Below are 108,727 nucleotides of genomic sequence, written 5' to 3' on the forward strand. Positions count from 1 at the left end.
CGTCGATGTCGAGAAATCCTATGACGGCCGCGCCTTCGCGGTGACGCGGTTGAACCTTGGCGTGGCGCGCGGCGAATTCCTGACCCTGCTTGGCCCTTCCGGTTCGGGCAAGACGACGACGCTCAACATGCTCGCCGGCTTCGAACGGCCGACCAGCGGCACCATCACGCTGGAAGGCAGGCCGGTCGACCGCCTGCCGCCATACCAGCGCAACATCGGCATGGTATTCCAGAACTACGCGCTGTTCCCGCATATGAGCGTGGCGGAGAACGTCGCCTTCCCGCTCTCCGTGCGCCAGGTCAGCAAGGCCGATATCGCCGGCCGTGTCGGCCGCGCGCTGGACATGGTGCGGCTGAAGCAGTTCGGCGACCGCAAGCCGGCGCAGCTTTCCGGCGGCCAGCAGCAGCGCGTCGCGCTGGCCCGCGCGCTGGTGTTTGAGCCAAACCTGGTGCTGATGGACGAGCCGCTCGGCGCGCTCGACAAGAAATTGCGCGAGCACATGCAGCTCGAGATCAAGCAGATCCACACCATGCTCGGCGTCACCATCGTCTATGTCACCCACGACCAGAGCGAGGCGCTGACCATGTCGGACCGCGTCGCCGTCTTCAACAATGGCGCCATCGCCCAGCTCGGCTCACCCGACGATCTCTACAACGCCCCGCAAAGTTCCTTCGTGGCGAGCTTCATCGGCGAGAACAACACGCTGGACGGCGTCGTCGACCGCATCTCCGGCAAGGAATGCCGCGTACGTCTGACCGGCGGCGGCGAACTCACCGCGCTTGCCATCGGCGTGGCGCAGGGCGCCGCCTGTCACGTCGCCATCCGCCCCGAGCGGTTGAGCCTTATGCCGGCCGGCGGCAACGCACTGCCGGCCACAGTCGACGGCCGCATCTACCTCGGCGACCATCTGCGGCTTCTGGCCAGGCTCGGCAACGACCAGGTGCTGACCGTCAAGGTCGGCCCCGAGGCGACCATGGCCAATGGCGAGGCCGTGACAGTCTCCTGCGCACCGCAGGACTGCCGCGCCTTTCCCGCTGATGCCTCGACCGCGAAGGCGACCTGAACCAGCAATCTCAAGAACCGATCCATCTCAAAAACAGGGGAAGAAAAATGAGAATCGCGAAGACCCGGATGCTGGCTTTGGCCGCCGCCACTGCACTCTTCAGCATCGGCCATGCTTTCGCCGACGAATTGTCGATCATGGCCAGCGGCGGCGCCTGGCAGGACGCCCAGCGCAAGGCCTGGTTCGAGCCGTTCAGCAAGGAAACCGGCGCAAAAATCCTCGAGCAGGAATATCTCGGCGATCTCGGCAAGGTCAAAGCCATGGTCGACACCGGCAACGTGCCGATCGACCTGGTGACGGTCGAAACCGCGACCGTGCTGCAGGGCTGCGACGCCGGCATTCTGGAACGCCTTGACTATTCCAAGATCGGGCCGCGCGACAAATTCATCGAGGGCTCGGCGCTGGATTGCGGTGTCGGTCTCGATGCTTACGGCGACATCCTCGCCTATGACCCGACCGTGCTGAAGGAAGCCCCGACCTCGGTGCTCGACCTCTTCGATACCAAGAAATTCCCGGGCAAGCGCGCCATGCGCAAATTCCCGGCGCAGAACCTCGAATGGGCGCTGATGGCCGACGGTGTCGCGCCCGCCGACGTCTACAAGGTGCTGGCGACGCCGGAAGGTGTCGACCGTGCCTTCAAGAAGCTCGACACCATCAAGAAGGACATCGTCTGGTGGGATGCCGGCGCGCAGCCGGCGCAGTTGCTGGCCTCGCAGGAAGTGGTGATGACCACGGCCTGGAACGGCCGCATCCAGAATGCCATCGACACCGACAAGAAGCCCTTCAAGATCGTCTGGAACAACCAGATCCTCGAATATGACATGATCGCCATCCCGAAGGGCGCCAAGAACCCTGAACTCGCCTACAAATACCTCGCCTATATCTCCAAGCCGGAAAACAACGCCAGGCTCGCCAGCTACATCACCTACGGGCCGGTGCGCACCGATGCGGCGTCCTTCGTCGCGGCCGATGCCTTGCCCAAACTGCCCAACGCGCCGGACCATCTGGCCGGCGCCTACCTCGTCGCCGACACCGAGTTTTGGGGCGACTATGGCGAGGACCTGGTCAAGCGCTTCAACGCCTGGCTGGCGCAGTAAGCATGTCGGCCTTGCTGCCCAGCGAACTCGACCGGCCCGCGCTGGCCCGCGGCCGGCCGGCCGCCGGCGCGGATCCCGGAACCGCGTCGGCGGCGCTGCGGCGCGCCGAATTCGGCGACCGGCTGCGTTCGCTGGCGCTGGCCGCACCCCTGCTCCTGCTTCTGGCGCTCAGTTTCGGCATCCCGATCGTGCTGTTGCTGTCGCGCGCCGTCTACGACCCGACCATCGCCGACGCCCTGCCGCGCACCAGCGCCGCCCTTGCCGACTGGAACGGCCAGGGCTTGCCCGGTGACGCCGCCTTCATCGCGCTCGCCGCCGACCTCAGCGAGAACCAGGCCAAGGGCACCGCCTATGAACTGGCCAAGGCGCTCAACGCTCGCCTGCCCGGCGCCCGCAGCCAGGTGCTGAAAACCGTGCGCCAGCTCGAAGGCGCCGGCGGCAAGCCGCCACTCGAGATCATGAAAGCCGTGCCCTTCTGGTCGGCGCCCGGCACCTGGCCGGTGATCGCCAACGGCACCCACGCCATCACCTCGTTCTATCTCTTGAGCGCCCTCGACCTCCGCTGGAACGCCGATGGCGGCATCGAGCGGGTGCCGCCGCAACAGGCGATCTTCCTGCAAGTGTTCCTGCGCACCTTCTTCGTTGCCGCTTCCGTCACACTCGCCACGCTGCTACTCGGCTTCCCCCTCGCCTATCTCATCTCCAGCGTGCCGAAAGGGCTGGCGGCGATCCTGATCGTGGCGGTGCTGTTGCCCTTCTGGACCTCGATCCTGGTGCGCACGGCCGCCTGGACGGTGCTCTTGCAGAAATTCGGCCTGGTCAACGACATGCTTCTGTGGCTCGGCTTCGCTTCCGAGCGGCTCGACTTGATGTACAGCCGCATCGGCCTGATCATCGCCATGACGCATATCCAGCTGCCGTTCACGCTGCTGCCGATCTATTCCGTCATGCGCACCATCGCGCCCTCGCAGATGAAGGCGGCCTATTCGCTCGGCGCAAAGCCCTTCACCGCCTTCCGGCGCGTCTATCTTCCGCAGGTTTTCCCCGGAATCATGGCCGGCTGCCTGCTCACCTTCATCCTGTGCCTGGGCTACTACATTACGCCCGCCCTGATCGGCGGCGCCAGCGACCAGCTGATCAGCAATTTCATCGCCAATTACGTCAATGTCGAACTGAACTGGGAGATGGCGGCGGCGCTGAGCTTCATCCTGCTTGTCTTCACGCTGGCCCTGTTCGGCATCTTCGCCCGGATCCTCGGCCTCGACCGCCTGAAGATGGTGTAGCCATGCTGCTGTCGCCTTACCCCACCCCTGGTGAACGCATCCGCGTCGCGCTGCTCTGGCTGTGGTGCGGGCTGGTCATTCTGTTCCTGCTGGTGCCGATCCTCATCCCGGTGCCGCTCTCCTTCAACAGCGGCGCCTTCTTCATCTTTCCGCTCGAAGGCCTGTCTACGCGCTGGTACGAGGTGGTGCTGGGCACGCAGCGCTGGCAGTCGGCGATCGGCAACAGCCTGATCGTCGCCTTCGGCACGACGCTGATCGCCACCACGCTCGGCACGCTGACGGCCATCGCGCTGTCGAACGAGAAATTCCCCGGCCGCCGCATCGTCATGCCGCTGCTGCTCTCGCCGCTGATCGTGCCGGTGGTGATCACTGCCGTCGGCTCCTACCTGTTCTATGCCCGCGTGGGGCTGGCCAGCACCTATGCCGGCATCATCCTGGCGCATACGGCACTTGCCAGCCCGTTCGTTGTCGTCACCGTCGGCGCCAGCCTCACCGGCTTCGACCGCAATCTGATGCGCGCCGCCGCCATTTCGGGCGCCAGGCCGCTGACTTCGTTCTTCCGCGTGATGTTGCCGCTGATCCTGCCCGGCGTGCTGTCGGGCGCCGCCTTCGCCTTCGTCACCTCCTTCGACGAGGTGGTTGTGGTGCAGTTCCTGGCCAGTGCCGGCCAGCGCACCATGCCGCTCGAAATGTTCATCGGCCTGCGCGAAAAACTCTCGCCCGCCATCACAGCCGCCGCGACGCTGATGATGGCGCTGTCGATCGTGCTGCTGGTTGTGGCGAACCTTCTCGCCCGGCGCGGCCAGGGCCGGCGGATAGCAAGCGGTTAGAGCAAGGTTTCGACAGGCTCAGTGATCCGGTGCGCAAAACAGTGAAACTTGTCGCGCACCATTCCCGTTGCTTTTGGGATCGCCTCGCGGGCGATCGCAGACCTCCGATCAATGCCCCGCCGGCTCGCCGGTGGGGCCTTTTTCGAGGCGGCCGGCGTGGAACAATCAGGGAGCCGGGAAGTTTTCAGACCGCCGGACGCGCGACGTCCGAACGACCCAGCGCCAGCCAAGGCTGAGATGTGTGGGCAGTATCCTGTGCGGTGATGTGGAAACAAAAGAGCTTTCTCCCGCGCACACGGACGACCCCCGGGAAAATTCTAAGCTTCCGAATGATATATTTTTAGAAAATTGGGTTCACGTCGCCCGAAAAACTGGAACTTTGCCCAAATCCTCCCGTTACGCTCTTGATCGTTGCTTCGACGGTCACAAAGCAACAGGGAAGGAACCTATCATGAATATCAAAATGATCTGCCTTGGCGCAATGGCGCTTTCAATGGTCGCCGGTTCGGCTCTCGCCGCGGGAAGCACCGGCACATCCGCTCTCGACGATCCGGCCAAGATGCAGCCCTTCTACACCGATTCCAGCATGAAGACGCTGCGCGGCAATGACGATTTCGTCAAAGCCTGGAAGGCGCTGACGCCGGACGACCAGAAGATGGTGATGGCGGCCTGCGAGGATGAAGCCAAGAACGCCAACCCCACCAACGCCCATCCGGAATTCTGCAGCAGCGTCAAGGCCAACGGCGGCAGCAAGTAACGCACCCGCCACGACCCATGCAAAACAGCCCCGCATGCGGGGCTGTTTTGTCGATAGCGGCATCGTCGGTCGTCACCCATACACCCTTGCCGCCCCAGCGCGCCCTCGGCCATAATCCGCCATCTCGCGGAGAACACCGATGTCGCTCGACCCTTTGCTCCATGCCTCGCCCGTCATCCAGCTCCATGCGCTGATCGCCATCGCGGCGCTGCTGCTCGGAGCCTTGCAACTGTGGCGCACCAAGGGCGACCCACTGCACCGCGCGCTCGGCCGCGTCTGGGTGGCGCTGATGGCGACGGTCGCCGGCTCCGGCCTGTTCATCTGGACGATCCGGCTGTGGGGACCCTTCAGCCCGATCCACCTTCTGTCGCTGCTGGTGCTGGTGATGTTGTGGCGCGGCGTGCGCGCCGCGCGCGGCGGCAACATCGCCGCCCACCGCCGCATCATGCAGGGCACCTACATTTTCGGCCTTGTTATCACCGGGCTTTTGACCTTCATTCCCGGCCGCACCATGTATGCCGTCGCCTTCGGCCCGCAAGGCGCGACGCCACAGAAGCTGGCGATCTTCGCCGCCTTGGTCGTCGCGGCGGCAGCGGCCGGCCTCTATGCCGCGCGTGGTGCAAGAGCCGCGGCCCCGCGCCCGAAAACATCTCCCAGCGCCTGATCCAATTGCCCGTGGAATTTGGCCGCGCCGCACTGCCTCCCGCGGCCTTGATCGATCCCTGACTCAGATTGGATCCGGCGAAAATTGCAGCAGATCAACACTGTTCAATTCACGCTTTGCTTTCAGCATCGGGCCTGACCGACCGGGACCAAAGCAAGCGGCCGCAATCATATCTGCCGGCATGCTGCAATTTCCTGCCGGCTGCTGTTCAGACATCTGGAAAGTAGGAAATGAATGGATACGCTCTCTATGTTTTCACGCCAAGGCCAAGTTGAGCCCAGAAACGACTTGACGACGAGACCAATGTGGCGCCCTAATAAAGCATAGCCTAAACAAAGGTGCCGAATGGCTCGAAAGAAAGGCTGAACCAACAGGGGATGACGGCACCATGAGGGTGCACCCCGGCGCAAGATCCGAAGATTGGGGTCTTCGGCAACGCAGCGCGACAGTCGGGGTTCGCGGGGGCGAAGCCAATGACCTTGGATGTCTGGAACGATCCGGGCGTCATCAGCCTGCTTAGCGAGATCGTAGATCTCGGCGAGCGGCCGGAGGTTGACGAGTTTTTCTGGTTAAAGGCCGTCGCGAGCAAGACCGCGGATTCCACCTCCCATGATCTGAAATTCTTCAATGCCGCTGCGCCACCAGAAACGCCTCCGCCCCGCGAAAACACGTACAGGATAGCCAACATCATCCTTCAGGGCGGCGGCGTGCTGGGAATCGCGCATGCCGGCTTCGTCACCGGCCTGGAAACGATCGGGGTTCGTTTCGCTGGCGTCGCCGGCGCCTCGGCCGGCGCCATCATGGCCATGGGCATGGCCGCCGTGCGCGGCGACGATCTGCTCAACCCGACGCATAAGAAGGTGGTGGACATCGTCAGCGCCATGCCTATGAGCGCCTTCATCGATGGGCCGTACCGGACACGCAGGCTCATCAAGCAGTTCCTGCTCAACCGGCCGTCCTTCTCGCCTTCGTCATGGCCGGCCTGGCTCGGTGCCCTTCGCCAGATCCAGCACACACGCGGGCTCAACCCGGGCAACGCCTTCGAAGACTGGGTTCGCGGCGTGCTGGCCGAGCACGGCCTGCGAACCGTCGACGACCTGTTCGCCCGTTTGACCTCCATCTCGAAGCAGCTCAACGCGGCGATAGGCGCCGTCAGGCTGCAGGGGGTAAAGCCTCTGTCGGCCCTGGAACTCGTGGAAGAGGACGGCAGACACCTGCTTCAGGTGATGGCGGCCTGCACGCCGATCGGGGTGAAATTCCAGTTTCCCGATGACATCCAGTATCTCTCAGCCGAGACCGGCACGAATTCACCGGCAGCTTTGGTGCGGGCGTCGATGTCGATCCCGTTCTTCTTCGAGCCTGCCGTCTTCGACGTCAACAAAGACACATGGTCGGCCTTCGTCAAAGACAGGTTCAAGCATCTGGCAAACGAGGACAAGCTCCACGAACTGTCTACCATCGGCGAGGTGGCATTTCTCGACGGCGGCATCTTCTCCAATCTCCCTGTCGATGCGTTCAGCACGATCCTTCCGGATGTGCCGACCATCGCCATTCCGTTGATGAGCGCCGGCCCGACCAAGCCCTACCGTCGTCGCGCCCGTCTCAGCAGCCTCGCCGAGGATATTGGAACTGTCGGCTTCATGGTCCGCGACCAGCGCGACCGCGACGCCATCGCCGCGCTTGAACGCAGGGAGAAGGTATTCAAAAGGCGACAGATCGGCGCCGGCTCGACAATGCCCGCGCGGTTTCCATTCCACCTGGCCGCCATCGACGTCAAGGACGCCAACTGGCTCAACTTCTCCATGGACGAGAAGGAGATCATGGATCTGTTCATGGCAGGCCTGATGCGCGCCCACAAATTTCTGAAAGACCTCCAAGGGGGACCGAATCATGGATGAGAGCACGATTGAGCCGGCCATCGTGAAAAAGGATGAAGATGCGGAAGTTGTTTTCGTCAAGGCGCTGAATGGTCTCGATCCGAAAGTGAAGGGCCTGATCGGCAGCTATGATGCGGGCCTGAGCGCGCTCGAACAGCTGCAGAACTCCGCCAACAAACGGCCGCATGCCAAGGGTCTCGAAGCGCAGCTGAACGAAGCAGATGAAGCTGTAAAGACTGCTAAAACCGCACTCGTATCATCCATGCGGGACCTCAACAAAGCTGCCGAAACCTTCCTTCATGGTGTCTATATCCTGGCCAGCCGGCGCCAGAACCCAGCCATTTTCTACGGCAAAAGCTCCAATTCGTTGGCGTCCCCAAGGGATCTGGGTAACAGCTATACTCCGGAAGAAGGCAAGGCCCGACGCGATGAGGAGCAGCAGGCGCTCGACGGCATAGACGGAGTTGCCATCTCCAGTGGCGACACCGTCAAGGAGATAAACCGCCTGCTCGACCTCACCAGCACCAAGCGCATGGCCGAGGAGATGGACATCGTCACCTATCAGTCGAACGCCAAGCGGTTGTTCGACCGGGTCCAGGATGAATTCAACCAGGCCTTAGCCTTGTTCACGGCGGACCAGGTGAGGGTCCGCAAGATGCTCGCGGCGATCGACGACTTCACGTCGAAGAGCAACAACTGGATCACCGATCCGCAGCTCGCGGCCGACGCTCCCTTGCCGCTCGAGACTGGTGCACCGGTGTCGGCCAACCCAATCCCGACAGCAGGTGCCCGATCCATTCTGGCGGCAGATCCCGAGTTCATCGCGGCAGCGACTGCTATGGTCACGGCCCATCGCTTCCTCGTCCGCTACAACAATTTTCTCGACTACGCCAAGGGCTATGCGGGCAACATCGGCCGTGAGTTCTATACCGAGGCTTCTGTGGACGCTTTCAAGGATGCGACCCGGGAACACGCCCAAAGGATCGAGAAAAGGGGCCTTTTCTCAAGTTATCTGACGCTGAGCATGGGGGCACTTTCCGCACTGATCGTCGCCATCATACTGGTCTTCCTCGACAACAATCTGGCCTTCAAGAATTGGATCATTCCACTGACGGGAGCCGCTGCGGCCATTGGCTATTTCGTGTCGGTGGTGTTTGGACGCGTTGCGCGCGATGGCATCATGGGCGATCTGCGAGGAGCGCTTTTTGAAAGTGTTTCCCGGACGTCGTACGGCCCGCAAGCTGGAACGACGACCCAGGACGCTGGCCGCGAAGCGTACAATTATTTCAAGTTTCCGACGCTGGGGTGGGCAAGCTTCGATTCGGCGGACACCTCGAAAACGAGCGCGGCTGCTGCGAAGGATTCGCCGGTCTCGCTCGCCAAGACTCTGACCGATATCGGCAAGACCAAATGGCCCGTTCGTGTTTCTGCAATGAGATGGGGAAACGGGGCACTTCTGGCCGCCGTGGTTTTCGTTACCGCCTCCATCTCCTGCTTGTCGGGAAACCCGGGCTGGAGGAGGTCATTCGCCTTCATCTCGCGCACGAACGAACTGGGCTCATGCGTGCTTGAGCGCGGCCGCGTCCTGCTGGCCAGCGGCGATAGCTATTTTGTTGAAACCCGTGACGGCAAACCGGTTACCGAGGTCGCCAAGTCATTGGTCCTGCGCATCGCGCCGATCCCGATGCCGGAGGAAACCACGAGAACCAAAGAAGGTTATGTCAGAATTGGCGGAGACGATCCGCAGGCCAAGCCGGCCGCCGCCGATACAACGCCGACGACATCGGAGCTTCCCGACTGCGACGATCCACGCCCAGAACCGAAGGCACCCGACCTGCTGGCCGCCGGCGCTGACATCAAGCAAGGGTTGGAGACCGTCGCAGGAAAGATCGGAACCAGCACGACGCAATTCGATCCTAAATCCCTGGCCAACCTTATGGAAGCCGCCAGGCTCCTGGCCAACAGCCTCAAGGAGTGGCTGGACGCCGTAACCAAGCACATTCCGGAATCATCTGGCTGTCCCTGCACCACCAGCGCCTCCGCGGCGCCGATCATGCCCGTCATTATCAGCATGCCGCCTGCCGCCACGCCGGACCTGCAATCCGGCCCAACCGTCCTCACGATGATCTATACCAGCGACGGCAAGGGGCACGAGATTGGCGATGGCGGCATGCTGCTGCCGGTCTTCCTCGACCCCGTTACCGGCACCTATGACCCCGCGTTTTGGGGCAAGAAAGGCATCGACACGCAAGAGAAGGCTTTCTACTTCGGCGCCCACAGCCTGACCGATCTCAAGCTGCCCGGCGCCGAGATCAGGCGCAAGATCCTGAAAGAATACGCCGCCAGCTACACCAGTTGCATGAAGCGCGCCATGGCCGCCGGCGCGGGCAAATTGAAGCTGATCGTCGAAGGCTATGCGAGCGAAGACTGGCAGGCGGAAAAGACGGGCGAGGAAAGACAGAATTTGAATCTGTTCCTGGCCGAAGGCCGACGCATCGCCGTCATCAATGCGCTCGAAGCCGACCCCTCCCTGATCGAAATCGAGAACTGGCAGCAGTCACCGGCGTTCAGCCATTGGTCGCAGGTGAAGGCCGACGAGGTCCATGGCAATTTCCTGTTCAAAACCTATGGCGCAATGTCGGACAGCGTGATGAAGACGTTGCCGCAGCTGCGGATGCCCGCCGGATTCCTGGCACATACTGCCCTTGTCAGAATCGACGGCGAACCGCCGGAGCAATGCCGTCACCCAGGCTAGCGCCAACGCGACAAGGATGAATCCGCCAGGCCGGCCCCGCCGCCCGCCTGGCACAGGGTCGTTGGGGAAAGCTCTCCCTCGTCAGGCAATGGCCAAACGTGGTTCCGCGATCGTCGAACGGCGTTCGCGGCCGCGCCACTGCGTGCCAAGCCATCCCACCCTTTCCAACCGCTTCCATGTTCTGGCCATGTTGCACTGCGAAAAGTCTGCCGCATTGCGATATCGGCCGGCCGGGCCGAGACGCGGGGCGGGCTGGGCGGTAACGAAGGAGGCCTCGTGGCGGCATCGTTTCGGCCTGATATACAGGGATTGCGCGCGCTGGCGGTCGGCGGCGTCGTGGCTTATCATTTCGGCCTCACGGCCCTGCCGGGCGGCTTTGCCGGCGTCGACATCTTCTTCGTCATTTCCGGCTGGCTGATCACTACGCACCTCATGGGCGAGATCACCGAGACGGGCCGGCTCGACCTCTGGCGCTTCTATGCCCGCCGTGCCCGACGCCTTTTGCCGGCGGCGCTGTTCGTCATCCTGGCGACGCTTGGCGCCGGCTATTTCATCCTGGCGCCGCAGGAGCAGGCGCTCTATTCGCGCGGCGCCATGTTCGCCTCGGCCTATGCCATTAATCTTTGGCTTCTGCGCTGGTCCTTCGATTATTTCGCGGCCGACGCCTTGAGCAATCCCTTCATCCATTTCTGGTCGCTGTCGGTGGAAGAGCAGTTCTATCTCGTCTGGCCCGCACTGCTCGTGTTCGCCGCCTGGCTGCATCCGGGCAAGCGCATGGCGGTGGCGGTGATCGGCGTCGCCGGCCTCGCTTCGTTCGCCGCCTGCCTGTGGCTGACCAGCCTCTCGCCGGCCTGGGCCTTCTACTTCTCGCCGCTGCGCGCCTGGGAGTTCGCCGCCGGCGGCCTGGCGACGCTGGCGCCGGCGGCCTTGCGGCAACAGCGGCCATGGCTGCGCTCAGCACAGGGCTGGCTCGGCCTGGCGCTGATCGCGACGGCCTATCTCAGCCTGAGCGAAGACCTGCCCTTCCCCGGCTGGTACGCGGTTCTCCCCGTGGCCGGCACGGTGCTGGTGCTGCTGGGCGGAGTGGGCAAAGAGCCGGAGCCAGCCAGCCCGACCGGCTGGCAGGCCCTGATGCCCGCTTCCCTGCTCTCGCTGCCGCCTCTGCAATGGGTCGGCGCGCTCTCCTACTCGCTCTATCTCTGGCACTGGCCTGTCATCGTCTATGCGCAAATGCTGGTGCCGGATCTCGGCGTGGCGCAACGCCTGGGCTGCGGCGCACTGGCGCTGGCATTGTCATTTCTCACTTATCACCTGATCGAGAATCCCGGACGGCGCTTCGGCTGGCTGACCGTTGGCGCGCGAGCGCTGGTCCCCGCTCTGGCGCTGACCGGCGTCGGCGTGGCGGCGGCCTATACCAATGCGCATCTGGCGACACGCAATATCGACCCCGCCCAGCGCGGCATCGAACAGGCGGCCGAACAGCCCTCCATCGCGCGCGCCGTGGACAAAAACTGCCTGCTCGACTTCCACACGGTGAAGCCCAAACCCTGCACCTTCGGCGCGGCGGACGCCGCCCACACCATCGTGCTGTTCGGCGATTCGCACGCCGACCACTGGTCGACGCCTCTGGTCGAGGCGGCCCGGCGCAACGACACCAAGGTGGTCACCTATCTCAAATCCTCATGCCGCGCCTCGCGGCTGCCGACCTTCAACACGGTGCTGAAGCGCGACTACACCGAATGCGACGCCTGGCGCGAACAGGCGATCGCCGACATCATCCGCCGCAAGCCGCGCCTGGTGGTGATCTCGGAATTCTCGATCGGCAATCTGACGCGCGACATGCCCGCCGCTGGCCGCAAGGCCGAGACCGCGCGCTGGCAGGCCGGCCTGCGCTCCACCTTGCAGGCTTTCAGCCAGGCCGGCGTCGAGACCGCCGTCATCCGCGACACGCCGATCGGCGACAGCTTTGCCGATTCCTGCGTGGCGCGAGCGCTCTGGTGGCGCGAAGCCCCCGCGCGCTGCGACACGCCGAGGGCGCAGGCTGCCAACGACACCACCGCGGCACAAGAGCGCGCCGTGGTCGAAAGCGTGCCCGACACGCTCTATGTCGACCTCACCGACCGCTTCTGCGGCCCGACGGAGTGCCATGTCTTCATCGGCGGCAAGCTGGCGTTTCGTGACAGGCACCACCTGGCGACGGCGTTTGCCGAGACGCTGGAGGGGCCGCTGGAGAAGGCGTTGTTTTAGGGGTTAGCTGCCTTCCCCCCGTCCACGGGGGTGAGGCGCGGTCCGCGTAGCGGACGGAAAGCCAATTGCTTGGCTTTCCGAGCAGTGAACGCCCGGAGCGACAGCGAAGGGCAGGTGCCGGCAGGCGGATGAGGGGCAGCGCCGGAGTCAGCCCTTTTGCAGAAACACCCATCCCAAGCCGATTCACCCCCACGCGACAGCCAACCCTGGGTTCACCCAGGGGTCCTGATCCACATCATAACCTTCACGGCGGGCCTCGTAACGTTGCGCCGGTTTCAGTTGCCAAAGCCAACCGAGATCGACGTGGATTGGGCTCGGTAGGCAATACACATTTCCGGGCCGTCGAAGGCATTTCGCACCAAGGTCCGGCCCATATCGCACAAATCCATGGAACGCGCCCGCCTCCCGCGAGTTATATTAGACCAACCTTGAAGAGGAGGTAGCCATGAAGAAGCTCCTGCTTGCCTCGGTTATCGCCATTGCTTCGGCGGCGGCGATGATCGCGCCGGCCGACGCCCGCAGTCATGTCTTTATCGGTATCGGTGGGGGCTACAACGACTATTACGGCGGCAATGACTATTACGATGGGAACTATGGCAGCCGTTACGTCTACAGCCCCTACGACCCCTACGATGACGGCTACAGGCCGCGTTATTTCCACCGACACCATCACCGTTGCCACATCGAAGTGATCAACCACAGGCGTCATCATCACAGGATCGTCGAGGAAATCCGCGTCTGCCGATAGGCTGATCTTGTGAACTGATCCGGCCGGCAATGCCGGCAGGATCAGTTTCGCCGGCACGTCACCGCCCCATCATCATCCCGTAGTGCACCGCCAGCAGGTCCAGCCCGACCTTCAGCAGTTTCGTCACCACGTCTCGCCCCTCGCCCGTCTGCTCCGCCACACCTTTGACCGACCCCCCCGCGCAGCAGACTTGCCGCACCACCGCCGCGACCTCCCAGTGGCCCAGCGCCCTGGTTGCGGCGGCGTGCGCGCGGCCGGCGTCGAGCACGCTGTCAGCGATGCCGCCGCCCTGGCGGCCGCCGTCGACGCGCTCGCTCCAGCGCATCGGCTTCACGCCGGCCTGCTGGCTGCACTGGAAATCCTCGCGGTAGCGCTGGCCGGCCTCGCGCTGCTGGCGCGACAGCGAGGTGATGCCGATGAGCGGATCGACATTGCGCACCCGCACGATGCCGCCTGTCGAGCTGTAGCCGTCATTCGACACTTCGTAGACGCGCCGCGCTTCAGCCGTGCCGGCAGCCAGCCGCTTGCGGCCAAAGGCGTCGTCGCTGAGCGCGAAATCATGGCCGATCTCGCGGCGGATACGCACCTGCTCGGCCTCGCCCTTCGGCAGTTTGGGCGCCTGCGGTTTGGCGGCTTTGGCTTTCTTGGGCATGGGTGGCTCCTTGTTTTTGGGTGTGGTGTTTTTGGTGGAGAGGTCGCTGTCCCGCCGACCTCATCCAGTCATCTGCTTCACGGGCGCTTGCACCGCCCGTCTCGCCATCAGCTCGCGCATCGTCCGCCGCTCCCGCACCTCAATGCAGAGCTGCGCGCTAGACGGGCAGAACTGGGCGTTGCCGCTTTTCACCTCGCCGCGCACGAAGCGCTGGATGGCGGCCTGCAGATCGGCAAGCTCGGCGTCGCGCACCGCGCCGAGATAGCCGCGCATCTGCATCTCGACATCAGTCAGGGCCGATTGCGGGAAGCATGAGAACATCGCGGCCAGCGCCTTCGTCGCCTGCTGCAATTCGGCTGCGGTCATGGCTGCGGATCTCCTCGATGATGGCGTTGGCGGCGTCGGTATGGGTTTTAGGCCGGTGCCAGCCGGGTTTTTTCCCGGAAAAGACGGGAGCCGTTTCGTTCTCACCCGCAGAAGAAAAAGCTTTTTCACTCTGGTTTCTGGAGTCTGGAGAATGCCGCGGCAAAGCGCCGGCATTTGCCGCCCCATGTGCCTTTGTTTTCAAGGCGGTAGCGGCTCCACCGCGTGCCCCGGCGGCGGCCCTCGCCTCGCTTTTGACCTGCGCCTTGTGCAATTCCCTGGTCAGCCTCTTGTGGCCGATCTCGCCTGCCTCGCGCTCGAAGAAGCGCAAGAGATCGGCGCTGATGGCATGCCATCTCCTGGGCGAGAGGCGCGCCACCCGCGCGAGCTTGGCGTCATCGTCGGGCAGCCGTCCGCCGGCATTCCACATCGCCATCAGGATGAGCATGTAGGCGCCGATCTGCTCGGTGGAGAGTTGCAAGGTGTCGCCGACGAAATCGGAGACGTAGAGCTGCATGAAGGGCCGCTCGCTCATGCCGGCCCCTCACCTGTACGCAAGCTAATGGAACCAGTCGCCGGGCCGCACGTTATGACGCGTCGATTCCAAGGGGAGGTTTGCCGATGACGGCGTTCATGCCGATTACGCTGCGCTTTTGCGACAACAAGACCATGCTGGTCGGCTCGGTGGCCGACGCCGAGACGGCCTTGCGACACCAGTGGCCCGACAAGACGGCAACCGCCTATGTCGAAGCCGCGAGGCTGGTCAGGCTGGCTGTCGAGGGCAGTTGCTGCCCGCGCACCGCCTTCGAGGCCTTCAGCAAGACCGCCCGGCAACAGGGCATATTGGTGGAGAAGCCCAGAAGCCGCGCGCACGACTGGCTCGACGCCGCCGCCGGGCCGTGACGCCAGGGCGATGCAACCGCGTGGCGGCCTTGCGCGTTTATAAGCATAGGCTTTAAAACTACGCCGAGATCGAAGGTGAACGCCGTGGGTACGCTGAAAACCGGAGTGCCGCTCAAAGTGTCCCTGGAAGGCCATGTCGAGGAGATTGACAGCGTCAGCGACGCAGCCGATTTCCTGCAGCGCTGGCCGATCGAGCGGCGTGGCCATGTCTACCGCAGCGCGCTCAACGCTTGCAGTGCCGCGATCGCGGCACAGATTTCCGAATCCGACGCCATGAAAGTGTTCACCGGCTTTGCCCGCGTCGCCGGCATCCTGGCTGCCGAAGCCGGCCCGGCCATGAGGCTGGAGCCGCGCACCGTGCAGAGCCGCATGCCCAAGCAGGGCCGGCAGATACCCAAATAGGCTCACGCGCAAACCCGCCTCTGAAAGCGCCGCTGGTGGTAGCCGCAGTAACTTTTCAGCCCTTTGGTCCGCATGCCGCAGCACAGCATGTCGGCGCCGGGCTGGCCGCCCGGCGCGTCGTTCTGAGGATCCTCGTCCAGCGTCAGATCGAGCGGCGCGCGGCAGTGGGAAAACAGGCAGTCGATGAAGCGCATCGCCACGCCACGTGGCTGGCGGCCGATGGGTCCGCGTGGCTGTGCCGGCACCTTGAGACGATAGGCTTCGCCATCGGCGATCAGCACGCCCACTTCGCGCACGAACAGGCGCGGCGGCAGCCAGGCCGGCGAGGAATCGCGCCTGGTCCGCGCCTTGTTCTTGCGCGCGCTCTTGGCGGCATCGACACCGGCGGGCTTTTCCGCGACTGCCTTGCCATTGCTCTTGCCCTTTGCCCGCTTTGCGGGCACGGGCTTGCGTATTGCCTGTTCGCCGGCGACGTACCCCGCGACCGGCGGCATCCCCCGGCCATTGGCAAAGCCGATCGCGCCCAGCATGGCGTTGCGGTGCACGATGCCGATGATGGCGTTGCGTGAGACCGGGCTGCCGCGCAGCACGCTGAACGCCGCCGCGATCCGCGAGGCCGAAAGCCCCTCCTTCAACCAGCGGGCGATCTCTTGCAGTTCGGCGTCGCTGTAGCTTGCCATGTCCAGGGCTCCATCCAGGGGTCAGTCCTCGGCCGCGCTCGAAAGCGCGCCGTCGGCCAGGCGTCAGGGTTCGGGCCCGGTCCGGGCCACGGTCAGAGGTTCGGTGCGAAAGCCGGCGCGCGGCCGGATCAGCCGGAGCGGATCGAATGCCCGGCGGCCAGGCGCGCCAACCGCGCCTCGGCCGTCTTTCTGTCAGGGGCGGAAACCGCCCTGCCCGTCATCGGCTCGAACAGGATGACGGTGCCGTCCTGCGTGCGGATGCAGGAGCGCGCGTATGGACCGGCAGCAGGCCGGTCGAATGGGGGGCCGGAGCCGAGGGGAGCGGCGGCTCCGGCCGTTCCGGCCGCCGGGGACGGGCGGACCGGACCCGAGGCATCGAGGCGCTCGGGCTTCGCCCCGGCCGGGGAGGACGGCCGGGACGGAAGGGAATGGGCGGCGACTTCGATCGCCGGGCTTGCCTCGCGCGAGGCTGGCGCGACCGCGCCATGAAGACTGGACAAGTTCTGCATGGCTGGATATAAGCATAACTCAAAAAATGATGCAAGCCATTCTTTCATAGACGAGGGCCGCTTTCATCACTCACATGGGCGCCATGGCCAAAACGGAACTGTCGATCAAGGTCGGGGCGGCGATACGCCAGGCGCGCAAGCAGCGCGGCTTGGTCATGCGCCACATTGCCGAGCACAACGACACCGATGTCGCCGCCGTCGGCAATTGGGAAACCGGCCGCAACCTGCCCAAGACCGAGAACCTGCTGAAGACCGCGGCCTTCCTGCGCGTCGACCCGGTGGCGCTCGGCCAAGGGCATGTCGTCTTCCTCGACGATGCCGGGCCGGTGGCGGATGCCGAGGTCGTCACCGATGCCGGCCCGATGCCGGCCGGCTCAATGGATATCGAGGTGCTGGGGGCCGCGGTCGGCGGCGACGACGGCGACTTCACCTTCAACGGCGAGCCCGCCGGCTACGTCCAGCGCCCGCCGGGCGTGCGCAACCTGCCGAAAGTCTTCGCGCTGCATGTGCTCTCCGACTCCATGGTGCCGCGCTACGAACCCGGCGACCTCATCTATTGCGGCGGCCGCGACGCCGTGCCCGGCGACCATGTGGTGATCGAGACGTTTCCGGAAGAAAACGAGCGCAACGGCAAGGCCTTCATCAAGAAGCTGGTCAAGCGCACGGCGGGCGAGCTGGTGGTCGAGCAATACAATCCGCCGAAGACAATCACCTTCAACCGCTATGCGATCAGGCATGTCTGGCGGGTGATCCCGCTGAAGGAATTGCTGGGGTATTGAGGATTCACCCTCAGGGCCATCCTTCGGCTAGCGGGAGTTTGCGCAAAAGTGTATGATTAAGTCATACCCCCACATTTGGGTAAGGAATGACAATGCGCAGCACCCAGCCACTAACCATTACCCTGCCGCTTGAAATGGCCCAGATGGTGAAGGACAAGGTTTCATCTGGCCAGTACGCCACCGAGAGCGAAGTCATCCGCGATGGCTTGAGAACTCTTGCCGCACGCGACGCAGCGGTCGATCGCTGGCTGCGGGAAGAGGTGGCGCCAACGATGGATGCGCTGCAGAAGGATCCTTCGCTCGTCTCGCCGCTTGAGGACGTACGCAAGCGACTTCATAGCCGCATTGACGCACTGGCGGGCGAGCGTTCACGCCAAGCATAACACACAGGGTCGTCTTCAGCAGGGCCGCAGAGCAAGACTTGCTGGATTTGCTGACCTACCTGGTTCCACAGGCCGGCGAACGGATTGCGTGAGCCTATGTCGATCGCGTCATCAATTACTGTTCCGACTTTGGCACGTTTCCCGAGCGCGGGACGCGTCATGATGATGTAAGGCTAGGCCTCCGCACGGAGGGCTATCGCAGGCGGCAACGATCGCATTCACCATCAAGGACAAGACCGTAACGATCATCCGAATCTTTCACGGCGGGCGAGACGTGATCCTCTCCGATGAAGACGACGCCTTCTGGCGCCACCCCCCTCAAGCCCTTCTCGCCCCCTCCACCAGCACCTCGCGCTCGCTCAGCATCTGCGCTTCGCTGCGCACGCGCTGGCGCTCGTCGATGAAGGCGGCCTGGATTGAAATCGCCGTGCCCGGCAGCCCGTCGGCGCGGCAGGCCGAGCAGACGATGCGGCCCGAAAGCTCCGCCAGCGGCGTGTTGCCCGTCACGCCGAAGCGCCGGAGTTCATCCGGCTTCCRCCACCTGTTGCGGCCGCAATCGGCGCACTCGACCGACAGCGAGGCGACATGCGCGATAACTGGTTTCCTGCCCGGCAATGCCATTGCCTCTCCACCCCGTTTGTTCCTGATTTGTTCGCATATTCCTGCGTTTTGAGCCGCGAGTCGAGTCGCAGTTTTAACACTTTCCCAAAAGTTTCTCTTTATCAATTTTTGAGTTATGCTTTTATAAACTCACAGATGTGAGTCGCCTGCCGAACGGGAGCAATGATGGATGCCGCCGATTTCGCCCGCGCCTGCGGTTACACCGGCGACAGTCCAGCTCTGCTCGAAGCCTTCGAGGCGATCCGCCGCAACGGCATCGCGCAGGCCCGCCAGGATCATTTCCGGCGCAAGGCCGTCATCGACGAATTGAAACAATCCGAACCGCTGTTCCTGGCGGCGATCGGCCCGGCGCTGTCGGCTGAGGAAGCCATCGAGGATACCGCCCGCTTCATCGCCTGCTGGCGCAACATGCCGCGCTGGCGCCAGGAGCGGCGCCTGCCAGACCTCGTCAGGGCCAGGCAGCAGCGTCTCGTGGCGCGCTTCTTCCGCCGCTACGGCCATCGCCTGTGGGCGCTCGAAGCGGCCTGAGGCAGGCTGGACCAGCCATTTGCGGGTTCCAATGTCCGTTTTTTCTTTCTAGATTGCGTCGGGGTGGCTGTTCGTTCGACGTGCATGATTTGGAATGTTCAGGACTGCCCGCTCAAAAGTTCAAACCTGGATCACGGCCGGCGCAGGCACCATCGCGGCGCTGTTCGTCGCCGGCCTGATGGGCGCCTTCGGCGCCCTCCCCGCCCACGCCCCACCGCAGCTGCCGCTTGATACCGCCATCGATGCCGGGCGCTGGCGCGTGCAGCCCGTGCGCGCCTACATCAGCCACGCCAGGACCTATGGCGTGCTGATGAAGCCCGGCCAGAAGGCGCTGGTGCTGGAGGCCGACCTCACCAACCGCACCGCGCAATCCGACAAGGCCTATTTCAATGTCTTCAAGCCGGACGGCATCGCCTTGCCTGATCCCATGCCGATGATCGCGCTGACGCGCGACGAGACGCTGACGCCGGAACTCCATCCCGGCATGACCGAGCGCATGGCCTATGTCTGGCCGCTGGCCGGCGACGCCGCCGTCCCGGCCACATTGAGCTTCGGCGTCACCGCCGAGATCTTCAAGCCGCGCGACAACCTCTACGGCATGCCCGGCTGGTTCAATCCCTACCGGCTCGGCAGCGTCACCTTGCCGGTCGCCGACGTGCCGGCGCCGGACGCACAGGGAAACGGCTCATGAGAATCCGCGTCCTCGGCAATCTCGTCGTCCTCTGCACGACCGTGGCGGTTAGCTACGGCATGCAGGTTTCGAAGCCGCATTATGCCGATCTCACCGGGCCGATCCCGGTCGACGGCGCCATGCATGACACGGTGCATGCACGCAGCTTCGATGTCCGGCTCGACAAGGTCGTCTTTGCCCGAGCGCTGAAGACCAACCAGTTCGGCCAGGAGAAGCTGTTGACCACCAGCGGCCTGTGGGCGGTGGTGTCGACCAACCTCATCGCCAACACTGCCTCCACGACGGTTGCCGACGGCACCTGGCAAGGCCCGACCGGGCTGCGCTATCACCAGACGGAGCGGCTGGGCTACCGCCAGGACATGCCGCCGCATGGCGTCGATCCGGGCCTTGAGAAGCGCGGCCTGTTCGTGTTCGAAGTGCCGCCCGACCAGATCCGCGGCGCCAGGCTGCTGATAGCAGCGCGCCAGTTCGGCCCGCTCGATGCGCAAGCTCGCATCAGGCTGGACGGGGTGCCGACAGGCGCCGATGGCCAGCCGACGGATGTGCTGCCCGAGTTTGATCTGGACGCGCAGCTGTAGGAGGACGTCTATCTGCCCATGGCCTCTCGCAGCAACACAATCACGTCGGCAACAGAAGGGTCCACGATAGGTGGCGGATCGACTCGCTCACAAAACTCCCTCCAGATGAACAGCGTGAGTTCCGCACCATCGGTACCCGGTTCGCTCGATGCTTCAGTGAACTGTTCAAGGGCTCGATATCGACGATCAGACCAGAAGAGCTGTTCGACCCAGTCATAAACGGGGATCAGATGGAAATGGATCGGATGACCGGGAGAGTGGCCGTAGCGGCTGATGTAGAGCCGGTTGGGCCGCAGCTGCGACATCACCGCCTTCTGAGCTTGCGCAAGCAATGGGCCCAATTCGACCAGAGCATCCTGCGGCAGTTCCGAGAGATCATTGGTCGGCAGCTTGGAACCGAGCATCAGATAACCGGGCAAAGCCGAGTCAATCCGGTGGTTGAGGAGCCAGAAATCCGTCGCGAAAATTTGGAGCGTCTCGGGTATCTGCAAATTCTCTTCTCCGATCCAGGGAACGCGATGATTTGAAAGTGACCTGATTTGAACCCAAGGCAATTCCGGAGCGCGCGGGTAACAGTCTGCTTCCGGGACGACCAATACTGAGCAAGACCATGGGAAGCGCATGACCGCCGTTTCGACCGACATTAAACCAGCCGCCAAAGACGAGCCCGAGAAAAAATGGCGGCGGCGCAGCCTTGTCGCGCTCGCCATCCTGCTGCCGCTGACGCTGGCCGAAACCAGCTACGACAGCGCGCGCGAATGGCTGCATGGCGAGGACCTCATCGCCCGTGATGTCGACTTCGGCCAGTCCGTGGCGTTCGGCGGCAGCGACTGGAAACTGGCCGATCTGCGCGGCGGCAAGGCCGGCCGCCTGCCCGACCACGCCTTCGCTGTCATCGCCACCTTCACCGTCACCATCGGCGACCCCGACCTGCAAAAGCAGTGGCTGGGCTGCAAGCTCATGCTGACCGACGCTGCCGGCCGCCGCTGGCTGCCGGATGTCGTCGCCGGCCTCGGCCTGCCGCAGGGCGTGATGAACTGCACCTCGGCGATCTTTTCCGGCGCCAAAAAGGGCGACGTCCTCACCATCGGCGACACTTTCATCGTGCCTGAGGACGCGGTGAAAACCATCCGTCCGACGGTTGGGGTGGGCAGCGAGCGGCCTTGGTATCTGCGTTTTCAAAGGCCGCCGAAGTAGCTTCTTTCTCCCCGTCACTATACGGGGAGAAATGCCCGGCAGGGCAATGAGGGGCAGCACCAGCGCTCCGGAAAGTGGGTGATTTGCCAAACGTCGCGTCAGCGCGGCTTTGCGTATCCAAGCTCAATTCTTTCGCGTCGGCGCCGCCCCTCATCCGCCTGCCGGCACCTTCTCCCCGTATAGTGACGGGGAGAAGAACGCTTCTACGCCGCGCCAGCCTTCGCCACCCCCTTCGACAGCGAAAACGCTGTCTCCAGCACCGCGGCGAGAAAACAGATCCTGATCGGCTCGATCAAAACGCCGGTGGAGGAATCCTGGAATGGGCTGCCGAACAGCAGCGTCACGCCATGCGAGAAAATCTGCCAGACATCGAGGTCGTGCGGGCCGATCAGTCGCGTCGCGCCGAGCCACAGCCAAGCGGCGCCCCAGTCGATGAGGCGGTAGCCGATGATCAGCGTGCACAGGAGCAGCAGGCTGGAACTCACCGTCAGCCGCACGCCATTGGCGATCGGCAGATAGCGCGAGCGGTAGCCGGCGATGAAATGCTCGACGAAATCGCGCAGGAATTTCGGCAGGCCGGCATAGCGCTTGCCGAACCGCTCCACCCGGTTGTGCACCCGCATCAACGCGGCGTCGTCGCGCACGTCATAGCCATAGATCAGCGCCGCCATGACCAGCCAGATCAGCGGCAGCAGCATGTAGAAGAACAGGTTGATGGCGACAGTCGAGGGCGCGATCGAGGTGAGCTCGACCGGCACCATCGGAGCCGCCGTCGCCACCGGCACCGGGCTCGCCAGTCCGTCGGCGGTGGCCTGCAGCACCGACCAGAAGGACCGGCTCATCAGCCATTGCAGCGCCGTATCCTTCCAGCGGCTGATCACATAGAGACCGACGAAGATCCAGTTGGTTTCGCAGATCACCACGACGATCTGCCAGAACGAGGCGGTTTTAGTCCTGGTCTGCATGAACTTGGCCAGCCGGCGGATCAGCCAGGACACCGCCACCGAGATCAAGAGCCAGCGCGAATCCAGCACGTCGAGCACATTGGCGCTCTGGCCGAAATCGGCCTGGTCGAGCGTTTCGCGCGAATATTGCCGCACGATATCGCCGAGAAAGCCCCAGGCGGCGTAGTAGGCGAAGAACGGCAGCAGCGCGATGGTGATCATGCGCACCAGCCGCGAGCCGCGCCGGTCGGCCGCCGGCGGCTCCTCGGCCTTGCCAGCGCCACGCGAGGCAGCGAGCAGATGCGGCAGGCCGGGGCGCAGCACATGGAACATCGCCACCGTCACCACCAGTTGCGCCAGCGCCACCAGCGTCAGCATGGCGAGCCCCGCGAAATGATTGGCCAGCGCCACCTTGGCCGCCAGCTGCAGCAGGAGGTCGCCGGCCAGCACTCCGGCCAGCACCAGTGCGACAAGCTGCGGCCAGAAGCGCCGCAGCAGCGAAAAACTCAAGCTGATCGGCCTGATGATATCGGCAAACATGAGGTCTCTCACGATGCCACCCGCCCCGCGTCTTTCTAGCAAGACCCGATCGTTTTGCAACCGGGCCGGGAAATTGGGGGGCGGCGTTTTGCCGGGTTCAGCGCGGGTGATTGAGGAGAAGGTGCAGGGGTGATGCGCGGTCTTCCCTTCTCCCCCTGTGGGAGAAGGAAGAAGCGCTCACCGCCTCACCCGCGACTTCAGCCACCGGTCGAACGCCACCGCCAGGATCAGGATCAGCCCGATGACGATGCTCTGCGTGTAGGACGAGACATTGTTGAACTGCAGCCCGTTCTGCAGCACGCCGATCAGCGCAGCACCGACCACCGTGCCGCCGACCGAACCGATGCCGCCGAACAGCGAGGTGCCGCCGATGACGACGGCGGAGATGACCGTCAGCTCGTAGCCGATGCCGGCGACCGCTTCGGAGGAATTCAGCCGCGCCGACAGCACGAAGGCGGCCAGCCCGGCGAAGAAGCCGACAATGACATAGACCGAGACGAGGATGCGGTCGACGCGCAGGCCCGACAGCCGCGCGGCCTCCGCATTGCCGCCGACGGCGTAGACGGCGCGGCCATAGCGCGTGTAGCGCAGCACGATGTGGCACAGGATCGCGGCGATGGCGAAGATGATCGCCGGCACCGGCACCGGGCCGATCAGCCCCGTGCCGAACCAGCGCATCGAGGCGTCGAAGCCGGAGATCGGGCCGCCATTGGAAATGGTCAGCGTGAGCCCGCGAAACACCGTCAGCCCGCCCAGCGTGACGACGAAGGGCGGCACTTTCAGTCGGGTGATGGCGAGCCCCTGCACGCCGCCGGCGGCAGCACCGACGATGACGGCGGCAAGCAGCGCGGCAAACCAGCCATAGCCCTGCGTTCCTGATGTCGACAGCGACAGCGTGTTGGCCGCACCGCCCTTGGCGACGACGGCCGCCACCATGCCGCAGAAGGCCAGCAGCGAGCCGACCGAAAGATCGATGCCGGCCGTGAGAATGACGAAGGTCATGCCGAGCGCGATCAGCCCGGTGATCGAGATTTGGCGGGTGATGTTGAACAGATTGATCGGGTCGATGAAGCTCGGTTTCAGCACGGTGAAGACGACGACCAGGGCGGCCAGGAACAGCAGCGGCCCGAAGCTCATCAACAGCCGCGCGACCGTCGCGCCGCCGCGCTGGTTCTGCTCTTCGGCGATGCTCATCGTGCCTGTCCCTCCGCATCCTGCCCAAGCGCGTCTTGCCCAAGGCCATCTTGGCTGTCGAGCGCCATCAGTTCCATCAATTTTTCCTCGTTTGCCTCGACGCCCGGCATTTGCCCGGTGATGCGCCCCCGCCGCATGGTGACGATGCGGTCCGACACCGCCAGCACCTCGGGCAGCTCGGACGAAATCATCATCACCGCGATGCCGCGCGCCGCGAGTTGCACCAGGATCTGATGCACCTCCGCCTTGGCGCCGACATCGACGCCGCGTGTCGGCTCGTCGACGATCAGCACCTTTGGATCACGCGCCAGCCAGCGCGCCAGGATCACCTTCTGCTGGTTGCCGCCCGACAGGCCCTCGATCGCCTGCTCGGCCGAGGCCATGCGGATCGACAGCATCTTGCGGAAGCCCGACAGGGCGTCGCGCTCGCGCCGCTCCGCCATGAAGCCGAAGCCGTTGCTGAAATGCCCAAGCGAAGCGACGGAGAAATTCGGCAGGATGCCGAGTGCTGCAAAGATCGCCTGGTGCTTGCGGTCCTCCGGCACAAGGCCGATGCCCAGCGCAATGGCGTCGGCCGGTGAGGCCGGCGCGATCTGTTTGCCATCGAGCGTGATGGTTCCGGCCGCGATGCGGTCAGCGCCGAAAATGGCGCGCGCCAGCTCCGTGCGGCCGGAGCCGACGAGCCCGGCGACGCCGAGGATTTCGCCCGCCTTGAGATCAATGTCTACGCCGTCGAGCACGATGGCATGCGGCGCTTCGGGATCGCGCACGGTGCGCAAGCCGCGCACCGACAAGACGACATCGCCGGCCACCGCGCGCTGCGCCGGCCGCGCGTAGAGTTCGGAGGCCGCGCGGCCGACCATCTTCTCGATGATGCGCGGCAGCTGGATGGGTCGTCCCTTCTCGCGGTCGAGATGTCCGGCCAGCCGGCCGTCGCGCAGCACCGTCATGCGGTCGCAGATGGCGGATGCCTCCTCCAGCCTATGGGTGACGAACATGATGGCGACCTTGTCCTGGCGCAGCCGGTCCATGATCGACAACAGCCGCTGCACCTCGGTCTCGGTCAGCGCCGAGGTCGGCTCGTCCATGATGATCAGCCGGCTCTTCAGCGACAGCGCACGCGCAATCTCGACCAGCTGCTGCTCGGCCACCGACAGCGCCGAAACCGGCGTCATCGGATCGATGGAAAGGCCGACACGGGCGATGATTTCTCGCGAATTCCCCTCCATGCGTTTCCAGCTCACCAGCCCGAGCGGCCCGACCGGCGCGCGGCCGATGAAGATGTTCTCGGCCACGGTCAGCGTCGGGATCAGGCTGAGCTCCTGGTAGATGGTGACGATGCCGAGCCGCTTGGCATCCTGCGGGCTGGACGGCGCGTAATCGGCGCCGTCGAAAGTGATGCGTCCGCTGGACGGCGGCATGACGCCCGACAGGATTTTCAAGAGCGTCGATTTGCCGGCGCCGTTTTCGCCGAGCAGTCCGAGGATTTCGCCGGGGTGGATGTCGAGCGAGACATCGCTCAAAGCGGTGACGCCGGAGAAGTGCTTGGTGACACCTTCGACGGCTAGCAGGACAGGTGCGGCTTCAGCTGGCAAGGGTTGCTCCCTGGGTGAAGTTCATCCGGGTTCCGTCAGCGCTTGAACGCCCCCTCTGTCTTGCCGGACATCTCCCCCACGAGGGGGGAGATTGGCTGTTTTGCCGGCAGCGCCTTTTCTGCAGGGCCGGTAATTGGCGAAAGCGGAGACAACGACCGATCTCCTCCCTTGAGGGGGAGATGTCCGGCAGGGCAGAGGGGGGCGATGCCCCGCCTGCCTTGCCATTTGGCCGATCCCCACCGGCCTCCTACTTCGTCTCGCTCAACCTCTCGGCCTTATCGAGATTGTCCTTGCCGATGACGATCGGCGTCAGCAGCACCAGCTTCTCCTTCGGCTCGGTCTTGTTCTTGGCGTAGGCGACCGCGATCTGCACGGCGGTGCGCGATTGCTGGCCGGGGAACTGTTCGACCGTGCCGGCGAGTTTGCCGTCACGCACCGCGACCAGCGCTTCCGGCAGCGCGTCGAAGCCGTAGATCTTGACGTCGGTGAAGTTGCGGGCGGCACACGCCTCGAGCGCGCCGAGCGCCATGTCGTCATTGGCGCAGATGATGGCGTCCGGCTTGCCGTTGGCGGCAAGGCCGGCTTCCGTCACCGACAGCGCCTCGGCGCGGGCGAAGTTGGCGGTCTGCTCGAAGATGATCTGGTACTTGTCCTTCAGGGGATCGAGCACATTGTGCACGCCCTTGTTGCGGTCGATCGCCGGTCCCGCGCCGGGCTGGCCCTGCAGGTGGAACAGCTTGGCGCCATTGGGGAACGCCGCCACCATGGCGCTGGCCTCCGCCTCGCCGCCCTTGACATTGTCGGCGCCGACATGGGCGAGGATACCCTGGACACCGTCGACGCGACGGTCGATCGTCACCACGGGAACGCCGGCCTTGACCGCTTCCTCGATGGCTGGCGCCAGCGCGTTGACGTCGAGCGGCGAAATCACGATGGCGTTGACCTTCTGCACCAGCGCCGCCTCGATGTCGGCGGTCTGCTTGGTGGCCGAATTCTGGCCGTCGCTTTCGGTCAGGTTGACGCCTTGCGCCTGCGCCTCGGCCTTGATCTCGTTCAGCATGTGCACGAAGAACGGAAAGCCGAGATTGGGCACCGAGCCCAGTATGGTCAGCTTGTCCTCGGCGAACGCCGAACGCGCGGCCAGCATCATCGCGCCCGCGGCCACGGACGTCATCAGGAATTCACGTCTGTTCATGGTTGATCTCCTCCACAAGAACGCACAATCCCCAGGACCGGGATCGGTCTTGAGAAGGGATCATGCGTCGGTTCAAAGTGTTGGAGCATCCTCCTTGCGCAAGACAGCGCATGCCGCTCCAGCTGATATCAGTTGCAAAAACTGCCTCCCATCGGCATCAGCAAATGGATGCTAACCCAGGGTCAACCATTTGTGCAACATCGATATAACAGTGCCGGGTTGCGAATTATCGGAATTGTCGGAATTTTGATGCCGAGGGCGTCCTGCCCGGCATGACAGACGCGATCTGGCCGGTCTATCGGCTTCAGCCGACTTTCGTATTTTTGATTGAAAGCCCGTTTATCAGTGTGTATAAATACACATGAATAGCGCAGAGATTATCCGCTTGTTGCAAGCTGATGATTGGTTCGAGGTTGCCCGAAAGGGCGGCCATGCGCAATTCAAACACCGTGACAAGCAAGGGCGGGTCACCGTTGCCCATCCCAAGCGCGACATCCCGATAGGCATCCTTCGCAGCATCGAAAAGCAATCCGGACTGAAACTGAGGTGACGGACATGAAGCAGTATATCGGACTTATCCATAAGGATGCCGACAGCGACTTCGGTGTGTCTTTCCCTGATTTCCCTGGCGTGATCACCGCCGGAAAAGATCTGGATGACGCCCGGTCCATGGCTGAAGAAGCGCTCGCCCTCCACATCGAAGGGCTGGCCGAGGATGGCGACGCCATTCCAGAGCCTTCCAGTCTGGAGGCCGTGATGGCGAATGCCGATAATCGTGACGGTGTTGCGATCCTGGTCGCGGCCAGGACCGAGGCCAGGAAGGCGGTGCGCATCAACGTGACGCTGCCGGACGACGTTCTGCGACGGATTGATGCCTTTGCCGAAGCCCATGGCTATACTCGATCCGGGTTTCTCGCGAAGGCGGCCGAGAAAGCGATGGAGCTTGAAACGGCCTGATGCGTATCGCCCAAAAATGATCCCCGGAGAAACCATGAAGCCGCACATCATCTGCCATATGCTCGCCTCGCTCGATGGCAGCCTTCATCCGAGCCGCTACACGGCGAGCCCCGATGGCGGCGTGCCGGCATGGTCGGGCCTTTATGAAAAGATCCACGGCGACCTCGACGGCGACGCCTGGATCGTCGGCCGTGTCACCATGGCCGAGATGAGCAAGGCCGGCGCGCACCCGCCGGCCAATGCTGGCAAGGTCGAGCGGCCGCACCATTTCGCCCAACGCGATGCCGGCACCTATGCCGTGGCGCTCGATGCCTCGGGCAAGCTCCACTTCGCCAAGCCTGATGTCGGCGGCGACCATGTCGTGGTGCTGCTTGGGCGGGACGTTGCCGACAGCCATCTGGCCGAACTCGCCGCCGACGGCGTGTCCTACATCGTGTCTGAGACGGCCGAGATCGATCTCGCCGCCATGCTCGACGTGCTCGGCCGCGAACTCGGTATCCGTCGGCTGCTGCTCGAAGGCGGCGCCGGCATCAACGGCTCCTTCTTCGCGGCAGGGCTTGTCGACGAGCTCAGCCTGCTCGTCGCGCCCGCGCTCGATGCGCGGGCGGCAAACCAGGGCTTTGTCGAGTTCGGCGAAAGCGGCCTCGCCGGCAAGATGCAACTGTCGCTGACAAGCTGCGAAACGCTGGCGCATGGCCTCATCCACTTGCGCTACGCCGTCAGCCCTGGCTGAGGGCGCGGCGCCTCAATACCGCATCGCATCCAGATCGGCGATCAGCGTCGGGCCGGTCGGGTGCCAGCCGAGCCGTGCCTGGGTCAGTGCGCTGGAGGCCGGCAGGTCCATGGGGGCGAACATTCCCATCCAGCCGAAATGCTCCGCCGCCTTTTCCAGCGCAATCGAGACGACGGGCAAGTTCAGGCCCCGGCCAAGCGCTTCCGCGATTTCGCGCACCTCGACGCCTTCCTCGCCGACCGCGTGATAGCGCGCGCCCGGCTGGCGCTTTTCCACGGCGAGCCGGTAGAGCCGCGCGGCGTCGAGAAGATGCCCCGCCGAATAGCGATTGCTGCCTTCGCCGACATAGGCCGAGACACCTTTTTCACGCGCGATCTCGATGAGCGGCGTGATGAGCCCCTGCTTGACCGGATTGTGGACCTGCGGCAGGCGCACGACAGACACGTTGATGCCGGCCGCCAGCAAGGCGTTGCCGGCGAGTTCCGAGGCGATGCGTGGATTTGGATGGCTGGCGTTGAAGACATCCTCGACCGCCAGCTCGCCGTGTCCGGGGCTGCCCATGCCGACGCCCGACGTGATGACCAGCGGTCGGTCGGATCCCGCGAGCGCCTCACCGAGCGCCGCGATGACACGCTTGTCCTTTTCGCAGTTCTCGGCGAAGCGCGAAAAATCATGATCGAACGCGGTGTGGATCACGGCGTCCGCCTTCGCCGCGCCGTCGCGCAGGCTTGTCGGATCCTCGAGGGTTCCGCGATGCACCTCGGCGCCCGCGGCGGCGAGTGCGGCGGCGCCGGCGTCGGAGCGAGTGACGCCGATCACCTGATGGCCGGCCTGGATGAGTTCGGGAACGATGGCCGAGCCGATGAAGCCGGTGGCTCCGGTGAGAAAGATACGCATGCAAATCTCCTGCGGTTGCCTGCGTAATATCGACGGTCTATTATTCCATTAAAGTAGTGATCTTATCATGGTATAATGGCTAACAGGATGCCCACCCCCGGTTCGCTCGCAGCCTTCCTGAAAGACCGGCGTACCCGGCTCGATCCCGCCTCGTTCGGCTTTTCCGGGCGCCGACGGACGCCGGGGCTGCGCCGCGAAGAGGTCGCCCAGCGCGCCAACATCAGCCCGACCTGGTACACATGGCTGGAGCAAGGCCGTGGCGGCGCGCCCTCGGCCGATGTGCTGAACCGCATCGCCAAGGGGCTGCTTTTGACCGAGGCGGAGCGCGAACATCTCTTCATGCTGGGGCTCGGCCGCCCGCCCGAGGTGCGCTACCGGGGCGACGAGGGCGTCAGCCCCCGGCTGCAGCGCCTCATCGACACGCTCGAGGCCAGCCCAGCCCTGGTCAAGACCGCCACCTGGGACGTCGTCGCCTGGAACCGCGCCGCCGAGATCGTGTTGACCGACTACGGCACCATCCCCGCCGGCCGGCGCAACATCCTGCGCTTCATGTTCCTCACGCCCCACATCCGCGCCAAGCAGCATGATTGGGAAAACCTTGCCCGTTTCGTGGTCGGCGCTTTTCGGGCCGATGCGGCGCGTGCCGGCGCGGTCTCCGAGGTCACCCAGTTGGTCGACGAACTGTGCAGCGGCAGCGCCGAGTTCGCCACGCTGTGGCAGGAGAACGACGTGCTCGCCCATGGCGACGGCACAAAGCGCCTGAAGCACCCGGAACTGGGTGACATCGAGCTGGAATATTCGTCCTTCGCGGTCGACGGCCGGCCGGATCTGAACCTGACCGTCTACAACCCTGTCGGCAGCGAGGTCGCCGACCGCATCCGCGCCCTGGCCCGCCGTCCAAAGGGGTAAAGGCTGGGCTCGCTGCGCAGCGCCTTCGTCAAGTTCGCTCGCACACCGCCTTCAGGATCTGCAGGGTCGGCCCCCAGTAGAGATTGGCATGTGGGCGGATCGCCGGTTCGGCGAAGTCGCTCAGCGTAAGCGTCAGCAGCGTTCCTCCATCCGCCGGCGCGAGAGCAAAGCTGACCAGCGTGTGGTTCTCCGGCGCATCCGCAAGGCGCGAGGCCGACAGCGTGCTCCAGTAACTGTAGGCGAAGCTCTTCTCCGGCTCGAAGGCCCTGATAGTACCATGGTTCTCGAATGCCATGCCGTGCAGCATCCCGCGTATCACGATCGCGCCGCCGGCATGCCCTTCCAGGCTGACGGTCAGCTCTTCGTCGGACATCCATTGCGGGATCATCGCGGGCGTCGTCAGCACGCGCCAGACTTTGGCCGGCGCGGTTGCGATGGCGATGGTCTTGACGATCGGCGCGGCGGGATCGGTCATCCCTGCATTTTCCGCGAATGCCGGGGAAAAGTGTAGCGCAATGTCGGTTGGCACTTCCGCGCAATCTCAGCTGGCAGAAATTTGTGCCTTGGCGGGAACAGCGCCTGCCAGATCAATCCTTGCCGGTCAGAATAATCGTGCTTCCACAAATTGATCACGGCCGGCCACGGCGACTGATATGCTGAAGGATGTCATCAAAAGTGAGGCCGGGTCCGATGGAGAAAGAGGCATCGCGGTTGCACTGGAACGCGACATACGAAGCGAAACGGGAGGACGGCGTCAGTTGGTTCCAAGATAGTCCCGAACCCTCTCTTTCGTTGATCAAGGAAATTGCCCATCCCAGTTCGGCCGTCGTTGACGTAGGAGGCGGCGCCTCTCGACTGGTGGATAATCTTGGGGAACAACACTTCGAGGACGTCACTGTCCTGGACCTCTCCGCGGCGGCGATCGCGGCGGCTCGTGGTCGACGGGCTGGGGCAGGCCGCCAAATAGAGTGGATCGTGGCTGACATTCGTGCTTGGTCGCCGAGGCGACTTTACGATGTCTGGCATGACAGGGCTGCCTTTCATTTCATGGTCGAAAAAGCGGACCGTGACGCTTACCTCTTCACACTCAGGCGGGCACTCGCACCGAATGGCTACGCGATTATCGCGACTTTCGCGCTCGACGGACCGGAGAAATGCAGCGGTTTGCCGGTTCAACGATACGATGCAAGCACCCTCGCCCAAGTCCTTGGATCCGGCTTTGCCCTCGTTCGCACACTCGACCATCTGCATCTGACACCATGGGGCTCCCCGCAGTCCTTTCAGTTCAGCGTTTTCAGGCGAGCACCTGAAATGTAATCTGGCGATGCAGTAAATCCAGCCGCGTCCGGCGCGACCGCGACCGTGCCGCTCTCCTCACCCCTATGCGATTTCCGGCTGATCAGCGCGACGGCGGCGAAGGCCGCGATGCCGAACAGGCCGACCACGACGTTGAGCCACAGGGCCGGGAAGACGCCGAGGCCTGCGATCGTCAAAGTCAGGCCGAACGGGGCGAAGGCGGAACTGAACTGGCGCGCCGCCGTGATCCAGCCGACATAGGAGCCGTAGCGTTCCCGGCCGAACAATTCGAGCGGCAGCGTGCCGCCGACAATGCTCATCAGGCCCGAGCCGAAGCCGAAAAGCACGGCGAACAGCATGGCGCCGGGGACGGAGGGCGCCACCACGAGCAGCACCGCAAGGCCGCCGGCGAGGGCCGCGGTCGCGCCGAGCGCCAGCGCTGTCTGCGACAGGCCCCGGCCGAACAGCATGTTGACCAGCCGGCTCGCCACTTGCGAAGGGCCAAACAGGCTGGCGACCAGCACCGAGGCGCCGCCGAGACCGACCAGGGTGAGCAGCGGCACCATCTGCACGAGAACAGCCGAAAGCATGAAGCCCTCAATGGCAAAGCCGGCCAGCACCAGGACGAACAGGAGCGACCCTCGCCCGCCGGGCGCCGGCCCCGACAGGCCTGGTGTCACCGGGACAATCCTCTCCCGTGCCTTGCCGGCATGGCTGGAAAGCCGGGCCAGCCACCAATGGATCGGCAGGCAGACAAAAGCATTGAGCGCGGCAAAGAGAATGAGCACCTCGCGCCAGCCGAGGTGATGATGCAGCAGCGTCGTCAAGGGCCAGAACAGCGTCGAGGCGAAGCCGGCGATCAAGGTGAGATGGGTGATGCCGCGGCGCGCGCCGCCGAGCTGCACGATGGCGACGAAGGCCGTGCTGTAGAGCACGAAGCAGGAGGCGAGCTCCATGGCCAGCACGCCGAGCGCAAAGCCGGCGCGTCCAGGCGCCAGCGCGCACAACAGCAGCGCGCCCGCCGCCGCCAGCGAACCCGGCACCATCAGGCGCCCTGCCCCGACCCGGTCCGCCAGGCTGCCCGCGAACGGCGCCAGGACAGCGCTTGCCAGCAGCGACACCGACAGCACCGCGAACACCCATTGCTGCGACCAGGCGAGTTCCGCCGCCACCGCCGGCGCCAGGATGCTGTAGCTGTAATACAGCGTGCCGTAGCCGATGATCTGCGTGGCGCCCAGCGCCCAGATGGCGGAAGCGGGGATCTTGCCCTCGGTCACTCGGCGGCTTCCATCTTGCCCGCGCAACCGCAGCCGCCTTTGCCGGCGGCCTTGGCATCGACATCCGCCACGCAGCAGGCATCGACCTCGGCCGGCGCCGGCCCGCCGCAACAGCCCTGCGAAGCGCGGCCCGCCGGCACCGTGCAGACGCCGGTTTCGGGTAGCACCAATTGCACCGCGTCGGCCGCCGCCATGTCGCCGGCGATCGCCGCCGCGACTGAGCGGACCTGCTCGTAGCCGGTCAACAGCAGGAAGGTCGGCGCACGGCCATAGCTCTTGATGCCGACCGTGTAGAAACCGGGCTCGGGATGGCTGAGCTCGCGGTGGCCGTGCGGCGGCACGTCGCCACAGGAATGTTCGTTGGGATCGATGAGCGGCCCCAGCGCCTTGACGCCTTCCAGCCACGKATCGAGATCGAGCCTGAGTTCCCGGGTCAGCGACAGATCCGGGCGCTGCCCCGTCGCGGCGATGATGCGGTCGACGGGGCCCAATTGCAGCAGGCCGTCCTGGCCCTGCCCCTCGACGATCAGCCTTCCGTCACGCTCGCGGATCGCAAGCGTGGCAAAGCCGGTCACCAGCTGGACGCGGCCGCTTTCGGCGAGGTCGCGCACATCGGCGCCGAGTTCGCCGCGCGCCGGCAATTGGTCGGCGTCGCCGCCGCCATAGATGCGAACGAGATCGGTTCCGCGCACCGCCCAGATGAAGGCCGTGCCGGGCGCTTCATCCGCCAGCCGGGCAAGGTCGAGCAAGGCGTTGGCCGCCGAATGGCCGGAACCCGCGACCAGCGTCGTGCGGCCGGCATAAAGCACGCGGTCGCGGCCGAGAATGTCGGGTATGCCATAGGCGATGCGGTCGGCGAACTCCGCCTCGCCCTCCGCCGCGATGCCGCCGGCGCCGAGCGGATTGGGCGTGCGCCAAGTCCCCGAGGCGTCGATGACCGCCCGCGCCCTGTCGCGCCGGATGCCATCGGCGGTTTCGACCACAAGCATGAACGGCCGTGCCGCGCGCTCGCTGCCGCGCACCTTGTCGGCGCCCCAGCGCGATATGGCAACGACACGCGCCTCGGTTTCGATCGCCGGCGCGAGTTCCGGCAGGCTGGCGAGCGGCTCGAGATAGTGCGCGACGAGTTCGTCGGCGGTCGGGAAGGCTTCCCCGTCCGGCATCCGCCAGCCATGGCTTTCGAGCAGCTTGCGGGCCGCCCCATCGACGCAATAGCGCCAGGGCGTGAACACCCGCACATGCCCCCAATCCCGCAGATTGGCCGCGACGCCGCTGCCGGCCTCATAGAGCTTCACCGGCAGGCCCCGCGCCATGAGATGAACGGCGGCCGCGAGGCCAACCGGGCCGGCGCCGATGACGGCGATAGGCAGATCGTTTTGCATCAGCTTCTATCCTTCCGGTATTATCGAAATAACAGGCAAAAAAATCAGGCGGCCGCGTCACCCGCTGCCGGGTTGCAGGCCGCATCGGCGCAGCATTCATCGGCCAGGAAGCCGATGAGATCGTTCATCATGGGATAGTTGGCGCGGCAGATCAGCGTCGTCGCCTGCCGCTCCTGGCTGACCAGCCCGGTCAGGATCAGGCGGTGCAGATGGTGCGACAGCGTCGAGGCGGCGATGCCGAGGCTCTCCTGCAGGAAGCCGACCGGCCGGCCCGCCTCGCCGGCCCGCACCAGGATACGATAGAGGTTCAGCCGCGTCGGATTGCCGAGCGCTTCCAGCTGTTTGGCTGCTTGTTCGAGTTTCATGGAAATAGCATGCGGCCAGCGGCGGGAACCGTCAAGTCATATTTCGATATTTTTCGAAATAGCTCTCAAACCACGCGTTTGCCGTCGGCATCGATGACGACCTCGCCGTCCTCCTTGGTGAACGGACCGATATCGCGATTGGGCAGGATATCGAGCACCGCTTCGGACGGCCGGGCAAGCACCACGCCGAGCGGTGTCACCACGATCGGCCGGTTGATCAGGATCGGATGCGCCAGCATAAAATCGAGGATCTCGTCGTCGCTCCATTTGGGATCGCCGAGGCCGAGTTCCGCATAGGGCGTGCCCTTCTCGCGCAGCAAGTCGCGCGGCGCCATCGCCATCGCCTCGATCAACTCGACGAGCCTTTCGCGCGACGGCGGCGTCTTCAGATATTCGATCACCTGCGGCTCCTCGCCGGACTGGCGGATGATCGCCAGCGTGTTGCGCGACGTGCCGCAGGCCGGGTTGTGATAGATGGTGATGGTCATGGCGCGGTCCTTTCGCGAGAAGCGGTGTTGCGGACGGCCGCCCCCTGTTCGTACCAGCCTCTGCTTCGGTTCACGATCCACACGACTGAAAGCATGACTGGAACCTCGATCAGCACGCCGACAACGGTTGCCAGTGCCGCGCCGGAATTCAGCCCGAAAAGCGCGATCGCGGCTGCGACCGCCAGTTCGAAGAAGTTGGATGCACCGATCAAGGCCGATGGTCCGGCCACGCAATGCCGCTCGCCGGAGGTTCGGTTGAGCAGATAGGCAAGACCGGAGTTGAAATAGACCTGGATCAGGATCGGCACCGCAAGCAGCGCGATCACCAGCGGCTGAGCGATGATCTGCTCGCCCTGAAAGCCGAACAGGAGCACCAGGGTTGCCAGCAGGGCAATCAGCGACAAGGGCTGCAACGCGGCCAACAGCGCATCCAGCGCGTGCTGCCCAGTCGCCAGCAGCCGCCAGCGAACCAGTTGAGCAACCAGCACCGGCAGGACGATGTAGAGGGCAACCGACAGCACAAGCGTAGCCCATGGCACCGTGATCGCCGACAGCCCGAGCAGCAGGCCGACGATGGGCGCAAAGGCGACAATCATGATCGCATCGTTGAGCGCAACCTGCGACAGCGTAAAGTTCGGCTCGCCGCGCGTAAGGTTGGACCAGACGAACACCATGGCGGTGCACGGGGCCGCCGCGAGAATGATCAGCCCGGCTATGTAGGAATCGATTTGCGCGGCGGGCAACCAGGGCCGGAACAGCCAGCCGACGAACAACCAGCCCAACAGCGCCATGGAAAACGGCTTCACCGCCCAGTTGATGAAGAGAGTGACCCCGATCCCGCGCCAATAGGTGCCGACACTGGCCAGCGAAGCGAAATCGACACGCAGCAGCATGGGCACGATCATCAGCCAGATCAGTACGGCAACGGGGATGTTGACGTTGGCGACCTCGAAATGGCCAAGGGCAACACCGGCGACGATGCACAGCGCCACCCATACCGTCAGGTACTTCTCGACGAAACCGATAGTCGGCTGTGCCGTCTCGCCGGCATTCAGAACGTGATCTGACATGATGATTTCCTTGGCTCAGCCAGTCTTGGGCAGATCGCGATCGGTCATGGCGCCCACCTCAACATTTACAGGTCACCGCCTGGAGGATCGGCTGGCAAAGCTCCGGCGCGCCATTGCAGCAATCCTCCATCAGATAGGCCAGCAGATCGCGGAACCCGGTCATGTCGGCCGTATAGCGCACGCTGCGCCCTTCGCGCTCGGCATGCACCAGGCCCGCCTGACCGAGGATCTTCAGATGCGCCGACATGGTGTTCTGCACGGTGCCGAGCCTTGTCGCGATCTCGCCCGCCGGCACACCTTCGGCCCCGGCCCGCACCAGCAGCCGGAACACCTCCAGCCTGGTTTCCTGGCCGAGTGCGGCGAGCGCCAGCAATGCTGTTGTCTTGTCCATCAATCCATCTATCCAGATTTATGGATTAATGCCAGCCGATCATGACAAGGCTGTGACAGCCAGGGCTTACGCTTTGCGCCAAGAACCCGTCGGGCGTGGTTCGCTCAGATGCGGGCGCCAGCCATGCACACGGTCCCGCCCGGCGGCCTTGGCGCCATAGAGGGCCTCGTCGGCGCGCCGTAAGAGATCGGCGATCTCGATGTCGGCACTCCCGTCGAAAGTGCCGACCCCGATGCTGACAGTGACGATGCCCTTTTCGCTGCCGGCATGCGCAAGCCGGAGGTCGCGCACCTTGCTCCTGAGCGTTTCGGCGATGACGAAGGCGCCCCGCGCCTCGGTCTCGGGCAGCACGAGCGCGAACTCCTCGCCGCCATAGCGCGCCGCCGCGTCGGCCGGCCGCCGCGCCGTAGCCTCGATGCAGCCGCTGACGGCGCGCAGGCATTCGTCGCCCGCCGGATGGCCGTAATGATCGTTGAAGCGCTTGAACCAGTCGACATCGATGATGAGCAGGCTGAGCGGCGTCATGTTGCGCCGGCCACGGGCGAATTCGCGCGCCAGCGCGTCGTCGAAGGCGCGCCGCGTCAACAGTTCGGTCAGCCCGTCGCGATGCGCCAGAAGGTTCAGCTTTTCGTTGGCGGCCAGCAGCTCGGCTTCGACGTGCTTGGCCTCGGTGATGTCGGAAAACACGCTCAGGCTGCCGCCATCGCCGGTCGGCCGGGTCCGCACGTCGAGCCAGCGCCCGTCGGCGAGCCGGACCTGGCGGTGGCTGGACAATGTCTGCATGGCCATGATCTCGGCGATCCACCCCTCGACCGCGTCGGGCGGCGTGACGCTTTCACCGCGCGCCACCGACGCACGCAGAATGTCGCGATAATCGGCACCCGGCACCCTCAAATCGGCCGTCTTCGGAAACATGGTGCGGTACTGGGCGTTGCACAGCATCAGCCTGCCGTCAGCGTCGAACATCACCAGGCCGTCGGCCATATGCGTCAGCGCGTCTCCGAGCCTGGCCTGGCTTTCCGCCAGCTCGGTTTCCAGCTGCTTGCGTTGGGTGATGTCGCGATTGTGCGTGATCAGGCCGATGACGGCACCGGCCTTATCGCGAAACGGCGCCTTCAGCGTCGCCAGCCAGGCGTCGGTGCCGTCTTCGTGATGAAGATGCTGCTCGATGGTGGAGGCGACGCCCGATGCCAGCACGGCCAGCTCGTCCTCGCGGAATTCCTTAGCCGTTTTGCTGGGGTAGAAATCGAAATCCGTCTTGCCGATCAGCGCCTTCGCGTTGGCCGCTTGCATCAATTCGGCGGTCGCCGGATTGGCGGCGATGAACCGTCCGTCGCGATCCTTGACGTTCAGGCAGTCGGGCAAGGTTTCGACCACGGCCTTGAAGATGCGCCTCGACTGCAGCGCCTCCAGCCGCCGCCGCTCCTGGTAGAGCGCCAGCCCCGACATCGCCACGGAGACGAAGATGAGGAGGGTGGAGGGGAACACCACCTGCGGCAGGACCGTCTGTACGACCGAGCGCGGCAGGACGCTGAGGCCAAGCAGCGATCCGCACGCGGTCGCGGCACCCAGGATCATGATGTCGGCCATGGTGGGCCGCCGGCCCCTGAGCGCAAGATTGCCGGCGATGCCGACCAGCATGGTGGCCGCGATCCCGACCGCTCCGGCGAAGGCGCCGATGCCGCCCTCGAAAGTCCGGAAAGCACCGGCCATGACGCCTGCGACGATACCGGCGACCGGGCCGCCGAAGAAGCCGGCAATGGCAATCATCGTCGCTCTGAGATCGACCAGCACGCCCGGCTGCAGCTGCATGGGAGTCAGCATCAGGATGATGGCGCCAGCGCCCATCAGCAGGCCGAAGGCCACGGCCTTTACCGCCGCCGGCCAGCGATCCAGCCACACATGCGTGTGGATCCAGGCCGAAACGAACATCGCAACGACCGCGAGATTGGCCAGCAATTCGGACCAGGGCGAACCCATGCTTCATGCGTCCATTGTGCGTCGGCCATGCGCGACGCGGCCTCCCGTGGATACGCCGAGCGAGGAAACAAACCGTTACGGACCGGGTTTGGATTGTTCGGACATGGTTTCCCTGCCGGATCGGCATCAACGGGCTGCAGCTTTGCGCGACGACATAACTTCCAGCATAAGAACAGACACTTAAGCGCGCCCGTTGAATCAGTTTCGACCCGGCATTTGGGCGCTCGCGTCAGGGATTACCCGTGCCGTTCACACCGGTCCAGAAGGCTTCCTGCGCGTATGAAGCATTTCTCGGGCCCAGGGAACGTCGCGGCCGGACGCGAGTTGTACCAGCGCAATCCAATCCCGGGAGGACAGTTTATGGCCAAGCGTCAAGAGCAACAGACGGATCTAACTCCAGCCGAGGCGACCGATCGCATCTGGGAGTTCGCCAAGGAAATCGACATCTGCATGTTTGTGACGTGGGACGGCGAATACAATCGAGCCCGGCCGCTCTCTGCTCGTGTGTTCCGTGGAGAAAACGCGATCTACTTTCTCGTGAACGACGACAGCGCCAAGAACAAGCAACTGTCGACCTATCCGAAGGTGACCTTGGCTTGGAGTGACAGCAGCCATTACAAATACGTCACCATCTCTGGCACTGCGGCGGTGACAAACGACAGAGCAAAGATCACCGAGTTGTGGGAGAAGACGGACGCGGCATGGTGGGACAACGCCGAGGATCCCGAAATTCGTCTGATAACGGTCACGCCGGACGAAGGCGAACTGTGGGACAGCCCAGGACTGATCGTGGCAACTGCAAAGATGGTGTTTGCGGCTGTCACCGGCTCCAAACCGCATGTGGGCGACAATGCAAAGGTCGATCTCTGAAATATCCCAGCCGCCGCCAGCCCTCCCCTGCCTTCGCTCCGTGCTTGAGGCCGTTCGCTGCAATTCGTCCAGTTCTCAGCCCCAGCGCATCCCAGCGACAAAATCGATGAACGCCCTGAGCGGCGCTGGTGTGAGCCGCCGGCCGGGATAGTAGAGGAACGGGCCGGAAAACTCCTGCCACCAGGGTTCGAGCACCGGCTCCAGCCGGCCATCGTCGAAATAGGGGCGCAGCCAGTCCTCGAACAGCGAGACGATGCCGCCGCCGGCGACCGCCACTTCGAGCGCCAGCGCCATGGCCGTGCCGGTACTGACCAGAAGCGGGCCGGTCGGTTCGACGCTCACCACCTCGCCGTCGCGTTCGAATTCCCAAGGTGGCGTCAGGCCGCTGGCGAAGCGGCCGCGCAGGCAGGCGTGATGCAGCAGGTCGCGCGGATGCTCGGGCCGGCCGCGCCGATCGAGATAGGCCGGCGCGGCGGCAGTGGCGTAATGCTGGCGGCGCGGGCCGATCGGCACGGCGATCATGTCCTGCTCCAGCCGCTCTTCATAGCGAATGCCGGCATCGCAGCCGCTTGCCAATATGTCGACGAAACTGTCCTCGGCGGTCACTTCCACACGAATGTCGGGATAGGCGGCGAGAAAGGGCGGCAACAGGCGCGGCAGCACCAGTTTCGCCGCGACGACCGGCACGTTGAGCCGCAGCGTGCCGGCAGGCTGGCCGCGAAAGCCGTTGACCACGTCGAGCGCCGCTTCGACCTCGCCGAGCGCCGGGCCGAGCCGCTCGAGCAGGCGCGCGCCGGCCTCGGTGGGGGCGACGCTGCGCGTCGTGCGGTTGAGCAGCCGCACGCCGAGCCCGGTTTCCAGCCGCCGCACCGTCTCGGAGAGGCTGGAGGCGCTGACGCTGCCCACCCGGGCCGCCTCGCGAAAGCCGCCGGCGCGCACCACCGCCATGAACGCCTGGAGGTCGCCTAGATCCGTAGCCATTGTTCGCCTTTCCGCACAGCCTGTGCCGATTGCACCATATTATCGCGCAGGCACGCTTTGTCTATCTTGGGCTGATCCAAAGGAGATGAGACCATGACCGACATCAGCAAGGCCGGAACCTTCAAACTCGGCGACCGCATCGTGAAGCGCCTCGGCTACGGCGCCATGCAACTGGCAGGACCCGGCGTCTTCGGCCCGCCGAAGGATCGCGACGCCGCACTCGCCGTGCTGCGCGAGGCGATCGCCAGCGGTGTCGACCACATCGACACATCGGATTTCTATGGACCGCACGTCACCAACCAGATCATCCGCGAGGCGTTGCACCCCTACCCCGCCAACCTCACCATCGTCACCAAGGTCAGCGCCCGGCGCGGCGCCGATGCATCCTGGCTTCCCGCCATGTCACCGCAGGAGTTGACGCAGGCCGTGCACGACAATCTGCGCAATCTTGGGCTTGATGTGATCGAGGTGGTGAACCTGCGCTCCATGCACGGCATCCACGGCCCCGCCGAAGGATCGCTCGAGCCGCAGTTGAACACGCTTGCCGAATTGCAGCGCCAGGGCCTCATCCGCCATATCGGCATGAGCAACGTCACATCGACCCAGGTCGCCCAGGGACGCGGCATCGCCGATATCGTCTGCGTGCAGAACCAGTACAACATCGCGCATCGCCACGACGACGCGCTGATCGATGCTCTTGCCGCCGACGGCATCGCCTATGTGCCGTTCTTCCCACTCGGCGGCTTCACGCCGTTGCAGTCGGACACGCTGGCCAATGTCGCCAGGAAACTTGGCGCGACCCCGATGCAGGTGGCGCTCGCCTGGCTGCTGCGCCGCGCGCCCAACATCCTGCTGATCCCCGGCACCTCCTCGGTCGGTCATCTCCGCGAAAACCTGGCGGCGGCGGACCTCGACCTGCCGGCCGACGCGCTCGCCGTGCTGAACGGCATCGGCAGTGAAGCCGAGCAAGCGGCATAAGGCATTCCTGCCGTCGGTCGACAGACTACCGGCTGCCGCCCCTGGCGATCCGCGTCTGCGGATCGCAATAGATGCCGTAAAGCGTGTGCAGGATTCGCTCTACCTCCACCGATGCCAACCGGTAGTAGACCTGCTGGGCGTCGCGCCTCGTGTCTACGAGCTTGAGCGCGCGCAACTTTGAAAGCTGCTGCGACAGCGCCGACTGGTTCATCGCAACCAGTTCGGCCAGTTCGTTCACGCTCGTCTCGCCGTCCAGCAGATGGCACAGGATCATCAGCCGTTTTTCATTCGCCATCGCGGCGAGCAGTTCGGACGCTTCGCGCGCCTGCTTGTCCAGTTCGGCTATCTTTATATTACGCATATGAACACATTATCATATTAAGAGTTACAAATAAATACTATTCTGGCACGACTGCTTGTCAAGTCGATGGATCGAAACCGGTGCTTCGCTCCGTCAACGTCGTTTGATCAGCATCAAGTCGCAGCCCGCCACAATGGCGCAAAATCAGCCAATCCCGCATGGGATCAGCAGTGTCGGCGTTGCGCCAAAGCGACGCCGCAATGGAGGGACAGCATGGCGCATATAGTCGTCCTGGGTGCCGGGCTGGGAGGCACCATCATAGCCTACGAGCTTCGCGACGGACTGGCCGGGGAACACCAGGTTTCCGTCGTCAACAATGGCAGCCACTATTCATTCGTGCCGTCCAATCCCTGGGTCGCCGTTGGCTGGCGCGACAGGCAAGCCGTCGAAATCGACCTTGCTCCGGTGCTGGCACGGCGCAAGATCGGTTTTCATCCGCAGGGAGCCAGGCGCGTCCACCCGGTCGAGCGCACGGTGGAACTCAACGACGGCTCATCTGTTTCCTACGACTATCTGGTCATCGCCACCGGTCCCGAACTCGCCTTCGACGAGATCGAGGGCCTCGGACCGGAGCACAACACTCAGTCCGTCTGCCACATCGATCATGCGCTCAAGGCTAGGACCGCCTTCGACGCGCTCGTCGCCAAGCCAGGCCCGGTCGTCATCGGCGCGGTCCAGGGCGCGTCCTGCTTCGGGCCGGCTTACGAATTCACCTTCATCCTCGACAAGGCGTTGCGCGACGCCAGGGTGCGCGACCGCGTGCCCATGACCTTCGTCACCTCCGAACCCTATATCGGCCATCTCGGCCTCGACGGCGTCGGAGACACCAAGGGTCTGCTCGAGAGCGAGATGCGCCAGCATCACATCAAGTGGATCTGCAACGCCAAGGTCGACAAGGTCGAGCCCGGCAAGATGTTCGTCCAGGAAATCGCCGACGACGGGTCGGTCAGGCAGGCGCATGAATTGCCGCATGCCTACGCCATGATGCTGCCGGCCTTCCGTGGCGTGGCGGCGGTGCGCGGCATCGAGGGGCTCACCAATCCGCGCGGCTTCATCCTTGTCGACAAGCACCAGCGCAACCCGGCGTTCCCCGAAATATTCGCGGTCGGCGTCTGCGTGGCCATCCCGCCGATCGGCAAGACACCGGTCCCCGTTGGCGTGCCCAAGACCGGCTTCATGATCGAATCCATGGTGACGGCGACGGCGCGTAACATCGGCCGGCTGGTGGAGGGCAAGCAGCCTGACGCCCAGGGCACGTGGAATGCGGTCTGCCTCGCCGATTTCGGCGATTCCGGCGTCGCCTTCGTGGCGCAACCGCAGATCCCGCCGCGCAACGTCAACTGGTCGTCCTCCGGCAAATGGGTACACACCGCCAAGGTCGGCTTCGAGAAGTATTTCCTGCACAAGATAAGGGCCGGCAAGTCGGAGCCCTTCTACGAGCGCCTCGCGCTGCAAGCTCTGGGCATCGATAAGCTCAAGCAGATCAAGGTCGAGGCGCCAGCGGATGTCCCGGGAGCCTGACCGGAGCAAGCCGCCGTGGCTGGGCTTTTTGCGGTCGGCGGTTGGCGGGAACGAAGATCCCGCAATCGCCGGCGGCAAATCTGACACCGCCTCTTGCGGCCAACGATAATGTACATATATTTAGATATGATCATATACAAATGGAGATGACGATGTCCCTCGACCGTTCCGTTCTCGCTTTCGCCGGTATCATGGTGCTGCTGTCCGTCGTACTCACCGCCCTTGTCTCGCCGCTGTTTGTCTGGCTGACGGTCTTCGTCGGGCTCAACATGCTGCAGTCGGCGTTCACCGGCTTTTGCCCGGCGGCGATGGTCTTCCGCAAGCTCGGCGTCAAACCGGGATGCGCGTTCTAAGGAAGACCCGCATGCGCATGCCTCTCTTGTTCGCCGCGTTGCTCGCGGCCTCTCCGGCGCTTGCCGGCACGCTGACACTGGCGCCGACGACGGTGACCGAGTGGAAAGCGGTCTATGGCCGTGTCGAGGCGCGCGACACCGTTCCGGCGCGCGCCCGCATCGGCGGCCTGATCGTCGACCTGGCCGTCACCGAGGGCGAACTGGTCAAGGCGGGGCAAAAGATCGCCACCGTCCAGGACGACAAGATCGCCTTTCAGGTCGCCGCGCTGGACGCCCAGTTGCACGCGCTGCAGGCACAGCTGGACACCGCGCAATCCGAACTCGCGCGCGGCCAGACGCTGGTCGACAAGGGTGTCATGACCGCGCAGCGTCTTGACCAGCTGCGTACCGAGGTCGACGTCGCGCGCAGCCAGCTTGCCGCGACGGAGGCGCAGCGTTCGGTGATCGTGCAGCAGGGCGCCGAGGGCGATGTCTTTGCTCCCGGCGACGGCCGCGTGCTGACCGTGCCGGTGACGCGGGGCGCGGTCATCATGGCCGGTGAGGTTGTGGCCACCATTGGCGGCGGCGGGGTGTTCCTGCGGCTGGCCGTTCCGGAACGGTACGCGGCCTCCCTGAGAGAGGGAGCCGCCATCCGCATCAATGCCGGCGGCAAGGAGGCCCCCGGCCGCCTCGCCAAGATCTATCCGCAGATCGACAATGGCCGCGTCATCGCCGACGTCGAGGTCGGCAATCTCGATACCAATTTCATCGATGCCCGTGTCCTGGTCGAACTGCCGGTCGCCGAGCGCTCCGCGCTGCTGGTGCCGGCGTCGGCGATCGCGACCCGTTCAGGGATCGATTTCGTGCGCGTCGCCGCCGGCGGCGCACAGGCCGATCGCGCGGTGGTCACCGGCGAGCGCACCAAGCGCGCCGACGGTGACTATGTCGAGATCCTGACAGGCCTCGCGGCCGGCGATGTCGTGGTCACGCCATGAAAGGTCCCGCCTCGTTCGGTATTGCCGGCGAACTGACGCGGGCCTTCATCGCCTCGCCGCTGACGCCGTTGTTCCTGGTCGCCGCCTTCGCCTTCGGGCTGGTGGCGCTGCTCACGCTGCCGCGCGAGGAAGAGCCGCAGATCTCGGTGCCGATGGTCGACATCTTCGTGCGCGCCGACGGACTGAAGGCCGACGACGCCGTCAAGCTGATCACCGAACCGCTGGAGACGATCGTCAAGGGCATCGACGGCGTCGAGCATGTCTATTCGCAGACGCGCGACGACCAGGTGATGGTCACCGCCCGCTTCGTCGTCGGCACCTCGTCGGACGCTGCCGTGCTGCGCGTCCACGACAAGGTGCGCGCCAACATGGACCGCATCCCCGTCGGCGTGCCCGAGCCGCTGATAGTCGGCCGCGGCATCGACGACGTCGCCATCGTCACGCTGACGCTGTCGCCGAAGCCGGAGACAGCCGCGCGCATGACGGCCAACGACCTCACCCGCATCGCGCGCGAACTGCGCACCGAGATCGCCAAGATCGACAATGTCGGCCTGACCTATCTGGTCGGCGACACCGGAGAGATCATCCGCGTCAACCCGAACCCGGAAAAGCTCGCCCTTTACGGCGTCACGCTGCAGCAACTCGCCGCCAAGGTGTCGGGCGCCAACAAGGCCTTTCCCGCCGGACGCGTGCGCGACAAGGGCGAGCAGATCGACATCGTCGCCGGCGAAACGCTGGCCTCGCCCGACCAGATCGGCAACCTGCTCCTGACCTCGCGCGACAACCGCCCCGTCTATGTCCGCGACGTCGCCGACGTCGCCTTCGCCACCGACACCGGTGATGCGCTGGTGTCCACGGTCACCAGAGCCGGCGTTGGCGTCGAGCGCGTGCCATCGGTCACGCTGGCCATTGCCAAGCGCGCCGGATCGAACGCGGTCGCCGTCGCCGACGACATCCTGCACCGGGTCGCCCTGCTGCAGGGCGGATTGATCCCCAACGATATCGCCACCGACGTGACGCGCAATTACGGCGAGACCGCCAACGACAAGGCCAATGAGCTCCTCTACCATCTCGGCCTGGCGACGATCTCGATCATCGTGCTGGTCTGGGTCGCCATCGGCCGCCGCGAAGCGATGGTCGTGGCCGTCGTCATCCCGGTGACCATCCTGCTCACGCTGTTTGCCTCGCGCGTCATGGGCTACACGCTGAACCGCGTCTCGCTGTTCGCGCTGATCTTTTCCATAGGCATTCTCGTCGACGATGCCATCGTGGTGATCGAGAACATCTCGCGACACTGGGCCATGGGCGGCGGCCGCGATCGCCGGCAGGCGGCAATCGAGGCGGTGGCAGAGGTCGGCAACCCGACCATCGTCGCCACCTTGACCGTGGTCGCCGCACTGCTGCCGATGCTGTTCGTGTCGGGAATGATGGGCCCCTATATGAGCCCGATTCCGGCCAATGCCTCGGCGGCGATGATCTTCTCCTTCTTCGTCGCGGTGATGGTGACGCCGTGGCTGATGCTTGGACTTGCCGGACGGACGCCGGTGCATGCCCATCAGGATCATGGCAATGGCGGCCCGCTCGGTCGCGCCTACACCGCCGTCGCCCGGCCGATCCTGGCCTCGAAGAAGGCGAGCTGGGCCTTCCTGCTCATCGTCGGCGTGCTGACCCTGGGCTCGCTTGCGCTGTTCTACACCGAGCATGTCACGGTCAAGCTCCTGCCCTTCGACAACAAGTCCGAATTGTCGGTGACCATCGACCTGCCGGAAGGGTCTTCCGTCGAGGCGACCGATGCGGTGGCGCAGGCCGTCGCCGCCAAAGTTCTCGAGCTGAAGGAGGTTCGATCGGTCCAGACACACGCCGCAACGGCGGCGCCCTTCAATTTCAACGGCCTCGTCCGCCATGCCGTCCTGCGCACCGAGCCGCAGCAGGGAGACGTGGCGCTCAACCTGCTGCCGAAGGCGGACCGTGCCCGCTCCAGCCACGAGATCGCGCTCGACATCCGCCAGCGCATCGCCACGATCCCGGTACCGCAAGGCACCAGCCTGAAGGTGGTCGAGCCGCCGCCCGGCCCGCCGGTGATGTCAACGCTGCTGGCCGAAATCTACGGACCCGACGGCGAGACCCGCCGCAAGGTCGCCGCCAGGATCGAGGCGGCGTTCCGCTCCGTGCCCTTCATCGTCGATGTCGACAATTCCTGGGGACAGCCGGCACGCCGGTTGCGCGCCACCATTTCCACCGACGATGTGGAGTTCTTCCATGTCGAGGAGAGCGACGTCTTCGACACGCTCGCCATCCTCAATGGCGGGAAGACCGTCGGCTATTCGCATCGCGGCGGCGGCCGCCAGCCTATCCCGATCCGAATCGAGCGGCGGAAGGGCGAAAGGACGCTCGACGAGCGCTTCCTGACCACGCCGATTCCGGCCAATGTCCTGCCCGGCGACCGCGGCGTCGTCGAACTCGGCGATGTCGTGCGGGTGACGCCGGAGCGCGCTTCGTTCCCGGTGTTCAGGCACAATGGCCGCGCAGCCGAAATGGTGACGGCCGAGCTTGCCGGCAGCTTCGAGGCGCCGCTCTACGGCATGCTCGCCGTCAGCAAGGCCATCGACGCGCAGGACTGGACCGGCCTGCAGAAGCCCGCGATCTCGCTGCATGGCCAGCCGGAGGATGAAAGCCGGCCGACGCTTTTGTGGGACGGCGAATGGGAAGTTACCTGGGTGACCTTCCGCGACATGGGGGCGGCCTTCGGCGTCGCGCTGCTCGGCATCTACATCCTGGTGGTCGCCCAGTTCGGCTCGTTCAAGGTGCCGCTGGTGATCCTGACGCCGATCCCGCTGACTTTCATCGGCATCCTCGGCGGGCACTGGCTGTTCGGCGCGCCGTTCACCGCCACCTCGATGATCGGCTTCATCGCGCTGGCCGGCATCATCGTGCGCAATTCGATCCTGCTGGTCGATTTCATCCGCCACGCGGCGTCGCCCGACAGGCAATTGCCCGAGGTCCTGATCGAGGCCGGCGCGATCCGATTCAAGCCGATCCTGCTGACCGCACTTGCCGCCATGATCGGCGCGGCGGTGATCCTGACCGATCCGATCTTCCAGGGGCTGGCGATCTCGCTGCTGTTCGGCCTGGCCTCCTCGACGCTGCTGACGGTGCTGGTCATCCCCGCGATCTACCGGGTGCTGCGCACGTGAACGGAGCCAGCACGACCGGATTCTGACCTGGATCAAACCGCGTTGCTGAAAAGAGGCTAGAAACGCCTGAACGGCACCCGCAGCGCGGGCGGCAAGGCAGGCGGCACCATGTTCGAATACAGCGTTGAAGCAAGGCGCACCGATGCGCGAGGCAGCATGGCCACGGCCAAGAACGCCGCACTCGTTCTCGACACCAGCCTCGAGGGCCGGACCGATGCCTTCAATCCAGCCGAACTGCTTCTGGCGGCGATCGCCGCCTGCATGATCAAGGGCATCGAGCGCGTCACCCCGATGCTCGGTTTCAAACTGCGCGGCGTCAGGGTCGCATTGCATGCCGTTCGGCGCGACAGCCCGCCGGGGATTGCCTCCATCGACTACGAGCTTGTCGTCGACACCGATGAAACCGACCAGCGGCTGGACCTGCTGCACAAGAACGTCCGCAAGTACGGCACGATTTCCAATACAGTCGCCGCCGCCACGAAACTCGAAGGCAAGATCAGGAGAAAAGCATGAGCCGCCTGCATGTCGAAAACCACCAGGTGTCGCGCATCGGCTGGTTGCGCGCCGCCGTCCTGGGGGCCAATGACGGCATCGTCTCGACCGCGAGCCTGATCGTCGGCGTGGCGTCGGCCGCCGCGCCGGCTTCTCAGGTTCTGGTCGCCGGAATAGCCGGCCTGGTGGCAGGCGCCATGTCGATGGCGGCCGGCGAATACGTCTCGGTCAGTTCGCAGTCGGACACCGAGAATGCCGACCTTGCCCGCGAACGCCAGGAACTGAAGACCCAGCCCGAATTCGAGCGCGAAGAGTTGGCGCAGATCTACGTCAAGCGCGGGCTGGAGACGGAGCTGGCCCGCCAGGTCGCCGACCAGCTCATGGCCAAGGATGCGCTGGCCGCGCATGCCCATGACGAACTCGGCATTTCGGAAATGACCACGGCGCGGCCGATCCAGGCGGCGCTGACCTCGGCGGCGACCTTCAGCGTGGGCGCGGCAATGCCGTTGCTCATGGTGCTGGTGTCGCCGGCCTCCATGCTGGTGCTGGCGGTCTCGCTCGCGTCCCTGCTTTTCCTTGCCCTGCTGGGCGCCATCGGCGCCAGGGCGGGCGGCGCCAACATCCCTCGCGCAACGTTGCGGGTGACCTTCTGGGGCGCCTTCGCCATGGCGCTCACCGCAGGCATCGGCGCGCTGGTCGGGACCGCGGTGTAGGCGGCCGGCCAACTGCTCGACCGCCTATGCCATCACCCGCCGACCGCGACCTTGGCGACATTGACACCGAGATCGTACACCAGGATGCCACCATAGTAGGCGGTGATCGTGACCAGCACGGAACCGGCGATTTCGATCGCCGGGATGGCGACGGCCATCGAGCCGATGCCGCGATTGCGCAGCCAGAGGCCCAGCCTTACGGCACCCCAGATGAGGAACGCCAGCGCGGTGGCGCCGCCCAGCCCCTCATGCGTTTCCGCCACCGGGCTGCTGAAGCCGCCCGATTCGGCAAAATCGAGCGCCAGCCCGCCAAGATACCAGGTTGCCACGGCAAACAGCCCGGCGGCCACGGCCAGGCCGGTCGAGATTGTGCCCGCGCCGCTGCGCACGGTCATGTCATGACGCCGCCAGAATCCGACGATGTCGACCAGCGTCACGGTCAAGATGATCACGATTGGAAAATGCACGAAGATCGGGTGGATATGCTGAATGGGAACCATGCTGCTTCAAACCTTCTCTTGAAACGGATCGAAAATGCCCCTTGTCGACGGGCACCGCACGCAACATAGCCCGGCGACGCAATCGCTCTCTTGATCCAGGACAAGGCCACCGCGACCGCCGGTCGCTTGCGATTCCCGCGTCTCCCATGCCATCTGTCCGATACAACGCAGCGACCCAGACAGAATGGCAGCACGACCGACATCGCTCACAGCCAGGCCGCCAGGCGTCAGCCTCAACCGCGCGCTTTCAAAACTCGGTCTGTGCTCGCGCACGCAGGCCGAGGTGCTGATCGCCGAGGGGCGCGTGCGCGTCGGCGGCAAGGTGGTGCGCGATCCAGCACTTCGCGTCGACCCGAACCGCGACCGCATCGTCGTCGATGGCGAGCAAGTCGTTGCCGAGCGCAAGGTCTATGTCATGCTCAACAAGCCGCGCGGGCTGGTCACCACCCGCGACGACCCGCAGCAGCGCGACACCGTCTATGCCTGCCTGGAAGGGCTCGACCTGCCCTTCGTCTCGCCGGTCGGCCGCCTCGACAAGGCGAGCGAAGGCTTGCTGCTGATGACCAACGACACGCATTTCGCCAACCGGCTGATGGACCCGGCCTCGCATCTGCCCAAAACCTATCATGTCCAGGTCGGCACGGTGCCTGACGAAGCGATGCTCAAGACATTGCGCGCGGGCGTCAGCGTCGACGGCGAGACCCTGACGGCCAATTCGATCGCGCTTTTGCGCAGCGGCGGCCGCACCGCCTGGCTGGAGATCGTGCTCGACGAGGGGCGCAACCGCCACATCCGCCGCCTGCTCGCCGCGCACGGCATCGAGGTCAAGCGCCTCATCCGCATCGCCATCGGCCGGCTGCCCCTGGGCGACCTCGCCAAGGGCACGGCGCGGCATTTGACGCCGGAGGAGCTGGCGCTGCTGGCGGAGTGAGCAGTGAGGCTTCGCCCGCGCTATTCGACGTCGATGCTCACGACCGTCTTATGGGCATTTCCCGTATAGGTATGGGTCGAGAACGTCACCTCGTCGTGTCCCTTGAACCCGGGATTCGACCGGTAAAGCCCTTTGATGCCGTTGACCTTGTGCGTGTTGCATTTCCAGCGCTCATTCGATTTTGGGAAACCGGAATAGAGCTTTGCGTGCACCAGCCTGACCTTGCCGTGGCTTGGGCCGGCGATGACCCTGACATCGTTGGCGCCGGCGCTCGAGCAGTCCACATTCAGGCTAACATCCCTCAGGATATAGATTTCCTGTCCGGACAGCGCCGTCTTTCGATAGCTCTCCGTCCCCGCGGCCGCGGGCCAGGCCGCCAGTCCCAGAGCCGTCAACGCCGCTACGAAACCTGCGGTTTTATGCACCATCTTTCAGCGATCCCCTGGCTGCATGAAATTTCGTCCTTTCGGCCGACATGCGGAGCGTGCGCCTGCGGCGCCGCTCACCGTTTTCGGCTGAGATCCGCTACTCGACCTTGATGTTGGTGACATATTTGAAGGCGCTGCCCTCATAGGTGTGAACCGAGAATGTCACCTGGTCCCAGCCCTTGAATCCGGATTTCGACCGGTAAAGCGCCTTGATGCCGTTCACCATGCGGGCATTGCATTTCGAACGCTCGTTCGACTTGGCATAGACCGCATGCACCTTACCATGGACGAGTTTTACATTTCCGTGGCTCGGGCCCGAGACCACCCGCACGTCATCCCTGCCCACGTTGGAACAGTCCACGTTCAGGCTCGCCCCGCCGAAAACATAGATCTCCTGGCCGGAAAGCGCCGTCTTCTGCTGGGTGTACGTCTGGGTGTAAGCAGAAGCCGGACAGACCGTAAGTCCCAGAAGCGCAAGCCCCGATATGACACTCGTCACGCCGCAGTTCATGTCAGTCCCCCCGACCAGCGAATTCTCCATCGACGGTTTTATGGCAGCCGCAAACAAGCCGCCAATCACGGAAGCAGCCAGATCGATCAATTCATGGTTATCAGAATAGAATCGAAACAATATCCAACGGTGTTGGCTTTCAATGTTTAAACCGCACGGAGCAGGAATATACTGTCTTCATGCCTACAAAAAAGAACCGTAAAAAGCGATCCGAGCCAAGAACAAGCGCCATGACGGATAGCCGATCTGGCGCGAATGTCAGGGATAGTGACCCGATTTCCGCAAACAACACAGGGCTATGGGAACGGCTCGCCCCCGAAAGAGCCGGCGTTGCTGGCCGGCTGTGCGGCGGACCGTATTACCCGGCCTGCCGCTGACCCTCGAGAAACTGGCCGAGGCCTCCCGGCCGCAGACAGGCGTCCCAGAAAAAATTCTCGGTCGACCGATGATTTCCACCCGCCCGCGCTGTCCTAATCATTAGGCGCCGGAATTGTCCGGGCCGGAAAAGCGAGGTGATCCATGGGATCGTTGAAGGGGCAAAATGTCGTCGTGGTCGGAGGCAGCCGGGGTGTCGGCCGCTCGATCGTGGAAGCTGCACGCGCCGAGGGCGCAACCGTGCTTGCCGTCGCCCGCGGCGCGGAAGCTTTGAAGGAACTCGCCTGGGAAGTCTCCGAAGTCAGGACGCTGGCCGCCGACGCCACGCAGGACACCGCGCCCGACGCCGTGTTCGCCGCGCTGGAGCCGGATGTGCTGGTCCTCTGCGCCGGCGCCTTCGCGCCGTCGGCCTGCATCCCGGACCAGAGCTGGGACGATTTCTCGGCGAACTGGGAGACCGACGTCAAGGCGTCGTTCCTGTTCTGCAAGGCGGCGCTACAGGGGCAACTGAAGCCGGGCAGCCGCGTGGTGCTGATCTCCAGCGGCGCGGCATTCAGCGGCGGACCGCCGAATTCCGGCGGCTATTCCGGCGCCAAGCAGATGCAGATGTTCCTTGCCGCCCACAGCCAGAAGGAGGCCGACCGGCTTGGCCTCGGCCTGCGCTTCATGGCGCTGGCGCCGATGCGCATCATGGCCGGCACCGGCGTCGGCCAGCGCGGCATTCTAGGCATTTCCGCCTATCTCGGCATCAGCCCGGCGGATTTCCTGGCCAGCATGAGCGATGTGCAGACGCCCGCCGATGTCGGACGCGCCGTGGTCGCGCTCGCCGGCGGCAAGGTGCCAGGCGTCGCCTTCACGGTGAGCGGCAGCGGCCTTGCGGCGGCGGCATGAGGCGCGCAGGATGGGAGGCGAACTCCGGCAAATTGCGCGCTTGGCAGGCACGACATGACAGACGCTCCCGGCCCGTTTGAGCCGCTGGGCCCTGCAGGCGGGCCGATCCTCGATCGGCCTGCCTTCGAGCGCCTGACGATGGCGCACCGCCGCGCGCTGAAGCTGCACTGCTACCGGATGATGGGCTCGCTGCACGAGGCCGACGATCTCGTCCAGGAGACGTTCCTCAAAGCCTGGCGCGGCCGCGCGCAGTTCGACGGGCGCGGCTTGCCGCGCGGCTGGCTCTACACGATCGCCACCAATGCCTGCCTCAACGCCATCAAGGCGCGGTCGTCGGCGCATCGCATTCTCGAAGAGCCCGCACGGCCGCCGAGCGAAGGGCGCGCCGCCGCCGGGCCGGCCGCCGAGCTCTCCTGGCTGGAGCCTTACCCCGACGCCGAACTGCCGGACCTCGTCGATGGTGAACCCGGCCCGGACGCGCGCTACGAGACAAGCGAGGCTGTGCGGCTGGCCTTCGTCGCCGCCATCCAGCTGCTGCCGCCCCGGCAACGCGCGTCCCTCCTGCTATGCGACGTGCTGGGGTGGTCGGCGCTGGAAACCGCGCAACTGCTGGGCGGCTCGACCGCCTCGGTCAACAGCGCCCTGCAGCGGGCGCGCGCGACACTTGGCGAGCACTATCCCGGGGGACGCCCCTTGCAGCGATCGCAACCCAACCCGGAGGAAGGCGAGCTGCTCGAACGCTATATCAGCGCCTGGCAGGCCGCCAATCTCGACGGCTTCGTCGCGCTGCTGCGCGAGGACGCCACTTACCACATGCCGCCATGGCGCGACTGGTACCAGGGACGCCAAGCGATCCATGGTTTCTTCAAAACCGTGTGGAGCAATTACGCCGGCTATCGCGCCGTCGCGACGCGGGCCAACGGCCAGCCCGCCGTCGCCCTCTATGCACGGCGCCATCAGGAACAAGAATGGCGCGCGCAATCGCTGCACGTCGTCGAGCCGGCCGATGGCGCCATCGCCGCGCTGACGATCTATGTTGCCCCGCTCGGCCCAGACCTGTTCGCCGCCTTCGGCCTGCCGCCTGTCTTGTCCGGACCGGAAGCGTAGCCATCCTCTCCTGACGGAAAGCTGGCAGGAGGCCTGGCCTATAGAACGGCCGGGAAGCCCGGCCGTGGCTTCAGCGATCATCAAGGAGCCAATCGATGAATTTCGTCTCTGTCCGCATCATCACGTCGGATGTTCAGCGCCTCGTGCGCTTCTACGGTGAGATCACCGGCATGCCGGTGACGGTCTACACCGAGGACTTCGCGGAACTCTCGACACCTTCCTGCACGCTGGCGATCGGCAGCACGCGCACCCTGATGCTGTTCGGCGGCGACATCGCCCGGCCCGCCGACAACCACACGGCCATCCTCGAATTCCGCGTCGGCGACGTCGATGCCGAATTCGCCCGGCTCTCGGATTTCATCAGGGACACGACCGTGCAGAAACCGACCACCATGCCCTGGGGCAACCGCTCGCTGCTGTTTCGCGACCCCGACGGCAATCTGGTGAATTTCTTCACGCCGGTGACGGCGGAAGCGATCCGCAAGTTCGAGAAGTAGGAGGCGAGGCGCAAATCCGTGCAGCGCCAGACGTCTGAAATTGGCTGGAGCCTACTTCAGGTTCCACTTGCGCACGACCGGCTCGCTGAGATCATGCTCGTAGCCGAGCACGCTGATGCTGGCCGTGTCGAGCACGAACAGCGCGCCGCCTTCCGGCGGCAGGCCGAGCCAGCGGGCGGCGAGCACGCGCAGGAAATGCGCGCTGGAAAAGATCAGGATCGAGCCGCCAGCTTCGCGAACCTGCCCGATGATCCTGTCGGCGCGGGCGCCGACATCGGCCGCCATCTCGCCTTGCGGGCAGCCGTCGCGAAACACGTTCCAGCCTGGCCGCTCGGCCAGGATCTCCTTGGTGGTGCGCCCCTCATAGGCGCCGTAGTCCCACTCCTGCAGATCGTCGTTTCTGATGCTTGAAGCGCCAAAACCGGCAAGCACGCTGGTGTTGTAGGCGCGCTGCGAGGGGCTCGACCAAACCGCCGAGAACGACAGGCCCTTGAGCCGCTCCGCCACGCCCCGCGCGGCCGCCTCGCCTGCCGGCGTCAGCGGCATGTCGGTGCGGCCCGTATGCTGCCCCGAAAGGCTCCACGCCGTCTCGCCATGCCGGACCAGGTGGATCTGCGGATACGCGCTGCTCATACGCTCGGCCTTTCGTTGGTGTCAGGCCAAGCTGTAGCGGTCGGCGCAAGGGAGCGAAAGACCCGGTGACCATCGCGGCACACCACCCGGCATGGTGATCGGCGGGAAGCACAGGAAGCAGGCCCGGCAAGGCGTTCAGCTCCGCAGCAACTGCCTGACGGATTCGTTGACATAGTCCGCGATTTCGACCTCGCGGCGCTGACGCCTGCGTATTTGCGCCCGTTTGTTCGGCTTGTAGTCGGCTGGATCCCGCTGAGCCTTCACCAGGGGCAAGGCATACATTGTGCGACGTATGAGCCTCCCCCCGGACTCCGCCCAGAAGCCGTCATAGTCCGCGGTGATGCGGCGGCGCAGGGCATAGTCCCTCGAAAAGACGTGGCCTGCGTTTGATGCCGCGACAAGGCCACGGAGTTTGAGTGAGGATGCCAGCGTCTGGGCCACCAGGAGCAGCAGCGTTTTCGGTCGCAAGCCTTCCATGGCTTTGGTCAGTATCCGGGAATCCTCGAGACCTTGCACACCGGTCGACATCGACTTCAGAGCGCCAATATAGAGAACCTTGCCGGCGCCACCGAGTTGCAGAAGCGACCGATCCACGATCGCGAGCGCCATTTCGATGACGGGACGTCCTTCCAGGCGCAGGAGAAGGCGCCATTCCCCCTCCCGGTACAAACCTGCCTGGCCCGTCAGCTCCACCGTGACTTCACCAGCAACGGTCGACATTGCCAGGAGACGACGACCGCGCGTGTGACTTTCAACCAGGGCGGCATCGGTCAAAAGACGCGCCGCCGCGGTGTAGTGACCAACGACGGCGGCGGAACGATGGATACGCATCAGATTGGCCGCGAGATACGGCCGAACCGGCTTCAGCGCAATGTCAGGATATTGAGCAAGGATTGCCGTGAACGGCTCAACACCGAGGGTCGACCGGATGGCAGCAATATCGCGCCGGAACATCCACCGAAGCGCCGCCCATTTGCTTTCATGCACCCATTTGTTCAGCTTGCGCCGAAACTCGGAGGGCGACCGGTTTATTGGGCCTCTTGGCCGGGATGGCCGCGGCGCGCCCATGGCAATCGTCATTTGCTGCATTCTTCTTCGGACGTGTCAGTCAAGGCGACTGATGATCTCAATGTTGGATGTCGGAACTTACCGCCACCTCGCCGCGGATATACGAATCCGTAAGGGAGCCACCAAGATCGACCTTCCCGCGCGTGGTCTTCGGCGTCCGCCCTTCGTCGCAATCACCTCGGTTGCGGCGCAACCCAGCCAAGGCCGAGAGGGATACCGGCAGATCGCCGCGGCGTGCCCCTCGCCTGGCCCTGATCCACATGACGCTGGCCCTGTGAGCAGGCCGGCGGCGCAACTATATGAAATTAAGCTTCCAACGCTCCCGCCACTCCAAGGGCGCCAGCCCTTGCACAACAGGTCAGATCATCATGTACAAACATCTGCTCATCGCCACCGACGGATCGGAACTGGCCGACAAGGGCGTTGCCCATGGCCTCGCATTGGCAAAGGGCATCGGCGCCGCCGTCACCTTCGTAACCGTCTCGGAACCGTACCCGATCTTCGCCTGGGGCGGCGCCATGGCCGGCTATGCGGCGGGCGACGAACTGGCCGTCTACCAGGAGGAGTCGCGCAAATACGGCAAGGAGGTACTGGCCAAGTGCAAGGCCTCGGCCGACGCGGCCGGCGTCTCCGCCAAGCTTGTCCATGTCGAGGACAAACGGCCCGCCGAAGCGATCCTGGAACTGTCGCAGGCGCAAGGCTGCGACCTGATCGTGATGGCCTCGCATGGCCGCCGCGGACTGGGCAAGCTGCTTCTGGGCAGCCAGACGGCGGAAGTGCTGTCCTACACCGCGATCCCGGTGCTGGTGGTCCGGTAATAGATTGACCCGGAGCGCTCGTCATATGTCCATAAGGTCAATACGACGGGATTCATGTTGTACGGATTCAATCCGTACTGAATAATTGGGGGCAAAGGAGATACCTATGCCCCGCAACGCCAGCGACAACGGTCGAATCGATCTCCGGATTCCGCCCGAAGCGAAAGCCGTAATCGCACGTGCGGCGTCTTTGTCGAATGTCGGCCTGACCGAGTTCATTGCGCGCTCCGCATTGCGTGACGCCCAGGCCACGATCGAGCGCGCCGAGCATCTTGCGCTGTCGGAACGGGACAGCCTGCGCATCCTCGACCTGCTTGAAAACCCGCCCTCCCCGACCAGCCGTCTTATCCGCGCCGCCAGCGCCGGCCAGACCCACTTGTGAGCTCCATCACGTGGCAAGAAGTGCCGATCGGTAAACAGCATAACCGTATCGCCCTCGCCATTCGTTCGACCGTGCCCTGGAGAAAGCAACGAATGGCGCATGAGGATCGCACCCGCACAATCCCCGGGAGAACGCCGCAATCGGCAGCGATGCTGGCGGACGTCAAACGGGCGATGGCGATCACCGCCCGTCTCAACCGTCTGACGTTCGACGACGCGGAAGAAGTCCGCGCCCTGTTCAGCGAACTCATCGGCAAAAAGGTCGATGACGGTTTCCTGCTGATCCCGCCCTTCTACGCAACCGGTGGGGCCGACACCCGCGTCGGCCGCAATGTCTTCATCAATCAGAACTGCACGTTTTATGATCTTGGCGGGCTCGACATCGCCGACGATGTGCTGATCGGGCCGAATGTCAGCCTCGTCACATCGGGCCATCCGCTCGAACCATCGCGGCGGCGCGCCTTCACCACCGCGAAGCCGATCGTCATCGAACGCAACGTCTGGATCGCCGCCGGCGCGACGGTCATCGGCGGCGTCACCGTCGGCGAAAACGCCATCGTCGCGGCGGGCTCGGTGGTCACGAAGGATGTTCCTGCGAACACGCTTGTCGGCGGCAACCCGGCGCGGGTTATCAGGTCGATTGCCGAGTGAGGGCAACCTACCACAGCCCCTCCAGCGCCAGATACGCCCCCAGCGCCAGCAACCCCACGAAGAACACTCTGCGAAACGTCTCGACGCTCATCGTCTGGCGCAGCGCCTGGCCGATGAACATGCCGGCCAGCGCCGGCAGCAGCGCCAGGATCGAGCCTGTCAGTTGCGCCGTCGGCGATGCCAGCGCGCCTGTCCTGAACAGGCCGATGGCAAGCGCCGCCGTCGAGACGGTGAAGGACAGGCCGAGCGCCTGGATGAGGTCTTCCCTCTCCAGCCGCAGCGATTGCAGATAGGGCACAGCCGGGATGACGAAGACGCCGGTGGCGCCGGTGACCAGCCCGGTCGCCACGCCGACCAGCGGTGACACCATGGCCTCGTGGCGCGCCGGCGTGGTGAAGCCAAGCTTGAACAGACCGAGAATGGCGTAAAGCACCAGCGCCGCGCCGAGCCCCGCCGAGGCCGCGCCCGCATGCGCGCCGGTGAGCATCCCTGCCCCGGCGACGGTGCCCAGCATGATGCCGGCCATCATCGCCCACAGCCGCCTGCACAGGCCGCTGAAGGCGGGGCCGTTGAACAACTGCCAGAGATTGGTGACCAGCGACGGGATCAGCAGCAAGGCGGCGGCCTCGGCCGGCGGCATCGTCACCGCTAGCAATCCCATCGCCACGGTCGGCAGCCCCATGCCGACGACGCCCTTGACGAAGCCGGCGGCGAGGAAGACGGCGCCGATCCAGGCGATGACGCCGACGCCCAGCAGCGCCACGGGATCAATCATGCAGCAGCATGTCGGTCGCGTCGGCGTCCGGGCTAGGTTTCGCCGGCGCGGCATCGGAACTGATTGAAGGCGCCCTTGTCGTACATCCCCGCAACCCGGGCTGCGCCTGCGCCATGGCAAGCGTGGCCACGGCGACGGCCAGCACGATCGCCGCGCTTTCAAGGATGCCGAGCCGGCCTGGTGCTTTTTCGCTCATCGCAAATCTCCATCGCAAAAGATTTGACGGAGATGCGGCCCGCGCACAATGTGGAAATTGCGCTGCCAGCCTTCGGCCAAGACGAAGGCTGATCGCAGAAGTCAGCTTGGCTTTCCGAACTGCCGGACTGTTTTGCAGGGAACAAAAAATGCGCTTCGATCTCACCGATCTCCGGCTGTTCCTGCTGGTCGCCGAGCGCGGCAGCATCACCCATGGCGCCGAGCTTGCCGGGCTGGCGCTGGCCTCGGCGAGCGCCCGCATCAAGGGCATGGAGGAGCGGCTCGGGGCGCCGCTTCTGGAACGCGGCCGGCGCGGCGTGGTGCCGACGGCCGCCGGCCAGGCGCTGCTGCACCATGCGCGCGCCGTGCAGAACCAGATCGAGGCGATGGCCGGCGACCTCGGCGCCTATGCCGGCGGCCTGCGCGCCCGCGTGCGGCTGATGGCCAACACCGCCGCCACGGCCGAGCTTTTGCGCGACACCCTGCCGCCCTTCCTGGTGGCGCATCCCGGCATCGACATCGATCTGGACGAGCGCCCCAGCCACGAGATCGCCGAGGCGGTGGCCAGCGGTGCCGCCGATCTCGGCATCGCCGCGACCTGGGCCGGCCTGTCGCATCTCGAACAGAAGCCGTTCTTCATCGACCGGCTGGTGGTGATCGCAGCCCGCGACTGGCCCGGCCTCGCCGACCTGCATGCCGTCAACCTCGCCGACATCTTGAGCGAGTCCTTTGTTGGGCTGAGCCTCGGTCATCCCCTGCAGGAGCACATCACCCGCCAGGCCGCCCGCCTCGGCGGCCATCTGCACATCCGCATCCGCGTGCCCGGCCTCGACAATGTCTGCCGGCTGGTCGCGCAGGGCGCCGGCATCGCCATCGTGCCGGAAAGTGCGGCGCGCCGCTCCGCCCGCACGCTACGCAGCCTGCGGCTCCGCGACGACTGGGCGACCCGCCAGCTCAACCTCTGCGCCCGCAGCTTCGAAGAACTGACGCCGCAGGCGAAATTGCTGGCCGCGTCGCTAGGTTGAACCGAAACGGGTCGCTTGCCGGGTCCTCACCAGGGCAACGGACCCTCATCTTAGAAATAGCCGCCGGTCGGACCGTTCTCGTCCAGGGTCGCCAGGCGAACAATGATCTCGGCCGCCTGCCCCACCGTGCGGTAGCCACTGTGTCCGTTGAAGTCCGTCGCGGTATAGCCGGGATCGGCCGAATTGACCTTGATGCCCACCGCGGCAAGCTCCTTCGAGAAGGCAACGGTGGCGGCGTTGAGCGCCGTCTTGGAGCTGTTGTAGCCGAGGATATTGATCGCATAAAATTCATTGGCCGGATCGGTCAATCCCCCGAGTGACCCCAGCCCGCTGGAAACCATCACCACATTGGCACGCGGAGCTGCCTTGAGCAGCGGCAGGAAGGCCTGAGTGGTGCGGATCGGGCCAAACACGTTGACCTCGTAGACATCCTTGATGATGGCTATCGGCTCTTCGCTGGGAGCGAGCATGGAGCCGAGGACGCCGGCATTGTTGACCAGCGCATCGAGACGTCCGTCCTCCTGCAAAACGCGCGTGGCGGCCGCCTCGACGCTGGCGTCGCTGGCGACGTCGATCTCCAGCACGCGCACGTCATGGCCCTTCTGCCTGAGCTCGGCTGCCGCCGCTTCGCCGCGCTCCCTGTCGCGGCTGCCCAGCCAAACCCTGTAGCCGGCTTCGCCCAGCCGGCGCGCGGTTTCGTAGCCGATGCTCTTGTTGGCGCCGGTCACCAATGCGGTCTTGTCGGTCATTTCCATCTCCAGTTTGATCCGTGGTTGGTCTGCGGCAGAGATGGGGCGGACCGCTGGACGCCGCGTGCCGAAAACTGGTGAGTTCTTGCCTATTCCTGCCGGGAGCTTGATTGCCGGCCGCGCCGATGCGATCTACAGGCTGTGATGAAATCGCTCGACGACCTCAAAGCGCTGGTGATGCGCCATGCGCGCGGCAAGCTGACCGAAACCGGCATTCCCCGCGTCGCCATCATGAAGGGCGAGGCGACGACCGGGCCGTTGCTGGGGCTCTACGACCCAAGGCTTTGCCTGGTCCTGCAGGGCGCCAAATCCGTCATGATCGGCGATCAGCTGCTGCACTACGATGCCGGCCGCTACTTTATCGCCGCCGTCGAGGTGCCGGCCGTCGGCAAGGTTTTGCAGGCCAGCCCGCAGCGTCCCTACCTCTCGGTCAGCCTGGCCCTTGACACCACGCTCATCGCCTCGCTGCTGCTCGACATGCCGCCCGTTGCCGAAGCGCCAATCGGTCATGGCTTTGCCGTCAGCCAGGCCGACGAGGCGCTGGTCGATGCGTGGCTGCGCATGATCGAGCTCATCGATCATCCGGCCGAAATCCCTGTGCTGGCGCCGTTGCTCGAACGCGAGATCCTGTTTCGGCTGCTGCAGGGACCGCAAGGCGCCATGCTGCGCCAGATTGCCGGCGCCGACAGCCGCCTGTCGCAGATCCGCCGCGCACTGGGCTGGATCCGCGACCACTATGCCGAGCCGTTCCGCGTCGAGGATCTTGCCCGGACAGCCGGCATGAGCGCCTCGGTGTTCCACCGCCACTTCAAGGCGGTCACGGCGATGACGCCGATCCAGTACCAGAAGCGCATCCGCCTCAATGAAGCGCGCCGGCGCCTGCTGGCCACGTCAGGCGATGCGGCCGGCACCGCGTTCTCCGTCGGCTACGAAAGCGCATCCCAGTTCAGCCGCGAATATGCCCGCCTGTTCGGTGCGCCGCCCCTGCGCGATATCGGCCGCCTGCGCGCCGCGCCAGAGCCCACAGAACTCGCCTGACCCCTCGAATTCGAAGATGCAAAGCGGGAAGACCACGCCTTCCCAGCCCGCGCACCCTCGAGGCCGGCACGTGCGGCGGCTTCGACAGGTCCACCACCAGGCACTTTGTCCTGCCTGCCTTGCATGGATGAGGAGGTGGTCGTGACTCTGAGACGACACAGGCCTTGCTGTTCTTAAAAATTCCCCATAAGGTATTTTCACATAAGAAAGAAAAAACAACAGATTTCTCTCATTTATGAAAGACAGGACTTTTGCGGGAACACCTCGATCTGACCGATCGACGGCTGGTCAAACAGCTGTCGCAGGACGCCCAGCCGGGCATCAACCGGCTTGCCGAGACATTGGCGATTTCGGTGCCGACGGTGCGCTCGCGGCTGCGCAACCTGCTCGATCGCAACCTGCTCAAGATCGTCGGCCTGCTGAACCTGACCGAGCGGCCCGAGCTGATCTCGGCCATTGTCGGCATCAATGCCCAGGGACGCGGCCGGGCCCGCGAACTGGCGCAACGCATTTCCGAACTGCCCTTCGTAAACTCGGCCTCGGTGGTCACCGGCCGCTTCGACATCATCGTCGACGTGACGGTGGCCGGTGATGTCGCCGATCTCTACCGCGTCACCAGCGAGCTGATCCCGGGCGCCGGCGAGCCGGGCGAAGTCGTGCGCAGCGAGACCTTCGTCGTCATGGCATCCTGCAACAAATGGGTCAGTCTTCCCGAGGGCTGCTGGTCTGACGACCGCAAGGAGCCGGCATGAGGATCGCGGTTCTCGGCGGGCTCGGCCTGCAAGGCCGGGCGGCCATCGCCGATCTCGTCGCCAGCGGTGTCGGGGAGGTGATCTGCGTCGACACCGCACCGGACGGCGCGGCCCGGCTGGCTGATCTGACCGACCTTTCCCGCGTGCGCTTCGTGGTGCCAGAAGGCGCCATCGGTCCGGCTCTGGCCGATGTGCTGGCCGATGCCGACGCCGTCATCGATCTGCTGCCGCAGCCGCTGATGCGCGAGGCGGTGCAGGCCGCCATCGCTACCCGCACGCCGCTGGTCACCACCAATTACGGCAAGGCCATCGCCGATCTGGCGCCGGAAGCCGAACGTGCGGGCGTATCTGTTATGACCGAATGCGGGCTCGACCCCGGCATCGACCTCGTGCTCTACGCCCGCGCCGCAAGGCAGTTCGATACGATCACCGCGATCGATTCCTATTGCGGCGGCATCCCCGAGCCGAAGGCGATGGCCAAGCCGCTTTGCTACAAGGTGAGCTGGAACTTCGACATGGTCCTGGTCAGCCAGAACCGCGACAGCGTGATGATCGAGGACGGCAAGCGCGTCGAAGTCCCCGCCGCCCGCCAGCATGACAGCCCCTTCATCCACGAGATCGAGGTCGCCGGCCTCGGCCGGCTGGAAGCCTTTCCCAATGGCGATGCGCTGCACTATGTCGAGATGCTTCCCGCGGCAAAAGGCCTGCGCCGCACCGGCCGCTACACGCTGCGCTGGCCCGGATGGTCGGCCTTCTGGGCACCGCTGAAGGAGCTCGGCTTCCTGTCGGAAGACAAGGTGCCCGGCACCTCCAGCAGCCCGCGCGAATTCCTCGGCCGGCTGCTCGGCCCGCAACTGCAATATGGCCCCCACGAGAAGGACCTGTGCGTGATGCGCAACGTCTTTTCCGGCCTCGAAGGCGGCCGCGCCAAGACGGTGACATCCGATCTGGTCATCGAGCGCGATCTGGCGTCGGGCCTGTTCGGCATGAGCCTCGGCGTCGGCTACCCCGCCAGCATCGTGGCGCAGATGCTGGCGCGGCGCGAAATCAGCAAGGCCGGCCTGCTCAACCCGCTGCTCGACGTGCCCGACGAACCCTTCTTTGACGAACTGGCCAAACGCGGCATCAAAATTGCCGAGACGGTGGCCTGGGACTGACGATTTTCGAACGGCCCGCCGGCAAAACGGCGCCGCCGCTCAAAAAAGCGCCCACGGGAACCCGCGGGCAAACAACAACAGGGAGGAATGCCAGAATGAAGCTTGCCAGACTTTTCATCGCCGGACTTGCACTTGCCGGGCTCGCCACCGCGGCCAGCGCCGGAACGCTCGACGAGATCACCAAGCGCGGCGAATTGCGTGTCGCCGTGCAGACGCAGGGACCGCCCTTCTCGCTGGTCGGCGCCAATGGCGAACGCACCGGCAGTTCGGTTGAACTGGCCGAGCTGATGGCCAAGGAAATGGGCGTCAAAGTCAAATTCCTCGACTTCGATTGGGACGGCCTGATCCCGGCGCTGCTGTCGGGCAAGGCCGACCTGCTGGTCGCCGACATGACGCCGACGTTGGCGCGCGGCATGAAGGTCGCCTTCACCACGCCTTACATGTACACGGGCAGCACCGTCTTCACCAAGGCCGACTCGAAGTTCAAGACCACCGAGGACTGCAAGGCCAAGGGCACCAAGATCGCCGTGTTGCTCGGCGCCACCGGCGAGAAGGAAGCCAAGACCGCCTTCCCCGATGCCGATATCAAGAGCTACAAGGGCGGCGGCCCGCTGCTGCTCGACGCCGTCAACAACGGCCAGGCCGATTGCGGCGTCAACGACGTCTCGGCGGTCAAGGGCCAGTCGACCGCCTATCCGGCCGGCACCTTCACCATCATGCCGGACCTCTTGTCGAAGGAACCGCTTGCCTTCGCCACCCGCTATGACGAGCCGGACCTGCTGGTCTGGATGAACCTGTTCCTCAACCAGGTCACCATCGACGGCCGCCTGCAGAAGAACCTCGACTACTGGGTGAATTCCGACGCCTGGAAGAAGGATCACTGAGGAATTAGCGAATAGGGAGTAGCGAATAGCGAGTAGGGAACAGCCGTTTCCGACCATGCTTTGCTGCTCCCTACTCGCTATTCGCTATTCGCTATTCCCTCTTCCCCCTCACCGCCGCACAGCCATGCTCGAAAATTTCAGTTTCCGCACCATCGTCGAATATCTGCCTTTGTTCGGGCAGGGCCTGGTCACGACCGTCTGGCTTTCGGCGATTTCCTTTGTCGGCGCGCTCGTCGTCGGCATCGTGCTGTGCGCCATGAATTTGCAGCGCGGCTGGCTGTTTCGCGCGCCGGCCAAGGCCTATATCGACGCCGTGCGTGCCACGCCCCTGCTGGCGCAGCTCTATTTCCTCTATTTCGGCTTGCCCCGGCTCGGCTTCGTCCTGCCCGAACTGGTCGTCGGCATCCTCGCTTTGTCGCTGAACAGCGGCGCCTATATCGCTGAAATCATTCGCGCCGGCATCCTGTCGATCCCGCGTGGCCAGGTCGAAGCCAGCGTCGCTTCGGGCATGACCTATGTCCAGCGCATGCGCCTGGTCGTGCTGCCGCAAGCCTTCAAGGTGACGATCCCGCCGCTGCTCGGCCAGGCGATCGTGCTGGTCAAGGATTCCGCGCTGCTGTCGCTGATCTCTGTCGCCGAGCTGACGCGCGCCGGACAACTGCTGGCGTCCGACCGCTTCATGCCGGCGGAAGGCTTTCTCACCATCGCCGCCTTCTACCTCCTGCTCTACTACGGCCTGAAGGGACTGGCCGTTGTCTCCAGCCGCTGGCTTGGCACAGCGGGGGCACGCGCATGATCTGGCAACAATTCCTCAGCCTCGCCGGCTCCTATCCGCTGGCCCTGCGCGGCTTGGGCATGACCGTGGTGCTGTCGCTGATCAGCCTGGTGCTCGGCACCCTGCTCGGCTTCGGCCTCGGCATCCTGCGCACCGGCGGCAACCGGCTGCTCTCCAGCATCATCGGCGCCTGGGTCGACCTGATCCGCGGCACGCCGTTCCTCGTGCAGATCTTCCTGATCTTCTTCATCCTGCCGGAGTTCGGCATCGAGCTCGACGCTTTCACCGCCGGCATCATCGCACTGACCAATCTCGCCGCCTGCTTCATCTGCGAGATCGTCGCGGCCGGCATCCGTTCCGTGCCGACGGGCCAGGTCGAGGCAGCACTGGCATCCGGCCTGTCGCGCTGGCAGCGCATGCGCCAAGTGGTGCTGCCGCAGGCGATGCGGATCGTGCTGCCGCCGCTGGTCGGCCAATATGTGCTGCTGATCAAGGATTCGTCCGTTGTCTCGGCGATCGGCCTGACCGACCTCACCCGCGTCGGCTGGCTGGTGGTGCAGCGTGTGCCCAACGGCCTGCTGGTCTTCTTCCTGGTCGGCGTAGGCTATTTCATCGTCTGCTATCCGCTGATCATGCTGGCCCGCCGGCTCGAGCGCCGCATGGGCGCGGCGCATGGCGAGGTGCAGCTGTGACAGTCAACTCCAAAGGTCCGGCCAATATGACCCAACCAAATCCGACCAAGACCGGCCCAGCCAAAACCGGGATGATCGACTTTCGCGGCGTCAACAAATGGTTCGGCGCGCTCAACGTGTTGAAGGACATCACGCTGAGCGTCGAGCCGCGCGAAGTGGTCGTCGTCTGCGGCCCGAGCGGCTCCGGCAAGAGCACGCTGATCCGCTGCATCAACGGCCTGGAGACGATCAAGGACGGCGACCTCATCGTCGACGGCCAACGTGTCGGCGACCCCGCCACCAACATGACGCAGCTGCGCACCGAGATCGGCTTCGTCTTCCAGTCGTTCAACCTCTACCCGCACAAGACCGCGCTCGAAAACGTCACGCTGGCCCCGATCCATGTCCGCAAGATCCCGCGCGCCGAGGCAGAAAAGGCCGGGCGCGACTTGCTGGCCAAGGTCGGGCTGGCCGACAAGGTCAACGCCTATCCCGCACAACTCTCCGGCGGCCAGCAGCAGCGCGTGGCGATCGCGCGGTGCCTGGGCATGCGGCCCAAGATCATGCTGTTCGACGAACCGACCTCGGCGCTCGACCCCGAGATGATTTCGGAAGTGCTCGACGTCATGGTGGCGGTGGCCGAGGAAGGCATGACCATGATGGTGGTGACGCACGAAATGGGTTTTGCCCGCAAGGTCGCCCAGCGCGTCGTCTTCATGGACGCCGGCGCCATCGTCGAAAGCGGCACGCCCGACGAATTCTTCTCACACCCCAAGACCGACCGCAGCCGGGCGTTCCTGAGCAAGATTCTCAGGCATTGAAGTGGCGACGGGAGCGCCTTCTCGGCGCATCCCGTCAATCTATCCGGCGGCCGCTGGCGTTACCTTGCGACGGGCCTGTGCGCCGTTCGGGCGCGATGTTCAGTCCGGTCGTGGGTCGTCGTACCAGGCGACCGACTGCCCTTCCGCCGCAAGCGAAAGGGCAAACCGTCCCGGAGGGGCGGCTCAAGCTGCCGTCGGGTAATCCGTATAGCCCCTGGCGTCGCCGCCATAGAACGTCGCCTTGTCGGGAGCGTTCAGTTCGGCATTGCGCTTCAGCCGGCTGACGAGGTCGGGATTGGCGATGAACAGCTTGCCGAACGCGACAAGGTCGGCATAGCCGTCCCCGACGGCCTTTTCAGCCAAGTCCTTGTCATAGCCGTTGTTCACCAGCCAGGCCCCGGCGCCGCCGGCCTGGCGATAGTTGGCCTTGAGCTCCGCATAGTCGAACGGCCTGTCGCCCTGGCGGAAGTCGCGCGCGCCGCTGGTGGCGCCTTCGACGATGTGGACATAGGCAAGGCCGCGGCTGCCCAGGCCCGCCACGACATGGTTGAACAGCGGCTGCGGATCGGCGTCCGAAGCGTCGTTGGCGGGCGTTACCGGCGAGAGCCTGATTCCGGTCCTGCCGGCGCCGACGGCGCCCGTGACCGCGTCGACCACCTCGAACAGGAAGCGCGTCCGGTTCTCGATCGAGCCGCCATACTCATCGGTGCGATGATTGGTGCCCGAGCGCAGGAACTGGTCGATGAGATAGCCATTGGCGCCATGGATCTCGACGCCGTCGAAACCCGCCACCTCGATCGCCGCCTTGGCGGCGCGGCGGAAATCCTCGACGATGCCGGGAAGTTCGGCCGTTTCCAGCGCGCGCGGCTCGGAGGTCTCGACGAACTCGCCGCTGCCATCCGGCTTGACCAGGAAAGTCTTGGAGTTTGCCCTGATCGCCGATGGCGCCACCGGCTTGCCGCCGCCGGGCTGCAAGGTGTCGTGCGAGATGCGTCCGACGTGCCAGAGCTGCACCACGATCTTGCCGCCGCCCTTGTGAACGGCGTCGGTGACGCGCTTCCAGCCGGCCAGCTGGTCCGCGCCATAGAGGCCAGGCACATTGGCATAGCCCTGGCCCTGATGGCTGATGGCGGTGGCCTCGGTCACGATAAGACCGGCCGTGGCGCGCTGGCTGTAATAGGTCACGGAGAGGTCGCCGGGCACGGCGTTGGGCGAGCGGTTGCGCGTCAGCGGCGCCATGACGATGCGGTTCGCCAGCGCAAGATCGCCGGCCCGCAATGGATCAAAGAGGGTGGTCATGAGAAATGCCTTTCATGCATTCGGGGGGAGGATCGTCAGAGATCGGAATCGTCAGAGATCGGAATCGTCAGAGACCGGATAGGGCGGCCTGGAAGGCGGCGATGGTTTCTTCGTTGCGCTTGTAGAACACCCATTGGCCGACCCGCCGCGTCGTCACCAGGTCGGCCGACGCCAGCGTCGCCAGATGCGCCGAGACACTGGACTGCGCTAGGCCGCGATGGTCGAACTGGCTGGCGCAGACACCCATCTCGAGCGGATGCGCCTGCGCGGCGAAGTGCTGTTCAGGCTCCTTCAGCCACGCCAGGACATCGCGTCGAAACGGATGCGCCAGTGCCTTCAATATGATGTCGTGGTCCATCATCACCTCGCATCGATCTCAACCGATATATAGATCGGGTGGAGCCGATATGGCAGGAAATCCATGCCATTTTTCGGGGTGATCGGAGCATGGCGCTCTCTGAACGCTGCAAGGAACCGGAAACTCGCCGCCGGGCGCGAGCCCAGCGAATGCGCCTCTATCCCGTCACACCACCGCCAGCACCTTGCCCGTATCGTGCTGGCGCACGAAATCCACGCGTTTGCCGTCCCAGTGATAGGAGTAGTGCCGGCCCTGCACCGGAACGGGAATGACATCGGGCCAGAAGATGCCGATGCATTGGCCCTCCGGCATGCGCACGCTGTCCCAGAGAAGCCCGTCGCTGCCTTGCGCCCGCAGCGCCCGCCCTTCCGCCTGCGAGGCGGTGTAATCGTCGGGATCGAGCACGCCGGGCACCGCGTTGACGTCATCGAGGTCGCGGTCGACGCTGCCGATCAGCACGCGAAAGTCGGCCGTCCAGCCCGGATCCTCATTGGTGGCGCGCATGAAGTTCTGGTGGTGGTGGATGGTTTCGGCCAGCGCCACATCCTCGCTGTCGCCGGCATAATAGAGGCCGTAGCTGCCATCGGAAAAACGCCCGGGCCGCAGCGTCGAACAATGCACGAAGGGCGCCATGACGAAGCTGGCGCCGGGGCCGGACACCCGCCTTGCGGCCGCCACCTTGCCGAGGTCGCCGATCTCCAGCCGGATGCGCGGATTGGTCTTCTCCTCGACGGCGGCCAGCGCCTCCCAGTCGCGCGGATCGGCAATGTCCTCGAACAGGTCGATCGGCGGATGGATGGAGCGGATGATGCGAAACGTCTGGTGCCAGTGGACGCGGCGCCGGACCGCGAACCCACTCACCATGCACCACGCTCCGCATCGAGCCATTCGCGCATGGCGGCAAGGTCGGAGATTTCGCCGCGCAGCATCAGGTCGAGCGCCGACTGGCCGCCGAACGTGGCATTGGGCTTGCGGATCCAGGCATAGCCGCGTGCCGGCTCGGTGAAGAGATAGCGCAGGCCCTTATGGATGCCCATCAGATGCGCCATGCGGGTGCGCAAGTCGCGGTCGATCCGGCCGATGCCGCCCTCCTTCCAGCGTGCCCAGGTGCGTGCAGACATGCCGCCAAGCAGGATGCAAGCCTCCAAGTCGGTGAGGCCCCACGCCTTGAACAGATTGACGGTGGTGCGCGCCAGCGCGCCCGCCTCTTCTTCCGAAATGGCTGACCCGACCGTGGCCGGCGTCGTGACGATGGACTGAAGCTGCATGTTGCTCACCCTACTATTGGCAGAGATATAGCATGTATTTGCCAATTGGCAAGGATGAGACCTCAACAGACCAGGGTTCTGGAAAGTCGGCGCCCAGTACCCGCTACCTGCCCAGCACCTTCGCCTTGCCGGCCGGGCTCAGTTCCGACAGATGTTTCTTCAGGCCCAGATCCGGACGTTCGCGCTGCCCCTCATTGCCCTGCCGGGCATTTCTCCCCGTATAGTGACGGGGAGAAAGACGCTGTCATCGGCGCTTTCGCCAATCACCAATGTCGCAAGAAGAGCGCCGAGGCCAACGCAGCTTCCCTTCTCCCCGTCACTATACGGGGAGAAGGCGCCGGCAGGCGGATGAGGGGCGGCGCCGGCTTCGAACTATCGACCCCTGGCAGGCGCCCCGCCTGTCGCGGCGCACCTTATCGACGTCTACTCCGCCGCCTCATACCCCGCGATGCCCTTGATCTCGAGGAAATCCTCCAGCCCGTATTCGGCGTATTCGCGGCCATTGCCCGACTGCTTGTAGCCGCCGAAGGGCAGGCCGGCGTCCCAGGCCGGGTAGTTGATGTAGACATTGCCGGAGCGCATGCGGGCCGCCACATCGCGGGCCTTCTGGATGTCCTTGGCCTGGATGTAGGAGGCAAGGCCGTAGACGGTGTCGTTGGCCTGCTCGACCGCCTGCTCGACCGTGTCATAGGGCAGGATCGCCAGCACCGGCCCGAAGATCTCCTCGCGCGCGATGCGCATGTCGTGGGTCACGTCGGCGAACACGGTCGGCCTGACATAGTAGCCGCGGTTAAGTTCGGCCGGGCGGCCGGGGCCGCCGGCGACCAGCGTCGCACCCTCGTCGATGCCGGCCTGGATCAGGTCCTGGATCTTGTCGAACTGGATCTGGCTGACGACAGGGCCAAGCTTGGTGTTGGCGCCGTCGGCAGGGCCGACCACGAACTTCTCCGCCGCCGCCTTGGCATAACCGGCGGCCTCGTCATGGCGGTCGCGCGGCACGAACATGCGGGTCGGCGCATTGCAGGACTGGCCTGAGTTGCCGAAGCAGCCGGCGACACCCTTGGTGACGGCGCGGGCGAGGTCGACATCCGGGAACAGGATGTTGGCCGACTTGCCGCCCAGTTCCTGATGCACGCGCTTGACCGTRTCGGCGGCGGCCTTGGCCACCAATATGCCGGCGCGCGTCGAGCCGGTGAACGACATCATGTCGACGTCGGGATGGCTGGACAGCGCCTGGCCGACGCCGGGGCCGTCGCCATTGACGAGGTTGAACACGCCCTTCGGCACGCCGGCCTCGTCGAGGATCTCGGCGAAGATGATGGCGTCGAGCGGCGCGATCTCGGACGGCTTCAGCACCATGGTGCAGCCGGCGGCAAGCGCGGGACCGACCTTGCAGGTGATCTGGTTCAGCGGCCAGTTCCACGGCGTGATCAGGCCGACGACGCCGATCGGCTCCTTGACGATCAGCGAGGACCCTTTGACATGGCGGAACTGGAACGTCTTCAGCGTCTCCGCCATCTTCTCCAGGTGCGCCTGGCCGACGCCGACCTGGCTGTCGAGCGCCATCTGGCGTGGCGCGCCCATCTCGCGCGACACGGCGAGCGCCAGGTCCTTGGAGCGCTTCTTGTAGACCGCGATGACGCGGTTCAGGATATCGAGGCGCTCTTCCACCGAGGTGAAGCCGAACGTTTGGAAAGCGCGCTTGGCAGCGGCCACCGCCTTGTCGACATCGGCCTTGGAGCCGAGCGAGATCTGCGCGAAGGCGTCCTCGGTCGACGGATCGATGACGTCGAGCGTGTTGGGCACGACAGGATCCACCCACGCGCCGTCAATATAGAACTGCAGATTGTGTGACATGGTTTTCTCCTTGGGGGCGCCGGATGGCCGTTCCGGCCGTCATATCCAGTCAGAAATAACGATGCACAAACGCCGCTGTCAAACGCAACCCCCGAAATGGTTGAGCCAGCGCGCCAGTGATTGAGCCAGAGGCGTTGGGCCAGCGAACCCCGCCGTTTCGATGGCGTAGGATCATGACAGCAGCGTGTGTCCGGCCTCCACCAGATGCTGTCGCGCCGCTTCCTGATCCGCCGCTTTCACCAGCAGATGATCGCCGTCGAAGGTGGACACCAGGAAGATGCCCAGCTCGTTTTCCGACAGCGGCTGGATGACCGACAGCACGATGCCGGTTTCGTCGAAGGCAAAGGGCCCCTGCAATTTGAAGGCGACCCAGTCGCCATCGTGCTTGACCGTGCCTGGAACGCGATCCTGCAGGCACGTGATCGAAAGCTCGTCATCGGTCCTGGTGACGCTGACGAAGCCCGGCCCGTCCGCCCAGCCGGGAATGCTGTCGCCCGCTCCGAGCCGCGAAACCGCGTACGACCCGGGAAGCTGCCTCAATTTGACCCTCGCCGCCATCGTCGTATCCATGCCTCCCGATTCGCCCGCTACCGCGTCAATCTCTTGCTCATATAGACCGTCATGCCGCCCATGAACGGCTCCTCCCGGTCAATCGTATAACCCTGTCTTTTGTACAACAACACATTGGCTTCGAAAGCGCCGTTGGTCAGCAGGCGCAGCTCCGGGCGGCCCGCTTCGAGCGCCCTCTGCTCGGCCCGCTCCAGCAGCAGCCGGCCGATTCCCCTGCCCTGCGCCTGAGGCGCGACGCAGACATTCTCGATCCACAGATGGTCGTCGGCCAGCATGGTTTCGATCATGCCGACGATGCGGCCGTCCGCGACGGCGAGCTCGAACGGATGCTCGGCAACGGCCTTGTCATAGTCGGCGCGCATCGGCAGCGGCTCGCGGCCGATCACCGGCACCCATTTGACGTAGGCCGCGCGCACAATGTCCCTGATCGCGGCCGCGTCAGCGGTTTCGGCCGGCCGAAACCGGATGGAATTGTTTGTCATCAAGATGCTCCAGGCATGAAAAACCCCACCAGCGTTGTCGCGGGCGGGGCTGGAAACGAACGAACCGGATTTATTGTGCCGGGTTTTGTCGTCGCGCAATCAGCTTGCCGCTCCGTGCTAGACGGCGGCGTCGCTGGGTGTTGGCGGGCGCGAGGGCGAACATGACGCCAAGCTGGCGCAGGAAGCGTACGGCTGTCAAGGTCGGGCGAACTTGTGGCGGAGACCACTCAATTGCCAAAGCTGGCGCCGCCCCTCATCGCCCTGCCGGGCACTTCTCCCCGTATAGTGACGGGGAGAAGGGGCTGGCGGCAACGCCGGCCCCCTCCTTGCAGCGTTGGAGATTGGCGAAATCGGCGATGGCAGCGACCCTCTCCCCGTCACTATACGGGGAAAGGATGCCGGCAGGCAGGTGAGGGGCAGCGCCGGCGTTCAGAGAAGGTGACGGGCAAATTCGAAATCCGAAGCGATCGCTCAGTTTCAATACTCCTGTGCCGTCGGCCGGAACAGGATCTCGTTGATATCAACCTCGTCCGGCTGGCTCATGGCGAACACCACCGTCCTGGCGAAGCAATCCGCCGAGATGGCCACCCGGTCGTAGAGCGCGCGCACCCCTTCCGCGACATCGGGCTCCTTCCGTCTCAGCGGTCGATCCGTGCCGCCTGTTGCGGCGAATAGCGCTCGCCCTGCACGGCAATCGCAGAGACCGCGCGCTCGATGTCGGCAAGATCGTGCGCCGTCAGCGCAACCGTGGCCGATCCGATGTTCTCCTCGAGGCGGTTGAGCTTCGTCGTGCCGGGGATCGGAACGATCCAGGGTTTTTGCGCCAGCAGCCAGGTAAGCGCGACCTGCGCCGGGGTCACCTGCTTCTGCGCCGCGATCGCGACGATCGCATCGACCAGCGCCTGGTTCGCCTTGCGCGCCTCCTCCGCGAAGCGCGGCACGGTGTTGCGGAAGTCGCTGCTGTCGAACGTCGTATCGGCATTGATGGCGCCGGTCAGGAAACCCTTGCCCAGCGGGCTGAACGGCACGAAGCCGATGCCCAGTTCCTCAAGCACCGGCAGGATCGCCTCCTCGGGTTCGCGCCACCACAGCGAGTATTCGCTTTGCAGCGCCGCGACCGGCTGCACCGCGTGGGCGCGGCGGATGGTGCGCACGCCCGCCTCGGAGAGGCCGAAATGCTTGACCTTGCCCTGGCTGATCAGGTCCTTGACCGCACCCGCCACCTCTTCGATCGGCACCACGGGATCGACGCGGTGCTGGTAGAGGAGGTCGATGCGGTCGGTCCTCAGCCGCTTGAGCGATGCTTCGACGACGTCGCGAATATGCTGCGGCCGGCTGTCCATGCCGTCATGTCCGGCGGTGCCGGCGATGTCGATGCCGAATTTGGTGGCGATCACCACCTGGTCGCGGATCGGCTGCAACGCCTCACCGACGACCTCCTCGTTCGTGAACGGTCCATAGACCTCCGCCGTGTCGAAGAAGGTGATGCCGCGCTCGAACGCCGAGCGGATCAGCCGAACGGCATCCGCCGTCTCCATCGGCTGCCCGTAGGACTGGCTCATGCCCATGCATCCCAGCCCGATAGCGGAGACTTCGAGGCCGCTGTTTCCAAGTGTGCGCTTTTGCATTTCAATTCTCCTTCGGTGTGATCCGCACCGTGGCGGCGCGGGCGCGCGCCGCGATCATCGGCGCGAGATAAGGGCTGGCTGTGTATTTCGCCCGGTAGGCGTCATCGATGCGGGCGTTGACGGTTCCCTCGACGGCTTCGAAGGCAACGTCCCTGGTCATGCCGGCGGCAGTGATGCGTCCGGCCTTCTGCCTGATCGCGGCCTGATACCAGCGCGACTGCTGGCCATTGTAGCCGCGCACATAAAGCGCGCCATCGGCAACGACCGACCGGATCCAGGTCGGCGTGCCCGGGGTCACGCCGTCATCGCGCAAAGGCGAAATATGCAGATCGTCGGTTGCCGCGATCCTTTCGAGTTCGTCCTTCGCCCAGGGCATTTTCTTATTCCTTTTTCTCGGCATCCGCCTGTTCGAAAACCTTGCGGGCAATGCCGATCGCGGTGCTTGCAACGGGCCATCCGGCGTAAAAGGCGAGATGCGTGATGGTTTCGATGAGTTCGTCGCGGGTGACGCCATTGTCGAGCGCCCGCTTGATGTGGAAAGGCATTTCATTGATCCGGTAGCCCGAGATCAGGCTGCTGACGGTGACGAGGCTGCGGTCGCGCGGCGAGAGGCCGGGCCGCTTCCAGACGTCGCCGAACAACACCTCGTCGGTGTATTTTCCGAGCGCGGGTGCGATATCGGAGAACGGATTCCTGTGCGGCACTGGTGGATCGGTCATGGTGCTTTCCTTCGTTGCGGCATGGGTTCGAGCGCAAGGCGCTGATGCTTGCTCAAACCCCGTATTGTTCGTCGGTAACATGCTCCATCCAGTCGACGACCGTGCCATCGAGGGCTTCGGCGATGGCGATGTGGCTCATCGCCGTAGTCGGTGCCGCGCCATGCCAGTGCTTCTCGCCGGGCGCGAACCAGACGATGTCGCCGGGGTGGATCGGCTCGATCGGTCCGCCCTCACGCTGGGCCAGGCCGGCGCCCGACAGCACGATCAGCGTCTGGCCGAGCGGATGCGTGTGCCAGGCCGTGCGCGCACCCGGCTCGAACGTCACCGTGGCGCCACCAACGCGGGCCGGTTCGCTGCCCTTGAAGGGCGCATCGACGCGCACGGTACCGCTGAAATAATCGGCGGCGCCCTTTACGGAAGGCTGCGAGCCGCTTCGCTTGATGTCCATGGTTTTTACTTCTCCACGCCGTTGCCGGGCGACGCCCTCGCCATCCGGGCCGCCGCTCCTGGGCGCCCGATCGTGATGGCGTCTATTTAGCGCCTGCGATTGGTCCGGATTAGGTGCTATATCCGGCATGTACTTATGAGGAAAGCTCATCAATGCCGCGAGACAATCTGAACGAGCTGACCGCCTTCCTCGCCGTCGCGCGCGAAAAAAGCTTCACCCGGGCGGCGGCACAGCTCGGCGTCTCGCAATCGGCGCTCAGCCACACGGTGCGCGCTCTGGAAGAGCGGCTCGGCGTGCGCCTGCTCACCCGCACCACGCGCAGCGTGTCGCCAACCGAGGCCGGCGAGCGCCTGATGCGCTCCATCGGGCCGAGGCTCGACGAGATCGAGGCCGAGCTCGCCGCGCTCAGCGCCTTGCGCGAGAAACCCGCCGGCACCATCCGCATCACCGCCGGCGAGCACGCCGCCGAAGCGGTGCTGTGGCCGGCGATATCGAGGCTTTTGCCCGACTATCCCGACATCAAGGTCGAGATCATCGTCGACTACGGCCTGACCGATATCGTCGCCGAGCGCTACGACGCCGGCGTGCGGCTTGGCGAACAGGTGGCGCACGACATGATCGCGGTGCGCATCGGCCCGGACATGCGCATGGCCGTGGTCGGTTCGCCTGCCTATTTCGCCAGGCAGCCGAAGCCGCGCGTGCCGCAGGACCTGACCAACCACAATTGCATCAACCTGCGCCTGCCGACCTATGGCGGGCTATATGCCTGGGAATTCGAAAGGGCCGGGCGCGAGCTGAAGGTGCGCGTCGAGGGCCAGCTGATCTTCAACACGGCAGGGCTGCGCTTGAATGCGGTGCGCGCCGGCCTCGGCCTCGCCTATCTGCCCGAAGACCAGCTGCGCGCGCCGCTTGCCAGCGGCGAGCTGGTGCGGGTGCTGGCCGACTGGTGCCCACCCTTCCCCGGCTACCACCTCTATTACCCCAGCCGCCGCCAGACCACGCCCGCCTTCTCGCTGCTGGTCGATGCGCTGCGCTATCGCGGTTGATCGATCTGGACTGCGCCGGCAGTCGTTCTATCTTCGCGACCGGGCGTAATCTTTCCAAAACCCCGGAGCATCGCCGTGACCGAGACCGACCTCTACCGAGGCTATATCGACTGCCTCAACAACCAGGATTGGCAAAGGCTGCATCGCTTCGTCCATGACGAGGTCCACTACAACAGTGAGCGCGTCGGCCTTTCAGGCTACCGCGCCATGCTGGAGCGGGATTTCCGCGAAATTCCGGACCTCTATTTCGACGTTCAGCTGCTGGTCTCCGAACCGCCCTTCATCGCCAGCCGCATCCAGTTCAACTGCACGCCGAAGGGAACCTTCTTCGGCCTGCCCATCAACGGCAAAAAGGTCTCGTTCAGCGAGAATGTGTTCTATGAATTTCTGAACGACCGGATCAGGAACGTCTGGTCGGTCATCGACAAGGCGGCGATCGAAGCGCAGCTTTGACACGCATGATCTCGCGAAGGTGCCAGGAATCATGCGGGCTATCAGTCGTCCTTGCAGCCGGTGGTAAACTTGCCTACCTTGTGTAGCAGGAGAACACAGATGGCCAATGTCGAGAAAGTGAGCGTTGCCCTCACCCCTGAAATGGCAAGCATGATGCGCGAAGTCGTCGCGGCGGGTGAATATGCCTCGGCGAGCGAGGTCATGCGTGAAGCATTGCGCGAATGGAAGTTTCGCCGGATACAGCGTGACCAGGCCGTCGACGAGTTGGGCCGACTTTGGGATGAAGGCATGGCAAGCGGCAATGCCGTCGACGGAGACGAAGCCTTCGCCCGGATCAAAAGCAAGCTCGATGCAAGGATCGCCGAGCGCACGTCGCGATGACGCTGCGCCTACGACCGGAAGCCGAAGCGGATATCGAAGCCGTCGCGCTCTATATCGCCGAGGACAGTCCTTCGGCGGCACTGCGCTGGTATGACGAAATCCATGCCCATTGCCAGCGGATCGCCGACATGCCGGGAATGGGTGTTGCCCGGCCAGACGTGCGCGCTGGCCTGCGCACGTTCCCCGCAGGAAACTACCTGATCCTCTATCGCCAGATCGACGACGGCGCGGAGATTGTGCGCGTGGTTCATGGCGCGCGTCGGTGGCAGGAATTGTTGTAGCCGAACTGGTCCTTCACTACGATCGTTCGCAAAAATCGATCATTTCAACCATAACAATTCGTTGGAAAGATCGATTATGAAATGGCATTCCTCCGGCGTACCCGCCTGGAGCATTGCATTGTCTTCCCTTACCCACATCGCGAACGATATTCCGAAAAGCACAATTTCCGCCGATCTGGCCGCTGGCCGCAAGCGGCTCGATTCGGTGTGGAACGGCATCATTCCCGGCATCGTGCTGGTGGCGATGATCACAGCCGTGGCCTTCTCGGCGCACAATGTCTCCGGCTTTGCCTTGTTCAGCCCTATGATCCTGGCCGTCGTCGCCGGCATGGTCTATTCCAACGTGCTCGGCACGCCGGCGCATGCCAAGGCGGGCATCGCCTTCTCGCAAAAGCGCCTGCTGCGCTTTGCCATCGTGCTGCTCGGCTTCCAGCTGACGCTCGGCCAGGTCGTCTCGATCGGCGCCGGCGGCGTCGGCATCGTGGCGGCGACGCTCGGCGCCACCTTCCTGTTCACCATCACGCTCGGCCGGCTGATCGGCGTCGACCGCAAGCTGGCGCAGTTGATTGCCGCCGGCACCTCGATCTGCGGCGCCTCGGCCATCATCGCCACCAACATCGTCACCGATGCGCGCGACGAGGACGTCACCTATGCCGTCGCCTCGATCACCTTGTTCGGCACCGTCGCCATGCTCGGCTTCCCGCTGCTCGCCCCTGCCCTCGGCCTCGACCAGCATGCGTTCGGCCTGTGGGCCGGCGCCTCCATCCACGAGGTGGCGCAGGTCATCGGCGCAGGCTTCCAGAACGGCACCCAGTCCGGCGAGATCGCCACCGTCGCCAAGCTGACGCGCGTTGCCATGCTGGCGCCGATGGTCATCGCACTCGGCCTGATGGCGCGCCGCAAGGCGAGCGGCGACCAGCAGCCCGCGCGGCCGCCCATGCCGTGGTTCGTCGCCGCCTTCGTCGCCGTCGTGGCGCTGAACAGCCTGATCACCGTGCCGGCCGAAGTGAAGGCGGCAATGGCGCTCGCCACCACCATCATGCTGACCATGGGGCTAGCCGCCATGGGCCTGCAGGCCGACATCTCGCAGCTGCGCTCGCGCGGTCTGCGCCCGCTGGCGCTCGCCTTCTCGGCCTTCCTGTTCATCGGCTGCTTCAGCCTGATGCTGGTGAAGTTCGCAGGCTGATCAATCCTCGAACGAGCTCGCAGCGGCATAGATCGCCGCCAGCGTTTCGATACCCGCCTGATCGACCTTGTCGAAGCGGCCGGGCAGCGGGCTGTCGAGATCGAGCACGCCGAAGACGCCTTCATCGTCCTCGAGCAGCACGACCAGTTCCGAGCGTGAGTCGGCGTCGCAGGCGATGTGGCCGGGAAAATCGTGCACGTCCTTGATCAGCATCGAGGTGCCGAGTTGGACCGCTGTTCCGCAGACGCCCTTGCCGACGGCGATACGCACGCAGGCCGGCTTGCCCTGGAACGGTCCCAGAACCAGCTCCTCGTCCGAGGCCAGGAAATAGAAACCGGCCCAGTTGAGGTCCGGCACCATCTGGAAGATCAGCGCCGCGGTGTTGGCGGCATTGGCGATCGAATCGCTTTCGCCGTCGAGCAGCGCTTTCAGCTGAGCGGCGAGGTCGCGGTAGAACGCGGCCTTGTCGGAGGTGTCGATGGCCTTGGCCGCAAACATGGCTTGTCTCCGAATTGAGAAAACGCGGTTCCGTTTCCGCAAGCTCTCTGCACCAAACGACCACCGGACGATACTAGCTTGAATTCCAGTCGCCGCGAAAGTCGGAAGAAGATGTCTGTCCGACACTCGGCAGCACGGCATCGAACCGTGCTGCCTTGATCAAGACGGCGAGCCATCAGCCGGCGGGTTTGTACGAGCCGGCAGCCTTCTTGGCGGCCGCGAGCACTGCCTTCATGTCGAGTTCTTCCAGGACAACCATCTCGGTCAGCGAGCCGCTCGCTCGCACCGCAAGGGACATGCCGATTCCCGCTGACTGGTCCGGCACCTCGCCATTGACAACGACGTCATAGATGCCGCGCGTGAACATCACGCTGGTCATCTTGCCGCCAACGCTTTCAAAAAGCGCCTTGACCGCAGCCTGCCTGTCCGACCCCTGCATCAATCCTTTGGCGGCATGAGGCGCATAGTTTGCCAAGATCGTCACTTTCATGGGTATTTCCTCCAAATGTCATTGTCTCGTGCCGCTCCATATTCGAGCCGCACGGAGTGATTTATTTTTCGGAACAATTGCAGGCGCCCTGGGACGCGTTGGCGGCCAAGGGCTCGCTGCCACCCAAATATGCGCTGAAGCTAATATAATGACAATACCGGACACGCCGATCGGGCCGACGGGATGTTGTCTGGCTGGACCAAAGCTCGGCCAACGGCATCGAGCTCGCGCCGTTGATGGGCGATGTGGCGCTGACGGCCGGCGGCGTCGCGGCGCAGCCTTACATCGGACGCTTCGGCTCGCCCTTTTGTGGCGTTGCGGTATCTGAATCCGATTTCTTGTGCTTGTCGGCGGCAATCCTGCGGATGCGGTCGAAGCGGCTCTCTTCGGTGGTTTCGGTCGTGACGACCGTCTGTGGCTTCTGCGCGAACACGATCATGGATCGATCTCCTGGGCTAGAGGCCTGTGCGCCGGGAGCGGCCCCCGGCGGTAATATCCGGCTCCTGGAACCGGCGTGGATGCAAGCTCAGGCCCGGGAGGCGGCGTCGATAAAGCCACCCCGCAGACCGGCTGAATCGTTAGTAGCCGCCCATGCCGCCGCCGCCACCGGCAGGCGCCGCATCCTTGGCCGGGATGTCGGTGATCATGGCTTCGGCGGTGATCAGGAGTGCTGCGATCGAGCCGGCGTCCTGCAATGCGGTGCGCACCACTTTCGCCGGATCGACGATGCCGGCCTTGATCATGTCGACATAGGTCTCGTTCTGGGCGTCAAAGCCCTGATTGTGATCCTTGCTGTCGGCGAGCTTGCCGACCACGATCGAACCTTCGACGCCGGAATTCTCGGCGATCTGGCGGATCGGCGCTTCAAGCGCGCGCAGCACGATCGAAATACCGGCGGTGACATCGGCATTGGCGCCGTTGAGGCCGGCCAGCGCCGACCGGGCGCGCAGCAAAGCCACGCCGCCGCCGGGCACGATTCCTTCCTCGACAGCCGCGCGCGTCGCGTTCAGCGCGTCGTCGATACGGTCCTTCTTTTCCTTCACTTCCGACTCGGTGACGCCGCCGACGCGGATGACGGCAACGCCGCCCGACAGCTTGGCCAGCCGCTCCTGCAGCTTTTCCTTGTCGTAATCTGAGGTCGTCTCTTCGATCTGGCCCTTGATCTGGGCGACGCGCGCCTGGATCGTCGCCTTGGTGCCGGCGCCATCGATGATCGTGGTGGTGTCCTTCTCGATCAGCACGCGCTTGGCGCGGCCGAGCATCTCGATGGTGACGTTTTCGAGCTTGATGCCGAGATCCTCGGAAATCATCTGGCCGGATGTCAGCACGGCGATGTCTTCCAGCATCGCCTTGCGGCGGTCGCCGAAGCCCGGCGCCTTGACGGCAGCGACCTTGAGGCCGCCGCGCAATTTGTTGACGACCAGCGTGGCCAGAGCCTCGCCTTCGACGTCCTCGGAGATAATCAGCAGCGGCCTGCCGCTCTGCACCACCGCCTCGAGGATCGGCAGCATCGCCTGCAGATTGCCGAGCTTCTTCTCGTGGAGGAGCACATAGGGCTCTTCGAGCTCGACACGCATCTTGTCGGCATTGGTGACGAAATACGGGCTGAGATAGCCGCGGTCGAACTGCATGCCTTCGACGACATCGAGTTCGGTTTCGGCGGTCTTGGCTTCCTCGACGGTGATGACGCCGTCATTGCCGACCTTGTCCATCGCCTTGGCGATCATCTCGCCGACGGTGGCGTCGCCATTGGCGGCGATGGTGCCGACCTGGGCGATCTCGGCCGACGACTTGACTTTCTTGGCCTTGGCCTTGATCTCGACGACCACGGCGGCGACCGCCTGGTCGATGCCGCGCTTGAGGTCCATCGGGTTCATGCCGGCGGCAACAAGCTTGGCGCCTTCGCGCAGGATCGAGGCGGCCAGCACGGTCGCGGTGGTGGTGCCGTCGCCGGCCAGGTCGTTGGTCTTGGAGGCCACTTCGCGCACCATCTGCGCGCCCATGTTCTCGAACTTGTCGGCAAGCTCGATTTCCTTGGCGACGGTGACGCCGTCCTTGGTGATGCGCGGCGCGCCATAGGCCTTGTCGATGATGACGTTGCGGCCCTTGGGGCCGAGCGTGACCTTCACCGCATTGGTGAGGATCTCGACGCCGCGCAGCATGCGGTCACGCGCGTCGGTGGCGAATTTGATTTCCTTGGCAGACATTTTTTCAATCCCGTTCGAATTTGGAGTGGACGAACCCCGCGCGGAAGGCGCGGCGCTCCAGTCAGGCGGCCTTCTTGGCTTCGACGCTCTTCTCGATCACGCCCATAATGTCGGCTTCCTTCATGATCAGAAGGTCCTCGCCGTCGATCTTGACCTCGGTGCCCGACCATTTGCCGAACAGGATCAGGTCGCCGGCCTTGACGTCGAGCGGCACAAGCGCGCCGTTTTCGTCGCGTGCGCCGGGGCCGATGGCGATGACTTCGCCCTCCTGCGGCTTTTCCTTGGCATTGTCGGGAATGATGATGCCGCCCTTGGATTTGGTATCGCCTTCGGCGCGCCGGATGACGACGCGGTCGTGGAGTGGCCGAAACTTCATGAAAACTTCTTTCTGGGGCCGGCTTAGGCGGCCGCGCCCTTATATAGGCGCTTTGGCACTCGATAGATAGGAGTGCCAAAAATTATTCGCGGCCGGAATTAAATATTGAAAAGTATTATTTCGGCCTGCCGTTTCGTGATATCGCAAAGCAGTCAAATAATTCAAAAAATTGAATTTTGCCGGTCGAGTGCCTATTTATCGGACAAGTTCATTTTCACGATTCCAGGCACCAAGGAGATTTATGCGATGGCCGACGGCAATCAGACGATCATGGAAAAAGCTGAAGCCCGCTTCGTCGACAAGCAGAAGAAGACGGCCGAGCGCAACAAGGCGACGGCCGAGTACATGTCCGAGGCGCGGGCCCGGGAGATCAAGACGGCAAGGCTGCGGGAGTTGCGGCTGGCCAAGGAAGAGGCTGACCGCGTCGCCGAAGCCCTGAACCCGACGCCGAAGAAGAAGCGGGCGACCAAGAAGGCCGCCGCAACGGAGGCAAAAACATGAGCCTGACCTTCCCCAACCGCAGCCGCAGCTATGACGAAGCCGGCAAACGCATCCGCTTCGTCGGCCATGACGGCATGTTCCAGATTTCCTTCTCGGTAGCCGCCGACGCGATGACCAGGATGCAGCCGGCAACCGCGGCCAATGAGGCCGGTTACCTCGCAACATTCGACACGCAGAGCAGCGCCATCCGCGACGTGGCGTCGAAGGCCTATGACCGCACGCGCAAGAGCATGTATGTGCTGACGGCCGACGACTTCGGCTGATCAGCCCTATGCATGTCGCTCAAAAGTGACCCCGGTTTTGAGATAACGACATGCATAGAAACAAAGATTAAAGGTCCATGTCCTCGACCATCGTGCGTATCTTCGCGGCCTTTTCGAAATGGTCGAGGCGGTGGGTCCTGATCCACCATTCCGCTGCTTCCATCAGCAGTTCGGGGTCGTCGTTCCTGTTGGCGAAAAACGCGTAGAACGACAGGCCGACGCCAGGGCCTTTCTCGGAAATCTTGCGGTCGCAGACCTCCAGTATCTTTTGCTTCAGGCTGGCTCTCACGGGAATCCTCTTGTTTTTATGCCGCGGGGTCTTGGCCCCCCGTTCAACCCTTGCGCTCCGCCCTTTCGCGGCGCCGGATGTCGCCGACATTCATCTGCACGACCATGTCCTCGGCCTCGCGCGGGCTCATGCCGACCATCACCTTTTGCCTGATCATCGCAGGCTGGCCGGTGAAGACATCGACGATCGCCCAACTCTGGGGCAGGTCCATGCGCAGCGCATAGCGATTTGCCATGATCCTCAGCCCTGCAACATGAAAAACACCGTGCCCAGGACCAGCATCGTCCAGGCGATCACCGACAGCTTCAACGCCATGCCGCCATGCGCGGCCACAAGCTCCCGCAAGCGCGGCACGATGCCAGCCGAAGCGGTTGGCACCGCCGCGACGGCGACGGATGGCTTGACGCCAAGTTTCCCAAAGACCGGCAGCGATGACGGTTCACGCACGAAAATGACCTCGAATGTCGGGGAAGATCGGAGCGAGCAGGCTCGCGCCCCTGCCATAGCACTCTTTTCGCGAGCGCCCTGCATGCCAAATGCAGATAGGTGGTTTTAACCTCGGCCCCATGCCGGCGTGAGCATGTCCGTCGCAGGCGACAACGACCGCAACCGCACAAATCGGCCGCGACAAGTGGTCGGGCACAGGGGTCTCGGCTGTAGGATTTTGGAGGCCTCGCCTCGGGATCGAACCGAGGCTTCAGAGATTTGCCGTCTCCAGCGTAGCCGCTCCGCCACGAGGCCATTGCAACCGAACTAACGGGGAAATGCTTGCGGAAACGTTAAGCCCGACCGCTGTTCTGTCGGCACTTTGCGAAATGTCGGCTGGCAGCGCTCTTTGGCATACGCCGCGCCCCCGAAAACCCGAAGGCGTGAGCGCTGCCATGGGCGGGTATCCTGGCTGCGCGGACAAGAAATGACCGGCGCTGCGCGCCGCCAGGTGATTCAGAACTTCAAATCACAGCCCTAACACTTTGTTCACAAACAACTCCAAGGGTAAGCCGGCCAGGCCTCCCCTGAAAAACGCAGGCCTTTACGCCGCGGCGCTCCGGCCTTTCGCGCCGGCCTCGGCCTTGAAGATGCGGAAGGTGTTGCGACCCGCCGCCTTGGCGGCATAGAGCGCCGTGTCGGCCTGCGCGAACAGGTCGCAAGGCGAGCCTGCGCCGGCGAACGCGATGCCGACCGAGGCGCCCAGCCGCAGCGACTGGCCGCGTATCGGGACCGGCTTGCCCATCCTCTCGACGATCTCGCGCGCCACGCTGGAGACGGCGGCCCGGTCGAGATGCGATCCGAGCAGCACCGCGAACTCGTCGCCGCCAACGCGCGCCACCAGGTCCGCCTCGCCGCAACCTTCGGCGAGGCGCTCGGCCGCCGCCTTCAGGCACTCGTCGCCGACGACGTGGCCGAACGTATCGTTGACCGCCTTGAAGCCGTCGAGATCGATCAACAGCAGCGCGCCGATTGGGCGGCTGGCATCCGCCTGCGCCAGCCGCGCCTGGAAGCGGGCGCGGTTGGCAAGCCCGGTCATGGTGTCGAATTCGGCAAGATAGCGCATCCGGTCCGACAGGATCTTTTCCTCGGTGATGTCCTGCTTCATGCCGAAGATGCGCACCGGCACATCGGCCTCGCACTCGACGGTCGCGGTGATGCGGATCCAGCGGCTGTGGCCGGCGAAGGTGGTGATCTCGGCGTCGAGGGTGAAGCCGCTGCGCTCGGCGATCGCGCGGCTGCGCAAACTGTCCAGCGCCTTGCGCGACTCCTGCGGATAGCACTTGATGATTTCGCTGCGGTCGAGCGTGGCGCCGCGGGGCAGGTCGAACAGATCATAGACCACATCGGTCCAGTGCAGCTGTTCGCCGGGCAGGCTGCATTCCCACACGCCGATGCGCGCGGCGACGGAGGCGCGATCGAAGATCTTGCGGCTGTGCGCCAGCGCAACCTCTTGGCCGGCGATCAGCGCGGCCTGCGCGGCAAGTTCCGCCTTGAGCTTGGGGATGTCGGCGTCGCGGCGCCGCTCGCCGGCGCTCTCATGCCCCGCCCGCTTGCCGGGTTGCGAGGCCGGGCCTTTCGGAGCGTATGGGGTATCGGGCATGGCGAGACTCCTGGCGGGCGACCACCATGGTGCAGCAGCGATTAATACTTCGCTGACAATCCTTGGGTTTCCTCGCCCCCACGGGAGTGGCGACGGCATGCACACATTTCCAGGCAGCTGGTCTTTGGCGACAGCGTGCATGGCAGCTTGGCGCATAGATTGTCTTATGCTGCGCTGGTCGACCCCCACTCCGTCTCGGCTTCGCCGAGCCACCTCTCCCCGATCGACGGGGTAGAGGAAAGGCGCCAAGCTTTTTGCCGTCAACGCTCGTCCGATAACGCTCCCTTCCTTTCCCTCCGGAGGGGGGAAAGGTGGCGCTGCGAAGCAGCGACGGATTGGGGGAACCACGTGGCAATCAGGCCTCGCGCCGATCAGCCACACTTTCTGTTCCCACCGACAGAGCTCCACTTTCCCCCTTGAACACTCCCCCAATCTGGCCTAGCCTGACTTGAGAAAAGGTTTTTCCAAACAGATCTGATCGGGCTCGGCCATTGGTCGGGCCTTGTCCCGGCCTATGTGAGAAAACCTTTTCCCAACTAAGGATTTCTCGGCGCGATGGCAGCGGACGATCAGCCTGTTCCGGTCTTTCCCAAGCCCGTCACCTTGCGTGACGTGGCGGCTCGGGCCGGCGTCAGCGTTGCGACGGCCTCGAAGGCGCTCAACGACCAGGGGCGCATGACCGCCGAGACCCGCGAGCGCATCCGCGAGACGGCGCGCAGCCTGGGCTTCCGACCCAACAGCCTGGCGCAGAGCCTGCTCAGGCGCCGCTCCTTCACCGTCGGCTTGCTCACCAACGATACTTATGGCCGCTTCTCGCTGCCGCTGATGTCGGGCATTTCGGACGCGCTGGTCGACAATGGCGTCTCGGTGTTCCTGTGCAATGTCGAGGAGGATCCGCGGCTGGGCCAGCTGCATGTCGAGGCCATGCTCGACAAGCGCGTCGACGGCATCATCGCCACGGGAAAACGCATCGACCGACACCTGCCGGTCGACCTCGCCGATCTGCGCATCCCGGTGATCTACGCCTTCACCCAGCCCGATCCCGACGCCGTCGCCTTCGTCTCGGACGATGCCGGCGGCGCGCGGCTGGCGGTGGAACATTTCTGCCGGCTCGGCCGCAGGCGCATCGCCCATGTCAGCGGACCGGCGAGCTTCGCCGTGGTGCATGCCCGCGCCCAGGCCTATCGCGACGTGCTCGCCGAAAACAGCCTGCCGGTGACCGAACCGCTGCTCGGCTCCTGGTCGGAAGCCTGGGGGCATGAAGCGGTGGCGCAGCTGTTCGACGGCAAAAGCCAAAGACCGGACGCCGTCTTTTGCGGCAACGACCAGATCGCGCGCGGCGTCATCGATGCCCTGCGCGAGCGCGGCCTCGATGTTCCCGGCGATGTCGGCGTTATCGGCTTCGACAATTGGGAGATCGTCGCGGAAGCGACGCGCCCGCCGCTGACCTCGGTCGACATGAACCTGGTCGCCCTCGGCCGCGAGGCCGGGCTGACCCTGCTTTCCCTGGTCGGCGGTCAGACCGCCGCGCCGGGCATTCGAAAACTGCCGTGCCGGCTGGTGGTGCGTCAGTCCTGTGGCCGCTCACCGGACGGCTGAAAACGAAAGCGCCGCGAGATCGGCGCCAAGCCGCGCACAGCGGCCAACCCTTGGAGGAGGAAAACATGAGGAAGCTGATTGCCAAACTGGCCCTGGCCACTGCCGTTCTGGGCAGCGGCCTGGGTGCCGCCGCCGCCGACACCGCCAACATCTGGGTACGCGCCGACGGCTCGAATTTCATGCCGCGCATCGTCGACGCCTACAACAAGGCGCACAAGGACCAGATCAAGCTCGACATCATCCCCAACGCCGAGATCATCCCGAAATATGGCGCGGCCGCCGCCGGCGGCACCGCACCCGACGCGCTGTCGCTCGACCTGATCTACACGCCCTCCTTCGCCGCCGCCGGCCAGCTGGAGGACATCACCGACTGGGCCAAGTCCCTGCCCTATTTCGCCAGCCTGTCGCCGGCGCACGTCAAGACCGGCACCTACAAGGACCACATTTACGGCCTGCCCTTCTCGGCCGACGCCTCCGTGCTGATCTGGAACAAGAAGCTGTTCAAGCAGGCCGGCCTCGATCCTGAGAAAGGCCCGGCCAACTGGGCCGAAATCGCCGCCGATGCCGAGAAGGTCAACGCGCTTGGCGGCAACATCAAGGGCTTCTACTTCTCCGGCAATTGCGGCGGCTGCAACATCTTCACCTTCACGCCGCTGATCTGGGCCTCGGGCGGCGATATCCTCAGTGAAGACGGCTCCAAGGCGACGCTGGACAGCCCGCAACTGCGCGGCGCCATCGATCTCTACCGCTCGATGGTCAAGAAGGACCTGGTGCCGGCAGGCGCCCAGACCGACACCGGCGCCAACTTCTTCGCCGCCTTCGCCGCCGGCAATATCGGGATCTCGCCCTCCGGCGCCTTCGCCATCGGCGCGCTCAACACCCAGTATCCCAATGTCGACTACGGCGTCACCTTCCTGCCGGGCAAGGACGGCGGCTGGTCATCCTTTGCCGGCGGCGACAATTTCGTCGTCACCAAGGGCACCAAGAAGCTCGCCGTGGTGAAGGAGTTTTTGGACTTCGCCTATTCGCTTGAAGGCCAGACCATCCTGGCCAAATATGGCAGCCTGCCGGTGCGTGGCGACATCGCCAAGGACGCGCTCAGGGAACTCGACCCGCGCTACCAGGTCGCCGCCGAGGCCATGGCCAAGGGCAAGACGCCCTATTCGGTGGTGTTCAACGATCTGATCAACTCCGCCAACGGCCCGTGGACGCAGATGATCAACGAGGTCTTTTTCGGCGACGACGTCGACGGCGCCATCGCCAACGCGCAGGAGACCATGCAGTCGATCATCGACCAGGCGCCGCAGAAGTAGCGGCCGCCTGCCGGCTGCCCGCCTCTCTCCCTGGGCGGGTGGCCGGCTATTGTTTTTGTTCAAATAGCAGGACTATCGCGTTGAGAAGACTCACTCGCATCTCCGGTTCGAGGCGTCGCAAGGCGAGCCCTCAGCCATGACCACCATCACCGCCAGCACCACCGCCCCGCCCCGCGCCCGAAAACTCGTCGGCGCCGGGCGCAGGCAATGGATCGGCCTGCTCTATGTCGCGCCGGCCGTGGCGCTGGTCATGGTGTTCTTCGTCATCCCGCTCGGCATGACGGCGTGGATGTCGCTGCACAACTGGCCGCTGATGGGCGAGCACGCCTTCATCGGGCTCGACAATTACTGGGCGATCCTGCGCGACACCAGGTTCTGGAACGCGCTCAAATTCACGGGCTACTACACGGTGGTCGTCACCATCGCGATCTTCGCCGTCGCCTTTCCCTTGGCGATCTTCATCGAAAAACCGCGGCCGCTAACCAATCTCTACCGCACCTTCTTCTTCATGCCTGCGGTGGTCGGCTTCGCCTCGGCGAGCCTTTTGTGGTCATGGCTGCTCAATGTCGATTCCGGCCTGTTCAGCCCGGCCGCCTACGATCTCGGCCTGATCGACAAGAAGTTCAACCTGCTCGCCACCTTCCAGCCGGCCTTCTGGTCGATCATCGCCATGGTGGTGTGGAAGGTCGCTGGCTTCACCATGATCATCCTGATGACCGGCCTGCAATCGATCCCGCAGGATCTGCAGGAGGCCGCCGTCATCGACGGCGCCGGGCCTTTCGCGCGCTTCCGGGCGATCACCTTGCCGCTTATGCGCCGCACGCTGGCGCTGGCGCTGATCCTGTCGGTCGCGGGCTCGATCCTCGCCTTCGACCAGTTCTACATCATCCTGCGCGGCGGCCCGCGCAACCAGACACTGACGGCGGTCTACTGGATCTTCAACCAGTCCTTCGTGTCGTTCAAGCTCGGCTACGGCGCGGCACTCTCCATGGTGCTGCTGGTTATCCTGGTGGCGCTCAGCCTCATCCAGCTGTGGCTGCTGCGCAAGCCCGAGGGGCTCGACTGATGGCGCAGGCGATATCAGCCAGGGGCAAGCTCGCCGCGCGCTTCGCCCGGCACTCCACCGGCGTCATCGCCTCGGTGCTGTTCGTCGCGCCGATCGTGTGGACGGCGCTGTCGGCCTTCAAGCCGGCGGCCGAAGCGCGCCTGCCGCCGCTGCCGCCATGGCCGACCACGGGCTTCTCGCTGGAAAACTATGCCACGCTGAACAGCTTCGGCGACGGGCTGTGGGTCTCGGCGCAGAACAGCATCTATGTCTCGGTGATGACCGTTCTGCTGTCGGTCATCGTCAGCGTGCTGGCCGGTTATGGCTTTTCGCGGTTCCGCTTTCCGTTCAAGGACCTGTTCTTCGTCCTCATCCTGTCGACGATCATGATCCCGTTCCAGTCGATCCTGACGCCGATCTTCCTGGTGCTGACCAAGCTTGGCCTGCACAACACGCTGACCGGCCTGGTCGGCGTCTATGTGACGCTGCAATTGCCGTTCTCGATCTTCATGATGCGCAACGCCTTCGACGCCGTGCCGCGCGAGATAGAGGAAGCCGCGCGCATGGACGGCGCCGGCAACGCCACCATGCTCTTGAAGGTGATGCTGCCGCTGGTCTGGCCGGGCGTCGTCACCATCGCGCTGTTCGCCTTCCTCGGCGCCTGGAACGAGTTCCTCGCCGCTTTGGTGCTGATGACCGACCAGTCGAAATTCACACTGCCGGTGATGATGACGGCACTGCAGTCGGGCCGCTTCGGCGCCATCGACTGGGGCGCCGTGCAGGCGGGCGTCACCGTGATGATGGTGCCGTGCCTGATCCTGTTCCTCGCTTTGCAGCGCTTCTACATCCGCGGCCTGATGGCCGGGGCCGTCAAGTAATCGCCTGACGGCCGAGGCCGTCAACCAATCGATACAATGGAGTGAGTTCATGACCGCATCGCCATCCCCCCGCCCCGCCACGACGGCCAAGCCCAGGCTCGCCTTCCGGCCGCTGCCGGTGCCGCAGGTCGACGTGCACGGTTTCTGGGGCGACCGCGCCGATGCTGTCGCCACCCGCACCGCCGACATCCTCTACGAGCGCTGCGTGGCGGCACGCATGCTGGAGCAGATCGATCCGGACCGCCCCTCGCCCGGCATCGTCATTCCCTTCCACTCGCCCTCGCCCGATGAAGCGGACCGCCAGGGCGCCGAATTCACCGGCTCGACGGTGACGACGCAGATGTTCTGGGATTCCGATCTCGGCAAGACGATCGAGACCGCGGCCTATTCGCTCTACCGGCGCAAGAACCCGGAACTGGAGAAGAAGATCGACGCCGTCATCGACATGTACGGCAGGCTGCAGCAGGAGGACGGCTATCTCTCCAGCTGGTACCAGCGCATCCAGCCCGGCAAGCGCTGGACGAATTTGCGCGACTGCCACGAGCTTTATTGCGCCGGCCACCTGATCGAAGGCGCGGTCGCCTACTACCAGGCGACCGGCAAGCGCAAGCTGCTCGACATCATGTGCCGCTACGCCGACCACATCGCTTCGGTGCTGGGCCCCGAGCCCGGCAAGAAGAAGGGCTATTGCGGCCATGAGGAGATCGAGCTGGCGCTGGTCAAGCTGGCGCGGGTTACCGGCGAGCAGAAATACATGGAGCTGGCGAAGTACTTCATCGACCAGCGCGGCCAGCAGCCGCATTATTTCGACGAGGAGGCGCGCGCCCGTGGCGCCGACCCCAGGGCCTACCATTTCAAGACCTATGAATACAGCCAGTCGCACCGGCCAGTGCGCGAGCAGGACAAGGTCGTCGGCCATGCGGTGCGGGCGATGTATCTCTATTCGGGCATGGCCGACATCGCCACCGAATATGGCGATGATAGCCTGCGCGTCGCGCTCGACCGGCTGTGGGACGACCTCACCACGAAAAACCTCTACATCACCGGCGGGCTCGGGCCTTCGGCGCACAATGAGGGCTTCACCAGCGACTACGACCTGCCCAATGAGAGCGCCTATGCCGAGACCTGCGCCGCCGTCGGCCTGGTGTTCTGGGCAAGCCGCATGCTCGGCATGGGACCGAACGCGCGGTATGCCGACATGATGGAGCGCGCCCTCTACAATGGCTCGATCTCCGGCCTGTCGCTCGACGGCTCGCTGTTCTTCTACGAAAACCCGCTGGAAAGCCGGGGCCGGCACAACCGGTGGAAATGGCACCGCTGCCCATGCTGCCCGCCCAATGTCGGGCGCATGGTCGCCTCGATCGGCAGCTATTTCTACAGCCTGGCCGACGACGCGCTGGCCGTGCATCTCTATGGCGACTCCACCGCCCGTTTCGACATTGCGGGCACTGCGGTCAGCCTGACGCAGGCAAGCCGCTATCCCTGGGATGGCGCCGTCGGGATCACGGTCGAACCGCAGGCGCCGGTGGAGTTCACGCTGCATCTGCGCATCCCGGCATGGAGCAGCAGCGCGACGCTTGAGATCAATGGCGAGGCAGTCGACCTCGAAGACATGATCAGCGACGGCTATGCCGCGATCCGGCGCGTCTGGAAAAACGGCGACCGCGTCCGGCTCGACCTCGAAATGCCGATCGAGCGGCTCTACGCCAACCCCGAGGTCCGGCAGGATGCCGGCCGCGTCGCGCTGTCGCGCGGGCCGCTGATCTACTGCGTCGAGGCATCCGACAATGACAGCCGGCTGCATCGCCTGACCCTGCCGCGCACGGCAGGCATAGAGGCGCATGAAGCGCCCGCGCTGCTGGGCGGTGTGGTGACGCTTTCAGCCACGGCGTGGGCCGATGCCGGCGACGGCTGGCAGGATGGGCTCTACCGGCGAGAGCCGCCGGCCAGCGTCGAGACGCGGCTGACCGCCATCCCCTACTACGCCTGGGACAATCGCGAGCCCGGCGAGATGCTGGTGTGGCTGCGCGACGGTTGAGGCGGGCTCGACTAGGGCCGGCTCGATTGGGCGGCGGCAGCAGGCAGCGCGGTCTTTGGTGCGGCTTGCGGCGCGCTGTTGTCGACATGCGCCCAAGCCGGCCGCTCGAACAGGAACATGCCGAAGCCGACGCGCTGGATGATGAGGTAGAGCACGACAGGGCTGATGATCGAGACCAGCAGCACCGCCAGGCTGAGCATGCCGGTGTCTGTCAAGAGGCCGCTTGCCAGCGCGGCGCCACGGAACAGCGACATCGGGATGGTGAAGGCGACATAGACGACCAGCGAATGTTCGCCAAGCCAGCGCAGCCATTCCATCGAGGCGAATGTGCAGAGGAAGCCGCCAAGCACGCACAGCGCCACGGCACCGGCGATGGCCAAGGTGAGATGCAGCGGCGGCCATGCCGCCAACCCCATCTGCATGCCGACCGGCTGCATGGCATAGCCCGGCGAATAGACGAGCAGGCCGTTGACGACAGCCCACAGAGCCAGGCCGGCGACGGCCAGCATCGGGCGGGGCTGCGTCCATTCGACGAGGCGGAACACCAGCGGGGCCATGAGGAAGCCGACATAGAAGAACACGAAATAGGCCGCGAACTGTTCAAGCGCATAGCTGTCGGGATGCGGCGCCCACATCTGCAGGGCGGCGGCACACGGGATGACGATCCAGGCGGGCACGCGGAACTGCCGCAAAAGCTTGGCAACAAGGCCGAACACCGCCAGCATGTAGATGAACCACAGCACGCCATAGGGCTGGACGACGGCCATTGCGAGATCGTGCAGCATGCCGCCGGGATCCCTGCTGAAGACGCCGATCTTCAGCCCGATCGATATGATCGCCCACAGCACGTAGAAATAGAGATAGTGGACGACGCGCCGGTCGGCATAGCGCCGCCACGGCCGGTCGATCACCTGCGACAGGAACAGGCCCGAGATCAGGAAGAATTCCGGCATGCGGAACGGCGTCGCGAAGCCGATGACATAGTGCAGGAAGCCGACGCCGCCCGTGTACTCCCCGGTGTTGTAGGCCGAATACATCATGACCACGAGGATGATCGAGAGGCCTTTGGCCGTGTCCACCCACGGCATGCGCATCGGGCTGTTCATGGCAAATCCATCCGGGCCGGCCAACGAGGCCAGCCATCATTCCCAGATGTCTAGCACCATCAAACTTCCCAGATCGTAAACACGGATGGTTTCGCGGGGTGCAGACAGCGAGCCATTCTTGGCTGCTGCCATGCAGTGTCAAAGTCATTGRCAATCTTCTGGCGTCGGCGCTGCCCCTCGCCTGCCTGCCGGCAGAATTACTTGCGACCCTTCGACTTGTTCAAAGCCACCGCAGCCCGCACCAGCGCCTTCAGCGCGTCCTCGTTGACCTTTTCCCCCTCCTGAAAATCAATAGCCCGCCGCGTATTCCCTTCAAGGCTCGAGTTGAACAACCCCGCCGGATCGGGCAGCGCCGCGCCCTTGGCGAATGTCAGCTTGACGACGCTCTTGTAAGTCTCGCCGGTGCAGATCATGCCGTCATGCTCCCACACCGGCACGCCGCGCCATTTCCACGTTTCGACCACATCGGGATCGACCTGATGGATGAGCGCGCGCAGCCGGGCCAGCATCTCGCCGCGCCAGTCGCCGAGCTCCTCGATCCTGCCGTCGATCAGTTCGGAGGGGGATTTGCTCTCCTGCGATCCGGTCATGCTGTTCTCCTCAAAAAATTGAACAATAGCGCGCTTACATGCGCTCGCCAGGCAATTGGCTGGCCTGCTTCACCCAGGCGCTGAATTGCGCCTCGTCGAACGCGTCGTCCTCATGGATGTCGAGGTAGCGCGTGTCCTGGCTCTTGGATTCACCCGGCGGCACCGGATCCAGCAACAGGCCGCGAAAGAAGGCAACCTTGATATACCCTGTGAAGCAATGGATGCCGAGGAACCAGCCCTCGCCTTCAACGCCATAGAGCGGCGAGTTCCATTTGACCGCCTTGTGCACGCCGGGCACGACGCGCTCGATGAGCGCGTCGAGACGCCCGCCCATCTCGCGTTTCCAGCCCGGCATCGCCGCGATATAGGCCTGCACGGGAGCATCGCCATAACCCTTGGCGATCTGCGGGTTGCCGCCGGAAAGCAGTTTTGGCTCGGCCTTGGCGGATGTCGACTTGGCCATGCGCTTTCCTCCTATCCGTTGGCCCGCTGCGTGCTGCGTCCTTTCGCGACATAGGGCAGCACGAACATATAGAGGCCGCTGAACAGCATAAGGAAGAGCGGCGGCAGTGGTGAGTAAACCACCCAGGCCGGCGGCTGTCCAAACGCCATGGTGACGAAATTGGCGACGACGGTCGCCGTGAAGATGATCGACAGCCAGCGATGCGCCTGCCTGATCCATTTGCTCCAGTCCAAGATGACCTCCCGTGAAACGCGTGAAACCGGGCGCGCTACCAGCGCGCCAGCTCGGTGATCTGGATGAGATTGCCGCAGCCGTCGTTCAGCTTGGCGATGGTCGAGCCGGTCACCTCGGTCGGCGCCATGGCGAACGTGCCGCCGCGCGCGGTGATGCGCTCGTGATCGCCCTTGACATCGTCGGTGAAAAACATCACCGCCGGCTGGCTCTGTTCGAACATCGCCTGCTGATAGGCCTTGGCGGCCGGCTGGCTGTTGAGCACCAGCTGCAGCTCGGTGCCCTCCGGCTCGTCCGGCGAGGCGACCGTCAGCCAGCGGAACGGCCCGTTGCTGAAATCGGCCTTCTTGGTCAGGCCGAGCACACCGGTGTAGAAGGCCAGCGCCTTTTCCTGGTCGTCGACATAGATGCTGGTCAGTTTGATCTTCATCGTCTTTCTCCATAGGTTTTGCTGGCGGTGAGCCGCCCGGGTGAAGTCAGGTGTTGGGTTCAAGCGGCCGGTGGACCTCAGTCCGTCCGGTTCAGAAGCTGTTCCAGCTTCTCGAAGAATTGCGGCCAACCCATCTTGGCGCCGCCGTAGGCGCGCCGCTGATCGGGCCGGAAGCCGGATTGTTCCATGCGCAGATGCGTCCCGGTTGGCGTCGGGGTGAGCGTGAAGGTCACCACGCTCCTGAGATCGAACGCGGGGTCCGGGTGCGCGAGGTTCCAGGTGTAGGACAGCGTCTTGTTCGGCTCGACTGCCAGCACCTCGCAGTCGAGCACACCGCCCCAATCGGCGCTGATATTGAAGCGGTGGCCGACATCAGGCTTGAAATCGTTCTTCATCAGCCACTCCTCGATCAGATGCGGTTGCGTCAGCGCGCGCCAGAGTTTTTCCGGCGGATGGGAAATCTGCCGCTCGACGACGACAGTGCGGTTTTCAGTGGCACTATCGTTCACTGGTCCATCCTTTTGAGCAAATCCTCGAGATCATCGAACCGAGCCTCCCAAAACCCGGCCATATCACGCGTCCAGTCCATCAGCGGCGCCAGCGCGCCAAGCTGCGCGCTGTAGTGCGTCTGGCGGCCTTCATGGCGGTCGCGCACCAGCCCGGCCTGCTTGAGCACGCCCAGATGCTTCGACACCGCCGGCTGCGAGACGCCGGACTGGCTCGTCAGCGCCCCCACCGTCTGCTCGCCCTGGCGGCACAGCCGTTCGAAAATCGCCCGCCTGGTYGGGTCGGCGAGCGTCCTGAAGAGCATGTCATGGGCGTCTGGCATGTCAGATCGATAACTCGTTGGCTATTGGTTGACGTATAACCACAGGGATATATGTTCGTCAAGAGCAGGATTGGACTGATGCAGGACTCGACTGGGCAGAAGATGGAGCACGCTGATGATCCTCGTCACGGGAGCCACCGGCCATGTCGGGTGCGCCGTCGTCTCGAGCCTGGCATCGCGCGGCCATCAGGTGGCTGCGCTGCTACGCAAGCCTGAGGCCGCGCAGAGCCGCCTGCCCCAGGCAACAGCGCTGCGCGTCGGCGACTACGAGGATGCCTCGGCGCTGAAAGCAGCCTTCGCCGGCATCGACAGGCTGGTGCTGATTTCAAGCGATGGCGCGGCGGATACGGTCACGCGCCATCATGCCAACGCCATAGCGGCGGCAGCCGCAGCCGGTGTCCACCACATCACCTTCACCAGCATCATCGACATCGGCGAGACCTCGCCCTTCTACTACGCGCCTGCCTACCGGAACGCCGAGCGCCGGCTGGCCGCCTGCGGCGTGCCCTCGACCATCCTGCGCTGCGGCCTCTACAGCGATTTCATCCTCGACACCTGGCTCGCACCAGCCTCGGGCGAACTCGCGCTGCCTGCCGGACAAGGCCTGGTTGCGCCGGTATCGCGCGGCGATGTTGCGGCGGCCGTTGCAGCGGCGGCGGCCGTTGCAGCGGCGGCGGCCGGGGCCGACACATCCCGCGCCCTCTACACGATCACCGGGGACCGGCCGCTGGGCTTCGACGAGATCGCTGCCTGTTATAGCGAGGCAACGGCACAGCCCCTGCGCTATCGCCCCTGCGCCCTCGGCGATTATCTGGCCTCGGCGTCGGCGCGCCTCGACGAGCCGTGGCCACAGGCCTTCTCCAGCCTGTGCGCCTCGATCGCCGAGGGTCGCTATGCCTCGACCTCCAGCGATTTCACCGCGCTTACAGGTAAGCCACCGGAAAGCTTTCGGGATTTCCTGGTTCGGGCAGTGTTTGGGGTGCTGACGAAAGGCTAGTTCCCCGGCTCAGTTATTTTGACCGATGGATGGAGGATTAGCCGAGGCCTTCCCAACTTCGTCATCCCTGGGCGAAGCAGGAGCGAAGCTCCGTCGCGGAGACCCTGGGATCCATTTCGTGACGTCTATCGAAGTGTGCAGCGGAGCAGAATTCTGCACCGTGGCGAGGCTCAGGAGTCCCGGCATGGATCCTCGGGTCTGCGCCGCGTCGCTTCGCTCCTTGCTCCGCCCGTGGATGACGAAGCCGTGGATGTTTCCGCCAATCGCGAAGACAGACGATCCGTCAGCGCAGGCGACTGGTCAAAACGTCCTCGCAGAACAGCTAGAGGGCCGAATGGGCACGCCCGATCTCCCGCGCCACCAGTTCCTGCAGCTGCCACAGATTGCGGTCGCGTATGCCGCAGGCGTCGAGGTGGCGGATCGTCTCGAACAGATATTGCGCGCCCGAGCCCCAGTGGCCGACGGCTCTGGCCAACGTCGTGGCGACCGCCTTCTTGTCCAGCTTGCCGGCATAGCGCGGATTGGCCGGATCGACGACGAAGCCGAGCGCCCGGCCCTCACCGTTCTCGGTGCTGACCCGCAGCCAGCGCGGCACGTTGACGGCGGGCAGGATGGTCATCTCGCGGCGCAGCAGCGCCTCCAGATTGGCGGCAACCGGCTCGGCGATCTCGAACACCATGCCCTGGCACTGGCCGCCACGGTCGAGCGCCATCATCAGGCCGGGCTGCTCGAGCGTGCCACGAAAACGCTGCACCGTGAAGCAGAACGACCGGTGCCAGCCCCGCGCCACCGCCCGCTCGCCGCCCCGCACCTCGCCCGCCGGCTTCCACAGCAGCGAGCCATAGGCGAACAATTTCAGCGGCCCAGGCGGTGCAGAGGCCAGGATCTCGTCGCGAAAGCGCGCATAGTCGGCGTCAGTCATGTAGACCATGCCCGGCGTCGGCCCGGCATCCTCGACCACCCGCATGGTCCGCGCCACCAGCGCCTCGGTCAGCGCCATCGGCGCCTTGCGCGGCGGGTTGGTGGAAATCGGCTTGTTCATGTTCGTCATGTTGCCCAAGGCAGAGGGATTCTCAAGGGCGAGCCGGAAGGACGCCAGGGCAATCGCTTCCTGGTTTAGAGTTCGCTGATGACTTTTCTCCAGAGTCGGCGCCGCTGGCAATCGGAAGCGACCCCGCCGACTCAAAACCTGAGCACACACACCCAAGCACCTGAAAAGACTCACCCAATCTACCGCCCCGGGGCGGCACTCAACTCGCTGCGCCGCCAGGCTGCCGGTGATATCCCCACCGAGCGTTTGAACTCGCGGCCGAAATGGTAGACGTCGCAGAAGCCACAGGCTTCGGCGACTTCGGCCAGCGGCTGGTCGCCTTGCACCAGCAGCGATTGTGCCTGCATCAGCCGCTCGCGCATCAGCCATTGGTGCGGGCTGGTGCGCAGATGTTTCTGGAACAGCCGCCGCACCTGCGAGGCGCCGAGGCCGGTGACCTCCGCAAGGTCGGACGCCGCCCAGGCGGCACCAGGCGCTAGGCTTCGCCGACGCGGTGACCTCGGACGAGATCCTGCGCACCGCCCTCTCTGCGATCACGACGGGCGCCGACGCCGTCATCACCGGGCGCGGCCATGACACGGTGCGCATGCTCGCCGACGAGCAGATCCCGGTGATGGGTCATCTCGGCTTCGTGCCGCGCAAATCGACCTGGGTCGGCGGCATCAGGGCCGTCGGCAAGACCGCTACCGAAGCGCTCGAACTCTGGGACCGCTTCCGCCGGCTGGAGGATGCCGGCGCCTTCTCCGTCGAATGCGAGATCATTCCGGCCGAAGTCATGGCCGAGATCAACTGCCGCTCCGGGCTGGTCACAGTGTCGCTCGGCTCAGGCCCGGCGGCGGATGTGATGTTCCTGTTCACGTCCGACATTTGTGGCGAAAGCGCCCGCCTGCCCCGCCATGCCCGCGCCTGGGGCAATCTTGCCGCCTTGCACAAGGCCGTCCGCGACGCCCGCGTCGAGGCGCTGTGGAACTTCCGCAGGGAGGTTGCGGACGGCAGCTATCCAAGCGACGCCGAGATCGCCGGGATTGCTGATGCCGAGCTGGAAGCGTTTCGCGAGGCGTTGGAGGCAGGACGGGACTAGCGCGACTGCCGCACCGGCTGAGCAACCCATCCGAGTGATCCTTGAAGCGGACGAACCTCGGCACAACGGCATCGGGCGTCGTCTCCGTGCGCCACTGCCTTGGGGAGCGCTGTTCAGGCGGCAATGCAATTCACCGCCCAACTCACGACACCAGCGGCATCGGAACCCTCAGCCCGTCGATCAGCGCGTCTCGAAACAGCGTGATCGGACGGGCCAGCCGTCCGGCGGGCGGGCGGTGCAGCAGCCAGGCGCGCACTTGCGGTTTGAAGTCGGGACAGTCGATGACCTCCACCTTGTCGCGCCAGCGGCTGTCGGCGAAGGCGCCGGGCGTGACGATGCCGATGCCGTGGCCGCGCGCCACCAATGACATTCTGAGGTCGACGCTGAGCGCCTCCACCCCGACCTGGAACGGCAGCCTCGCCGCCTCGAAACTCTGGCGGATGAAGGCGCGAAAGCCGCAGCCGTTTTCGTTCATCACCCAGGCGAAGCGCGACAGGTCGGCGAGCTTCGCCGGCTTCGGCACGCCGAGGCCGGGCGACGCGACCAGCAGCACCGACTGCGCGCCGAGATCGTCGCAGACCAGCTCGTCCGGCGGCGCCAGGCCTTCGGCGAGGCACACCACCACGGCGTCGAGCTCGCTGCGCGCCACTTGCTCCACCAGCCTTGGCGACCAGCCCGAACTGATGCGCAGCGTCAGCCGCGGAAAGGCGGCGCGCAGGCTGTCGAGCGGCAGCGCAAGAGCCGCGTCGGAGAGATAGGGCATGATGCCCAGGCGGAATTCGCCCTTGACCTCGCCTTGCGGCGAGACGCCGGCCTTCAAATCTTCCAGCGAGCGCAGCACCCGCCTGCCGTGCTCGTAGGCCTCGCGCCCAGACGCCGTCGGCTTCAGCGGCTTCGACTGACGGTCGAGCAGTGCGGTCGCCAGCCCGTCCTCCAAATTCTGGATGCGGCGCGTGACGCCCGGCTGCGTCAGGTTGAGCCTGGCCGAGGCGCCGACGATCGAACCGGTTTCCACCACGGCGATGAAGGCTTCGAGGTCATGGATGTTCATACACATCTCGCATAATCATTATCGAATTGATTGAATTGTAGCATGATAATGCTTCAGCATAAAGTCCTCTCACAATATGCAACTTCTTGAGGACTCCATGCCTGACACCAATCATGGCCAGCTGTGCGAGCGGCTGTCGGCTGGCACCATCACCGGCCCGCAGACGCTGCTCTTCGCCGCCTCCACCGGCATCATCGTCACCAATCTGTTCGCGCCGCAGACGCTGGTCGGCCTGATCGGGCCGTCGCTCGGCGCCGGCGCCGCCAGCGTCGGCCTCGTCGCCATGGCCACGCTGCTCGGCTATGCTGCCGGCCTGTTCTTCCTGGTGCCGATGGCGGACCTTGCCGAGAACCGCGCCCTGATCCTGCGCATGCTCCTGACGGCCGCCCTTGCGGCCGGCGTCGCCGCCTTCGCGCCCACCACCGCTTCGCTGCTGATCGTGCTGTTCGTCCTCGGCGCCGCCTGTTCGGCAATCCAGATCCTGGTGCCGATCGCCGCCTCGATGGCGCCGCCCGGCGAGGCCGGCCGCGTTATCGGCGATGTCATGAGCGGCCTGATGATCGGCATCCTGCTGGCGCGGCCGCTGGCCAGCCTGATCGCCGACGCCTGGGGCTGGCGCGCCTTCTACGGCCTCAGCGCCGCCGCGCTCGTCCTGCTCGCCGGCGTGCTCGCCTTCACCTTGCCGCAGCGCCGCCCGCAAGCGAAATCCACCTATGGCGCGCTGATTGCCTCGCTGTTCGGTCTGCTGCGCGACGAGCCGGTGCTGCGGCGGCGCGCACTGACGGCGGCGCTGGTGATGGCGGCGTTCAGCCTGTTCTGGACGGCGGTGGCCTTGCGTCTCGCACAGCCGCCCTTCGGCCTTGGCCAGCGCGGCATTGCACTCTTCGCGCTCGTCGGCGCCGGCGGCGCCGTGGTCACGCCGCTGTTCGGCCGCGCCGGCGACCATGGCTGGACGCGATCCGCCACCATCGCCTGCCATCTCGTGCTGATCGGCGCGATGGCGCTCGCCGCCTGGGCCGGCGCCTCTCAGCCCGGCGCGTCATGGCAGCCGCTCGTGCTGATGGGCGTCAGCGCCGTGCTGCTCGACATCGGCGTCACAGGCGACCAGACGCTCGGCCGCCGCGCCGTCAATCTGCTTCAGCCCCAGGCGCGCGGCCGCCTCAACGGCCTGTTCGTCGGCATCTTCTTCATCGGCGGCGCCATCGGCTCATTGCTGGCCGGTGTTGCCTGGAGCTGGGGCGGGTGGACTTGCGCGTGCACCATCAGCGGCGCCTTTGGGCTCGTCGCACTTCTCGTCGACTGGATCGGCGGGCGGAACTGAGCCGGCCGATCGTTTGCAAGGAAACACGTTCACCTTGCTGACTATTATCTCAGCCGACCCGTGATTGTTGTCTTCGCGATAAAACAGGTCGTTCAACCCCGGCAAGGCAATCACCGCGTCGTTGACGTAGACATAGAGTTCGCCCGACGCCTTGGGCTTGATCTCTGCCCTGAGCTCGTTATTCGGACAGGTGACAGCGGCTGCGGGGTTGGCAACCCCAGGGTTGGCGACAGCGGGGTCGACGGGATTTAGCACATACTCGTCATTGCCGTATGTGCCGACACGCGCGATGGGCTTGAAATACGGTTCGGCCCACCAGCGCTTGAGCAGGGTGCCGAAGTAATGGGTTACGCTTCCTCCACCCACACCGCGCGTATCGGCACACAGCGTTCTGTCGGACCATTTGTTCTTGATTGAAATGGCGACCTCGTAGCGAACACCTTCCTGCAACCAGTTGCCGGTGTCGCTGCACATCTGCGATGTTTTGAACTCGGCTACTTTTCCCGTCAGCTGTTCGGTTTTGGGCAATTCTCCCTTCCGCTCCTCACAGAAGGCGCCCATGGAGTCGGCGACCTCGAACGTGGTCTTGTTGACGGCAAACAAAATGAGGCCAATCGACAAGGTAAGAAATACCGCCGGCAGCACATATTCCCTCAGCATGTTGTAGACCCGTATGGCAAAGGGGTCGGTCCGCACGGCGCGGGCGAAGCGGAGAGAGACAGGTGCCGGCACGGCCTTGCGGCTCGGTCCTCTGCGGGTCAGCAAGAGATAGATCCCGAGCAAGCCAAGCGCCGCCGCGGCGAAGGCCCAGCCGGTGTAGTAATTTCCACCAAGCCACACGGCCAATGCGCCCGCGCCAAGGCTGACCGTTCCCAACAGCGACGTGCGGCGATGCGCATCATTCCTGCTCGATTGCAGCATCGTCGCACTGCGCCCGGCGTTGACATTCCAAGCGGCCCGCGCCCGGTCGTTGATACGCGTGCGCAACACGCCGTTGACCCAAAGCAGAATACCAAGCAGCGCCGCCAGGATCGCGGCCGGCGGCGGATAATTGACCACCGCATCGATCCACGGCGCGGCGAAACCAGGCAGCAAGCCGCTGACCAGACCGAAAATCGGCCCGATGAGGCCGGAAGCGGACTTTCCGATTTCACCGCCGACATCGAGCGTGACATAGCCGGCGAACAGCGGAAACGTCAGGAACAGGACCGCGATCGACAGCAAGGCATAGTACACGCCACGGCGCCACCACACGGTGTCCCGCATCAACTCCGCGCGTTGCAGGCGGCTCTGCGGGTGAATGCCGCCGCCGGCTGCGTTGCCTTCACCGGACGCCGGTACCTTGCTCGCCTTCTCGGCGCTGCCGGCGCCGTTCTCCTGAAGCTTTTCCAGCGCTTCGCGGAGCTTCTCGTCCATGTCGGCCAGATCGCGCTCGCGACCGATCGGGAGCGGCAATTTGTCGACAGGCTTGGCTTTGCTTGTCGGCGCCAGGCGTTTGCCCGGCAGGCCGATGAAGGGTATCCGCTCGCCGAGGGGCGACAACACGTCGATATGCTCGGGCAGCGCGATCGGCGCGTAGTCGTCGGATCCCTTCGCCATGCGGATTATGACGCTGGCATCGACCAGCGGCTTTACGCCGTGGTTGATGCGCTGCCCGTCACGCTCCATCAGATCCTGGGCATCGCGCGGATGGTAGCGGTAAAAAACGCTGACGCCGGATCGCGAATCGTAGATGCGCCCGGTCTCGGACGCATAGTCCCAATAGTCGGCGACCAGATCCTTCTTGAATTGCAGGCCTTGCTCGGCGGCCTCGCCGATCATCCAGCACAGGGGTATGTGGGCAAGCCTGTCGTCCGGATAGCCACCGCCGACATTGGCGTGGCAGCCGGCGAACCAGACCTGCAGTAGGCGCGGATCGGGAACGGCAATCTCCTTCCGGATCGCCGCAGCCAGTGCCGGAGCAGGTTCGTTCCAGGGTATCGGAAAGAATGTGCGCCGCTCGTCGTCGATGCTGAAGGCCTGCCGGGCGCAATCGACGGCGCCGAGAAGGTCCCTGTTGGCGAATGTCATTGGCCAGACCCATTTGTCCACCGCCTTGGTCAATTCGTCGACCGGCAGACCATAGGCGGAGACGGTGTCCCATACACCGACGAAGGCGATGCGGATCTCGCCGGCCGAGCGGAAGGCCGGTGCTTGCAGTTGCACTTGCGCGTAGGGGCGGCTCCCGGTGATCTCATTCCACAGGTCGACCGCCCGGTCGCGCACGAAGCGGGCGAACACCACCCAAGGCAGTTTCGAACCAAAGGCCTTCGGCCGATACGCCCGATAGGCGGCGAGCGCGTTGCGGTCGAGTTCCTCTTCCGTCTTGAAGTCGACCAGCCCTTGGCTGGCGATCATGCCGACCAGCACGCGGATGGTGAAGGCGCCGCGGCTGAAGCCGAAGGCGAAGATCCTGTCGCCCGGCTCATAGTTGAGACAAAGGAACTTGTAGAGCGCCAGCACGCGGCGCTTCACACCGAAGCCGAGCGCCAGGCCGATGATCTCGAAAGGCTTGAATTGCGAGGTGCCGACACCGTCGCTGAACACGGCGATCTGGTCCGCACTGGTCAGGTCAAGCGCCTGGTAGAGGCGCCACACATTGGTCTTGAACGCCTTGGCGGCGCTGTTGCCGGTGCCATCGGCAAAGACGACGATGTTCCGGGATGGTCCATCGCCTGGAACATCAGCCATTGGTTCCCCCCTTGGCGCCAGTCCTATTGCTTTGCCGCGCGCACGTATTTGTCGATCTTGCCGAGCAGGCCCCACGCGGTCAGCGCCAGCGAGATCGGCATCATGATCGGCGCCAGTCCCGGTATCGAGCCTATGATCGGAATGAGCTCGCCCAGGGGAGATGTGGTCGCCGCCGCCCCGGCCGTTCCCGGCGTCAGCAAGGCGCTTGCCAGCACCCCAATAATGCCGAGCGCGCTCTTGCGCCCATCCAGCAACTTTCCCAGCCATTGGCCGAGCGCGCCATTGACCGGCGTCAGCACATTGGTGGCCGCCGAATTCGGCGGCAGGACGACAGGGTTGCCATCCAGACCTTGCGCCAGCTGACGCAGAAGCAAGGCCAGGCTGGCAGCCGCCGCCACGGTGGTTCCCGTTCCCGGTGCCGGCGTGGTCGTCGTCGTGGTGGTTGTCGGCGTGGTCGTCGTGGTTCCAGTTATTGTGGTCGCGCCGGGTTGCAGTGCAGCCAGCAGCGCCTGAATGAATTCGCTCACTTTGTCCGTCACGACAGGATCCCCTTCCTCTAGGTTCGGCGTCGGTATCGGAAGCGTCTGTTCGCCGTCTTCCTCAAGCCAGCGCTCGGTTTCGAGCCGCAGCTTGTTGACGCGCCGATTGAAGCCGTTCTTGAAATGCTCGTAGTCGGGATGCGCGCGCAGCTTCGCGTCATAGAGATCGATGACGTCGCCGATCACATCCGGCAGCGGCGTCTTCGGGATCGCGCCCAGGGTCTCGCCGCCGATGCCGCCATCGACGGCCACCGCCGCGCCATTCTGGTTGAGCGCCTTTTGCAGATAGGTTGCCGCGGTGCCGAGCCCGGCGTGGACGGCGACATTGTAGACGGCGAGCGCCAGCGGACCAGGCATCGCGCCGCAGGACGATTTCGACCAGTATTCCGAGAAATAGATCTCCTTGGCTTCCTGATAGCTCATATTGGCGACGTCGGCCTTGGAGACCGGCTTGCCGCGCCAGGCCGCAAGCGTCTTGCGGGTGATGCCGAAGTTGGTGGCCCCGCCAGGATCCTTCGGGTCGTCGGAATAGCCGCCTTCGAACTCGCGAACGATTTCCTGGGCGCGTTCGAAATTGGCCTTGCCGCCATCGGCCGGTGGCGATACCGCCGCCGAGCCGGCCGTCGAGGCGCCGCTTCCCTGGGCCGGGCCGGCGGCCGGGCCCGCCGACGTCGACGCCGGAGCGTCGGGCGGCGGCTGCAATCCCAGCGCCACAAGCAGCATCGTCAGCACATCGGGCGCCAGATCGGTCTCGTCGGGAAGATCCGGATTGCCCGATGTCGCCTCGTCGGCGGGACCCGTCGGCATCGGCGCCGTACCGGCGTTGGCGATGGTGGGAAGATCGATGCCAAGCACTGCCGCCGTTTTCTCGCCACACACGCCGTCGGCTGCGCCCGCGCCAAACTGGCGCTTCTGGAAATTCACCAGCGCCATCAGCGACAGGCGTCCGAAGGCGCCATCGGGCGTGCCCTGCAAATCGCCTTGCTTGACCAGCGCCTGCTGCACTTTCTTGGCGAGCGCGCCCGACGAGCCGAAGCAGACAACCTGCTTGAGCGCCGTGTCGGCGATCTTGTCGACGGACGACAATTCCTCGGCGGTGAACAGCAGATAGACGAAACGGGTCTGACTGGTGCCGTAGGCGCTGTCGATGAAGGCGCGCCAGGGGCCCGTCTCCGGCGCCATGTGGCGCGACGGCGACTGCGGCAGGCCGCAGACGACCTGGCAGCCGGCGCTGGAATAGCCCGCCTCCGGATTGTCGTAATAGGCGCAGTGGATATTGTCCCAGACGAAATCGCCCGAGCTCGAGCCGAAATCCAGTCTGTCCTTGAGATCGTAGTCCAGATTGTCGGCGGTGCGCCACACCGGCTGGAAGGACGCCTGACGAAAGGCCCGGTGGCCACTAGGCTTGCCGGCCTTGTGCGTGCCACGCTCATGCTCGAAGCGGCCAGGCATCAAAAGATTGGTGCCGGAGCCGCCCTTGGCCTTGGCGTTGGTGATGTTGGGCAGGGACGGTACGGTCGAACCTGGAAACAGCGCCACTTCACCTGTCTCCACCTTCCACTGCCCAAGAGTGCAGCGCATGTGGCGGAAATCATAGGCGCTGAAATGCGCCGGCTGACTCTGCGCAAAAGTATTATCGAACGGATGATCTGGAGACAGGCCACGAATGCCAAAGAACACCAGGCCTTTGGCAGGAACGGCATAGCCATTCCTCTTCGCAGCACGAGAGAGCAAGCTCGCGCTTACAGAAATGTCCGTCATTGGAGCCCCCCCAATTCGGCAACTCCAAATCGTATTCTTATATTACCTAATATGTCAAGCGACGCTGATTCGAAGTTAATAGAAGGTAATTCAACTTGTTCTAAAAGGCTATTCGCCCAAACCTTCAAGAAGTCCGGTCGCAGTCGAAAAGCGGCCGCCAATGGATTGCCGGCACGATCTGCCGCCCTATTTCGCGTAGGCTCCAGGGGCAGTGCCGACACACTCAGAAACGGGTCGAGAAAGTCGCCTTGAAGGCGTTCTCCATGCCGCCTGAGGCGAACTGGCCGTCATAGGTGAAGCCGAGCCGGCTGGCTTGGCCGATGGCGAGATCGACGCCGGCCTGCAGCGCCAGCGCGTCCCTGGCGATCGGCACGCCGGTGACCGTGAAGGCGTCCCCGCCGGCGAAGGACAGCCGCGCCGCCGGCAGGTCGGCGAAGGCATGCCGCCAGCCGAGCGAGGCGCGCGCCTCGAGCGCCGTGCCGCCGACCGTGAATGTCTGCGAGAGCCGTGCGCCGAGCGTGGTGAAGGTGGCGTCATTGCTAATGCTATCCGAGCCGAGCGCGGCGGCTCCCCCCTCCTCGCCAAAACCGTCGGTCGACAAATGCACATAGGCCAGCCCCGCGAACGGCTCGACCTTGAGAGCCCCGACATCGAAAGCCCGCGACGCCTCGCCGAACACTTGCACGGTGCTCGCGCCATAGCTCGCCTTCAGTTGCTCGCTGAAGCCGGAGAAGGACGGGTCGCGCGTGGTGTCGATATCATGATGACTGTAACCGGCGCCGAATTTCAGATGCACGGCATCGATCATGCCGCCGCCATACGCGCCGAGATGCACGCTGGTGATATCAGCCGAGGAGGCACGGTCATCGATGTCGAGCGCGGTGACGCCGATGCCGCCGAGGAAGCCGAGCGTCCAGCCGTCTCCCACGCTGGCGTCCGCACCGGCGAAGAAGGCGCCGGTGCTGGCGTCGACATCGGTGGCATTGCCGTCGCTTCCCAGTGAGCGGGCAAGGCCGGCGCCCTGCATCCAGAAGCCCCTTGCCCCGGGATTGGCGATGGCCACACCGGTGCGGCCGAGCGCGGCGTCGCGCAGCAGCCGGCTTTCGTCGAGGAGCAGGCCGGACACGGCCGCGTGCACCTCGCCCGACAGCTCGTCGAAGGCAAAGCGCGCGCCGTCGGCCGAAAGTGGCGCAATGGCATTGTAGACCGGATTGCCGGCGCCAAGCTGCTCGACGCCGCCGGCGGCCGCCTTCTGGTTCGGCGTCTCGGCAACGGACGAGAAGTCGACCGCGTTGCGGGTCAGCGTCAGCACGACATTGTTGCCGTCGCCGCCGGTGTAGCTCACGTCGGGCGTCAGGAAGGCATAGACATGGCTGATCGCTGCGAACTGCCCGGTCACCGCGCCTGCGCCCTGATTGTCGATGATGGTGTAGGTCTGGCTCGGCTGCCAGCCGGTGCCTGTGAGCTCATGCAGAGCAAGCGTGCCGCCGGTCACGTCGACAGTGCCCGTCACCACCACCTTGTCGGCGCTGGCCGTGTCGACCTCGATGTCGAGCGTGCCGGCCAACCTGTAATTGCCATTGATGGTCTGCGTGCCGATCGAGGCGCCGGGCGCGTGATGGCCGCCGGCCTGGATGGTCACCATGCCGCCGGCCAAACCTCCGATTGCGCCGTTGCCGCCAAGGATCGCCCCGCTCGCCACCGAGACATCGGCCGAGCCCAGCGAACCGTCGATTTGCAGGAGGCCGGCATTGACGGTCGTGGTGCCGAGATAGGTATTGGCGCCGGACAGGATGAGTTTGCCGGTGCCGTCCTTGCCAAAACTGCCCTTGGCCAGCGCACCGCCATCGGAGATGACGCCCGAAATCGTCTCGTCGAGATTGAGCGCACCAACTTTGAGCGTATGCGCGCCGAGCGCGATATCGCCGGCGCCGGAGACCGAGCCCAGCGAAACGCAGTTGCACAGGCCTGGCGCGTCGAAGGCCGAGATGTCGACCTTGCCGCCGGCCAGGTTGATGATCTTCGCGGCATTGGATGCGTTGTCGCCACGGAATGACGTGGTGCCGCCACCCTGGTTGATGATGACGGCCGAACC

The 108,727-nt window shown here is 64.7% G+C and carries 123 protein-coding genes and 2 pseudogenes (2 of these 125 cut by a window edge); 61 read left to right on the forward strand and 64 right to left on the reverse strand.

Translation table 11 applies throughout. The features are described from left to right. The 10 genes from AC1DPX_RS13200 to AC1DPX_RS13245 form a co-directional block, all read left to right on the forward strand. Positions 1–1,063, forward strand: partial view of an ABC transporter ATP-binding protein gene (locus tag AC1DPX_RS13200; RefSeq protein ID WP_477237154.1) — the 3' portion only. It extends 71 nt beyond the left edge of the window; the window shows 1,063 of its 1,134 coding nt (coding positions 72–1,134); its start codon lies beyond the left edge, outside the window; it ends in the stop codon at positions 1,061–1,063. A 47-nt stretch (positions 1,064–1,110) separates the two neighbouring features. After that, positions 1,111–2,160 (forward strand): ABC transporter substrate-binding protein, encoded by a 1,050-nt coding sequence (locus tag AC1DPX_RS13205; RefSeq protein ID WP_477237156.1) that lies wholly within the window; start codon positions 1,111–1,113, stop codon positions 2,158–2,160. Between the two features lie 2 nt (positions 2,161–2,162). Further along, positions 2,163–3,443 carry an ABC transporter permease gene (locus tag AC1DPX_RS13210; RefSeq protein ID WP_477237158.1) on the forward strand — a complete coding sequence of 427 codons (1,281 nt, stop codon included), beginning with the start codon at positions 2,163–2,165 and terminating at the stop codon, positions 3,441–3,443. Between the two features lie 2 nt (positions 3,444–3,445). Beyond that, positions 3,446–4,273, forward strand: a complete 828-nt coding sequence (locus AC1DPX_RS13215) for an ABC transporter permease (protein WP_477237160.1) — start codon at positions 3,446–3,448, stop codon at positions 4,271–4,273. Positions 4,274–4,724: 451 nt separating this feature from the next. Next, entirely contained in the window at positions 4,725–5,030 is a 306-nt protein-coding gene (locus AC1DPX_RS13220; protein ID WP_202358633.1) for a hypothetical protein, read from the forward strand. Positions 5,031–5,169: 139 nt separating this feature from the next. Continuing rightward, on the forward strand, positions 5,170–5,694 hold the full coding sequence (locus tag AC1DPX_RS13225) for a DUF2306 domain-containing protein (protein WP_477237162.1): 525 nt from the start codon (positions 5,170–5,172) through the stop codon (positions 5,692–5,694). A 473-nt stretch (positions 5,695–6,167) separates the two neighbouring features. Next, a complete protein-coding gene (locus tag AC1DPX_RS13230; protein WP_202358631.1) occupies positions 6,168–7,592 on the forward strand; it encodes a patatin-like phospholipase family protein in 1,425 nt (474 codons plus the stop codon). Continuing rightward, on the forward strand, positions 7,585–10,326 hold the full coding sequence (locus AC1DPX_RS13235) for a hypothetical protein (RefSeq protein ID WP_477237164.1): 2,742 nt from the start codon (positions 7,585–7,587) through the stop codon (positions 10,324–10,326). The genes AC1DPX_RS13230 and AC1DPX_RS13235 overlap by 8 nt, the downstream gene beginning before the upstream one ends. Positions 10,327–10,602: 276 nt before the next feature. Next, a complete protein-coding gene (locus AC1DPX_RS13240) occupies positions 10,603–12,573 on the forward strand; it encodes an acyltransferase family protein (RefSeq protein WP_477237166.1) in 1,971 nt (656 codons plus the stop codon). A 445-nt stretch (positions 12,574–13,018) separates the two neighbouring features. After that, a complete protein-coding gene (locus AC1DPX_RS13245; RefSeq protein WP_477237168.1) occupies positions 13,019–13,321 on the forward strand; it encodes a hypothetical protein in 303 nt (100 codons plus the stop codon). Between the two features lie 58 nt (positions 13,322–13,379). On the opposite strand, the gene AC1DPX_RS13250 is transcribed toward AC1DPX_RS13245, so the two are convergent. The 3 genes from AC1DPX_RS13250 to AC1DPX_RS13260 are packed head-to-tail and all read right to left on the reverse strand — an operon-like array spanning position 13,380 to position 14,871. Beyond that, a complete protein-coding gene (locus AC1DPX_RS13250) occupies positions 13,380–13,973 on the reverse strand; it encodes a DUF6456 domain-containing protein (RefSeq protein ID WP_477237170.1) in 594 nt (197 codons plus the stop codon). Between the two features lie 60 nt (positions 13,974–14,033). After that, the gene (locus AC1DPX_RS13255) at positions 14,034–14,339 is read right to left on the reverse strand and encodes a hypothetical protein (protein WP_477237172.1); all 306 of its coding nucleotides are present in this window, start codon (positions 14,337–14,339) and stop codon (positions 14,034–14,036) included. Further along, positions 14,260–14,871 carry a YdaU family protein gene (locus AC1DPX_RS13260; RefSeq protein ID WP_477237174.1) on the reverse strand — a complete coding sequence of 204 codons (612 nt, stop codon included), beginning with the start codon at positions 14,869–14,871 and terminating at the stop codon, positions 14,260–14,262. Before AC1DPX_RS13260 ends, AC1DPX_RS13255 begins: the two co-directional genes overlap by 80 nt. A gap of 86 nt (positions 14,872–14,957) precedes the next feature. Between AC1DPX_RS13260 and AC1DPX_RS13265 the strand changes: the two genes are divergently transcribed. Both AC1DPX_RS13265 and AC1DPX_RS13270 read left to right on the forward strand, forming a co-directional pair. Beyond that, a complete protein-coding gene (locus tag AC1DPX_RS13265) occupies positions 14,958–15,239 on the forward strand; it encodes a DUF982 domain-containing protein (protein WP_477237176.1) in 282 nt (93 codons plus the stop codon). A gap of 84 nt (positions 15,240–15,323) precedes the next feature. Continuing rightward, positions 15,324–15,641: a DUF982 domain-containing protein gene (locus tag AC1DPX_RS13270; protein WP_446721198.1), complete on the forward strand. Its 318-nt coding sequence runs from the start codon at positions 15,324–15,326 to the stop codon at positions 15,639–15,641. Between the two features lie 2 nt (positions 15,642–15,643). Here the strand turns inward: AC1DPX_RS13270 and AC1DPX_RS13275 are convergent, their stop codons facing one another. Then, the gene (locus tag AC1DPX_RS13275) at positions 15,644–16,321 is read right to left on the reverse strand and encodes a GcrA cell cycle regulator (RefSeq protein ID WP_477237178.1); all 678 of its coding nucleotides are present in this window, start codon (positions 16,319–16,321) and stop codon (positions 15,644–15,646) included. Between the two features lie 128 nt (positions 16,322–16,449). Then, a complete protein-coding gene (locus AC1DPX_RS13280; RefSeq protein WP_244730790.1) occupies positions 16,450–16,830 on the reverse strand; it encodes a hypothetical protein in 381 nt (126 codons plus the stop codon). Between the two features lie 74 nt (positions 16,831–16,904). On the opposite strand from AC1DPX_RS13280, the gene AC1DPX_RS13285 reads away from it, so the two are divergent. Then, the gene (locus AC1DPX_RS13285; RefSeq protein ID WP_202358621.1) at positions 16,905–17,609 is read left to right on the forward strand and encodes an XRE family transcriptional regulator; all 705 of its coding nucleotides are present in this window, start codon (positions 16,905–16,907) and stop codon (positions 17,607–17,609) included. Between the two features lie 92 nt (positions 17,610–17,701). Then, positions 17,702–17,992, forward strand: a complete 291-nt coding sequence (locus AC1DPX_RS13290) for a ribbon-helix-helix domain-containing protein (protein WP_477237180.1) — start codon at positions 17,702–17,704, stop codon at positions 17,990–17,992. A gap of 318 nt (positions 17,993–18,310) precedes the next feature. On the opposite strand, the gene AC1DPX_RS13295 is transcribed toward AC1DPX_RS13290, so the two are convergent. Then, positions 18,311–18,613 (reverse strand): hypothetical protein, encoded by a 303-nt coding sequence (locus tag AC1DPX_RS13295; RefSeq protein WP_477237182.1) that lies wholly within the window; start codon positions 18,611–18,613, stop codon positions 18,311–18,313. 165 nt (positions 18,614–18,778) lie between these two features. On the opposite strand from AC1DPX_RS13295, the gene AC1DPX_RS13300 reads away from it, so the two are divergent. The 3 genes from AC1DPX_RS13300 to AC1DPX_RS13310 all read left to right on the forward strand — a co-directional run bounded on the left by AC1DPX_RS13300 (position 18,779) and on the right by AC1DPX_RS13310 (position 20,410). Next, positions 18,779–19,141 (forward strand): hypothetical protein, encoded by a 363-nt coding sequence (locus AC1DPX_RS13300; protein ID WP_477237184.1) that lies wholly within the window; start codon positions 18,779–18,781, stop codon positions 19,139–19,141. Positions 19,142–19,235: 94 nt separating this feature from the next. Further along, on the forward strand, positions 19,236–19,832 hold the full coding sequence (locus tag AC1DPX_RS13305; protein ID WP_477237186.1) for a hypothetical protein: 597 nt from the start codon (positions 19,236–19,238) through the stop codon (positions 19,830–19,832). Continuing rightward, the gene (locus AC1DPX_RS13310) at positions 19,829–20,410 is read left to right on the forward strand and encodes a hypothetical protein (protein WP_477237188.1); all 582 of its coding nucleotides are present in this window, start codon (positions 19,829–19,831) and stop codon (positions 20,408–20,410) included. Before AC1DPX_RS13305 ends, AC1DPX_RS13310 begins: the two co-directional genes overlap by 4 nt. An 8-nt stretch (positions 20,411–20,418) precedes the next feature. Here AC1DPX_RS13310 and AC1DPX_RS13315 read toward each other — a convergent pair whose 3' ends face one another. Next, positions 20,419–20,901: an HIT family protein gene (locus AC1DPX_RS13315; RefSeq protein WP_477237190.1), complete on the reverse strand. Its 483-nt coding sequence runs from the start codon at positions 20,899–20,901 to the stop codon at positions 20,419–20,421. A 130-nt stretch (positions 20,902–21,031) separates the two neighbouring features. On the opposite strand from AC1DPX_RS13315, the gene AC1DPX_RS13320 reads away from it, so the two are divergent. Further along, positions 21,032–21,607: a hypothetical protein gene (locus AC1DPX_RS13320; RefSeq protein WP_477237192.1), complete on the forward strand. Its 576-nt coding sequence runs from the start codon at positions 21,032–21,034 to the stop codon at positions 21,605–21,607. A 203-nt stretch (positions 21,608–21,810) separates the two neighbouring features. Here the strand turns inward: AC1DPX_RS13320 and AC1DPX_RS13325 are convergent, their stop codons facing one another. The 4 genes from AC1DPX_RS13325 to AC1DPX_RS13340 form a co-directional block, all read right to left on the reverse strand. Then, positions 21,811–23,091, reverse strand: coding sequence for a hypothetical protein (locus AC1DPX_RS13325; protein WP_477237193.1), 1,281 nt, complete (start codon positions 23,089–23,091; stop codon positions 21,811–21,813). A gap of 177 nt (positions 23,092–23,268) precedes the next feature. Beyond that, positions 23,269–24,285 carry an ABC transporter permease gene (locus AC1DPX_RS13330; protein WP_202358613.1) on the reverse strand — a complete coding sequence of 339 codons (1,017 nt, stop codon included), beginning with the start codon at positions 24,283–24,285 and terminating at the stop codon, positions 23,269–23,271. Next, entirely contained in the window at positions 24,282–25,880 is a 1,599-nt protein-coding gene (locus AC1DPX_RS13335; protein WP_477237195.1) for a sugar ABC transporter ATP-binding protein, read from the reverse strand. The genes AC1DPX_RS13330 and AC1DPX_RS13335 overlap by 4 nt, the downstream gene beginning before the upstream one ends. A gap of 247 nt (positions 25,881–26,127) precedes the next feature. Further along, positions 26,128–27,075 (reverse strand): substrate-binding domain-containing protein, encoded by a 948-nt coding sequence (locus AC1DPX_RS13340; RefSeq protein ID WP_202358611.1) that lies wholly within the window; start codon positions 27,073–27,075, stop codon positions 26,128–26,130. A 361-nt stretch (positions 27,076–27,436) separates the two neighbouring features. On the opposite strand from AC1DPX_RS13340, the gene AC1DPX_RS13345 reads away from it, so the two are divergent. From AC1DPX_RS13345 to AC1DPX_RS13355, 3 genes are read left to right on the forward strand one after another with little or no spacing between them, the layout of a single operon-like run. Then, positions 27,437–27,625: a type II toxin-antitoxin system HicA family toxin gene (locus AC1DPX_RS13345; protein WP_477237197.1), complete on the forward strand. Its 189-nt coding sequence runs from the start codon at positions 27,437–27,439 to the stop codon at positions 27,623–27,625. Between the two features lie 5 nt (positions 27,626–27,630). Further along, positions 27,631–28,032: a type II toxin-antitoxin system HicB family antitoxin gene (locus tag AC1DPX_RS13350; protein WP_477237199.1), complete on the forward strand. Its 402-nt coding sequence runs from the start codon at positions 27,631–27,633 to the stop codon at positions 28,030–28,032. A gap of 34 nt (positions 28,033–28,066) precedes the next feature. Further along, on the forward strand, positions 28,067–28,765 hold the full coding sequence (locus AC1DPX_RS13355; RefSeq protein WP_202358608.1) for a RibD family protein: 699 nt from the start codon (positions 28,067–28,069) through the stop codon (positions 28,763–28,765). Positions 28,766–28,777: 12 nt separating this feature from the next. Here AC1DPX_RS13355 and AC1DPX_RS13360 read toward each other — a convergent pair whose 3' ends face one another. Then, positions 28,778–29,662, reverse strand: coding sequence for an SDR family oxidoreductase (locus AC1DPX_RS13360; protein ID WP_477237201.1), 885 nt, complete (start codon positions 29,660–29,662; stop codon positions 28,778–28,780). A 75-nt stretch (positions 29,663–29,737) separates the two neighbouring features. Here AC1DPX_RS13360 and AC1DPX_RS13365 point away from each other — a divergent pair, with 75 nt between their 5' ends. After that, a complete protein-coding gene (locus AC1DPX_RS13365) occupies positions 29,738–30,571 on the forward strand; it encodes a helix-turn-helix transcriptional regulator (RefSeq protein WP_477237203.1) in 834 nt (277 codons plus the stop codon). Between the two features lie 28 nt (positions 30,572–30,599). Here AC1DPX_RS13365 and AC1DPX_RS13370 read toward each other — a convergent pair whose 3' ends face one another. After that, entirely contained in the window at positions 30,600–31,046 is a 447-nt protein-coding gene (locus AC1DPX_RS13370) for an SRPBCC family protein (RefSeq protein ID WP_477237205.1), read from the reverse strand. Between the two features lie 215 nt (positions 31,047–31,261). On the opposite strand from AC1DPX_RS13370, the gene AC1DPX_RS13375 reads away from it, so the two are divergent. Further along, positions 31,262–31,888 carry a class I SAM-dependent methyltransferase gene (locus AC1DPX_RS13375; protein ID WP_477237207.1) on the forward strand — a complete coding sequence of 209 codons (627 nt, stop codon included), beginning with the start codon at positions 31,262–31,264 and terminating at the stop codon, positions 31,886–31,888. Here AC1DPX_RS13375 and arsK read toward each other — a convergent pair. The 7 genes from arsK to AC1DPX_RS13410 all read right to left on the reverse strand — a co-directional run bounded on the left by arsK (position 31,852) and on the right by AC1DPX_RS13410 (position 38,820). Beyond that, entirely contained in the window at positions 31,852–33,144 is a 1,293-nt protein-coding gene (arsK, locus tag AC1DPX_RS13380; RefSeq protein WP_477237209.1) for an arsenite efflux MFS transporter ArsK, read from the reverse strand. The two genes, AC1DPX_RS13375 and arsK, sit on opposite strands and share 37 nt — an antisense overlap. Further along, positions 33,141–34,526 (reverse strand): NAD(P)-binding protein, encoded by a 1,386-nt coding sequence (locus tag AC1DPX_RS13385; protein WP_477237211.1) that lies wholly within the window; start codon positions 34,524–34,526, stop codon positions 33,141–33,143. Before AC1DPX_RS13385 ends, arsK begins: the two co-directional genes overlap by 4 nt. A 44-nt stretch (positions 34,527–34,570) precedes the next feature. Then, positions 34,571–34,891: an ArsR/SmtB family transcription factor gene (locus tag AC1DPX_RS13390; RefSeq protein WP_010910714.1), complete on the reverse strand. Its 321-nt coding sequence runs from the start codon at positions 34,889–34,891 to the stop codon at positions 34,571–34,573. A 65-nt stretch (positions 34,892–34,956) separates the two neighbouring features. Next, positions 34,957–35,379 carry an arsenate reductase (glutaredoxin) gene (arsC, locus tag AC1DPX_RS13395; RefSeq protein ID WP_477237213.1) on the reverse strand — a complete coding sequence of 141 codons (423 nt, stop codon included), beginning with the start codon at positions 35,377–35,379 and terminating at the stop codon, positions 34,957–34,959. Next, the gene (arsB, locus tag AC1DPX_RS13400) at positions 35,376–36,449 is read right to left on the reverse strand and encodes an ACR3 family arsenite efflux transporter (protein WP_477237215.1); all 1,074 of its coding nucleotides are present in this window, start codon (positions 36,447–36,449) and stop codon (positions 35,376–35,378) included. Before arsB ends, arsC begins: the two co-directional genes overlap by 4 nt. 58 nt (positions 36,450–36,507) lie before the next feature. Continuing rightward, positions 36,508–36,840 (reverse strand): ArsR/SmtB family transcription factor, encoded by a 333-nt coding sequence (locus AC1DPX_RS13405; RefSeq protein ID WP_202358600.1) that lies wholly within the window; start codon positions 36,838–36,840, stop codon positions 36,508–36,510. Between the two features lie 66 nt (positions 36,841–36,906). Beyond that, on the reverse strand, positions 36,907–38,820 hold the full coding sequence (locus tag AC1DPX_RS13410) for a diguanylate cyclase (RefSeq protein WP_477237217.1): 1,914 nt from the start codon (positions 38,818–38,820) through the stop codon (positions 36,907–36,909). Positions 38,821–39,180: 360 nt separating this feature from the next. Here AC1DPX_RS13410 and AC1DPX_RS13415 point away from each other — a divergent pair, with 360 nt between their 5' ends. Next, positions 39,181–39,690, forward strand: a complete 510-nt coding sequence (locus AC1DPX_RS13415) for a pyridoxamine 5'-phosphate oxidase family protein (RefSeq protein WP_477237219.1) — start codon at positions 39,181–39,183, stop codon at positions 39,688–39,690. Positions 39,691–39,765: 75 nt separating this feature from the next. Here the strand turns inward: AC1DPX_RS13415 and AC1DPX_RS13420 are convergent, their stop codons facing one another. After that, positions 39,766–40,671 carry a LysR family transcriptional regulator gene (locus AC1DPX_RS13420; protein ID WP_477237221.1) on the reverse strand — a complete coding sequence of 302 codons (906 nt, stop codon included), beginning with the start codon at positions 40,669–40,671 and terminating at the stop codon, positions 39,766–39,768. 93 nt (positions 40,672–40,764) lie between these two features. Between AC1DPX_RS13420 and AC1DPX_RS13425 the strand changes: the two genes are divergently transcribed. Then, entirely contained in the window at positions 40,765–41,649 is an 885-nt protein-coding gene (locus tag AC1DPX_RS13425) for an aldo/keto reductase family oxidoreductase (RefSeq protein ID WP_477237223.1), read from the forward strand. 25 nt (positions 41,650–41,674) lie between these two features. On the opposite strand, the gene AC1DPX_RS13430 is transcribed toward AC1DPX_RS13425, so the two are convergent. Further along, positions 41,675–42,010 (reverse strand): ArsR/SmtB family transcription factor, encoded by a 336-nt coding sequence (locus AC1DPX_RS13430; protein ID WP_202358596.1) that lies wholly within the window; start codon positions 42,008–42,010, stop codon positions 41,675–41,677. Positions 42,011–42,223: 213 nt separating this feature from the next. On the opposite strand from AC1DPX_RS13430, the gene AC1DPX_RS13435 reads away from it, so the two are divergent. The 6 genes from AC1DPX_RS13435 to AC1DPX_RS13460 all read left to right on the forward strand — a co-directional run bounded on the left by AC1DPX_RS13435 (position 42,224) and on the right by AC1DPX_RS13460 (position 49,257). Next, the gene (locus AC1DPX_RS13435; protein ID WP_477237225.1) at positions 42,224–43,531 is read left to right on the forward strand and encodes an NAD(P)/FAD-dependent oxidoreductase; all 1,308 of its coding nucleotides are present in this window, start codon (positions 42,224–42,226) and stop codon (positions 43,529–43,531) included. 152 nt (positions 43,532–43,683) lie between these two features. Continuing rightward, entirely contained in the window at positions 43,684–43,884 is a 201-nt protein-coding gene (locus AC1DPX_RS13440; RefSeq protein ID WP_202358595.1) for a YgaP family membrane protein, read from the forward strand. A gap of 11 nt (positions 43,885–43,895) precedes the next feature. Further along, positions 43,896–44,858: an efflux RND transporter periplasmic adaptor subunit gene (locus tag AC1DPX_RS13445; RefSeq protein WP_477237227.1), complete on the forward strand. Its 963-nt coding sequence runs from the start codon at positions 43,896–43,898 to the stop codon at positions 44,856–44,858. Next, complete coding sequence (locus AC1DPX_RS13450) at positions 44,855–48,052, forward strand: efflux RND transporter permease subunit (protein ID WP_477237229.1); 3,198 nt, start codon at positions 44,855–44,857, stop codon at positions 48,050–48,052. The genes AC1DPX_RS13445 and AC1DPX_RS13450 overlap by 4 nt, the downstream gene beginning before the upstream one ends. Positions 48,053–48,160: 108 nt before the next feature. Then, positions 48,161–48,565, forward strand: a complete 405-nt coding sequence (locus tag AC1DPX_RS13455) for an OsmC family protein (protein WP_477237231.1) — start codon at positions 48,161–48,163, stop codon at positions 48,563–48,565. Continuing rightward, entirely contained in the window at positions 48,562–49,257 is a 696-nt protein-coding gene (locus AC1DPX_RS13460; RefSeq protein WP_202358591.1) for a VIT1/CCC1 transporter family protein, read from the forward strand. Before AC1DPX_RS13455 ends, AC1DPX_RS13460 begins: the two co-directional genes overlap by 4 nt. A 32-nt stretch (positions 49,258–49,289) precedes the next feature. Here AC1DPX_RS13460 and AC1DPX_RS13465 read toward each other — a convergent pair whose 3' ends face one another. Next, positions 49,290–49,757 (reverse strand): DUF2231 domain-containing protein, encoded by a 468-nt coding sequence (locus tag AC1DPX_RS13465; protein WP_202358590.1) that lies wholly within the window; start codon positions 49,755–49,757, stop codon positions 49,290–49,292. A 184-nt stretch (positions 49,758–49,941) separates the two neighbouring features. On the opposite strand from AC1DPX_RS13465, the gene AC1DPX_RS13470 reads away from it, so the two are divergent. After that, positions 49,942–50,688, forward strand: coding sequence for a pseudouridine synthase (locus AC1DPX_RS13470; RefSeq protein WP_477237233.1), 747 nt, complete (start codon positions 49,942–49,944; stop codon positions 50,686–50,688). A 20-nt stretch (positions 50,689–50,708) separates the two neighbouring features. Here AC1DPX_RS13470 and AC1DPX_RS13475 read toward each other — a convergent pair whose 3' ends face one another. Beyond that, positions 50,709–51,116, reverse strand: a complete 408-nt coding sequence (locus AC1DPX_RS13475) for a hypothetical protein (RefSeq protein ID WP_477237235.1) — start codon at positions 51,114–51,116, stop codon at positions 50,709–50,711. 97 nt (positions 51,117–51,213) lie between these two features. Beyond that, positions 51,214–51,717, reverse strand: a complete 504-nt coding sequence (locus AC1DPX_RS13480; protein WP_477237237.1) for a hypothetical protein — start codon at positions 51,715–51,717, stop codon at positions 51,214–51,216. 429 nt (positions 51,718–52,146) lie between these two features. Here AC1DPX_RS13480 and AC1DPX_RS13485 point away from each other — a divergent pair, with 429 nt between their 5' ends. The 3 genes from AC1DPX_RS13485 (at position 52,147) to AC1DPX_RS13495 (ending at position 54,497) form a co-directional block, all read left to right on the forward strand. Continuing rightward, a complete protein-coding gene (locus AC1DPX_RS13485; RefSeq protein WP_477237239.1) occupies positions 52,147–52,893 on the forward strand; it encodes an SDR family NAD(P)-dependent oxidoreductase in 747 nt (248 codons plus the stop codon). A 54-nt stretch (positions 52,894–52,947) separates the two neighbouring features. Beyond that, positions 52,948–54,000 (forward strand): sigma-70 family RNA polymerase sigma factor, encoded by a 1,053-nt coding sequence (locus AC1DPX_RS13490; RefSeq protein ID WP_477237241.1) that lies wholly within the window; start codon positions 52,948–52,950, stop codon positions 53,998–54,000. Between the two features lie 95 nt (positions 54,001–54,095). Continuing rightward, positions 54,096–54,497 carry a VOC family protein gene (locus tag AC1DPX_RS13495; RefSeq protein ID WP_202358585.1) on the forward strand — a complete coding sequence of 134 codons (402 nt, stop codon included), beginning with the start codon at positions 54,096–54,098 and terminating at the stop codon, positions 54,495–54,497. 51 nt (positions 54,498–54,548) lie between these two features. On the opposite strand, the gene AC1DPX_RS13500 is transcribed toward AC1DPX_RS13495, so the two are convergent. Both AC1DPX_RS13500 and AC1DPX_RS13505 read right to left on the reverse strand, forming a co-directional pair. After that, complete coding sequence (locus AC1DPX_RS13500) at positions 54,549–55,130, reverse strand: histidine phosphatase family protein (RefSeq protein WP_477237243.1); 582 nt, start codon at positions 55,128–55,130, stop codon at positions 54,549–54,551. A gap of 135 nt (positions 55,131–55,265) precedes the next feature. Beyond that, entirely contained in the window at positions 55,266–56,210 is a 945-nt protein-coding gene (locus AC1DPX_RS13505; RefSeq protein ID WP_477237245.1) for a VirK/YbjX family protein, read from the reverse strand. Between the two features lie 356 nt (positions 56,211–56,566). On the opposite strand from AC1DPX_RS13505, the gene AC1DPX_RS13510 reads away from it, so the two are divergent. The 3 genes from AC1DPX_RS13510 (at position 56,567) to AC1DPX_RS13520 (ending at position 58,048) form a co-directional block, all read left to right on the forward strand. After that, positions 56,567–57,016 (forward strand): universal stress protein, encoded by a 450-nt coding sequence (locus AC1DPX_RS13510; protein WP_477237247.1) that lies wholly within the window; start codon positions 56,567–56,569, stop codon positions 57,014–57,016. A gap of 106 nt (positions 57,017–57,122) precedes the next feature. Beyond that, positions 57,123–57,398, forward strand: a complete 276-nt coding sequence (locus AC1DPX_RS13515) for a type II toxin-antitoxin system TacA family antitoxin (RefSeq protein ID WP_477237249.1) — start codon at positions 57,123–57,125, stop codon at positions 57,396–57,398. A 92-nt stretch (positions 57,399–57,490) separates the two neighbouring features. After that, positions 57,491–58,048 carry a sugar O-acetyltransferase gene (locus AC1DPX_RS13520; protein WP_477237251.1) on the forward strand — a complete coding sequence of 186 codons (558 nt, stop codon included), beginning with the start codon at positions 57,491–57,493 and terminating at the stop codon, positions 58,046–58,048. Between the two features lie 7 nt (positions 58,049–58,055). Here the strand turns inward: AC1DPX_RS13520 and AC1DPX_RS13525 are convergent, their stop codons facing one another. Both AC1DPX_RS13525 and AC1DPX_RS13530 read right to left on the reverse strand, forming a co-directional pair. Further along, positions 58,056–58,823: a sulfite exporter TauE/SafE family protein gene (locus tag AC1DPX_RS13525; RefSeq protein ID WP_477237253.1), complete on the reverse strand. Its 768-nt coding sequence runs from the start codon at positions 58,821–58,823 to the stop codon at positions 58,056–58,058. After that, positions 58,816–59,019, reverse strand: a complete 204-nt coding sequence (locus AC1DPX_RS13530) for a hypothetical protein (protein WP_477237255.1) — start codon at positions 59,017–59,019, stop codon at positions 58,816–58,818. The genes AC1DPX_RS13525 and AC1DPX_RS13530 overlap by 8 nt, the downstream gene beginning before the upstream one ends. 148 nt (positions 59,020–59,167) lie before the next feature. On the opposite strand from AC1DPX_RS13530, the gene AC1DPX_RS13535 reads away from it, so the two are divergent. After that, positions 59,168–60,043 (forward strand): LysR substrate-binding domain-containing protein, encoded by an 876-nt coding sequence (locus tag AC1DPX_RS13535; RefSeq protein WP_477237257.1) that lies wholly within the window; start codon positions 59,168–59,170, stop codon positions 60,041–60,043. Positions 60,044–60,093: 50 nt separating this feature from the next. Here the strand turns inward: AC1DPX_RS13535 and AC1DPX_RS13540 are convergent, their stop codons facing one another. Further along, a complete protein-coding gene (locus AC1DPX_RS13540) occupies positions 60,094–60,798 on the reverse strand; it encodes an SDR family oxidoreductase (protein WP_477237259.1) in 705 nt (234 codons plus the stop codon). 135 nt (positions 60,799–60,933) lie between these two features. On the opposite strand from AC1DPX_RS13540, the gene AC1DPX_RS13545 reads away from it, so the two are divergent. The 7 genes from AC1DPX_RS13545 (at position 60,934) to AC1DPX_RS13575 (ending at position 66,890) form a co-directional block, all read left to right on the forward strand. Beyond that, on the forward strand, positions 60,934–61,830 hold the full coding sequence (locus tag AC1DPX_RS13545) for an AraC family transcriptional regulator (RefSeq protein WP_477237261.1): 897 nt from the start codon (positions 60,934–60,936) through the stop codon (positions 61,828–61,830). Positions 61,831–62,081: 251 nt separating this feature from the next. Then, entirely contained in the window at positions 62,082–62,582 is a 501-nt protein-coding gene (locus AC1DPX_RS13550) for an Lrp/AsnC family transcriptional regulator (protein ID WP_258582368.1), read from the forward strand. Next, a complete protein-coding gene (locus tag AC1DPX_RS13555) occupies positions 62,579–63,739 on the forward strand; it encodes a saccharopine dehydrogenase family protein (protein ID WP_477237263.1) in 1,161 nt (386 codons plus the stop codon). The genes AC1DPX_RS13550 and AC1DPX_RS13555 overlap by 4 nt, the downstream gene beginning before the upstream one ends. A 95-nt stretch (positions 63,740–63,834) precedes the next feature. Further along, complete coding sequence (locus AC1DPX_RS13560) at positions 63,835–64,623, forward strand: ABC transporter substrate-binding protein (protein ID WP_477237265.1); 789 nt, start codon at positions 63,835–63,837, stop codon at positions 64,621–64,623. A gap of 124 nt (positions 64,624–64,747) precedes the next feature. Then, the gene (locus AC1DPX_RS13565) at positions 64,748–65,419 is read left to right on the forward strand and encodes an amino acid ABC transporter permease (protein WP_477237267.1); all 672 of its coding nucleotides are present in this window, start codon (positions 64,748–64,750) and stop codon (positions 65,417–65,419) included. Next, positions 65,416–66,090: an amino acid ABC transporter permease gene (locus tag AC1DPX_RS13570; protein ID WP_477237268.1), complete on the forward strand. Its 675-nt coding sequence runs from the start codon at positions 65,416–65,418 to the stop codon at positions 66,088–66,090. Before AC1DPX_RS13565 ends, AC1DPX_RS13570 begins: the two co-directional genes overlap by 4 nt. 71 nt (positions 66,091–66,161) lie before the next feature. Continuing rightward, entirely contained in the window at positions 66,162–66,890 is a 729-nt protein-coding gene (locus AC1DPX_RS13575) for an amino acid ABC transporter ATP-binding protein (RefSeq protein ID WP_477237515.1), read from the forward strand. Positions 66,891–67,073: 183 nt separating this feature from the next. Here the strand turns inward: AC1DPX_RS13575 and AC1DPX_RS13580 are convergent, their stop codons facing one another. From AC1DPX_RS13580 to AC1DPX_RS13635, 12 genes and pseudogenes are all read right to left on the reverse strand, one after another. Then, positions 67,074–68,189: an alkene reductase gene (locus AC1DPX_RS13580; protein WP_477237269.1), complete on the reverse strand. Its 1,116-nt coding sequence runs from the start codon at positions 68,187–68,189 to the stop codon at positions 67,074–67,076. A 67-nt stretch (positions 68,190–68,256) separates the two neighbouring features. Continuing rightward, positions 68,257–68,547: an ArsR/SmtB family transcription factor gene (locus AC1DPX_RS13585; RefSeq protein ID WP_477237271.1), complete on the reverse strand. Its 291-nt coding sequence runs from the start codon at positions 68,545–68,547 to the stop codon at positions 68,257–68,259. 165 nt (positions 68,548–68,712) lie between these two features. Further along, positions 68,713–69,411 carry an RES family NAD+ phosphorylase gene (locus AC1DPX_RS13590; RefSeq protein ID WP_477237273.1) on the reverse strand — a complete coding sequence of 233 codons (699 nt, stop codon included), beginning with the start codon at positions 69,409–69,411 and terminating at the stop codon, positions 68,713–68,715. Beyond that, a complete protein-coding gene (locus tag AC1DPX_RS13595) occupies positions 69,405–69,815 on the reverse strand; it encodes an MbcA/ParS/Xre antitoxin family protein (protein WP_202358571.1) in 411 nt (136 codons plus the stop codon). Before AC1DPX_RS13595 ends, AC1DPX_RS13590 begins: the two co-directional genes overlap by 7 nt. Positions 69,816–70,238: 423 nt before the next feature. Next, a complete protein-coding gene (locus AC1DPX_RS13600; RefSeq protein WP_477237275.1) occupies positions 70,239–71,672 on the reverse strand; it encodes an aldehyde dehydrogenase family protein in 1,434 nt (477 codons plus the stop codon). Positions 71,673–71,843: 171 nt separating this feature from the next. Beyond that, positions 71,844–72,230 (reverse strand): ACT domain-containing protein, encoded by a 387-nt coding sequence (locus AC1DPX_RS13605; RefSeq protein ID WP_477237277.1) that lies wholly within the window; start codon positions 72,228–72,230, stop codon positions 71,844–71,846. Between the two features lie 29 nt (positions 72,231–72,259). Then, positions 72,260–72,724: an N-acetyltransferase family protein gene (locus AC1DPX_RS13610; protein WP_477237279.1), complete on the reverse strand. Its 465-nt coding sequence runs from the start codon at positions 72,722–72,724 to the stop codon at positions 72,260–72,262. Positions 72,725–73,201: 477 nt separating this feature from the next. Continuing rightward, positions 73,202–73,312, reverse strand: a pseudogene (locus tag AC1DPX_RS13615) (oxidoreductase); the annotation flags it as partial. Between the two features lie 50 nt (positions 73,313–73,362). Then, entirely contained in the window at positions 73,363–74,352 is a 990-nt protein-coding gene (locus AC1DPX_RS13620) for an aldo/keto reductase (RefSeq protein ID WP_477237281.1), read from the reverse strand. A gap of 1 nt (position 74,353) precedes the next feature. After that, positions 74,354–74,728, reverse strand: a complete 375-nt coding sequence (locus AC1DPX_RS13625) for a DUF2255 family protein (protein WP_202358567.1) — start codon at positions 74,726–74,728, stop codon at positions 74,354–74,356. A 4-nt stretch (positions 74,729–74,732) separates the two neighbouring features. Next, positions 74,733–75,071, reverse strand: coding sequence for a carboxymuconolactone decarboxylase family protein (locus tag AC1DPX_RS13630; protein WP_477237283.1), 339 nt, complete (start codon positions 75,069–75,071; stop codon positions 74,733–74,735). 52 nt (positions 75,072–75,123) lie between these two features. Next, positions 75,124–75,519, reverse strand: coding sequence for a (R)-mandelonitrile lyase (locus AC1DPX_RS13635; RefSeq protein WP_477237285.1), 396 nt, complete (start codon positions 75,517–75,519; stop codon positions 75,124–75,126). Positions 75,520–75,671: 152 nt separating this feature from the next. Between AC1DPX_RS13635 and AC1DPX_RS13640 the strand changes: the two genes are divergently transcribed. From AC1DPX_RS13640 to AC1DPX_RS13660, 5 genes are all read left to right on the forward strand, one after another. Further along, on the forward strand, positions 75,672–76,565 hold the full coding sequence (locus AC1DPX_RS13640; protein WP_477237287.1) for a LysR family transcriptional regulator: 894 nt from the start codon (positions 75,672–75,674) through the stop codon (positions 76,563–76,565). Positions 76,566–76,640: 75 nt separating this feature from the next. Beyond that, positions 76,641–77,018 carry an ester cyclase gene (locus AC1DPX_RS13645; protein WP_202358563.1) on the forward strand — a complete coding sequence of 126 codons (378 nt, stop codon included), beginning with the start codon at positions 76,641–76,643 and terminating at the stop codon, positions 77,016–77,018. Positions 77,019–77,117: 99 nt separating this feature from the next. Next, on the forward strand, positions 77,118–77,399 hold the full coding sequence (locus AC1DPX_RS13650) for a type II toxin-antitoxin system ParD family antitoxin (protein WP_202358562.1): 282 nt from the start codon (positions 77,118–77,120) through the stop codon (positions 77,397–77,399). Further along, positions 77,396–77,680 (forward strand): type II toxin-antitoxin system RelE/ParE family toxin, encoded by a 285-nt coding sequence (locus AC1DPX_RS13655; protein ID WP_202358561.1) that lies wholly within the window; start codon positions 77,396–77,398, stop codon positions 77,678–77,680. Before AC1DPX_RS13650 ends, AC1DPX_RS13655 begins: the two co-directional genes overlap by 4 nt. A gap of 118 nt (positions 77,681–77,798) precedes the next feature. After that, a complete protein-coding gene (locus tag AC1DPX_RS13660; RefSeq protein ID WP_477237517.1) occupies positions 77,799–78,866 on the forward strand; it encodes a YeiH family protein in 1,068 nt (355 codons plus the stop codon). On the opposite strand, the gene AC1DPX_RS13665 is transcribed toward AC1DPX_RS13660, so the two are convergent. From AC1DPX_RS13665 to AC1DPX_RS13685, 5 genes are all read right to left on the reverse strand, one after another. Beyond that, the gene (locus AC1DPX_RS13665) at positions 78,867–79,364 is read right to left on the reverse strand and encodes a GAF domain-containing protein (RefSeq protein WP_477237289.1); all 498 of its coding nucleotides are present in this window, start codon (positions 79,362–79,364) and stop codon (positions 78,867–78,869) included. Positions 79,365–79,539: 175 nt separating this feature from the next. Then, positions 79,540–79,854 carry a GYD domain-containing protein gene (locus tag AC1DPX_RS13670; protein ID WP_202358559.1) on the reverse strand — a complete coding sequence of 105 codons (315 nt, stop codon included), beginning with the start codon at positions 79,852–79,854 and terminating at the stop codon, positions 79,540–79,542. A gap of 280 nt (positions 79,855–80,134) precedes the next feature. Then, positions 80,135–80,293, reverse strand: coding sequence for a hypothetical protein (locus AC1DPX_RS13675; RefSeq protein WP_019859659.1), 159 nt, complete (start codon positions 80,291–80,293; stop codon positions 80,135–80,137). Between the two features lie 139 nt (positions 80,294–80,432). After that, positions 80,433–82,061, reverse strand: coding sequence for a chaperonin GroEL (gene groL / locus AC1DPX_RS13680; RefSeq protein ID WP_202358558.1), 1,629 nt, complete (start codon positions 82,059–82,061; stop codon positions 80,433–80,435). 61 nt (positions 82,062–82,122) lie between these two features. After that, positions 82,123–82,437 (reverse strand): co-chaperone GroES, encoded by a 315-nt coding sequence (locus tag AC1DPX_RS13685; RefSeq protein WP_202358557.1) that lies wholly within the window; start codon positions 82,435–82,437, stop codon positions 82,123–82,125. A gap of 246 nt (positions 82,438–82,683) precedes the next feature. Between AC1DPX_RS13685 and AC1DPX_RS13690 the strand changes: the two genes are divergently transcribed. Both AC1DPX_RS13690 and AC1DPX_RS13695 read left to right on the forward strand, forming a co-directional pair. Further along, the gene (locus AC1DPX_RS13690; RefSeq protein ID WP_202359345.1) at positions 82,684–82,938 is read left to right on the forward strand and encodes a hypothetical protein; all 255 of its coding nucleotides are present in this window, start codon (positions 82,684–82,686) and stop codon (positions 82,936–82,938) included. After that, the gene (locus AC1DPX_RS13695) at positions 82,935–83,201 is read left to right on the forward strand and encodes a DUF1488 family protein (protein ID WP_202358556.1); all 267 of its coding nucleotides are present in this window, start codon (positions 82,935–82,937) and stop codon (positions 83,199–83,201) included. The genes AC1DPX_RS13690 and AC1DPX_RS13695 overlap by 4 nt, the downstream gene beginning before the upstream one ends. Before the next feature lie 67 nt (positions 83,202–83,268). On the opposite strand, the gene AC1DPX_RS13700 is transcribed toward AC1DPX_RS13695, so the two are convergent. The 4 genes from AC1DPX_RS13700 to AC1DPX_RS13715 all read right to left on the reverse strand — a co-directional run bounded on the left by AC1DPX_RS13700 (position 83,269) and on the right by AC1DPX_RS13715 (position 85,579). Next, positions 83,269–83,490, reverse strand: coding sequence for a DUF6500 family protein (locus tag AC1DPX_RS13700; RefSeq protein WP_202358555.1), 222 nt, complete (start codon positions 83,488–83,490; stop codon positions 83,269–83,271). A 43-nt stretch (positions 83,491–83,533) separates the two neighbouring features. Continuing rightward, positions 83,534–83,725: a hypothetical protein gene (locus AC1DPX_RS13705; protein WP_202358554.1), complete on the reverse strand. Its 192-nt coding sequence runs from the start codon at positions 83,723–83,725 to the stop codon at positions 83,534–83,536. A 5-nt stretch (positions 83,726–83,730) separates the two neighbouring features. Continuing rightward, entirely contained in the window at positions 83,731–83,937 is a 207-nt protein-coding gene (locus tag AC1DPX_RS13710) for a hypothetical protein (RefSeq protein WP_244730777.1), read from the reverse strand. A 583-nt stretch (positions 83,938–84,520) separates the two neighbouring features. Next, positions 84,521–85,579, reverse strand: coding sequence for a diguanylate cyclase domain-containing protein (locus AC1DPX_RS13715; RefSeq protein WP_477237291.1), 1,059 nt, complete (start codon positions 85,577–85,579; stop codon positions 84,521–84,523). A gap of 555 nt (positions 85,580–86,134) precedes the next feature. On the opposite strand from AC1DPX_RS13715, the gene AC1DPX_RS13720 reads away from it, so the two are divergent. The 5 genes from AC1DPX_RS13720 to AC1DPX_RS13740 all read left to right on the forward strand — a co-directional run bounded on the left by AC1DPX_RS13720 (position 86,135) and on the right by AC1DPX_RS13740 (position 92,452). Then, positions 86,135–87,178 (forward strand): LacI family DNA-binding transcriptional regulator, encoded by a 1,044-nt coding sequence (locus tag AC1DPX_RS13720; protein WP_477237293.1) that lies wholly within the window; start codon positions 86,135–86,137, stop codon positions 87,176–87,178. A 65-nt stretch (positions 87,179–87,243) separates the two neighbouring features. Next, entirely contained in the window at positions 87,244–88,491 is a 1,248-nt protein-coding gene (locus AC1DPX_RS13725) for an ABC transporter substrate-binding protein (protein WP_477237295.1), read from the forward strand. 136 nt (positions 88,492–88,627) lie between these two features. After that, complete coding sequence (locus tag AC1DPX_RS13730) at positions 88,628–89,557, forward strand: carbohydrate ABC transporter permease (protein WP_284270641.1); 930 nt, start codon at positions 88,628–88,630, stop codon at positions 89,555–89,557. After that, positions 89,557–90,414 carry a carbohydrate ABC transporter permease gene (locus tag AC1DPX_RS13735; RefSeq protein ID WP_477237298.1) on the forward strand — a complete coding sequence of 286 codons (858 nt, stop codon included), beginning with the start codon at positions 89,557–89,559 and terminating at the stop codon, positions 90,412–90,414. The genes AC1DPX_RS13730 and AC1DPX_RS13735 overlap by 1 nt, the downstream gene beginning before the upstream one ends. A 49-nt stretch (positions 90,415–90,463) precedes the next feature. Continuing rightward, entirely contained in the window at positions 90,464–92,452 is a 1,989-nt protein-coding gene (locus AC1DPX_RS13740; RefSeq protein ID WP_477237300.1) for a glycoside hydrolase family 127 protein, read from the forward strand. Positions 92,453–92,463: 11 nt separating this feature from the next. Here AC1DPX_RS13740 and AC1DPX_RS13745 read toward each other — a convergent pair whose 3' ends face one another. From AC1DPX_RS13745 to AC1DPX_RS13775, 7 genes are all read right to left on the reverse strand, one after another. Continuing rightward, entirely contained in the window at positions 92,464–93,558 is a 1,095-nt protein-coding gene (locus AC1DPX_RS13745; RefSeq protein WP_477237302.1) for an acyltransferase family protein, read from the reverse strand. Positions 93,559–93,755: 197 nt separating this feature from the next. Then, complete coding sequence (locus AC1DPX_RS13750) at positions 93,756–94,148, reverse strand: DUF1801 domain-containing protein (RefSeq protein WP_477237304.1); 393 nt, start codon at positions 94,146–94,148, stop codon at positions 93,756–93,758. A 34-nt stretch (positions 94,149–94,182) separates the two neighbouring features. Continuing rightward, on the reverse strand, positions 94,183–94,611 hold the full coding sequence (locus AC1DPX_RS13755; protein ID WP_477237306.1) for a DUF1801 domain-containing protein: 429 nt from the start codon (positions 94,609–94,611) through the stop codon (positions 94,183–94,185). Positions 94,612–94,622: 11 nt separating this feature from the next. Then, a complete protein-coding gene (locus AC1DPX_RS13760; protein ID WP_477237308.1) occupies positions 94,623–94,844 on the reverse strand; it encodes a hypothetical protein in 222 nt (73 codons plus the stop codon). 35 nt (positions 94,845–94,879) lie between these two features. Next, positions 94,880–95,272 (reverse strand): VOC family protein, encoded by a 393-nt coding sequence (locus AC1DPX_RS13765; RefSeq protein WP_477237310.1) that lies wholly within the window; start codon positions 95,270–95,272, stop codon positions 94,880–94,882. Between the two features lie 77 nt (positions 95,273–95,349). Further along, positions 95,350–95,781 carry an SRPBCC family protein gene (locus tag AC1DPX_RS13770; RefSeq protein WP_477237312.1) on the reverse strand — a complete coding sequence of 144 codons (432 nt, stop codon included), beginning with the start codon at positions 95,779–95,781 and terminating at the stop codon, positions 95,350–95,352. After that, complete coding sequence (locus tag AC1DPX_RS13775) at positions 95,778–96,101, reverse strand: ArsR/SmtB family transcription factor (RefSeq protein WP_115142524.1); 324 nt, start codon at positions 96,099–96,101, stop codon at positions 95,778–95,780. Before AC1DPX_RS13775 ends, AC1DPX_RS13770 begins: the two co-directional genes overlap by 4 nt. A gap of 115 nt (positions 96,102–96,216) precedes the next feature. On the opposite strand from AC1DPX_RS13775, the gene AC1DPX_RS13780 reads away from it, so the two are divergent. After that, positions 96,217–97,098, forward strand: coding sequence for an NAD(P)H-binding protein (locus tag AC1DPX_RS13780; protein WP_477237313.1), 882 nt, complete (start codon positions 96,217–96,219; stop codon positions 97,096–97,098). 322 nt (positions 97,099–97,420) lie between these two features. Here AC1DPX_RS13780 and AC1DPX_RS13785 read toward each other — a convergent pair whose 3' ends face one another. Continuing rightward, entirely contained in the window at positions 97,421–98,140 is a 720-nt protein-coding gene (locus AC1DPX_RS13785) for a gamma-glutamylcyclotransferase (protein WP_477237315.1), read from the reverse strand. Positions 98,141–98,328: 188 nt separating this feature from the next. Continuing rightward, a pseudogene (locus tag AC1DPX_RS13790) lies at positions 98,329–98,583 on the reverse strand (helix-turn-helix domain-containing protein); the annotation flags it as partial. A 59-nt stretch (positions 98,584–98,642) separates the two neighbouring features. On the opposite strand from AC1DPX_RS13790, the gene AC1DPX_RS13795 reads away from it, so the two are divergent. After that, positions 98,643–99,230 carry a 3-methyl-2-oxobutanoate hydroxymethyltransferase gene (locus tag AC1DPX_RS13795; RefSeq protein WP_477237317.1) on the forward strand — a complete coding sequence of 196 codons (588 nt, stop codon included), beginning with the start codon at positions 98,643–98,645 and terminating at the stop codon, positions 99,228–99,230. A gap of 142 nt (positions 99,231–99,372) precedes the next feature. Here AC1DPX_RS13795 and AC1DPX_RS13800 read toward each other — a convergent pair whose 3' ends face one another. Next, positions 99,373–100,281 carry a LysR family transcriptional regulator gene (locus AC1DPX_RS13800; RefSeq protein ID WP_477237319.1) on the reverse strand — a complete coding sequence of 303 codons (909 nt, stop codon included), beginning with the start codon at positions 100,279–100,281 and terminating at the stop codon, positions 99,373–99,375. Between the two features lie 97 nt (positions 100,282–100,378). Between AC1DPX_RS13800 and AC1DPX_RS13805 the strand changes: the two genes are divergently transcribed. Then, on the forward strand, positions 100,379–101,602 hold the full coding sequence (locus tag AC1DPX_RS13805) for an MFS transporter (RefSeq protein WP_477237320.1): 1,224 nt from the start codon (positions 100,379–100,381) through the stop codon (positions 101,600–101,602). Here AC1DPX_RS13805 and AC1DPX_RS13810 read toward each other — a convergent pair. The 3 genes from AC1DPX_RS13810 to AC1DPX_RS13820 all read right to left on the reverse strand — a co-directional run. After that, entirely contained in the window at positions 101,489–104,332 is a 2,844-nt protein-coding gene (locus tag AC1DPX_RS13810; protein ID WP_477237322.1) for a DUF2235 domain-containing protein, read from the reverse strand. The two genes, AC1DPX_RS13805 and AC1DPX_RS13810, sit on opposite strands and share 114 nt — an antisense overlap. Before the next feature lie 23 nt (positions 104,333–104,355). Beyond that, complete coding sequence (locus AC1DPX_RS13815; RefSeq protein WP_477237324.1) at positions 104,356–106,632, reverse strand: glycosyl hydrolase 108 family protein; 2,277 nt, start codon at positions 106,630–106,632, stop codon at positions 104,356–104,358. A 223-nt stretch (positions 106,633–106,855) separates the two neighbouring features. Further along, positions 106,856–108,727, reverse strand: partial view of an autotransporter domain-containing protein gene (locus AC1DPX_RS13820; RefSeq protein ID WP_477237326.1) — the 3' end only. 3,525 nt of this gene lie beyond the right edge of the window; only the last 1,872 of its 5,397 coding nucleotides appear in the window; the start codon falls outside the window, past its right edge — the gene reads right to left on this strand; the stop codon is at positions 106,856–106,858.

Source organism: Mesorhizobium sp. 01N446 (genome assembly GCF_056399285.1).

Excerpts from the sequence above, each read along its gene's own strand:
- AC1DPX_RS13495 (WP_202358585.1), top strand. The coding sequence starts at position 54,096 with ATGAATTTCGTCTCTGTCCGCATCATCACGTCGGATGTTCAGCGCCTC.
- AC1DPX_RS13730 (WP_284270641.1), top strand. The coding sequence starts at position 88,628 with ATGACCACCATCACCGCCAGCACCACCGCCCCGCCCCGCGCCCGAAAA.
- AC1DPX_RS13370 (WP_477237205.1), bottom strand. The coding sequence starts at position 31,046 with ATGACCGATCCCGCCGCGCCGATCGTCAAGACCATCGCCATCGCAACC.
- AC1DPX_RS13235 (WP_477237164.1), top strand. The coding sequence starts at position 7,585 with ATGGATGAGAGCACGATTGAGCCGGCCATCGTGAAAAAGGATGAAGAT.
- AC1DPX_RS13280 (WP_244730790.1), bottom strand. The coding sequence starts at position 16,830 with ATGCAGAACTTGTCCAGTCTTCATGGCGCGGTCGCGCCAGCCTCGCGC.
- AC1DPX_RS13225 (WP_477237162.1), top strand. The coding sequence starts at position 5,170 with ATGTCGCTCGACCCTTTGCTCCATGCCTCGCCCGTCATCCAGCTCCAT.
- AC1DPX_RS13605 (WP_477237277.1), bottom strand. The coding sequence starts at position 72,230 with ATGGCGGCGAGGGTCAAATTGAGGCAGCTTCCCGGGTCGTACGCGGTT.
- AC1DPX_RS13415 (WP_477237219.1), top strand. The coding sequence starts at position 39,181 with ATGGCCAAGCGTCAAGAGCAACAGACGGATCTAACTCCAGCCGAGGCG.
- AC1DPX_RS13650 (WP_202358562.1), top strand. The coding sequence starts at position 77,118 with ATGGCCAATGTCGAGAAAGTGAGCGTTGCCCTCACCCCTGAAATGGCA.
- AC1DPX_RS13505 (WP_477237245.1), bottom strand. The coding sequence starts at position 56,210 with ATGACGATTGCCATGGGCGCGCCGCGGCCATCCCGGCCAAGAGGCCCA.
- arsB (WP_477237215.1), bottom strand. The coding sequence starts at position 36,449 with ATGTCAGATCACGTTCTGAATGCCGGCGAGACGGCACAGCCGACTATC.
- AC1DPX_RS13340 (WP_202358611.1), bottom strand. The coding sequence starts at position 27,075 with ATGAACAGACGTGAATTCCTGATGACGTCCGTGGCCGCGGGCGCGATG.
- AC1DPX_RS13810 (WP_477237322.1), bottom strand. The coding sequence starts at position 104,332 with ATGGCTGATGTTCCAGGCGATGGACCATCCCGGAACATCGTCGTCTTT.
- AC1DPX_RS13720 (WP_477237293.1), top strand. The coding sequence starts at position 86,135 with ATGGCAGCGGACGATCAGCCTGTTCCGGTCTTTCCCAAGCCCGTCACC.
- AC1DPX_RS13345 (WP_477237197.1), top strand. The coding sequence starts at position 27,437 with ATGAATAGCGCAGAGATTATCCGCTTGTTGCAAGCTGATGATTGGTTC.
- AC1DPX_RS13755 (WP_477237306.1), bottom strand. The coding sequence starts at position 94,611 with ATGGCCAAGTCGACATCCGCCAAGGCCGAGCCAAAACTGCTTTCCGGC.
- AC1DPX_RS13685 (WP_202358557.1), bottom strand. The coding sequence starts at position 82,437 with ATGAAGTTTCGGCCACTCCACGACCGCGTCGTCATCCGGCGCGCCGAA.
- AC1DPX_RS13610 (WP_477237279.1), bottom strand. The coding sequence starts at position 72,724 with ATGACAAACAATTCCATCCGGTTTCGGCCGGCCGAAACCGCTGACGCG.
- AC1DPX_RS13695 (WP_202358556.1), top strand. The coding sequence starts at position 82,935 with ATGAGCCTGACCTTCCCCAACCGCAGCCGCAGCTATGACGAAGCCGGC.
- AC1DPX_RS13490 (WP_477237241.1), top strand. The coding sequence starts at position 52,948 with ATGACAGACGCTCCCGGCCCGTTTGAGCCGCTGGGCCCTGCAGGCGGG.
- AC1DPX_RS13665 (WP_477237289.1), bottom strand. The coding sequence starts at position 79,364 with ATGTTTGCGGCCAAGGCCATCGACACCTCCGACAAGGCCGCGTTCTAC.
- AC1DPX_RS13500 (WP_477237243.1), bottom strand. The coding sequence starts at position 55,130 with ATGAGCAGCGCGTATCCGCAGATCCACCTGGTCCGGCATGGCGAGACG.
- AC1DPX_RS13815 (WP_477237324.1), bottom strand. The coding sequence starts at position 106,632 with ATGACGGACATTTCTGTAAGCGCGAGCTTGCTCTCTCGTGCTGCGAAG.
- AC1DPX_RS13630 (WP_477237283.1), bottom strand. The coding sequence starts at position 75,071 with ATGACCGATCCACCAGTGCCGCACAGGAATCCGTTCTCCGATATCGCA.
- AC1DPX_RS13465 (WP_202358590.1), bottom strand. The coding sequence starts at position 49,757 with ATGGTTCCCATTCAGCATATCCACCCGATCTTCGTGCATTTTCCAATC.
- AC1DPX_RS13525 (WP_477237253.1), bottom strand. The coding sequence starts at position 58,823 with ATGATTGATCCCGTGGCGCTGCTGGGCGTCGGCGTCATCGCCTGGATC.
- AC1DPX_RS13515 (WP_477237249.1), top strand. The coding sequence starts at position 57,123 with ATGCCCCGCAACGCCAGCGACAACGGTCGAATCGATCTCCGGATTCCG.
- AC1DPX_RS13540 (WP_477237259.1), bottom strand. The coding sequence starts at position 60,798 with ATGGAAATGACCGACAAGACCGCATTGGTGACCGGCGCCAACAAGAGC.
- AC1DPX_RS13445 (WP_477237227.1), top strand. The coding sequence starts at position 43,896 with ATGCGCATGCCTCTCTTGTTCGCCGCGTTGCTCGCGGCCTCTCCGGCG.
- AC1DPX_RS13300 (WP_477237184.1), top strand. The coding sequence starts at position 18,779 with ATGGATGCCGCCGATTTCGCCCGCGCCTGCGGTTACACCGGCGACAGT.
- AC1DPX_RS13430 (WP_202358596.1), bottom strand. The coding sequence starts at position 42,010 with ATGCGTAATATAAAGATAGCCGAACTGGACAAGCAGGCGCGCGAAGCG.
- AC1DPX_RS13305 (WP_477237186.1), top strand. The coding sequence starts at position 19,236 with ATGTTCAGGACTGCCCGCTCAAAAGTTCAAACCTGGATCACGGCCGGC.
- AC1DPX_RS13530 (WP_477237255.1), bottom strand. The coding sequence starts at position 59,019 with ATGAGCGAAAAAGCACCAGGCCGGCTCGGCATCCTTGAAAGCGCGGCG.
- AC1DPX_RS13310 (WP_477237188.1), top strand. The coding sequence starts at position 19,829 with ATGAGAATCCGCGTCCTCGGCAATCTCGTCGTCCTCTGCACGACCGTG.
- AC1DPX_RS13750 (WP_477237304.1), bottom strand. The coding sequence starts at position 94,148 with ATGACCGGATCGCAGGAGAGCAAATCCCCCTCCGAACTGATCGACGGC.
- AC1DPX_RS13375 (WP_477237207.1), top strand. The coding sequence starts at position 31,262 with ATGGAGAAAGAGGCATCGCGGTTGCACTGGAACGCGACATACGAAGCG.
- AC1DPX_RS13230 (WP_202358631.1), top strand. The coding sequence starts at position 6,168 with ATGACCTTGGATGTCTGGAACGATCCGGGCGTCATCAGCCTGCTTAGC.
- AC1DPX_RS13655 (WP_202358561.1), top strand. The coding sequence starts at position 77,396 with ATGACGCTGCGCCTACGACCGGAAGCCGAAGCGGATATCGAAGCCGTC.
- AC1DPX_RS13330 (WP_202358613.1), bottom strand. The coding sequence starts at position 24,285 with ATGAGCATCGCCGAAGAGCAGAACCAGCGCGGCGGCGCGACGGTCGCG.
- AC1DPX_RS13565 (WP_477237267.1), top strand. The coding sequence starts at position 64,748 with ATGCTCGAAAATTTCAGTTTCCGCACCATCGTCGAATATCTGCCTTTG.
- AC1DPX_RS13575 (WP_477237515.1), top strand. The coding sequence starts at position 66,162 with ATGATCGACTTTCGCGGCGTCAACAAATGGTTCGGCGCGCTCAACGTG.
- AC1DPX_RS13220 (WP_202358633.1), top strand. The coding sequence starts at position 4,725 with ATGAATATCAAAATGATCTGCCTTGGCGCAATGGCGCTTTCAATGGTC.
- AC1DPX_RS13520 (WP_477237251.1), top strand. The coding sequence starts at position 57,491 with ATGGCGCATGAGGATCGCACCCGCACAATCCCCGGGAGAACGCCGCAA.
- AC1DPX_RS13585 (WP_477237271.1), bottom strand. The coding sequence starts at position 68,547 with ATGGACCACGACATCATATTGAAGGCACTGGCGCATCCGTTTCGACGC.
- AC1DPX_RS13580 (WP_477237269.1), bottom strand. The coding sequence starts at position 68,189 with ATGACCACCCTCTTTGATCCATTGCGGGCCGGCGATCTTGCGCTGGCG.
- AC1DPX_RS13625 (WP_202358567.1), bottom strand. The coding sequence starts at position 74,728 with ATGCCCTGGGCGAAGGACGAACTCGAAAGGATCGCGGCAACCGACGAT.
- AC1DPX_RS13425 (WP_477237223.1), top strand. The coding sequence starts at position 40,765 with ATGACCGACATCAGCAAGGCCGGAACCTTCAAACTCGGCGACCGCATC.
- AC1DPX_RS13675 (WP_019859659.1), bottom strand. The coding sequence starts at position 80,293 with ATGATCGTGTTCGCGCAGAAGCCACAGACGGTCGTCACGACCGAAACC.
- AC1DPX_RS13635 (WP_477237285.1), bottom strand. The coding sequence starts at position 75,519 with ATGGACATCAAGCGAAGCGGCTCGCAGCCTTCCGTAAAGGGCGCCGCC.
- AC1DPX_RS13555 (WP_477237263.1), top strand. The coding sequence starts at position 62,579 with ATGAGGATCGCGGTTCTCGGCGGGCTCGGCCTGCAAGGCCGGGCGGCC.
- AC1DPX_RS13440 (WP_202358595.1), top strand. The coding sequence starts at position 43,684 with ATGTCCCTCGACCGTTCCGTTCTCGCTTTCGCCGGTATCATGGTGCTG.
- AC1DPX_RS13725 (WP_477237295.1), top strand. The coding sequence starts at position 87,244 with ATGAGGAAGCTGATTGCCAAACTGGCCCTGGCCACTGCCGTTCTGGGC.
- AC1DPX_RS13405 (WP_202358600.1), bottom strand. The coding sequence starts at position 36,840 with ATGGACAAGACAACAGCATTGCTGGCGCTCGCCGCACTCGGCCAGGAA.
- AC1DPX_RS13510 (WP_477237247.1), top strand. The coding sequence starts at position 56,567 with ATGTACAAACATCTGCTCATCGCCACCGACGGATCGGAACTGGCCGAC.
- AC1DPX_RS13765 (WP_477237310.1), bottom strand. The coding sequence starts at position 95,272 with ATGAAGATCAAACTGACCAGCATCTATGTCGACGACCAGGAAAAGGCG.
- AC1DPX_RS13450 (WP_477237229.1), top strand. The coding sequence starts at position 44,855 with ATGAAAGGTCCCGCCTCGTTCGGTATTGCCGGCGAACTGACGCGGGCC.
- AC1DPX_RS13355 (WP_202358608.1), top strand. The coding sequence starts at position 28,067 with ATGAAGCCGCACATCATCTGCCATATGCTCGCCTCGCTCGATGGCAGC.
- AC1DPX_RS13215 (WP_477237160.1), top strand. The coding sequence starts at position 3,446 with ATGCTGCTGTCGCCTTACCCCACCCCTGGTGAACGCATCCGCGTCGCG.
- AC1DPX_RS13205 (WP_477237156.1), top strand. The coding sequence starts at position 1,111 with ATGAGAATCGCGAAGACCCGGATGCTGGCTTTGGCCGCCGCCACTGCA.
- AC1DPX_RS13460 (WP_202358591.1), top strand. The coding sequence starts at position 48,562 with ATGAGCCGCCTGCATGTCGAAAACCACCAGGTGTCGCGCATCGGCTGG.
- AC1DPX_RS13435 (WP_477237225.1), top strand. The coding sequence starts at position 42,224 with ATGGCGCATATAGTCGTCCTGGGTGCCGGGCTGGGAGGCACCATCATA.
- AC1DPX_RS13350 (WP_477237199.1), top strand. The coding sequence starts at position 27,631 with ATGAAGCAGTATATCGGACTTATCCATAAGGATGCCGACAGCGACTTC.
- AC1DPX_RS13535 (WP_477237257.1), top strand. The coding sequence starts at position 59,168 with ATGCGCTTCGATCTCACCGATCTCCGGCTGTTCCTGCTGGTCGCCGAG.
- AC1DPX_RS13390 (WP_010910714.1), bottom strand. The coding sequence starts at position 34,891 with ATGAAACTCGAACAAGCAGCCAAACAGCTGGAAGCGCTCGGCAATCCG.
- AC1DPX_RS13285 (WP_202358621.1), top strand. The coding sequence starts at position 16,905 with ATGGGCGCCATGGCCAAAACGGAACTGTCGATCAAGGTCGGGGCGGCG.
- AC1DPX_RS13715 (WP_477237291.1), bottom strand. The coding sequence starts at position 85,579 with ATGCCCGATACCCCATACGCTCCGAAAGGCCCGGCCTCGCAACCCGGC.
- AC1DPX_RS13470 (WP_477237233.1), top strand. The coding sequence starts at position 49,942 with ATGGCAGCACGACCGACATCGCTCACAGCCAGGCCGCCAGGCGTCAGC.
- AC1DPX_RS13365 (WP_477237203.1), top strand. The coding sequence starts at position 29,738 with ATGGCTAACAGGATGCCCACCCCCGGTTCGCTCGCAGCCTTCCTGAAA.
- AC1DPX_RS13410 (WP_477237217.1), bottom strand. The coding sequence starts at position 38,820 with ATGGGTTCGCCCTGGTCCGAATTGCTGGCCAATCTCGCGGTCGTTGCG.
- AC1DPX_RS13360 (WP_477237201.1), bottom strand. The coding sequence starts at position 29,662 with ATGCGTATCTTTCTCACCGGAGCCACCGGCTTCATCGGCTCGGCCATC.
- AC1DPX_RS13570 (WP_477237268.1), top strand. The coding sequence starts at position 65,416 with ATGATCTGGCAACAATTCCTCAGCCTCGCCGGCTCCTATCCGCTGGCC.
- AC1DPX_RS13705 (WP_202358554.1), bottom strand. The coding sequence starts at position 83,725 with ATGGCAAATCGCTATGCGCTGCGCATGGACCTGCCCCAGAGTTGGGCG.
- AC1DPX_RS13245 (WP_477237168.1), top strand. The coding sequence starts at position 13,019 with ATGAAGAAGCTCCTGCTTGCCTCGGTTATCGCCATTGCTTCGGCGGCG.
- AC1DPX_RS13595 (WP_202358571.1), bottom strand. The coding sequence starts at position 69,815 with ATGCAGCTTCAGTCCATCGTCACGACGCCGGCCACGGTCGGGTCAGCC.
- arsC (WP_477237213.1), bottom strand. The coding sequence starts at position 35,379 with ATGACCATCACCATCTATCACAACCCGGCCTGCGGCACGTCGCGCAAC.
- AC1DPX_RS13690 (WP_202359345.1), top strand. The coding sequence starts at position 82,684 with ATGGCCGACGGCAATCAGACGATCATGGAAAAAGCTGAAGCCCGCTTC.
- AC1DPX_RS13780 (WP_477237313.1), top strand. The coding sequence starts at position 96,217 with ATGATCCTCGTCACGGGAGCCACCGGCCATGTCGGGTGCGCCGTCGTC.
- AC1DPX_RS13670 (WP_202358559.1), bottom strand. The coding sequence starts at position 79,854 with ATGAAAGTGACGATCTTGGCAAACTATGCGCCTCATGCCGCCAAAGGA.
- AC1DPX_RS13485 (WP_477237239.1), top strand. The coding sequence starts at position 52,147 with ATGGGATCGTTGAAGGGGCAAAATGTCGTCGTGGTCGGAGGCAGCCGG.
- AC1DPX_RS13290 (WP_477237180.1), top strand. The coding sequence starts at position 17,702 with ATGCGCAGCACCCAGCCACTAACCATTACCCTGCCGCTTGAAATGGCC.
- AC1DPX_RS13590 (WP_477237273.1), bottom strand. The coding sequence starts at position 69,411 with ATGGTGAGTGGGTTCGCGGTCCGGCGCCGCGTCCACTGGCACCAGACG.
- AC1DPX_RS13320 (WP_477237192.1), top strand. The coding sequence starts at position 21,032 with ATGACCGCCGTTTCGACCGACATTAAACCAGCCGCCAAAGACGAGCCC.
- AC1DPX_RS13745 (WP_477237302.1), bottom strand. The coding sequence starts at position 93,558 with ATGAACAGCCCGATGCGCATGCCGTGGGTGGACACGGCCAAAGGCCTC.
- AC1DPX_RS13560 (WP_477237265.1), top strand. The coding sequence starts at position 63,835 with ATGAAGCTTGCCAGACTTTTCATCGCCGGACTTGCACTTGCCGGGCTC.
- AC1DPX_RS13455 (WP_477237231.1), top strand. The coding sequence starts at position 48,161 with ATGTTCGAATACAGCGTTGAAGCAAGGCGCACCGATGCGCGAGGCAGC.
- AC1DPX_RS13325 (WP_477237193.1), bottom strand. The coding sequence starts at position 23,091 with ATGTTTGCCGATATCATCAGGCCGATCAGCTTGAGTTTTTCGCTGCTG.
- AC1DPX_RS13785 (WP_477237315.1), bottom strand. The coding sequence starts at position 98,140 with ATGAACAAGCCGATTTCCACCAACCCGCCGCGCAAGGCGCCGATGGCG.
- AC1DPX_RS13740 (WP_477237300.1), top strand. The coding sequence starts at position 90,464 with ATGACCGCATCGCCATCCCCCCGCCCCGCCACGACGGCCAAGCCCAGG.
- AC1DPX_RS13255 (WP_477237172.1), bottom strand. The coding sequence starts at position 14,339 with ATGACCGCAGCCGAATTGCAGCAGGCGACGAAGGCGCTGGCCGCGATG.
- groL (WP_202358558.1), bottom strand. The coding sequence starts at position 82,061 with ATGTCTGCCAAGGAAATCAAATTCGCCACCGACGCGCGTGACCGCATG.
- AC1DPX_RS13620 (WP_477237281.1), bottom strand. The coding sequence starts at position 74,352 with ATGCAAAAGCGCACACTTGGAAACAGCGGCCTCGAAGTCTCCGCTATC.
- AC1DPX_RS13210 (WP_477237158.1), top strand. The coding sequence starts at position 2,163 with ATGTCGGCCTTGCTGCCCAGCGAACTCGACCGGCCCGCGCTGGCCCGC.
- AC1DPX_RS13805 (WP_477237320.1), top strand. The coding sequence starts at position 100,379 with ATGCCTGACACCAATCATGGCCAGCTGTGCGAGCGGCTGTCGGCTGGC.
- AC1DPX_RS13260 (WP_477237174.1), bottom strand. The coding sequence starts at position 14,871 with ATGAGCGAGCGGCCCTTCATGCAGCTCTACGTCTCCGATTTCGTCGGC.
- AC1DPX_RS13275 (WP_477237178.1), bottom strand. The coding sequence starts at position 16,321 with ATGGCAAGCTACAGCGACGCCGAACTGCAAGAGATCGCCCGCTGGTTG.
- AC1DPX_RS13250 (WP_477237170.1), bottom strand. The coding sequence starts at position 13,973 with ATGCCCAAGAAAGCCAAAGCCGCCAAACCGCAGGCGCCCAAACTGCCG.
- AC1DPX_RS13735 (WP_477237298.1), top strand. The coding sequence starts at position 89,557 with ATGGCGCAGGCGATATCAGCCAGGGGCAAGCTCGCCGCGCGCTTCGCC.
- AC1DPX_RS13265 (WP_477237176.1), top strand. The coding sequence starts at position 14,958 with ATGACGGCGTTCATGCCGATTACGCTGCGCTTTTGCGACAACAAGACC.
- AC1DPX_RS13800 (WP_477237319.1), bottom strand. The coding sequence starts at position 100,281 with ATGAACATCCATGACCTCGAAGCCTTCATCGCCGTGGTGGAAACCGGT.
- AC1DPX_RS13475 (WP_477237235.1), bottom strand. The coding sequence starts at position 51,116 with ATGGTGCATAAAACCGCAGGTTTCGTAGCGGCGTTGACGGCTCTGGGA.
- AC1DPX_RS13640 (WP_477237287.1), top strand. The coding sequence starts at position 75,672 with ATGCCGCGAGACAATCTGAACGAGCTGACCGCCTTCCTCGCCGTCGCG.
- AC1DPX_RS13420 (WP_477237221.1), bottom strand. The coding sequence starts at position 40,671 with ATGGCTACGGATCTAGGCGACCTCCAGGCGTTCATGGCGGTGGTGCGC.